Source organism: Haloechinothrix sp. LS1_15 (assembly GCF_033042135.1).
GTDB lineage: Bacteria > Actinomycetota > Actinomycetes > Mycobacteriales > Pseudonocardiaceae > Haloechinothrix.
In genome coordinates this window covers 115344-230686 of sequence record NZ_WBXM01000007.1, presented here as the reverse complement: position 1 = coordinate 230686, position 115343 = coordinate 115344, and the positions used below count along the sequence as shown (strand labels likewise).

The following is a 115343-nucleotide window of genomic DNA, read 5'->3' as shown; positions in this document are numbered from 1 at the left end:
GGGACGTGGCACAGCGCACGGCGAGTGCGGCCCGCGCGACGACCGAGGTCGCCGAGGAGGCCAGCCGTGCCGTACCCCGGCTCGTCAGGCTGGGTCGATTGCAGGCGAACACCCGGGTCTCGCTCGGCCAGTTGCTCCACGAGCAGGCGAGCAGGGACCCGCAAGGCGAGTGCTTCCTGTTCGACGACCGGGTGCACACCAACGGGGCGGTGGCCGAGCGGATCGACAACGTGGTGCGCGGGCTGATCCGGACCGGTGTCCGGGAAGGTGACCATGTCGGCGTGCTCATGGACACTCGCCCGAGCGCGCTGGTCGCGATCGCGGCGCTGTCGCGGCTCGGCGCGGTGGGGGTGCTGCTCCCGCCAGTGGCCGACCTCAGTGCGGCGCTGCGGCTCGGTCGTGTCTCCGCGGTGCTTGTCGATCCCCAGCATCTCCGGGACGCGTCGGGCTGCGGCGTGCCGGTGCTGGTGCTCGGTGGCGGCGCCGACCGCGAGCTGGGGCAGGAGCTCGGCCAGCGCGTAATCGACATGGAGCGCATCGATCCCGGAACCGTCGAACTGCCCGCCTGGTACCGGCCGAACCCCGGCCGTGCTCGGGATCTGGCGTTCGTGATGTTCAGCGGGTCGGGAGAACACCTGGAAACCAAGATGATCACCAATCACCGATGGGCGATGTCCGCCTTCGGTACCGCATCCGCGGCCGCGCTGACCAGCAGCGACACGGTGTACTGCGGGACTCCGCTGCATCACCCGTCGGCGCTGCTGACCAGCGTCGGTGGTGCGGTGGCCGCTGGAGCGCGGATCGCGCTGACCCGAGGGTTCGACCCATCGCGGTGCGCCGAGGAGGTACGCCGTTACGGCGTGACGGTCATGTCCTATACCTGGACTCTGCCCAGAAAGCTGCTGGGCGACCCCGGAGCGGGGAGTGCAGGGGAGCGCCACCGGAACGGGCCGATCCGGCTGTTCGTCGGTTCGGGAATGCCGCGTGGTCTGTGGCGCAGGGTGACCGCCGAGTACAGCCCGGCGCGCGTGCTGGAGTTCTACGCCGCCACCGAGGCCGATGTGGTGCTGGCCAACCTCTCGGGGGCGAAACCGGGGGCGAAAGGACGGCCGTTGCCGGGAAGTGCGGAGGTAGCGCTGGCCGCGTTCGACGCCGAACGCGACGTCGTGATCGAGGACGAGCGGGGGTTCGCACGGCACTGCGCGGCGGGGGAGGTCGGGCTGCTGCTCGCCGATCCGGCCACCGGTTGGGAGGGCGATCAGCCGCGGCTGCGGAGCGTTTTCCGGCCAGGCGACCGCTGGGTGCCCACCGGGGATCTGTTCGTCCGTGACGCCGAAGGCGACTACTGGTTGATGGACAACCGCGACACTGTGATCGGCACCTCGCGCGGGGTGGTGTTCACGCAGGCGGTCAGCGACGCGCTGACCGATCACTCCGCTGTGGACCTTGCTGTCACCTACGGTGTGGCGGCTGCTGGGAGGACGCTCGCGGTGACGGCGGTGACCTTGCTGCCAGGGGGTACGCTCACCGGCGCTGGCATCGCCGGTGTGCTGTCCGAGCTGACCGCCGGGCAGTGGCCGGATATCGTGCATGTCGTCGACTCGATCCCGGTCACGGACTGGTACCGGCCAAGGACGGACGAGCTGCGCGCCGCGGGCGTTCCGGGCGCGGGGGAGCAGGCGTGGTACTACGACAGCGACGGCGAAAGCGAGACCGGCCGGGCACGTACCCGGGCGATGTACCGGCCACTGACCAGGAACGCGCGGGAGCGGCTGGCAGGATGACGCTCGCGCGGGTGTGGCCGCTCGGCGGCCTCACCGTGGTGGTGCTGCTCCTCGCGGGCACCGGGATAGTCCCGGTCTGGTCGGGGCTGCCGCACCTCGTCGCGCTTCCGCCCGTCGATCTCTACACGGATCTGCGGCTGTTGCTGACCGGCGCCACATCCGTGCCTGCGTTCCTGGCGTTGCTGCTGCTCGTCGCCGTGGTGCGCATCGTGGTGCTCGCGCTGCTGCTCGGCGGGTTGAGCCGCGCGCGCCTGACGTTCGCCGCCGCGTTCTACGGCACGGTGTTCCTGCCGCTGCTGCTGGCTGCGCAGCTCGGCTACCTCGGTTTCGCGTTGCTGTACGCGCGGGTGTTCTGGCCTGCGGTGGGGCTGGTCGCTGTGGTGTTCGTGCTGACGGCGGCGGTGCCGTGGCAACACACCACGCGGCTGCGCAGCGCGCTGGCCGGGACGTGGCGCGAAGGATTACGCGTCGCCACGCTGTTGGGATACGGGGCCGTGCTGATCGCGATCGGAGGGTTGGCCCACACTTGGGATCGGCTGGCATTGCCGCTGGTACCGGTCTCGGCGATGGCCACGGCGGTGACGATCGGGCTACTGCGGCGCCCGGCACGCCGTGGTGCGGGGTGGCGGCTGACCGCGGCCTGCACGGCGATGACCGTCGCGGCCACGGTGTTCGTGGGCACCCGCGATGCGGGTCGGGCTCCGGTGCCCGAGGAGCGCAACGGCTCCCTGATGATCATGTCGGGTATCAACTCGGCCTCCGGCCTGGGCGCGGTGTTCCACATCCCACCCGAACGGTTCGGCCTGACCTGCGAGCAGGTCTACTACTACTCGTACGCTGGCAAGGGCGATGGGCAGCCGCGAGGGCACGCGCGGTGCCCGATCCGCACCGGGGCGCCTTACGAACCGGAGGACACCGGCAGGCCGATGATCGAACAGGCCGAGGTTTTCGCCGACCAGGTCGCCGACCTGCCCGAGCCGATCCGCGTCATCGGTCACTCGCATTCGGTGTGGGTGGCGTGGCTGGCGGTGGCCAGCGGGATGGCCCCGGAGGTGGATGAGCTCGTCTTGATCGGACCGTTCAGTGAGAGCACGCAGGGATACCTGCCCGCGGGGCAGCGAGGTCCCGGTCATGTGGCCAGCGAGTTGCTGCGGTTGCTCGCCCCGCTGACCGAGCCGGTGGACTTCAACTTCGACCCCGACGCTCCCGCGGTGCGGCAGATGCTCGCCGATCCGCGTGGTGTCGAGGAGATCTTCGAGCAGTCGCTGCCGGAGGATGTGGGGGCGATCAGCCTGACATCGACCACCGATCTGCCGCTGATGCCGTCCGGTTGGCGGCTACCGGTGGACCGTAACGCCTGCCCGATTCGCGAGGCCCACCCCTACCTGCCGACCTCGGAGGCGCTCTACCGTGAGGTCAACCGGTACCTGGACGGGGAGCCACCACCGCCGTGCCCGAGCTGGCGCGACTGGGGTGCGCCCGCGAGTGCGCCGTTCGGCCCGCCCCCGGCGCGGGAGTGAGCAGTGGCACGCATCGCGCGGTGTCACACGCCCGCGTTCCGGGATTCGTCGTGCGATGCTGGAGCGAGAAAGCCATGGCGACCTGCCCGGTCGTGACCACGGCTGGGGAGAATCGTCGGGTGGCCACAAGCCACGCGTGGACAAGGAGGGAATTCCGTGCCGGAGGAGCTGAACGTCGCCACGTGGGACCGTATCCGCCGGGCGCCGAAGGTGGTGCTGCACGATCACCTGGACGGCGGGTTGCGGCCGGAAACCGTAGTCGAGCTCGCTGAGGAATCCGGTTACGACAAGCTGCCTGCCACGGATCCCGAGCAGCTGGGACGCTGGTTCGTGGACGCGGCGGATTCCGGATCGCTGGAACGGTATCTGGAGACGTTCGGTCACACGGTCGCCGTGATGCAGTCGGCCGAGGCGCTGCGGCGGGTCGCGGCCGAGTGCGCGGAGGATCTGGCCGCCGATGGCGTGGTCTACGCCGAGGTGCGCTACGCCCCCGAGCTGTTCCTCGAGGGCGGGCTGTCGCTGCCCGAGGTCGTCGAAGCGGTCCAGGACGGGTTCCGGGAAGGGGAGCGGCGCACGGCCGCCGCGGGGCACCGGATCCGGGTCGGCACGCTGCTGTGCGCGATGCGGCAGAACGCGCGATCGGCGGAGATCGCCGAACTGGCGGTGCGGTACCGCGACGAGGGTGTGTTCGGGTTCGACATCGCAGGTCCGGAGGCGGGGTTCCCTCCCACCCGCAACCTGACCACGTTCGAGTACCTACGCAGGCAGAACGCGCACTTCACCATCCACGCCGGTGAGGGGTTCGGGCTGCCGTCGATCTGGGAGGCCATCCAACGCTGTGGTGCCGAGCGACTGGGGCACGGTGTGCGCATCGTCGATGACATCGACGTCGCCGACGACGGCACGGTGCGGCTGGGCAGGCTGGCCGCCTACATACGGGACCGGCGAATCCCACTGGAGATGTGCCCGAAATCCAACGTGCAGACCGGTGCGGCCCCATCGATCGCCGAGCACCCCATCCGGCTGCTGCGCAGCCTGTACTTCCGGGTGACGGTCAACACCGACAACCGGCTCATGAGCGGTACCAGCATGTCGCGCGAGTTCGCCGAGCTCGTCGATGCCTTCGGTTACACGCTGGACGACATGCAGTGGTTCACGGTCAATGCGATGAAATCCGCGTTCTTACCGTTCGACCAGCGGCTCGCGCTGATCAACGATGTGATCAAACCCGGTTACGCGGCGCTCCGCGCCGAGCGGCTGTTTACCCAGGTCGCCGCCGAGCGTACCGGCTAGGTTGCGTCAGGCCGCTTGGTCGGACACGGGGCGGTCCCGGTACGCGCTGGCCACCCGTGCCCACCAGCGCAATGCGGCACGAACGTCGGTTCCCTGCGTCGTGTGAGCGACCGGTCCGTGCTCGCCCGCTGCGGGCACGCCCTCGACCTTGGCTCCCACCGCGGCACGCAGCTCCGCCGCGGCGATCGCCGGTACCGCCGCCTGGCCGGGCACGCAGACACCGGTCGCTGCGGCGTACGGGCGTAGCGCCAGCCGTGCGTCGGCGAGCTCGATGATCCGCCGGTAGGCGCGGAAGTCGAGTCCGGCTGGCGAGAACCGGCGGAGGGGGTGGGCGGCCGTGCGGTCGAGCACCACCTCGGGATTGGCCTGGAGCGCGACGACCCGCCAGAGCCGGTGTGTGCGCTGGTAGTCGAGATAGCGCTTGCCGTACTCGGCGACCGCGACGAGTTGCTCACCCCAGGACGGCAACGTCAAACCCAGCGTGATCAGCAGTGCCCCGCCTGCGGCGACCAAGGCAGGCGTGGGCTCCGGTCGAGCCACGTCCGCGCCGATCCAGGAACCGAGGCCGGTCCAGGACGCGACGACGTCGGCCAGCCGGTAGACGCAGTAGGCGAGGACGAGGGCAGCGCCGGTGGCGGCCAACCGCAGCCCCCGAGCCACCAGCGGGCTGGCAGTCATCCGCGCGTAGCGCACACCGAGCCGGACGATCGCCAGCATGCCGAGAATGAGCGTGACCAGGTAGAGCAGCAGGCAGGCCGCGTACAACGCGCCTGCCATGCCGCTGCCTACCCCGGTGATCGAGCGGGCCCCGGTGCCCGCGGCGAGGAACAGCGCGGTCATGGTGACCGCGACACAGCCGAGGGCGATGAGCCGGTTCCGGATCCGGCGATGGAGCTGGTCCTCGAGCCTGGTCCACACCAGCAGCATGATCTGCGTGGTGGTGCTGAACGCGACGACACACAGCAGGATGAGCAGGATACTCAGGTCGGCGAAGCCGGTATGGCGGGCGAGCCAGTCGTGTACCGGGGGAAGCGCGGCCGTGAACACCACGCCGAGCAGGGCGAAGCTGAGGCAGACCCAGGTCAGCGCCGGGTCGGTCGACCTGCGGCTGGCTGCAAGCTTGTAGGCGGCGGCCAGCCACCCGCAGCAGGCGCAGAGCGAGTACAGCGCCGTGGTCACGCCCAGTCCCTACCCGGTTGCTGGAGGGTGCGCTCGATGCGCGCGATGACCGCTGCGTCGGCGTCGGCTGACAGGGTGGCATCCTCGGCCGGTTCGCTCGCGGTTGTGTGGGACTGGCGGAAGCGGCGGGTCCTGCCGCGCCTGCGGTGCAGGATCAGCGAGGCCATCAGCTCCGCCTCGCGCTCCTGTTCGAGGGTGTAGTGGCTGCGCCCGAGCACGCTGCGCACGAGCGTGTCGTCGAGGTGGCTGAACAGTGACCGGGACAGCTCCTCACTGAGTACAGTACTGGCCCGGTGGTCGCAACAGAGGTGGCTGAGCTCGTGAAGGATGATGTGCTCGCGATGCAGCGGGTCGGTATCCCGCTGGTAGATCACGTACTCCGTCGACTCGGTAGACAGCCAGAGACCGCAGGGGCTGCCCGGCGGCAGGCCCAGCGCGAGTAGCTGGATCGGACGCCCCGTGCGCCTGCTGAGGTCGGCGCGGAAGGCGTCGACGTGGAACGGTTCCGGGAGGTCCAGCTCCCGCAACCGTCGCATGCAGCGGCGTGTCATCGTGTCGTGTTCCACTCGGCGTCGTCCCGTGCCCGTGATCGCTTTCTGGTTACTCAGGGTTGCTCGCGTAGCCGGATGCGGTCACCACGACCTACTCGACCACGAGGTGCCTTGTCCGAAGACATCTCACCTTATTGTGTGGATTCCTCCTGCCGAGGCAAACCTTCGAGTTCGCGGACCCGGTTGATGACGTCGACGATCGAGTTGAGGCTGCGCTCCGACAGCCCGGCCGCGCGCAGGGCGACGTGATGCACCCCGGCGTTCTTCAGCGCGGTGAGCGTCTCCAGCTCGGCGGCCACCTCGGCGGCGGTGGTGTCGTCGAAGAAGTAGGCGACGGGCACGCCGAAAAAGCTCGCCAGTGCATCGAGGTGCTTCATCGTGGGGTTGTCCCGGTACCCCTTGCGCAGCATCCAGATATAGGTGGCCGAGATCGAGGTGGCCCCGTGCTCGGTGATGGCGGAGGCGACCTCGTCGTTGCTGTACGGGCCGCGGCCGGCCGGATGCACCGTGGTGAACAGGTGGTTGATGCGGTCGGCCAACGTCGCGAGCTCCCCTGCGGACATGCCCATAACCTCCGTGTGCGGCAGTGTTCTCAACTGGTGTAACGAGCGTACCTGGATGTAGGTCACATTGGTTGACGCATCGGTAGCCCGATCGATAGATTTCGGTTGTGACGACAACTCATGTGAACGGGTGACCGCAGGATCACCTACCGAGTTGCTCGCTGGTGCTAGGCAGTCTGGGGGTCTGCCTAGCACGCCGCCGATCCCCCTCCGCTGACGTCCGGGGGATCGGTGTATTCATGTCCGTGCCGTCCCGCGCTCGCGTCCGGGAGCTTGTCGCTGTCCGCGCCCGCCGAGCCGGTTTGCCGCCCACATTCCGGAGGCCTGGACAGGAACCCCTTGTCGCAGTAGCATACTAAGCAGTTGCTTAGCCAAGGTGCGGGTGTTCGACGAGCCCGCTCGGAATCGGGAGGCGCAGGAATGGGAGGTACCGTGTCCGAATCGCGTACCGCCATCGTGACCGGTGCGGCGCGTGGCATCGGGGCTGCGGTCGCACAGCGGCTGGCGCGGGATGGTTTCGGGGTCGCCGCCCTCGATCTCGACGAGTCCAGCTGTTCCGGGACCGTGTCCGCGATCACCTCGGCCGGTGGGCACGCCGTCGCGATCGGTGCGGATGTGCGCAGCGCCGACGCCGTCGGTGCTGCGGTGCGGCGTGCGGCTGACGAACTGGGACCCCCGACGGTGCTGGTGAACAACGCCGGTATCACCCGCGACAACCTGCTGTTCAAGATGACCGAGGAGGACTGGGACTCGGTCATGGAGGTGCACCTGCGCGGGGCGTTCCTGATGTCCAAGGCGGTGCAGGCATACCAGACGGAGGCGGGTTGGGGCAGGATCGTCAACCTGTCCAGCGTTTCGGCCCTCGGCAACCGGGGGCAGTCCAACTATTCGACCGCCAAGGCAGGGTTGCAGGGCTTCACCAAGACTCTGGCCCTCGAGCTCGGCAAGTTCGGGGTGACCGCGAACGCGATCGCGCCGGGATTCATCGAGACCGACATGACCGTGGCCACCGCCGAGCGGCTCGGTGTCCCGTTCGACGAGTTCGCCAAAGGGGCTGCCGAGCAGATCCCGGTACGCAGGGTCGGACAGCCGTCGGATATCGCGGCGACGGTGTCGTTCCTGGTGAGCGAAGAGGCTGGCTTCGTATCGGGCCAGGTGATCTACGTCGCGGGCGGACCGAGGGGCTGATGTGATGACTCGAGAGAACGGGGGCGCGGCAGGCGCCGGAATCGATGCCGAGGACGTACGGGAGCGCGTGCGCGAGCTGCTGCGGCAACACGACCCTGCCACGACCGAGCGTCTGGAGTTCCTGCGCGCCCGGTTCGACGCCGGGCTCGCGTGGGTGCACTTTCCCGTCGGGCTCGGCGGTCTCGACGCCCCGCGGGCGCTGCAGTCCGTGGTCGACGCCGAACTCGAGGCGGTGGGGGCGCCGGACAACGACCCGTCGCGTATCGGGATCGGGCTCGGCATGGCGGCACCGACGATTCTCGCCTATGGCACCGAGGAACAGCGGAAGCGCTTCTTGCGGCCACTGTGGACCGGTGACGAGGTGTGGTGCCAGTTGTTCAGCGAGCCGGGAGCGGGATCGGATCTCGCCGCGGCCGGTACGCGGGCGGAATGGGATGGTGAGTACTGGCGCGTGACGGGGCAGAAGGTGTGGACGTCCAGCGCCCATAACGCGCGCTGGGCCATCCTGCTCGCCCGTACCGACCCGGAAGTGCCGAAACACCAGGGGCTGACTTACTTCGTCTGCGACATGACCGATCCTGGTGTCGACGTGCGGCCGCTTCGCCAGATCACCGGGGAGGCCGAGTTCAACGAGGTCTTCCTCGACGGGGCGAGGATCCCGGACAGCGACCGGCTCGGCGAGATCGGCGAGGGCTGGAAGGTCGCCCAGACGACGCTGATGAACGAGCGTGTCGCTATCGGCGGTCGTCCCGTGCCGCGGGAAGGCGGTATGAGCGGGGTGGTCGCCGAGACGTGGCGCCGCGGCCCGGCCGGAGCCGATCCTCGGCTGTACGATCGCCTCCTCGAACTGTGGGTCGAGGCCGAAGCCTTGCGGCTGGCGGGAACCCGGCTCCGGCAACAGCTCGCCGTCGGCGCGCCGGGCCCGGAAGGTTCAGCGATGAAGCTCGGCTTCGCGCGGGTGTCGCAGGAACTGTCCGGGCTCGAACTCGAGATGCTCGCGGAGGAGGGCCTCCGCTACGACGACTGGAGCCTGCGTAGGCCCGAGAAGGTCGACTTCACCGGGCGGAACGCCGGATACCGGTACCTGCGTGCCAAAGGGAACTCGATCGAAGGCGGGACCTCCGAGGTGCTTCGCAACATCATCGCCGAGCGCGTGCTCGGCCTTCCTGCCGAGTCGCGCGTGGACAAGGACGTGCCATGGAAGGACTTGCCCCGATGAGCCCGAACTTGCTGTACAGCACGGAGGAGCACGACCTGCGTGCGAGCGTGCGCTCCCTGCTCGCTGATCGATGCCAGGCCGAGCACGTCCTGGCGACGTGTGAGACCGAACCCGCTGACGTGCGGCTGTGGCGCACCCTCGCGAGCGAGCTCGGGGCGACCTCACTGCATGTGCCCGAGGACGTGGGCGGACAGGGCGCCACCGTCCGGGAGCTGGCCGTCGTCGCCGAGGAGCTCGGGCGTTCCGTGGCCCCCGTACCGTTCCTCGGCAGTGCTGTGCTGGCGACCACGGCGCTGCTCGCTGTGCCGCCCTGCGAGTCGAGGAACGCCGCGCTGGGTGCGCTGGCGCGCGGGGAACGCACCGCGACCATGGCGATGCCGTTCACCCAGTCTGTTCAGGATGGATTCGCGACAGATGTCACCTCACACGGCGCCACCCTGACGGGATCGGTCAGCACTGTCGCTGATGGTCAGGTCGCCGATCTGTTGGTCGTACCCGCCACGGCAGACGGCGCGCCAGGGCTGTGGCTGGTCGACGTGGCGCGAGAGGGAGTGACGGTCTCCCCGGTGACGTCGTTCGACCTGACAAGGCCGGTGGCCGACATCGACCTGCGGGAGGCGGCAGCGGAGCCGCTTGCCGGGGGAGATGATGCCGCTGTCGCGCTGACCGCGGCACTGCACGTGGGTGCCGGTGTGCTGGCCGCGGAACAGGTGGGGATCACCGAGTGGTGCCTGGATACCACTGTGGAGTACGTGAAGCAGCGTTACCAGTTCGGTCGTCCTGTGGGTTCTTACCAGGCACTCAAGCACCGTATCGCCGATCTCTGGTACCAGCTGGTCGTCGCGCGCGCTACGGCTCGGTACGCCGCCGACCAGCTGGCCACCGGCGGCCCGGACGTCGCGGTCGCCACCGGTATGGCCCAGTCACTGTGTGCCCCGGTCGCCAGGCGGGCCGCTGAGGAATGTATCCAGCTGCACGGCGGGATCGGTATGACCTGGGAGCACCCGGCGCATCTTTACCTGAAGCGTGCCAAAGCCGACGAGGTGGCCCTTGGCAAGCCGAGCGCCCACCGGGAGGTACTCGGGCCACAGGTGAACCTCCATCCCGTGTCATGACGGATCAGCTGCGGATGGATCTGGGTCACCGGACGCAGCCGGAGGCCGCCCGGCGGCTGATGGCCGCGGCTGTGACCTCCTTCGCCGAACGCGGCTACCACGCAACCACCACCAGGGACATCGCCAGCGCGGCGGGAATGAGCCCTGCGGCGATGTACGTTCACTTTCCCTCCAAGGCCGCGCTGCTCTCGGCGATCAGCCGCACCGGGCATCGGAAAGCACTCGATCTGGTGCGTTCCGTGGTGGCAAGGGACGAGCCTGCTGCCAAACGCATGCACGACCTGGTGGCGGAGTTCACATGTTGGCACGCGCAGCAGCATCTCGTGGCCCGCGTGGTGCAGTACGAGCTGCATGCGCTGCCCGATGAGGACTTCGCGGTGGTCGCCGAGCTGCGACGGGAGACCGAACGGCTGGTGCGTGAGCTCATCACCGACGGCATCGCTTCGGGCGCCTTCGACGTCGACGATGTGAAGGGCGCGGCGCGCGCGGTGTTATCGCTGGCCATCGACATCGCCCGCTGGTACCCGCATGCCGCGGGCCCGGCCCCGGAGGAGCTGGGACAGGGTTACGCCGCGCTGGTACTGCGCATGCTGGGGGCGGGGGATCGATGCGAATGAGCTTCAGCATCACGTAACCCGATCGGGGGGTCCTCGTTAGGCCGGATACAGCCCGATATCCGGTCGCGAGGACGGAGAACCATGCTACTTCGGCAGCGAGTGTCGCCTGCCCGATGGAAGATCATCGCCCCCGGTGCCGTGGCGATACTGGCGGTGGCCGTCGCAATGGGATACGGCAGCACCGCGATCGCGGATGAACCGGAGAACGGCGATGAGCAGGCCGAGCGGGGAGCCGCCGAGCCGGGAGAGATGAACGGCGCCGCGGTCATCAAGGACGGCTGGTGGTGGGCGGTCAACGAGACCCCTGAGGACGAAACGGGTTTCGTGCCGCAGGAACCGCCACCCTCCAATGTGCCCGAAGGAGCGATCCCAGTGGCCGCGGCGGCGGGCGATCCGGAGAAGATCTCGGCGATAGAGTTCATGCTGGACGCGCAGCCCGGCGCCGAAGTGCACTCGGCGGTGATCGCGCTGCGGGAGAGCGACGAGTCCGGCGCCAACATCAACGAAGAAGACGCGGCGATTCTGGCGTGCCAGATCACCGAGGAGTTCTGGGCCGACGGGGAAGCGGCCGCGTGGGAGACTCGGCCGGAGTACGACTGCGAGGAAGGTGCGGCCGAGGGCGTCCGTGACGGCGACGGAACCTGGACTTTCGACATCAGCGCCATGGCCGCCACCTGGGTCGACGAAGGGTCCCCGAACCCGCAGTCGTTCGCGCTGGTGGAAAACGTCGACTCGCCGGAAAGCTTCCAGGTCTCCTTCGAGGGCGTGGCCATGGACGGCGTCGGCATCGATGTCGAGGCGACTGGTGTCGAACGTGAGCAGATCGGCGAGGACGAGGCCGACGGCGTCGCCGACGCGGTCGGTGACGGCCCATCCGGCGAGGGAGCTCCGGACGGGGCGGACATGCCGGACGGGGCAGGGGAGCAACCTGCCGGAGCGGACGCGGCCGCAGGTGACGATGCCCCGTCGGGAGCGGAGGCTCCCGAAGCCGCGCCGGGCGAGGAGGAAGCCGAGGCGGACGCCGCCGCGGGCCCGGTGCGACCCGCGCTCTACGAGGGCATCCCGTGGCCTGCGTGGTTGCTCGTGCCGCTTGCCCTCGGTGTGGGTTACCTGCTCATGCTGGCTCTCGGCCCCCGGGGTGAGCAGGTGGTCAGCGGACGGAAAGGACACGGTGTGAGCCGTGCACTCGAGCGGTGGACCCGCGGCGGTGGCTCGGCGACAGGAGGTGCGTGATGCGGATCCGCACAAGACTGCGCACCGGAGCGGTCGTGGCGAGCGCGGTGCTGCTCGCGGCCTGCGGTCAGAAAGCGGGCGTGACGGGTTTCGCGGGCGGCCAGCCAGGACAACCGGGAGAGCCGGGAGTCGGAAACGGCGCCGATTCGATGGGGTCGCCGGACGGCACCGGTGGCGGAGTCGCGGGTGAGGACGCCCGAGGCAACGGGCAGGATGCGGCGGCAGGTAACGGTACGGGCAACGGCGCGGCCGAAGCGGGTGGCAACGGGGGTAACGGCGACGGGCCCGCGGTGGGAGACGGCGACACCACCGGCGTCACCGACGACACCATCACGATCGGCATTCACGCGCCGGTCACCGGCGCCGCCGCGTTCCCGCAGGAATCCTTCCGAGATGGTGTCGGCGTCTACGCGGAGTACATCAACGAGCAGGGCGGCATCCACGGCCGCGAACTCGAGGTGATCTTCCGGGACGACGGCTTCGACCCGAATCAGGCGCGGTCGGTTTGCCGCGAGATGGCCGAGCAAGAGGAGGCGTTCCTGCTCATCGGAGGCGGCGGTTCGGACCAGATCGACGCCTGCGCGCGGTACGCCGAGACCGTGGGTGTCCCTTACCTCTCGGCCGGGGTACACGAGGAACGGCCTGGGCTGGGTTCGATCGCCACCGACGCGTTCTACGCGCTGTCGTTGACCTACGCCCAGCAGATCCCGCTGCTGACGGACCTAGTCAACTCCGAGCACGCGGGTAGCCAGACGGCCGTGCTCGTGGCCGACAACGACAGTCTGAACAACTTCTACGACGAGGCGGAGCAGGCGTTCGAGCAGGAGACGGACCTGGCCCTCGCGCAGCGCGTCCCAAGGAACACGGGAGCGCGTGACGCCCCCGAGATCGGGCGGCGCATCTGCGCCAGCGGTGCGGACGTCGTGTTGTGGAACGCCAGCCCGACCGGGCTGATCAACGTGAGTAAGTCGATGACTTGCACGGTCACGTGGATCGGGCCGGGTAACACCAACGGCCTCGACATCGTCGCCACCGGGGGATGCCCGCAGATCGAGGGCGCCCAGTACTTCTCCTCGTTCCCCGGTACCGACCGCATCGACGAGCTCGACCCGAACTACAGCGACGCCTACCGGCAGAAGAACAACTCCGAGCCGGATGACATCGGGGTCGCGCTGTGGGGCATCGAGAAGCTCGTCGCCGATGTCGCGGAAGCAGCGGGTGAAGCGCTGTCCCGCGAATCATTCACCGGGACACTGTCCGGTGGGGACACTTTCGACAACGACGTGTATCCACCCGTCCAGTTCGACGGTGACACCCGCTTCGGCGGTACGGCCATGCACCTGCGCGAGGCCCGGTGCGGCGCCGATCCGGAATTCGTGACCCAACGTCTGAACGTGAGTCCCTGATGCTCGACGAGATCGGTGCCGCGCTGGTCGTCGGCGTACTGACCGGCAGCGTGTACAGCATGGTCGCGCTGGCCATCGTGCTGATCTACCGCGCTTCCCGCGTGTTCAACTTCGCGCAGACCGAGTTCGGCACGACCGGCCTGTTCGCCGCCTTCGTCGCCGTCGAGCTGTGGGGATGGAACTACGGCCTCGGGATACTGTTCGGGTTGGCCGTGGGCATCTGCATGGCACTGGCGACGGAGCGGTTGATCATCCATCCGCTGCGGGACAGTTCCCGGGTCACGCTGCTGGTCGGCACGGCCGGCGTCGCGTTGGCCGCGATCGGTATCCAGTTCTGGCTGAACAACGAGCAACCCATCCGGCAAATGCCGAGATTGGTAGAGGGCACGGCCGCGGCCCCGTTCGGTACCCCGGTCACCTACCAGCAGGTGATCACGTTCCTGGTGCTCATCGCCGTTGCCGTGGGGTTGGTGTTCTTCTTCCGGTCCCCGACAGGACTGGCCGTGCAGGCGGCACAGCAGGAGTCAACGGCTTCCGAGCTGGTCGGGATCAGCGTGCGCCGGGTGTCGATGCTCACCTGGGGCATCGCCGGGCTGCTCGGCGGGCTCGCCGGGGTCCTCGCCGGACCGAACCTGACCTTCTCTGCAGGGTTCCTGACGTTCGGAGCTGGTGCCGCGTTACTGCCCGGATTCATGGCTGCGGTCCTGGCGGGAATGCGGAGCATGCCGGGCGCGGTCGCGGGCGGGCTGCTGGTCGGGTTCGTCGAGCAGCTGGGAGCGCTGAGCATCTTCGACGAGGTGCAGGGTTCACGGGCGCTTCTGCTCTTCCTGTTCCTGCTCGGCGTCCTGCTGTTGCGGCCACAGGGAGTCTTCGTTCGGGAAAAGGCGGCGGTATGACGATCCTGCAGCGGAAGAGTCGGAAGCGGGCCCGGCATGCCAAGGCCGACGAGCCCGTCACGGAGACGAGCGTTCTCTCTACTGAGGACACGGAATCACGTGAGTCAGGAACGGCGCCGGACGCTACCAAGGAGCTGCCGCGCGTGACCGAGTCGAATGGGGAGTTCCGCCCATCGGCTGGAGGCTGGATCGCCCGGTTACTCACCTGGGCCGTGCTGCTGTGGCTACTCCTCGCGGTTCCCGGTAACGTGCTCTCGCCGTTCGACTTCGGTGTCTCCGATATCAACCTGGCGATCGCAGCTACCATCTTCGCGATCATCGGACTGTCACTGAACGTCCTTATCGGATATACAGGCCAGCTTTCCCTCGGACACCAAGCGTTCGTGGGGATCGGGGCGTTCGCCTCGGCCTATGTGGTCACGGACCTCGGGCTGAGTTTCTGGATCGCCGTTCCCGTCGCCGCAGGTATCGGGGCACTGCAGGCCGCGCTGCTCGGGGCGGTCTCGTTGCGGGTGACAGGGCTGTACTTCGCGCTGGTGACGCTGGCGTACGGGTTGTTCGCCGAGCAGAGCCTGTTCTCCTTCGCCGAGATCACCGGCGGGGACGGCGGCAAGCCCGCGGAGCGGCCCGCCGGGTTCGCCGACGACCACCTGTTCTATTACCTGTGCTTCGGGTTCCTGGTGTTGGTGCTGTGGCTGGACTGGCGACTGACCCGCTCCAAGGCGGGCCGCGCCCTGCAGGCGTTGCGGGAGAATCCCAAGGTGGCAGCCAGTTACGGTGTCGACGTCAAGCGCTACACGCTGCTGGCATTCGTGGTCTCCGGAACGTTCGCCGGTATTGCCGGGTCGCTCATGGCGCATCACCAGCAGATCATCGTACCCGGCATCTTCAGCTTCCAGCTCGCGTTGGTCTTCGTTGTCATGACGGTGGTCGGCGGCCTGCGTAACCGGATCGGCGTGGTGATCGGTTCGGCGTTCTTCGCAAGCCTCGGCGAAGGCGGTGGCGCAGGCGACGGTGGTGGCTTCCTCGAACGAACCATCGGATTGCCTGCGGAGTTCACCGGCATCGTCATCGGGCCGATCCTGCTGCTGGTGGTGATCACCCTGCTGCCCGGCGGGATCGGGCAGCTCATCGCCCCTGTCAAGAACTGGATGCTGGGCAAACGGTTCGACCGGCACGCGGGCAAGCTCAAGGAAGTGGAGGTCAGCGATGTCCGTGCTTGAGGTGAACGGCGTCAGCATCCACTTCGGGGGCGTCAAGGCACTGCAGAACATCACCCTCACCGCGGGCGAGTGGGAGATCGTGGGCATCATCGGCCCCAACGGTGCGGGAAAGACGACGTTGTTCAACTGCATCACCGGCTTCTACCAGCCGACCCACGGCACGGTGCGGTACCGCGGGCGGAACATCACCCGCCGCGAGGTGCACGAGCGCGCGGCGCTCGGCATCGGCCGCACTTTCCAGAACGTGGGGCTGGTCAAGGAAGCCACCGTGCTGGAGAACCTGCGCACCGCGCAACACCTGGAAACCGAGTACAACCCGTGGATCGGTATCGCGGGCGGTGCCAGCAGCTTCTTCGAGGAAGGCAGAATCACCAGGCGGGGCAGGCAACTGCTCTCGTTGCTCGGCTTGTCGGAGATCGCGGCCGAGCCCGTGGCGGACCTGCCTTACGGGATGCAGAAGCGGGTCGAGATCGCCGCGGTGCTGGCCACCGACCCGGACCTGGTGCTGCTGGACGAACCAGGGTCCGGCATGGGACCAGAGGAGGCCCACGAACTCGGTGAGATGCTGCTCGCGCTGCGCAAGCAGTTCGGCCTGTCCATCGTGATGATCGATCACCACGTCCCGCTGGTGACGCGGGTTTCCGACTACATGTACTGCTTCAACTTCGGCGAGGTGCTCGCCGAGGGACGACCCGCGTACGTGCGGAACCACCCCGAGGTGGCGCGCGCCTACCTGGGTGAGGAGCCCGACGAGGAACAGCATGCCCGCGAGAACGGACAGGTCGACGAGGTGCGGGAAGGGGAACACGTGTCATGAGCTTGCTGCAGCTCGAAGATCTCGTCGTGGGCTACGGCGCGTTCCCGGTACTGCACGGCGTCAGCTTCACCGTGGACGAAGGTGAGGTATGCGTGCTGCTCGGCCTCAACGGTGCGGGCAAGACCACCACGGTGGCCACCATCGCCGGCCTGGTGCGACCGTGGTCGGGCAGCGTGCGCTTCGCGGGCGGCGAGCTCGGCCACAAGTCGCCGTCGGCGCGGGTGGCGTCGGGAATCTCGTTGTGCCCGGAGGGCCGTCGGGTCTTCCCCGGTCTCACCGTGCAACAGAATTTGAAGCTGGGCGGCTGGACCCGCCGCAAGCACTCCGGCATCGTGCGGGACCAGCTGGCGCTGGTGTTCGACTACTTCCCGCGGTTGGCAGAGCGTTCCGGGCAGCTGGCTGGCACGTTGTCCGGCGGGGAGCAGCAGATGCTCGCCGTGGGAAGGGCGCTGATGTCACGTCCGAGCCTGTTGTTGATCGACGAGGCGTCCCTTGGCCTGAGCCCCACGGTCGCGCGCGTGGTGTGGGAGGTGACCCATCGCATCAAGGCCGACGGCACAACCGTGTTGATGGTGGAGCAGAACGCTGGTGCGCTGCCGTACGCGGACAAGGCACTGATTATGGAGAAGGGCACGCTGACCTATACGGGAGTGGGTGAGCAGGTCCAGCAGATCGATCTGCGCGAAGCCTACCTCGGGGCCTAGCGGGCAGCCGGACCGGAGCACAACAACGAACACAGCCGTGTGTGGTGCTGGAGAGGAGTGGCACGTGGGGAGCAATCTCAATCGGCTGGTGGGGCATGTGGGCATGGCGCTGTGCCTTGCGGGTTTCGTCGCGGTGTTCCTCGGCTGGAACGGTGCGGCGACCTGGGACTACGTCCCTGCCCAGTTCCCCTACCTGATTTCCGGCGGGGTGGCCGGGCTGAGCCTGGTGATCATCGGCTCGGCGCTGATCATCGTGCAGAACCACCGTGCCGACCGGATCCGCCTCGAAGCCGCGATCGAGCGGCTCGTCCAGGCGACCGAACGGCAGGGGACGCACGGTCTGGTTGGTGAGCTGGCGGACACCACGGACATGGTCGTCGCGGGTGAGGACTCGTACCACACGCTGGACTGCCACCTGCCGGAAAGCAGCGACCAGACCCATCTGATCAAGCGCAGCGAGGCCCATACCCGCGATCTGACACCGTGCCGGATCTGCGAGCCGGACGAGACGGTTCGTACGGACGAGACCGATCGGACGGTCGAGACCGACCAGCTCGCGGCACGGTGATGAGGCTTCGGTTCACGCTGGACGTCGCGGCTCTGGCGACCGCGGTCGTCATGCTGGTCGCTTGCGGGTTAGCCGAACCGGCGGATGTGGTTGGTCAACGCGCTACCGAGGCTGAGGTGGCCGCGGAGCCGGGCGGCGACGGTGCGCCATGGCAGGTCGCCGAGCCGGTGGCGGTCGGCGACGAGTTGCTGCAGCCGGACCTGCTCGTACTTGCTGATGAACCGATCGAGCGGGACATGCATGAGGCCATCGGGGAGCTCGACGGGATCCAGGAAGCGGCGTCGCTATCGATGTCCGGTGTGGCCGTCGGCGAGCGTGCTGTGACGCTCGCCAGCGGTGATCTGGACGCGTTACGACCGTTCACCCCGGAAACCTCGGCGACCAATGACGAGGTCTGGCAAGTGGTGGCGGCGGGGGACCTGGCCGTGGATCACCGGATCGGTGAGGATCTGCAGGCACCGCTTGGCGGAACGGTGGCGCTGCGCACGCTCGGCGATCAGGTCAAGCTGCGGGTCGGTGCGTACGCCGAGACCCTGCCGGGTGTCGACGGGGTGGTCAACCGGCGGCGCGGGGCACAGCTCGGGGTGACGGGGGACAACGCGCTGCTGCTGTCGGCGGGGCAGGACACGCCCGCGGTGATCGAGGACGTCAGGGACATCGTGGGGCAGGACGCGATGGTGCACCGGCTCAGCGAACCGGAGCCGAGCTCGCCCGCGGAGCCGGACGACACCGGCGGGCAGCGTGATCACCTCGCCTATCTCACGGGGAGCTCGGTGGCCGATGCCCTCGGATCGTTCCAGTACCGCTACTTCAGCGACGGCACCGTCGAGCCCGACCCGCAGTGGGTGCGGCAGAACATCCGCACCGAGCAGGTGCCCATCCTCGGTATGGTTACCTGTCACAAGGTCATGTTGCCGCAGCTGCGGGCCGCGCTGGAAGAGATCGTCGATCGTGGACTCGCCGATGCCATCGATCCGGACGACTACGGGGGTTGCTACGTCCCCCGCTTCATCGGCCACGACCCGGCGCGCGGTCTGTCGCTACACACCTGGGGAATCGCCTTCGACATCAACGTCTCCACCAACCAGCGAGGCACGCAGGGCGAGATCGATCGCGATGTGGTGCGGATCTTCCAGAAGTGGGGTTTCGCCTGGGGTGGCGACTGGGAGTGGACCGACCCGATGCACTTCGAACTCGCCCGTCTGGTGCGCTGAGGCCCCTGGTGGTGAGCCGAAGGACTCCTTCGGTACCTATGTGGTACCCGTGGCCCCCTTCGGCTCGCACCCGCGGTGCGCTAGGCGAGGCTGCTGGGATCGGCAGGGACGTCGACGGCGTGCTCTCGCAGGGCTTTCAGGGGAACGACGTCGAGGGCCTGCTCGTGGGTGGCGGCCAGCACCACCGGTGGTGCGGCCCCCACTTCGTAGGCCTGGAGCCAGCGGCTGGCGCAGACACACCAGCGGTCGCCCGGCTCCAGACCCGAGAAGCCGAACTCCGGACGAGGCGTTCTCAGGTCGTTGCCCGCCGCCTGCTGGTTGGCGAGAAACTCGGCGGTGACCACGGCGCAGACCGAGTGGTTGCCCAGATCCTCCTCGCCGGTCGAGCAACAGCCGTCACGGTAGAACCCGGTTATCGGGTCGGTGCCACAGACCTCGAGATCGCCACCCAGGACGTTACGTTCCGTCGCCATGGGTCCATTGTCGCACGTGAAAGCGCGTACGCCAGGCTCACGGCACGCCGGACCCGGTGGTCACCCCGCCGCTTGCGGCGGGGTGACCACGGGAACTGTTGCCTTGTTACCGGTCGAGCCACTCGTCGACGGCCTCGGGGTTCTCCTCGACCCACCTCGCGCCTGCCTCGGCGGGTGCCATGTCATCCTCGGTGATCCAGCTGGCCACCTGGACCTGGTCCTCGTTGCTCCATTGGAAGTTGTCCACCAGCTGGAACGCGGGCCCGCCTTCCTCGGCGAACTCGGCGCGGACGATCTTGTCGAGGTCGTACTCGGGGTAATCGCAGGCGACCGCCTCAGGATCGTCGTCACACCCCTCCTCGTACGGCGGCAGCTCCACCCGGGCCACGTCGATCTGCGCCTCCAGCCAGTGCGGCCGGTAGAAGTAACCGATCAACGGCTCGCGCTCCTGGTGAGCACGCAGGAACGCCTGGTTCAGCGCGGTCTCGCTACCCGCGTGCACCACCTGGAAATCGAGGTCGAGGTTGGCCACCAGTGCCTCGTCGTTGCTGACGAACGAGGGATCACCGGCGAGGAACTGGCCGTTGTTGCCGGACTCCGAGGTCTGGAACATATCGGCGTAGTCGTTGAGGTTCTCCCAGTCGGTGATGTCGGGATACTCATCAGCCAGCCATTCCGGTACGAACCAGCCGATCTCACCGTGCACGCCGGTCGAGCCTGCCTCGACGGCCGTGCCTTGCTCCTCGATGTAGCGCTGCTTGAGGTCCTCGTGCCCCCAGTTCTCCACGATGGCGTCGACCTCGCCGGTGCCGAAGCCCTGCCAGGCGACCTCCTCCTGCAGCTCCTTCTTGTTCACCGTGCAGCCGAGCTCCTCCTCGGCGACGTGCGCGATGACCGCGGCGTTGGCCTCGTATCCGACCCACGGGCTCACCGCGAGGTTGAACTCGCCGCAGTCGGCGTCGGTGGCGATATCGTCGCCGTCACCGACCCGCTCCGCGCCGCACGCGGACAGTGTGAGCGCGGCGACCGCGGCGACACCGGTGCCGGTGAGCCATCGCTTGCCGTGGGAATGTCGGTTCACCATTGGATACCTCCTGGTGTGTTGCTGCCGTGCCGACCTGGCACGGTCACTCGGGGCGGCGGCCCGACCGCCTGCCGTCCGTGTCTGTGTTCTCCTGAAGCTCTGAACCAACCGCGGTGTTCTCCTGAAGCTCTGGTCCGTCCGTCATCGGCTAGGTCCGTTTCGCCGCGGCCTGAGTGATGCGATCGAGCATGATCCCGAGCAGCACGATCGCGATGCCAGCCGCGAGTCCCTTGCCGTACAGCGATGTCTGCGCGAACCCGGCTACCACCGCGTAGCCGAGCGCTCCCGCGCCGACGAGACCGCCGACCACGACCATGGACAGGACGTAGATCAGCCCCTGGTTGGTCGCCAGCGTCAGCGCCCGCCTGGCCATCGGGAGTTGCACCTTGGTGATGACCTGCCAGGTGCTCGCCCCGGACGCGGTCGCGGCTTCCACAGTGGTGGCCGACACCCCTCGGATGCCGTCGGTCACGATCTTGATGGCGACCGGCGACGCGTACATGACCGCTGCGACGATCGCGGTGAAGCGTGTGGCCTCGAACAGCGCGAGGAACGGCACCAGGTACACGAACGGCGGCATGACCTGACCGGCGTCCAGCACCGGGCGAACGATCTGGTCCACCCGCTGGCTTCTTCCCATCCATACGCCGATGACCACCGCGAACGCCACGACGATGGCGGTGGCGATCAGTACCGAGGCGAGAGTGATCATCGCGTCGTGCCACAGGCCGGTACCGATGATCAACGCGATACAGCTCGCCGCGACGATCGCGGCGCGCACGTTGCCGAGTACCACGGCCACGGTGAGGATCACGGCAGCGATGAGCCACCACGGTGACTCGGTCAGCAACGCCTGTAACGGGTTGATGACCAGTGCCGTGGCGCCGTCCTTCAGGCCGGTGGTCGCCACGGCGAAGTTGCTCCTGACCCACTCGGTGATGCCCTCGGTGATCCCCTCGACCCAGCTGCCGAGGGTGCCAGCGCCGGGGAACTCGGCGGCCCACACGAAGGTGCGGGACAGCCAAATCCCGATCGCGGTGGCCACACCGCCGAGGAGCAGCGCGGGTGTTCGCAGACCGGTGCCGAACCGGGCCGCCCATCCCTGCTGTGGCGCGGCGCGTTCGCGGTCCGCGCCCGCGGCGGTGGTTACCCGGTCGAGCACGATCGCCAGGATCACGATCGCCAACCCGCCGTTGAATGCGGTGCCGACATCGTGCGACTGCAGCGCGTTGATCACCGTGTTGCCCAGCCCAGGGGCGTTGATCAGTGCGGCGATGGTGACCATGGCCAGCGCGGCCATCATGGTCTGGTTGATGCCGAGCAGGATGGTGCGCTTGGCAGCGGGCAGCAGCACCTTGGTCAGCAGCTGCCACCGGGTGGCACCGAGGGAATCGCTGGCCTCGACCATCTGCGGTGGCACCGCGCGGATCCCGTGCGCAGTCAACCGCACCGTGGGTGGCGCGGCGTAGATGAGCGTGGCGATGGTCGCCGAGGCCGGACCGATCAGGAAGAACAGCGTCAGCGGTGCCAGGTAGACGAAGGTTGGCATCGTCTGCATGAAGTCCAGCACCGGTGTGATCGCCCGGTGGAACCGGTCGGACAGGCCCGCCCAGATCCCGATGGGAATGGTGAATGCCAGCGCGATCGTCACCGCGGCCAGAGTCAGGGCAAGCGTGTCCATGCTTTCTTGCCACAGCCCTTGCAGGCCGAGAACGGTGAAGCCCGCCATGGCGAGCACTGATACCCGCGCATTGCCGACCGTGTAGGCGATGTACCCCGCGACGGCCACGACACCCAACCACCCCAGTACGGGAACTGGAGCGCCGAAGGCGGGTTGCGCTATGAGCCCCTGGATGAACCCGGCGAACTCACCGACGATGACACGGATGACGTCGAAGAAGTACACGAACAGCGGGTTCGTGTCCCGGTTGGTCGCGATCGCGTGGTTCAGCTCGTTCAGCGCCTGATGCAGGCCGGTGAGCTGGGCAGGAGCCAGCTCGAGCGTGTGTGTTCCCCTGAGGAAGTACCACCCGATCAGCCAGGCGGTGAGCACGCCAGCCAGTACGAGGCCGAGGTGTGGTCTCCTACGGGGATTGCGCGTTCGGGGGCGTTCGGTGACGGAGGCGGTCATGCGTGGTCGCCCTCCGGTCCCGCCACGATCGCGAGGATCTCGTCGTCGCCGACGATACCGAGCAGCGTGCCGTCGGCGACGACCTTCACCGGACGGTCGGCCTCGAGCACCCGGCGCGTCGCCTCACCGACCACCACATCCGGACCCAGCTCCGGCCCGTCGAGCGGGTCGTCCTCGCGAGGCGCGCGCATGATCCAGCGCAGCGTGAGCACGTCGCTTTTCGGAACGTCACGCACGAAGTCGCGGATGTAGTCGTCGGCCGGGGCGCCGATGAGCTCGTCACCCGTACCGGCCTGGACCATCTGCCCGTCGCGCATGATCAGAATGCGGTCGCCCAGCTTGAGGGCCTCGGACAGGTCGTGGGTGATGAACACCATGGTCTTGCCGACCTCCTGGTGCAGCCGCACGACCTCGCTTTGCATGTCCCGCCGGATCAGCGGGTCGAGCGCGGAGAACGGCTCGTCGAAGAACAGCACGTCGGGGTCACCCGCCAACGCCCTGGCGAGGCCCACGCGCTGCTGCATGCCGCCGGACAGCTGGTGCGGGTACGAGTGCTCGTTGCCGCCGAGCCCGACCAGCTCGATGACCTCCTGCGCGCGGGTATGCCGCTCGGCTTTGGACATCCGGTTGATCTCCAGGCCGAAAGCGACGTTGTCGATCACCTTGCGGTGGGGCAGGAGCCCGAAGTGCTGGAACACCATGGAGAACTTGTTCCTTCGCAGCTCGCGAAGATGCTTGTCCCCTGCGGTGAGCAGATCATCCCCCTCGAACATGATCGATCCCGCGGTGGGTTCGATCAATCGGGTCAAACACCGGACCAGTGTGGACTTTCCAGAGCCGGACAGTCCCATGACGACGAAGACTTCGCCTTCGGCGACGTCGAAATCGATATCCCGTACGGCCGCGGTGCAGCCGGTCTGCTCGATGAGTTCCCGCCTGTCCAGCGCGCGCAGATCGGGGGAGGTGGGAACCTCGGCTGCCTTAGGGCCGAAGACCTTCCACAGCTCGCGCACCGAGATGACGGGTTCGGATAATCGGTCGCGCTGTTTGTCGATGCTTTCGGTGGGATGGTGGAGCGTGGTCACGATGGTGCCTTCCTGGTTGTGCTCGCTGCTCGACGGGATCGCCTGGGCATCTCCGGGGCTCCTGCCCCGGAGACCCAGCCGTCAGGCGGAGCGCTCCCGGTCGGGGTCGTGGCGGTAGAAGTCGACGTGCTCCGGCGGCAGCGGCGTGTTGCCGAGGATGAGGTCGGCCGCCTTCTCGGCGAGCATCATCACGGGAGCGTAGATGTTGCCGTTGGTCAGGTAGGGCATCGCCGAGGCGTCGACGACCCGCAGGCCTTCCATACCGTGTACGGCCATCGATTCCGGATCGACGACCGATCCCTCGCCGGTTCCCATCTTGGCGGTGCAGGACGGGTGGTAGGCGGTTTCGGCGTCGGAGGCCACCCAGTCGAGGATCTCCTCATCGGTGCTGACCGACGGCCCTGGCGAGAGCTCGCCCCCGTCGTAGGGAGCGAAGGACGGCTGGGCGAGGATCTCCCGCGCCACGTTGACGGCCTCGATCCACTCGCGCCGGTCGTTCTCCGTGGAGAGGTAGTTGAACCGGAGGGCCGGATGCTTCGACGGGTCGGTCGATGTGATCTTCACACTGCCACGCACATCGGAGTACATCGGGCCGATGTGGACCTGGTAGCCGTGCTCGGCACCGACCGGGGTCCCGTCGTAACGGACCGCGATGGGGAGGAAATGGAACATCAGGTTCGGGTACTCGACCTGGTCGTTGCCGCGCACGAAGCCGCCCACCTCGAAGTGGTTGGTCGCGGCAGGCCCCTTCTTGCCGAACAGCCACTGTAGGCCGATCTTCGGGCGGTTGTGCAGCTTGAGCGCCGGGTTATAGGAGACCGGTTGGGTGCACGCGTGCTGGATGTACACCTCGAGGTGATCCTGCATGTTCTCGCCCACGCCGGGCAGATCCTGCACCACGTCGATGCCGAGTGCGGACAGCTCCTCGGCATTGCCGATGCCGGACAGCTGGAGCAGCTGCGGGGTATTGATCGCGCCGCCCGCGAGGATGACCTCGCCGCCGTGCACGCGTTTCGGCGAGCCGCCGGGCCGCTGGTACTCCACGCCGACGGCCCGGTTGCCGTCGAGCAGCACCCGGTTGACCCGCGACAGGCACTGTACGGTCAGGTTCGGCCGGACCTTGACCGGGTGCAGGTAGGCTCTCGCCGCCGACCAGCGCCTGCCCTTGCGGATCATGCTGTCGAAAGTGGCGAACCCTTCCTGCTGGTACCCGTTGACGTCCTTGGTGAGCGGGTATCCGGCGTCCTGCGCGGCATCGAGGAAGGCACCGAACAGCGGGTGGTTGCCCTCTCTCCGTTCGATCCACAGCGGACCATCGCTACCGCGCCACTCGTCGCCTCCGCTGACGCAGATTTCCATACGCTTGAAGTAGGGGAGGCAATGCGCGTAGTCCCAGGAGGACATTCCAGGGTCGGAGGCCCACCGTTCGAGGTCCAACGGGTTGCCGCGCTGGAAGATCATGCCGTTGATGGAGCTGGAGCCACCGAGCACCTTGCCCCGGCCGTGGGAGACACGGCGGCCGCCCATGTACGGCTCGGGCTCGGACTCGTACTTCCAGTCGTAGAACCGGTTGCCGATCACCATGGTCAGGGCGGCCGGCATGTGGATGAAGACATCCCAGATCCAGTCCGGTCGCCCTGCTTCGAGGACGAGGACCTTGTTGTTCGGGTCGGCGCTGAGCCGGTTGGCGAGCGCGCATCCTGCGGAACCTCCGCCGACGATGATGAAGTCGTAGTTGTCGTCCACGGAGTTCGTGAGCATGGAGGTCAGCTTCTTCGTTGCCTTCCCTGACGTCACTGTGGCGAGCCGCCCTTCTGTCGTGTGCCGGTTTCGGAAAGCGGTTCCGCCCCCGTGAACCAGCGCATGGGTTGGGGCCGGATGTTCTGGTAGATGTGCTTGGCCTCGCGGTACTCGTCGAGGCCTGCTGCGCCGAGTTCCCGGCCGATACCGGAGCGTCCGAACCCGCCCCACTCCGCCTGCGGCAGGTAGGGGTGGTAGTCGTTGATCCAGACCGTGCCGTGCCGCATCCGGCCGGCCACGCGCTGAGCCACCGAAGCATCGGAGGTCCAGACGGCGCCCGCGAGGCCGTAGTCGGTGTCGTTGGCCAGTGTCACCGCCTCGTCCTCGTCGCGGAACCGCTCCACGGTGACGACCGGGCCGAACACCTCGTCGGCTACGACCGGCATGTCGGAGGTGCAGCCGGTAAAGATGGTGGGGCGCAGGAAGAAGCCGTCGGCCAGCTCGGGGTCCTCGGGGCGGTGACCTCCGGTCACGAGCTTCGCGCCGTCTTCGATCGCCTGCGCGATGTAACGCTCCACTTTGTCCCGGTGTTCTGCCGAGATCAGCGGGCCGCACTCGGTGGCCGGGTCGAGCCCGTTGCCGAGCCGGATCGCCTCGGCGCGGTGGGCCAGCTCGGCCACGAAGTCGTCGTGCAGGCTCTCCTCGACGATCAGCCGCGATCCTGCCGAACAGACCTGGCCGGAGTGGAAGAACGCGGCTGCCAGCGCGTAGTCGACCGCGGTGTCGAAGTCGGCATCGGCGAAGACCACGTTGGGGTTCTTCCCACCCAGCTCGAGGGCGACCCGCTTGATGCCGTCCGCCGCGGCCGCCATGACCTTCCTGCCGGTGGCGATGCCGCCGGTGAAGGACACCAGGTCGACTTCGGGGTGGGTCACCATGGCCGAGCCGACCTCGGCTCCCGAGCCGAGCAGCAGGTTGACCACCCCCGGTGGTGCGCCCGCTTCGGCGATCAGGGCCACGAGCCTGATGGTGGACAGCGGGGTCAGCTCGCTCGGTTTGATGATCATGGTGTTGCCCGCGGCCAGGGCGGGGGCGAGCTTCCACGACATCTGCAGCAGTGGGTAGTTCCACGGGGCGATCAGGGCACACACCCCGACTGGCTCGTAGGTCACGCGGCTGACCACGTCGGGGTTACCCGCGTCGACGAGCCTGCCCGCGTCCTTGTCCGCCAGGCCCGCGTAGTAGCGGAACACCGCGGTGATGTCGTCGACGTCGATGCGGCCCTCCGCCAGCGTCTTGCCGGTGTCCAGGCTCTCGATCCGGGCGAGTTCCTCCCGGTCGCGCACCAGTAAGTCGGCGATCCGGCGCAGCAATTCGCCGCGCTCGCCCGCCACGGTGGCAGGCCACGGTCCCCGGTGGAAGGCCAGACGGGCGGCATGAGCGGCGCGGCCGACATCGGCGCTCGCGGCTTCGGCGACGGTGGCCAGCACGCTGCTGTCGTAGGGATTGAGGACGGTCCTGGTGTCCTCACCGGGCTCGGAGGAGGACGCGACCCAGTCGCCGTCGATGTAGAGATCCTTCATGTGTCGTGCGGTTCCTATCGTCGTTCACTCGTACGGCTGGTATGCCGCTCGGCGCAAAACTGCGTACAATCGTACATATTATGTGTACTTGCGTCCACATCAGGTAGGTCGGGTGTGCCGCAGCAGCCGTGTGATGATGGGAACGTGGTGCGTAGACCTGGGCGTTGGAGTGACGTGACCCGGCGATGTCCCGGCCCGTTCTCGGGCCGAGCGTGAAGGGGGTAGCAGGCAGCGATGACGACAGACAGCGCCGCGACCGGTCAGCAGGATGGTCGCGCGAGCAGGCCCAAGCGGATGCGCGGGCCGAACGATCCCGACCGGCGCAACCGCATCGCGCGCGCGGCGATCTCGGTGGTGGCCGATCAGGGGGTCGAGGCACTGACGCACCGCAAGGTCGCGGCCAAAGCGGGTGTCCCGCTCGGCTCCACGACCTACCACTTCGCGACCATGGACGACCTGCTGGCCGTGGCACTCGAACAGGCGGCGGAAGGCAGTATCGCCCAGCTACGCGTCTGGGAGCGTGAACTCGGGCCGGAGGCCGACCTCGCATCGGCGTTGGCGGACTTCGTTATCCGCTCGCTGACCGAGCAGCGGGAGAGCACGATCGTCGAGTACAACCTCTACGCGCTCGCGCTGCATCGGCCGCACCTGCGCAAGGCCGCGGCCGATTGGGACAACGCGCTCGCCGAGCTGTTCGGCTCCCGCACCGACCGGACCACCGGCAGGATGGTGGCCGCCCTGTTCTGCGGCCTGGTGATGCAGGCGGTGCTGGTCGACGAGACCCCCTCGCACGAGGAGATCGAAGTGTTGTTCCGGCGGGCGCTGCAGGGCTGAACAGCCGGAGACCGTCACCGGCGACCATGGGCACTGGCCCGGGCTGACGTGCGAGCCGGGCGAGCCGAAGGGGTCCTTGGGTACATATTCGGTACCGGAGGGTCCCTTCGGCTCGCCCGCTGCGGGAGATCAGCGCGTGCCAGGCAGGTCCTCCACCTGCTTCCAGTTGGCCAGGCGGAAGAACTCCTTGCTCTGCCTGGCGACCAGCAGCGAGAGCAGTACCAGCCCGACCAGGTTCGGGATCGCCATCAGCCCGTTGAGGATGTCGGCGATGGTCCACACGGTCGTCAGCTCGGTCACCGCGCCGACGAAGATCACGATCACGAACACCGCGCGGTACGGGGTGACCAGCGTCCTGCCGAACAACCGGTCCATGCACCGCTCGCCGTAGTAGGCCCAGCCGAGCAGCGTGGAGAAGGCGAAGAACACGATGCCGACCGAGACGATCGCACCACCCCACTCGCCGGGCAGACCGACGGTGAACGCCTCCGCGGTCAGCGGGGCACCGGTGAGCGCGTCACCCGCCGCGTCGATGTGCGTCCAGGCCCCGGTCACCACGATGGTCAACCCGGTGAAGGTCACCACGACCAGGGTGTCCAGGAAGGTCTGTGTCATCGACACCAGCGCCTGCCGCACCGGGTGGGTCGTCTGCGCGGCTCCCGCCGCTATCCCGCCGGTGCCCAGCCCGGACTCGTTGGAGAAGATGCCGCGGGCCACACCCCAGCGGAGCGCGGCGAGGAAGCCGACACCGACGAAACCACCTGCGGCAGCGGTGCCGGTGAACGCGTCGGTGAAGATGGTCGCCAGCGCGCTCGGCAGTTCGCCCACGTTGAACAGCAGCACACCGGTGGCGCCGAGTAGGTAGATCACCGCCATGAACGGCACGAACGCCGCGGTGAACCGGCCGATGGTCTTGATCCCGCCGAGGATGACCACCCCAGCGGCGAACATCAGCACGACGCCGCTGACCCAGTAGGGGATGTTCCACTCGGCGTTGAGCGCGTCGGCGAAGCTGTTGGCCTGCACCATGTTGCCGATACCGAACGCGGCAAGCGCGCCGAAGATCGCGAACCACAGGCCAAGGAACCGCCCGAAGATGTTGCGGATCCCCTCGCTGAGGTAGAACATCGGGCCACCGCTCTGCTCGCCCTTGGCGTCGACGCGCCGGTAGCGCACGCCGAGGAAGGCCTCCGAGTACTTGGTGGCCATACCGACGAGGCCGGTGATCCACATCCAGAAGAGCGCACCCGGCCCGCCGAGCGCGATCGCGGTGCCGACCCCGGCGATGTTGCCGACACCGATAGTGGCCGCGAGCGCCACGGTCAGCGCCTGGTAGTGGCTGATATCGCCCTCGGCGCCCCGTTCCTTGCGTTTGATCAACGCGAGCCAGAAAGCGTACCCGAAGCGGTGGAACTGCACCCCGCGCAGCACGATCGTCAGGTACAGGCCAGTGAGCAGGAGCAGTGGTATCAGCAGCCACGGCCCCCAGATGAATTCGCTGATCGACTCCAGTATGTCGTCCATTCGCTCCTCCTCGCGGGACCGACCGACCGGCGGCTGCGCGGTGTGTGCCGCCAGGTGTGCTCCACGGACGATCGGACAATAGTCCTCATGCGAGCGTGACGACAGTCACCGCTACCGAAGTGTGATCTCTTCCCGACAGGTGCACTGTCAGAGTTGATCGACCACGGCAGGGAGCTCGGTGGCGACATCGCCGGTGAGGCGGACGGCGGCGACGTCGTCGAAGGGGGTGGGGCCCTGGTTGACGATCGCCAGCGTTCCGACAGCGCCGAGTGTCAGCTCGGGCAACTCGGCGACCGGGTAGACCTCGAGCGAGGAACCGACGCACAGCAGGAGATCGGCCGTGCTGGCGAGCTCTCGCGCACGTTCGATCGCGGCGACCGGCAGCAGCTCGCCGAACAGCACTACATCCGGTTTGACCGGTCCCGAGCAGTTCGTGCACCGTGCGACACCCTCGGAGTCGAAAAGCTCGTCGATCTCGGCGAACCGCCAGCGGCCGTCACACCGTGTGCAGCTGGCGGTGTCGACCGAGCCGTGCACCTCGATGACGGTGCGGCTGCCCGCCGCCCGGTGCAGCCGGTCGATGTTCTGCGTGATCACGGCCTCGCACTTGCCCCGGCGCTCCAGCTCGGCCAGTGCCTCGTGGGCCGCGTTGGGCTGCGTGTCCCGCACCAGGTGCAGGCGGGACCGGTAGAAGTCCCAGAAAACCTTGGGGTCACGGTGGAACGCCTCGATGGTCGCCACGGTCATCGGATCCACGTTCTCCCACAACCCGCTGCCGGGGCTGCGGAAGTCGGGGATGCCGGACGGCACCGAGATCCCGGCTCCGGTCAGGGCCACGATCCGCTCGCTGCGCCCGATCAGCTCGGCCAGTGCCGCCTGGTCGGCCGTGGTCGCCGACGGGTCTGCGCCATCAGCGCCGCCAGCGCCATCACTGCCATCACTGCCGCCCATCGGCGACCATGGTAGTGCCGCACGGGCAGCCAGACGATGGCAGGATGAGCCTCGATGACCGACCAACACTCCGCGGTGACCTACGAGTCCTATCTCGCGCTTGACGAGGTTCTCGGTGCGCAGCGGCCACGCTCAGCCGAACACGACGAGATGCTGTTCATCGTGATCCACCAGGTGTACGAGCTGTGGTTCAAACAGCTGCTGCACGAGCTGGCGCAGCTGCAGCGATGGTTGGAGCGAGGCGACACCGCGCACGCGACACGCACGTTGCGCCGCACGCTGACCATCCTCAAAGTCGTGGTCGCGCAGATCGACGTGCTCGAGACCATGACTCCGAGCCAGTTCGCCAGCTTCCGCGAGCGGCTCGACGCGGCGAGCGGCTTCGAATCCGCACAGTTCCGGGAGCTGGAGGCGGTGCTCGGCAGGCGGGACACCCGGGTGTTCCGGCACTACCCGGACGGCAGCGAGGCCGCTGGCCGCATCGCGGCGGCGATGGCGCGACCGTCACTGTTCGACTCGTTCCTGCGGTATCTGGCCGAGTACGGCTATGCCGTGCCCGCGCCTGCGCTGCAACGGGACGTCAGCCGACCATGGGAGGGCTCGCCTGACGTGCAGGAGGTGTTGCTGGCGGTCTACGCCGACGACGCCGGCCCGGCCACCATCTGCGAGCACCTGGTCGACCTCGACGAGGGACAGCAGGAGTGGCGGTACCGGCACGTCAAGATGGTCGAGCGCACCATCGGCGACAAGCGCGGCACCGGTGGCTCCTCCGGGGCCGCTTACCTGCGGAGCACGGTAGGTATCCCGGCGTTTCCCGACCTGTGGGCGGTACGGAGCAGGTTGTGAACGAGCCCCGGAATGGGCGGGTGCCGCCGGAGCCGCCGCAACGACACGGTGCTCCGAGCTTGGACGAGCTTCGTGCCACGCCGAACGCGCTGGCCCCGCACTACAGCAGGTTCGACGTGGCCAATCGGCTACTGCTGACCGGCCACTCGCACCAAGCATGGCCGGATGTCGCGGTCGAAGGGCAGTTGGAGGCGTTCAACGACGCGGCGCGCGCGGTGGACGCCAAGTGGGAGCGAGCCGCCGCCAAGGCCACCGAGGTCGCCGACGGTTTCCGCGAGCTGCTGGAGGATCCGCAGGGGGAGGTGGCGCTCGGTGCCAGCACCCACGACCTGGTGGTGCGCTGGCTGTCCGCGTTGGACCTGCGTCGCAAGGCGCGGCTGGTAACCACCGACGGTGAGTTCCACACGCTGCGCAGACAGCTGGCTCGGCTCGCCGAGGAAGGTCTCGAGGTGGTGCGGGTGCCCGCCGAACCGGCGGGCACCCTCGCCGAACGGATCGCCGCCGAGGTCGATTCGCGCACCGCTGCGGTGCTGGTCTCGGCGGTGCTGTTCGAGAACGCGCGGATTGTTCCCGGTCTCGGCGAGCTGGCACAGGTCTGTCTGCGGCGGGACGCCGAGTTGCTGGTGGACGCCTACCATGCCCTCGGCGCGATCGAGTTCCCGGTGCACGAGCTCGGGCTGGGTGCCGCGTGGGTGATCGGGGGTGGGTACAAGTACCTGCAGCTGGGGGAGGGCAACTGCTTCCTACGGTTGCCGGAGCACGCCGACCGGTTCCGGCCGGTGGTGACCGGATGGTTCGCCGAGTTCGGCTCGCTGTCCGGCCACGCCGAGGCCACGGCGGTCCGTTACGGGCGTGGTGCGGCCCGGTTCGCGGGAGCCACCTACGATCCCACCAGCCATTACCGGGCGGCCAGGGTGCTCGCGTTCTTCGCCGCGCACGGGTTGACGCCGGGTTTTCTGCGGCAGGTGTCGCGACACCAGGTCGGGCTGCTGGCGCGAGCCTTCGACGAGCTGGACGTCTCCCCGGAGCTGATGACGCGGGACCGCAGCAATCCGCTGTCGGCCTACGCGGGTTTTCTCGCGCTGCGATGCGCCGATGCCGCCGGTGTCCAGGCCGCGCTGGCCAGCGCCGGGGTGTACGCCGACGCACGTGGTTCGACGCTGCGGCTCGGACCCGCACCGTACCTGTCGGACGATCAGCTACACGACGCTGTCGGCGTGCTCGGCGAGGTGCTGGAACGCGCGCCGGACGGGCGCTGACCTCAGCTCGCCGTGTGTCCGAGCGCCTCGTGGAGTCGCTCGGACACCAGCTCGACCTGCCACGGCCGGGCGCCGCCCGCCGCCAGCGCCGCCCGCAGCGGTTCGACGTCCCCTTCCGGCGGTTCCCAGCACAGCGTGCGTACCAGCTCGGGAAGCAGCAGGTTCTCCACCGGCAGGGTGTGCTGCTCGGCGAGCTCGGTAAGCGCCGCGCGCGCCGCGGCCAGCCGCGCAGCCGCGTCGGGATTGTGATCGGCCCACTTGTTCGGTGGCGGCACGTGGTTGCCTGCCGGGGTGATCTCCGGCAGGTCGCGCTCGTCGAGCTCCCGTGCTCGCCTGATGTGGCGGAACCAGAAGTCGGCGCGCTTGCGCTGGTACTGCCCCCCGAAACCGGGAAGGGCCACCAGCTCGTCCCGGTCGCGGGGTTCGGCCAGTGCGGCGTCGACGATGGTCTTGTCTGGCACGACACGCCCCGGCGCACGATCGCGCCTGCGTGCCAGCTCGTCGCGCGCTTGCCAGAGCTCCCGGACGATCGCGAGACCGCGCCGGGTGCGGACCTTGTGTATCCCGGACGTCCTGCGCCATGGCTCGGTGCCGTGCTTCGAGGTCTTGATTCGGCCGCTGTGCTGCTCCGACGGTTCGGCGTCGCGCACCGCGTCGAACTCCTGCCTGGCCCATGCCAGCTTGCCGTCCCGGGCGAGGACCTCCTGCAAGGCGTCCCGTAACGGGAGCAGGAACTCCACATCCAGCGCGGCGTAGGTCAGCCACTCGGCTGGTAGCGGGCGGCGTGACCAGTCGGCGGCACCGTGCCCTTTGGCCAGCCGGTACCCGAGCAGCTCGGCCACCAGCGCAGCGAGCCCGACGCGGGGGAACCCGGCGAGCCTGCCCGCCAGCTCGGTGTCGAACAGCGTGCGCGGACGCATGCCCAGCTCGGCCAGGCACGGCAGGTCCTGGGAGGCCGCGTGCAATACCCACTCGGCGTCGGCGAGAACCTCGCGCAGCGGCCCAAGCGAACCTGCCAGGGCAATGGGATCCACCAGGTGGGTTCCCGCGCCTTCCCTGCGGAGCTGCAGCAGGTACGCGCGCGGCCAGTAACGGTAACCGGAGGCGCGTTCGGCGTCGATCGCGAACGGGCCCGTACCGGCCGCGAGCATGTCGCAGGCACGATGAAGCGCGTTGCCGTCCTCGATCACCGGGGGAGTGCCCTCGTGGGGCTCCACCACGGCGACGGTTCCCGCATCGCTCGCCATTTCCGCAGCGTGCTCGACCACGGCGTCGTCCTCAGCGGCACTCACACGGGGCACATTACGGGACGGCGGGACGTGCATCACCGCCCCACCGTCCCGTCGTGGCCCGTCCGACCGCTTGCTCTCGGCCGATCGGCTCAGCGGATGACGCCCGCGCGCATGGCCAGCGCCACCATCTGGGCTCGGTCTCCCGTGCCCAGCTTCCTGCCGATCCGTGACAGGTGCGACTTGACAGTGAGCGCCGACAGGCTCAGCTCGTCGCCGATCTCCTTGTTGGATTTGCCATCCGCGACCAGCTGAAGCACCTGTACCTCGCGGGAGGACAGCTCCCTCGGGGTGTTGTCGGTGCTCGGTACCCGTGTCCCCGTCGCCAGCACCGGAGCGACGCCGGGATCGGCGTAGACGCCGCCCTCGAGCACCCGGCGTACGCCGTCGGTGACGGCGACAGGGGACGCTGATTTGAGCAAGTACGCCTGGGCACCGGCCTGGAACGCCGCGCGCACCGCGTACGGATCGTCCGAGGACGCCAGTACCACCACGCGTGGCCAGTTGTGGCTTCGAAGCTCGGCAACCAGCTCGATGCCACTACCGTCCGGCAGCCCGAGGTCGAGGATGGCGAGGTCGCACGGCCCGGTGGCCGATGCGCGCATCCTCGCCTCCGCGACCGAGGCGGCCTCGTGGACAGTACCCGCGCCCATCTGTGTGAGTCGTGCGGAAATCGCCTCCCTCAGTAATGGGTGGTCGTCGACCACCAGCACGGAGAACAGCTCTTCCCGCGGATGCGGAACCATGCTCGCTGGCAACGCGCCAGCTGGCGTGGAACGGACGGCCTGTGTGAAGCCGACGGCAGCCACGTCACTACCTCCCTGGAGTCGGTCGTGCCCCCCGACCGGCACCGGCACCTTCGGTCGATAACCGCGCCAGCTGTCGACCGAAAGTGGTGTCGTAGGGAGCACTCTAACCGCCCAGGGCGGTTAGTGGGGCGATCGAACGGGTAAGTCTTGCGGTCAATTGATTACCTTATGGCATCAGAGCCACACTATAGTGCGATAACTCGACAGGTGGTTAACACAGCAGCGCGGTTACGCGATATACCTTCTCTCGGGGGATGTCGTCACTGCTCGTGCAGCAGGAGTGTGCACCGCCGTCACCCATCGGATCCAGTGCCCGCGGATGGAGCAGTAGCGCTGCCGGGGCCACTGCCGCAGTGCGATGGGGATACGGCCGGGGTACCCCAAGGAACCGGCCAACGGGGGCGCCGTTCTCGCCGGTATGGGGGCGTACGGTCCAGTATGGCGTACCGCTGCCTGCTGTGGTGAGGATCTCGACGCCGTTCCCGTATGCGTGACCCCGCCACGGTGACCCGGCGAGGGTGACGCCCGTGACTGCCCGTATCGGAGCGCGGATGGCTCCCCGGACGGATCGCGGGCGAGGCGTCGTCAGGAACCCTGGCGCTGTCCGAAGACGGCCACGCCGACCGGGGGCAGGCCGACCACGCTTGCCAGCAACCGGCAGAAGGCCTCTCCGTGGGGACGCAGATCGGTACTCGTTGGCGTCCACGACGCCCGTACTTCGAGGTCGTCCGCCTGCGCGGGGCCGCCGATCTCCCCGAAACGCGTCGACGACGTCTTGGTGATCGTGCCGCCGAGTGCGATGTGCTCGGCACCGGAGAGCGCGAGGGCATCGGTGAGCCAGGACCAACCGACCGAGGCCAGCGCCGGGTCACCTGCCAGGTCCGCGTCGAGTTCGGCGCGGACGTAGGTCACCAGCCGCAGAGTGCCCTGCCACGACTCGTGACCGTCGGGGTCGTGCAGCAGGATCAACCGGCCGGAGGCGAGCACGTCGGCAGGGCCACTGACCTCGGAACTCAACGCGTACGACCATGGCGCCAACCGCTGCGGTGGGCGCATCGGCTCGAGGGTCAACTCGGGACGTGGCCGCACCGATTGGAGTGCGGTTACGGCATCCTGGAACGCTTGCGGCGCGTCGCTCATCGCGGTCACACGCCGACTGTAAGACGGATGTACCGGGCGGCAGCGCCAGCCACGCCGAGCGGGCGATCATCGGTACGGACCCGTGAGGGTCGGCGGCGGGTGACTCGCACGGGCACGTGCCACCCGCCTGCTGCCCTCCGGTGATGGCAGGAATCCGCGCCGTGGGATCATGCGAGGCGATGGCATCCAGCATTGATCCGGCCCCCGCCCGGTCCTCGGCACACTCGGAGCAGCTCGGCGGTCAGGCGCGGCGCGACCTGGCAGACGCGCCGCTGCTGGCCGCCGCGCGCGGCGCGACCCCGTCCCGGCTGCCGGTGTGGTTCATGCGGCAGGCGGGACGCTCGTTGCCCGAGTACCGGTCCCTGCGCCAGGGCGTGTCGATGCTCAACGCGTGTTTCGATCCCGCGTTGTTGACCGAGATCACGCTGCAGCCGGTCCGCAGGCACGGCGTCGATGCCGCGATCCTGTTCAGCGACATCGTCGTGCCGTTACGGGCGGCAGGCGTGGAGGTCGAGATAGCCTCCGGCGTCGGGCCGGTGGTGAGCACCCCGGTGCGCGCCGCCGGCGATGTCGAGGCCCTTCCCGAACTGCACGCCGAGCAGGTCGCTCCAGTGGCCGACGGGGTGCGGATGCTCGTCAGCGAGCTGGGCGAGGTCCCGTTGATCGGTTTCGCGGGCGCCCCGTTCACGCTGGCTTCGTACTTGATCGAGGGCGGCCCCAGCAAGAACCACGAGCGGACGAAGGCGTTGATGCACGCCGAGCCCGAGCTGTGGCACCGGCTGATGAGCAAGCTCGCCGCCATGGCCGTGACGTTCCTCCGCGCACAGCTGGCTGCCGGGGCGGATGCGGTGCAGCTGTTCGACTCCTGGGCTGGTGCCCTGTCGGAACGCGACTACCGCGAGTTCGTGTTGCCGCACTCGACCGCGGTGTTGGACGGGATCGCCGACGCGGGCGTACCTCGCATCCACTTCGGGGTCGGCACCGGGGAACTGCTCCCCGCGATGCGGCAGGCCGGTGCCGACGTGGTGGGAGTGGATTGGCGCGTGCCACTCGACGAGGCCGCGCGCCGTATGTCACGGGACGCGGCAGGCCCTCCCGCGGTGCAGGGAAACCTCGACCCCGCGTTACTGCTCGCGTCCTGGGAGGTGCTCGATAGGCAGGTGCGCCGGATCGCCGACGAGGGACGTGCTGCGGCCGGCCACGTGTTCAACCTCGGCCACGGCGTGCTGCCGGAGACCGATGCCGATGTGCTGACCCGGATCGTCGACCTGGTGCACGAGCTACGGCCATGACGTTCGATCGCGCCGTCTCCGCAGGCACGGGCGCCGACCGCGGCGTGGCCCGCCGCGGGACCGGTGTGCGGCGGATCGCCGTGGTCGGCGGCGGGATCTCCGGGCTGACCGCCGCCTACCGCCTCCGTACCCTGCTCGGAGCGGCCGCATCGATCACCGTGCTCGACTCGGCAGGCAGCGTGGGAGGCAAGCTCTACACCGCCCGGCTGGCGGGGGTGCCCGTGGACGCGGGTGCCGAGGCGTTTCTCGTGCGCAGGCCGGAGGCCCGCGAGCTGGTGGATGAGCTCGGCCTCGGTGGCCTGCTGGTACACCCGACCGGGGCGCGACCCGCGGTGCGGGCCGGCTCGGCGACGGTGCCGCTGCCCGCGCGCACGGTCATGGGGATCCCGGCGGCCGAGCAGGCCGTTGCCGGGACGCTCTCGGATACCGGTCGCGCGGCGGTTGCCGCCGAGCCGTCGCTGCCACCCGTCACGCTGCCGCCCGGCGATGTCTCGCTTGGTGGACTGCTCCGCGAGCGGTTCGGCGACGAGCTGGTGGACAGGCTGGTGGACCCGCTGCTCGGTGGGGTATACGCGGGCGGCGCCGACGGCCTCGGGCTCCGCGCCGTGCTGCCCGAGCTGGCCCGGCGCCTCGACGCGGGTGGGTACTCGATCACCGGGGCCGCGGCGGAGCTGCTGCCGGAGCAAGCCACCGGCGAGCCGGTGTTCGGTACGCTGCGGGGTGGTTTGTCGACGGTCATCCACGCCCTGGCCGACCGGTCCGCGGCCGAGATCCGGTGTGGCGCGACCGTTCGGGGGTTGCGGGCAGCCCGTGGTGGCGAGCGAGGCTGGGAACTGCTGCTCGGGCACGACCGCGAGGTGATGCCGGTCGACGCGGTCGTGCTCGCCGTCCCCGCACCCGCGGCGCGCAGGCTGCTGGAACCGGTGGCCGCCGAAGCCGCGGCCGCCCTCGGCGAGATCGATGTGGCGTCGATGGCAGTCGTCCAGCTGGCATTCCCGGCCGGTACCGCGTTGCCCGACGCCTCGGGGATCCTCGTCGGCAACGGTGAGCGGCACCGGGACGGCACGCCGTTCACCGCTAAGGCCTTCACGTTCCTGTCCCGCAAGTGGGCGCACTACGCCGAGCAGGGCGTGTTCGTGCGCGGCTCGGTTGGACGGTTCGGCGCCGCGGAGACGGTGCAGGCTGGTGATGCCGAGCTGGTTCGGGCGGTGCGTGGTGACCTGGCCGAGGCCGCTGGGGTGTCGGTTCCGCCGCTGGCGGCGACGGTGCACCGCTGGGGCGGTGGGCTGCCGCAGTACGCGGTCGGCCACGGCGAGCGGATCGAGCGTGTCGAGCGAGCCGTGGCAGCGCTGCCGGGGGTGGCTCTTGCGGGCGCGATGCTGTACGGGGTCGGGATCCCGGCCTGCGTCGGTACCGCCACCGCCGCGGCGGAGGCAGTGGCCGCGGAGCTGACCGGATCCGCCGCTCGATGACCGGGCAGGATGCGACGTGAACCCGGTAACGCGCCTGCCGGGCCGGCGGCAGCGCCCCGGCAGCCCGCGGGCAGAATGGGGAACATGAGCGGTGAGACGAACGCGGCACGGATTCGCGAGTTGAACGAGACCATCCGGTACACGATGTGGTCGGTGTTCCGCGCCGACCCGGACCGGATGCCGGACGATCGCGTCACCGCAGGGAACCGCACCCAGGAGTACCTCGACGCGCTGGCGAGCAAGGACGTCACGGTACGCGGGGTGTACGACGTGTCCGCGATGCGGGCCGACGCGGATTACATGATCTGGTGGCACGCCCCGGAGATCGAGCAGCTGCAGGAGGCCTACAGCGGGTTCCGCACCACGCCGCTCGGCCGTGCGTCGACCCCGGTGTTCAGCCAGGCCGCGTTGCACCGCCCAGCCGAGTTCAACAAGAGCCACATCCCTGCCTTCCTCGCTGGCGAGGAGCCGAGGAAGTACGTGTGCGTCTACCCGTTCGTCCGCTCCTACGAGTGGTATTTGCTGCCGGACGAGGAGCGCAGGGCCATGCTCGCCGAGCACGGTATGCAGGCGCGGGACTACCCGGACGTGCGGGCGAACACCGTCCCGGCGTTCGCGCTGGGCGACTACGAGTGGATGCTGGCGTTCGAGGCCGACGCGCTGTACCGGATCGTGGATCTGATGCGCGCGCTGCGCGCCAGCGCCGCCCGCAGGCACGTGCGGGTCGAAGTACCGTTCTACACCGGCACCCGGCTCCCCGCTACCGAGCTCGTCGCGAACCTGCCGTAGGCGGTGCTCGGCGCGGCACCGCGAGGAGGTGCGAGCCGAAGGGCCCCTTCGGTACACATCCGGTACCCGGGGAGTCCTTCGGCTCGCCACAGCCGAGACGGGGTGGCGCCTCAGGTCTGGTCGCTCGGCCGCAGCGTCAGCGCCACCGAGTTGATGCAGTATCGCTGGTCGGTGGGGGTTTCGTAGCCCTCGCCGGAGAAGACGTGCCCGAGGTGGCTGTGGCATTGGGCGCACAGCACTTCGGTGCGGACCATGCCCAGGCTGCGGTCGTCACGCAGGATGACGGCGTCGGTGTCGGCGGGGTCGTAGAACGACGGCCAGCCGCAGTGGCTGTCGAACTTGGTGTCGCTGGTGAAGAGCTCGGCCCCGCAGGCACGGCAGGAGTAGACACCGCGAGTGTGGGTGTCGGTGTACTCCCCCGAGTACGGCGGTTCGGTCCCGGATTCGCGGAGAACGTGGTACTCGGTGTCGTTGAGCTGCTGCCGCCACTCGCGTTCGGACTTGACCACCCGTGGAGTAGCACCTGTCACCGGTTCCATATTTTCAACCCTAACCGGTGAGCCACTTGGCGAGGCCGCTGATCGTCTCCCAGTTCATGGCGACGAAACCGAGCAGCGTCAAGATGACGACGAGCGACACCAGCTGCCGCTTACGGCCACCGAGCTTGGTGCTCGACTCCGCGAAATCGGACACCCCCTGTAGCGCCCCCTCGACTGTGAACGCCGACCGGCTGGTTTCCATCCGGTCGAGGTGTTCGGCGAACGCCTGCGCTTCGGGGTCGTCCGGGTCGAGCCCGACCAGATCCTCGGAGAACCGGCGGTGTGGCCCGGACGTGTTGTCGGTCATACGTCCACGGTAGGCGACGGTCCGGGAGGTACGCAGCCCTCGGTGCCGTACCGTACAGCGCCCAGCGGTCGGGGCGGGGTGGGCGTCACCGCGTGTCCGAGTCGATCAGCAGGTCACCGTCGACCCGGACGACCCGGATCTGCTTGGACTCGGTGCGATCTCCGTCCCCGTCGACATAGTAGACATCGATGGTGATCGTGACCGACCCGTCGTCGTTCGCGTCGGCCCGCGCGTTCTGCGCGTACACTTGGTCGTAGGCCAACCAGTGCTGGTCGAATCCGTCACGGTCGCCGAACGGTTGCCTGCCTTGGTCGGTCAGCATGTCCCAAGACGAGTCGACGCCCGCGGGGAAGGTGTAGTAGTCGACGACGAGCTGCCCGGCGGTGCCCCAGTCGATGGGTTCGCCGTCCGACTCGGTCACATCGTCGTCGACCGAATCCCCGCCTGGATCGGTGGGCTCGGTCTCTTCGGCCTCGGGGTCATCAGCGGGGGAGGCGAGCTGATCACCGCTGTCATCGGCTGGGTTGAGCAGCAGCACGAAGGCGACCACCAGCATCACCACGAACCCCGCCCCAGCGAGCAGCAGACCCCGGTTCCCACGGCTACTGCCCGCGCGGCTTCGCAGACTGGTCGTGCCAGTGGAAGCGGCATGGTTGGCGGTGTCGTGGCCGCTGCCGTCGTTCCACGATGGTGACGCCTCTCCCGTCGTGGCCGCGGCGGGTTGCTGAGCCGTCGCCGCGAGTGTGGGCTGCGGCTGCGCCCCGGCGTCTGCCGCATGTGCGCCGGTCGCGGGATCGTCGAGGTTGGTGCCGGGTGGTCGCGCGGGGACCAACGGTGGCGGGGGCGCGGGCGCACCCCCGCCGGTGGCGATGGCCGCGAGTCGTTCGGTGGCCTGCTGCATGGTGACGCGCTCGCCCGGGTCGACCCGCAGCAGCGACATCAGCAGCGCGGTGGCCGATCCGGACTGGCGGGGCGGGATCACGTTCCCGCTGGCCGCGGTGTGCAGCAGCGCCAACTGGTTGGTGCTGCTGCCGTACGGGGACTGCCCTTCGAGCGCGTGGTAGAGCGTGGCGCCGAGGGCGAACACGTCGGATGCCGGAGTGGGGTCACCACCCCTGGCCAGCTCGGGAGCCAGGTACCCGGCGGTACCGGCGACCAGGCCGGTCTGGGTGAGGGTGACGTCGCCGTGGGCGCGGGAGATGCCGAAGTCGGTCAGCTTCGCCACGCCGTCCTCGTCGATGAGGATGTTGCCCGGTTTCACGTCGCGATGCACGATCCCGGCTCGGTGTGCCGCGACGAGGGCCGTGGCGACCTGCTCACCGATACGGGCCGCGGTGGCTACCGGGAGCGTGCCCTGCTCGCCGAGGATCGCGGAGAGGCTGCGCGCCCGCACGTACTCCATCACCAGGCACGGCGACCCCTCGTGTTCGACGATGTCGTAGATCGCGACGGCGTTGGGATGCTGGAGCCTGGCGGCGATCTTGGCTTCGCGTAGCGCCCGCTTGTGCAGCGCTTCGCGGTCGGCTTCGGACAGGCCGTGCTGTGCGACGACCTGCTTCACTGCAACGGACCGCTCCAGCCGCTCGTCGACAGCTCGCCACACCACGCCCATGGCACCGGTACCGACCTGCTCGGCAAGTCGGTAATGTCCCGCGATCAGCTGCCCGGTGTCGATGGCTCCGCTCCATGTAATCGCTGTGACCAGGTCGGTAGGTCCGGGTCGTGATCCCGCGCCGCTGGCCGAGCTCGCGGGGATCGCAGACCCTGCGACGAGCGCGCGATGACCCCGTCCGAGTGTACTTGTGGCACGAGCGGGGTCGGCGGCACGGTGATGCGATGCTCATGCGGGGCAGGGGGTGCCGCCCGCGGGGATCTCGCCGTCGCCGAGGAATTCCTGGACCCGTTCGGCCGCGCAGGCCGAGTGCCCCAGCGCGCCGCGCCCGGTGCCGTGCCAGGCGACGGTCACCGTGTTCGGTAGCTGCATGGCCCTGCGCTCGGTGCCCTCCTTGGGTACCAGCGGATCGGCGTCGGTGCTGATCATCAGCATCGGGGGCAGTTGCTCACCCAGCTCGCCGTCATCCCCGGGGGAATCGACCGTCGGCCACGGCGCACACCACACCAGCGGCTGCGCGGCGAGGCCGCCGAACACCGGATACTGCTCCCGCCACTCGGCGCTGAGCTCATTGATGCGCTCGGGACTCAGCCGTGTTCCGGTGTCGTTGCAGCGGGTGGCCCATGCGGTGTCCAACCGCGGCGGTCCGCTCGCTGACGACCGCAGCATCGGCTCGACGAACCCGGCGAGCGGCTCGGCGTCACCGTCGCGTGCCGCGGCTAGTGCGTCGGCGAGCTCCGGCCACCGATCCCGCTGGCCGAGCCCCGACCACATCGCGTGGAGCGCCAGCCCCGGACCCATCTCAAGGCCACCCGATGCCATGAGGGGATCGTCGCGGAGCTGCTCGATCAGCTCGCCGACACGCTGCCGCGCAGGCCCGTCCAGCGGGCAGTCCCGGTGCTCGCAGTCTCGCGCGAACGCGTCCAATGCCTGTTCCGCGCTCTCGGCGGCACCTTCCCACCGCACTTCCGCGTTGTCGGTGGGGTCGACGGCGCCGTCGGCCACGAACCGGCCGACCGTGTCGGGATAGCGTTGCGCGTAGCGGTCGAGCACGTCGAAGCCCTCGCCGCTGGCGATCGCGTGCAACCGGGGCATGCCCAGCTGCTCCCTGATCTGTTCCAGGTCCCCGGCGGTGCGCCAGGTGTCGAGTGCGCCCTGCTCGTTGGCGAGCTCGATCGTGCATTGCTGGCCCGCGCTGCTTGTCACATTCAGTAGTGGGTTGACGTCGTCGGCCGCTGGGTCGAAGTTCAGCATCCGCTCCCTGGTGTCGGGCTCGATGCAGTCATTGGGTCGGCTGAGCCCGCTGTAGCGCCGGTCGACGCCGACGAGCGAGAACTCGTCGAGCATCTCCTCGGGCAGGCCGCCTGCGAGCCGGGCGGCGTAGGCACTTCCCGGCTCACCGCCGATGTCGTTGACGGCCAGCAGCGGGATGTCACCGCTGCCGATCCGGACGAGGGCAATCCTGATCATCCCCCTGTCGGGTTGTCCCGGTGGGTCGAGCACGCCCGTAGCCGTCGCGCAGGACACCTCGAAGGAACCGGTGAGGTCGTGTTCCCCGAACCGTTCCGCGGCCTCGTCCTCGCAGGGATGCCAGGTCAGCGAGGGGGACTCCGGCTCACCGAGCGGTGGCAGCGGCACCTCGTCAGGCGAACGGTCGTCATCGCGATCGGCGTCGGGGCCCGGATCGTCCTGGGCGATGATGGCGGGCCGGTCGGAGGGCCCTGCGACGCACCCGGCGATCAGCATCGGGAGCGTGGCGGCGAGCGCGCCGGCTCGTGTGGCGCGGCGGCGACGTCGAGCAGGTGGCACCCCACACCCTCTTCCTCAACTCGGCACGACCAGGCTATCCCGTGGTGCCGGTGTGGCCGTAGCTGGCAACCGGCACCACGGGTGCGTGTCGAGGATGGCAGAGGGTGGGTGAGCCCGAAGTAAGCGCAACCGAGGCGTGCCGAGCACGGCCTCGGGTGGCAGACGCCGGTCGGCGCCGACTTTGGTCCTCATGCCTTTCCGGTACTGCCCGCTTCACTGCCGATCCCCGTTCGCCGGTAACGCAGCAGCAGGTAGCCGTCCTCGTGCAGCACCGAGGCCAACTCCATTCGCCGGAGCTGCTCGGCGGGTGGTCCCGCGGCGATCCGGTCGGGTCCCGCGCCGGTCAGAAGCGGGGCCACCGTCAGGCAGAGCTGGTCGATCAGGTCGGCGGCCAGCATGCTCGCGAACAGGTGCGGCCCGCCTTCGCAGTTGATCCGGTTCAGCCCCCGCTCCCGCAACGCGTCCATCGCGGTGGGCAGATCTACCCGGTCCGACCCGGTGACGATCACCTCGGCACCGGACTCGCGGAGCGCGGTCCGCCGTTCGGCAGGCGCGGCCTCGCTGGTCAGCACGATGGGTGGCACCGTCGTGTCGGTGAGCACCCGCGCTCCGGCCGGGATCGCGCAGCTGCTGCTGACCACCGCGACCGGGGGCACCTCGGCCAGCCCGTGCCGCCGTCGGCGTTCGAGACGACGCGTCGTGGGCTTGACCCCGCCGTAGTTCTCGGAGACCACCGTGCCCGCGCCAGCCAGCACCACATCGGCCAGGTCCCTGCCGAGCGCGAAGATCCGGCGGTCGGCAGGGTGGGACAGGCCGACTGAGGCGCCCGCGACGCTGGCCGCGCCGTCGGCCGAGGCGATGAAGTTCGCCTGCACCCACGGGCACGCCAAGTTCTCGGGGTAGGCATAGAGCGTTTCGAGCGCGGCGTCGTCCAGCGATCCCTCGGCGCTCACGTGCGGTGTCCTTGGCCACAGGTGATCCACGCACCCCATCCCATCACAGGGGTGAGCAGCTAGCCTCGGGTCCATGCCAGGAGGTCCCGACACGCCGGTCAGCCCGCAGATCGCACCGGCGGGCAGGCTGGTCGACCGGTGGCCCGAGGTCGGTGCTGACGATCTGGTCGCGGCGCTGGTCCCGCCGCCACGCTTCGACGACGTCCGGTTCGGGACCTACATCCCCAACCCGGACGAGCCCACGCAGCAGCAGGCCGTCGAGCAGGGAACGGCGTTCGCGAGCCTGGTGGGCGAACGCACCGGGCGGGCCCGGGCCAGGGGATGGCGCAGGCTGGTGCCCGGCACCAAGGCAGCGAAGGATGCCGGGGCCGCGACCCGTGGGCTGTACTTCGACGGCGGGTTCGGCGTCGGCAAGACCCACCTGTTGGCCTCGCTGTGGCACGAGGTGCCAGGTCCGAAGGCGTACTGCACCTTCGTCGAGCTGACCCACCTGGTCGGGGTACTTGGCTTCACCGAGGCGGTGTCCCGACTCGCCGACCACCGGCTGGTGGCCATCGATGAGTTCGAGCTGGACGACCCGGGCGACACCATGCTGGTGACGAGGCTGCTGCGGGAGCTGATGGCCGCCGGGGTGCATGTGGCCGCGACCTCCAACACGCTGCCGGACAAGCTGGGGGAGGGCCGGTTCGCCGCCGAGGACTTCCTCCGCGAGATCCAGGCGCTCTCGGCGCACTTCGACGTCGTCCGGGTCGACGGGCCGGACTACCGGCACCGCGACACCGTGGACCCGCCGGTTCCGGTCGGTGACGACGAGCTGACGGTTTCGGCCGCGGCGTGCCACGGCGCCACGGTGGACGACTTCGGCGGGCTGTGCGAGCACCTGGCCCTGCTGCACCCCTCGCGGTACGGCAGGCTGCTCGACGGGGTATCGGCGGTACACCTGCGCGGCGTGGCCGCGGTGCCGGACCAGAGCGTGGCGCTGCGGCTGGTGTCGTTCGTCGATCGGCTGTACGACCGGGCGATCCCCGTGCTCGCCTCCGGGAAACCGCTGTCCGAGCTGTTCGGCGAGGACATGCTGCGCGGCGGCTACCGGAAGAAGTACTTACGAGCGCTGAGCCGGCTCACCGCCCTCGCCCGCGAGCACGGCACGGTTGCCGGTTAGTTCGCCTCAGGGCGCGGCGCCCGCGGTCACGGCCGCGATCTCCGGACCATCGACCAGCATCGTGAACGCGTGTAACTGCACTTGAAGCGCGTGCAGGTCGCGCCAGGTGTCAACGGCGTCGTCGATGGTCAGCACACCGTCGAACGCCAGCCGAGCCAGGACGTTAGCGATGCGTTTCGTGCCAGGTCGTCGACGACTGTCGGAACGCGGAGCCGTCGCCGCTGGCGGGCTGGCGTGGGGGCACTCGCTCGACGCCGCCCTCAGCGGCCGATGACCTCGACGACCGCGTCCAGGCCCCGGTCCAGATCCGCTGTGCTGATCACCAGGGGCGGGGCGAGGCGCAACGTGCTGCCGTGGGTCTCCTTGCACAGCACGCCGCGCTCCATCAGCGCCTTGGCCGCCTGACGGCCGGTCGGGCCGCCTGGGGAGAGGTCGACGCCCGCCCACAGGCCGAGACCACGCACCGCGTCGACGCCGTTCCCGACGAGCTCGTCGAGCCTGCCGTGCAGCCGGGCGCCGAGGGTGCGGGCGCGCTCCTGGTACTCGCCGGTGGCCAGCATCCCGACCACGGTACGCCCGACCGCGCAGGCCAGCGGGTTGCCACCGAAGGTGGAGCCGTGCTCACCGGGGCGCAGTAGCCCGAGCACGTCGCGGCTGCCCACTACCGCCGAGACCGGAAGGATCCCGCCGCCGAGTGCCTTGCCGAGGGTGACGAGATCCGGCCGTACGCCGAAGTGTTCGCAGGCCAGCACCGTGCCGGTGCGCGCGAGCCCGGACTGGACCTCGTCGGCGATCAGCAGCACGTTGTGCTCGTCGCAGAGCCGCCGGAGCTCAGTGAGGTAGCCGGCGGGCGGCACGATCACGCCCGCCTCGCCCTGCACGGGCTCGACCAGCACGGCGGCGGTGCGATCGGTGATGGCTCGGGCCACCGCCTCGGCGTCGCCGTAGGGCACCGTGACGAACCCCGGGGTGTACGGCCCGTAGTCCGCGCGGGCCTCGGGGTCGTCGGAGAACGAGACGATGGTGGTGGTGCGGCCGTGGAAGTTGCCGCTCGCGGTGATGATCTCGGCCGTGCCGTCCGGCATCCCTTTGACCTGGTAGGCCCACTTGCGTGCCACCTTCAACGCCGACTCGACGGCCTCGGCGCCCGAGTTCATGGGCAGCACCATCTCGGTGTCGGTGAGCTCGGCCAGCTCCCTGCAGAACGCGCCGAACTGGTCGTGGTGGAAGGCCCGCGAGGTCAGCGTGATCCGATCCAGCTGCGCGGTGGTCGCCGCAACCAGATCGGGGTGGCGGTGCCCGAAATTCAACGCGGAGTACCCGGCCAGGAAGTCGAGGTAGCGGTTGCCGTCCACATCGGTGACCCACGCACCTTCGCCGTTGGCGAGTACCACCGGCAGCGGGTGGTAGTTGTGCGTGGACCAGTGCTCGTCGAGGGCGATGTAGTGGTCCGTGGTCGGGACAGCGTTCGCGGTAACCGTCATATCGACAGCATAAGCGCAGGATCGTGTGCTGATCAGCCACTAGGCGTTGCTCAGTACGGTAATTCGTTGCGCAATATCGCAACACATGCGATCGATCGTTGTGTCCGGGTGTTCCACTACCGCGTTCGGCGTGGCGGTCCTGGCGTGGGCGCTCCTTTACCTCGGCGCACGCGGCCCGCGCGGTAGCCTGTCCCGGCATGATCGTCTCCACCGCCGAGCGCGTAGGAAGGGGTAAGCCCGGTGCCCGAGGATGTGTCGTTCGCTCGCAAGCTGGCGCGCACGCAACGTTTCACGCTGGGAATCCCGCGTGAGTTCCGGGTGGCAAGCGACGGGTCGCGGGTGCTGTTCCTGCGCAGCGAGCACGGTGAGAGCAAACGGCAGGACCTGTGGTCGCTGGAGACCGCCACCGGGCAGGAGCATCGGCTCGTCGACGCCGCGCGGCTGCACGCCGGTGACGAGGAGGAGCTTCCGGAGGAGGAGCGTGCGCGCCGGGAACGCAGCAGGGAGACCGGTGGCGGCGTGGTCGGCTACGCGGTGGACCAGCGGTGTACGGTCGCCGCGTTCACCCTGGCGGGCAGGCTGTACACGGTAGAGATCGCCACCGGGGAGGTGACCGAGCGGGCCCGGCCGGACCGTGGCGCGATCGTCGACCCGCGTCCGAACCCACAGGGCACGCATGTGGCCTACGCGTGCTCCGGCACGCTCCGGGTGATCGAGCTGGCCACCGGGGAGGACACCGAGCTGGTCGCAGAGGAGGATCCCGAGATTTCCTGGGGGGTCGCCGAGTTCATCGCGGCCGAGGAGATGGGCAGGTCGCGCGGCTACTGGTGGTCCCAGGACGGGGCGTGGCTGCTGGTGCAACGCAGTGACAGCTCCGGGGTGCCGCGCTGGACGATCGCCGATCCCGCCCATCCCGACGCCGGGGCGCGCAGTGTGGCCTACCCTGCCGCGGGCGCGACCAACGTCGCGGTTTCGCTGGCGTTGATCGGGCTGGACGGCACCCGCATCCCCGTCGACGCGGGCGACGGCTGGGAGTATCTGGCCTCGGTGCACTGGTCGGCGGGTGGGCCGCCGCTGGTGACCGTGCAGACGCGGGACCAGCGCATGCTTGACGTGCTTACAGTGGACACCACCGACGGCACGACGACGCTGCTGCACCGCGACACCGACCCGGACTGGGTAGAGCTCGCAGGCGGGGTTCCCGCGTGGACCACCGACGGGCGGCTGGTGCGCATTGGCGTCGCCGACGGCGCCTACCGGCTGATGATCGACGGCAAACCGGTGACCGACCCCGGCACGCAGGTGCGGTCGGTGCTGGCCGTGGATGCCGAGGTGCTGTTTACCGCCTCCGAGGCCGACCCCACGCAGATCCATGTGTACCGGACCGAGCGTGGCAGCGTGCGGCGGTTGTCCACTGACGACGGGATGCACTCCGGGGCCGGTGCGAGTGCGGTGACCGTGCTGACCTCGTGGTCGCCGCACCGCAGCGGCCCGGTCGTGACCGTGCTGCGCGGCGACGGCACCAGAGTCCCGGTCGCCTCCCACCCCGCCGAGCCCGGGGTCGAGCCGAAGCCGCAGTTGCACACCACCGGGCGTCACGAGCTGCGTTCGGCGGTGCTGTTTCCGACCGGCTACCACCCGGACCAGGGCCGGCTTCCGGTGCTGCTGGATCCTTACGGCGGACCCCACGCCCAGCGCGTGCTGTCCACCCGCAACGCCTTCCTGTCGCCCCAGTGGTTCGCCGACCAGGGCTTCGCCGTGGTGATCACCGATGGCAGGGGCACCCCGGGACGTGGCCCGGTGTGGGAGAAGGCGGTTTCTCGCAGCCTTGCCGAGGTGACCCTGGACGACCAGGTGGATGCGTTGCACGAGCTGGCGCAACGCCACCCCGAGCTGGACACCGGCAGGGTGGCTATCCGGGGCTGGTCCTACGGTGGCTACCTGGCGGCCTTGGCGGTGCTGCGCAGGCCCGACGTGTTCCACGCCGCGATCGCCGGAGCGCCGGTGGTCGACTGGTCGCTGTACGACACTCACTACACCGAGCGCTACCTCGGCCACCCGGAGGCCGAGCCCGGCAGTTACCGGGACAACTCGCTGCTCGGCGACGCCGCCGGGCTGCGGCGCCCGCTGCTGATCGTGCACGGCCTCGCCGACGACAACGTGTTCGTCGCGCACGCGTTGCGCCTGTCGGCGGCACTGCTCGCGGCTGGCAAGCAGCACACCTTCCTACCGCTGGTGGCAACCACTCACATGACGCCACAGGACGAGGGCGTGGCCGAGCAGTTACTGCGCCTGCAGCTGGACTGGTTGCGGCGGGAACTGCCCGATCCGGTTGGATGAGCGCGCGGCGAGCTCGCCGGGCCGCCGCGTCAGAACAGGGTAGCCACGGCGAGACCCGTGGCTACGGCGAGGAATCCCGCGATCAGTGTCGCGACCACATTGGCCAGTGCGCGCAGCCGTGCCCTGTCTGCGAACAGGTGGACGGTCTCGTATCCGAACGTGGAGAAGGTCGTCAGCGAACCGCACAGGCCGACGACCACGAGAGCGTACAGCGCCGGGGCGCTCGCCCCGCCCGCGACGATCCCGGCGATGAACGCGGCCACCAGGCAGCCGAGCACGTTCACCGCCAGCGTTCCCCACGGGAACGTGCCGTCGCCCCGCTGCTGGATACCCCGGTCGATCAGGTAGCGCAGTACGGCTCCGGCGGCTCCGCCCGCGGCGACGAGCAACACCGTGCTCATCACCCCTCCCTCCCCCCGGGCCCGTGGCCGGGTTGCCGCAGGACCTCGACGCGCTCTAGCGTGAGCAACCCCTCGCTGACCAGATCCTCCAGTTCGGGAAGGAAGCCACGCAGGCGGTCCTCCGTGTCGATGATCACGATCATCATGGGCAGCCCAGAGGACATCGACAGGAACCGGCTGGTGTGGATCAGCGAGCCAGCGCCGTACCCCTCGATCCCCCGGAACACCGAGGCACCCGACAGACCCGCGAGGTGCGCCCGGCGCACGACCTCGTGGTACAGCGGCTTGTGCTGCCACGTGTCGTCTTCTCCGATGTGGATCGTCAGGCGCATGGCTTCGGTGGGCAACCTCATGACGCGCCATGATGCCTCGTGGCGCGCTCGCGCGCACCGCGACGTGCCTGCCGCCGCAGCAGAACCCTGCCGCAGGCGAGACCGGCGATCACGGCCGCGAGGCAGCCGAGTACGGTACCGAGCGCGTACAGCGTCGCGACGGCGGTCGCCCCGGCCGACACGGCGTCGGTGACGTCGATCACGTAGGTGGAGTAGGTGGTGAAGCCGCCCAGCACGCCGATACCGAGGAACGGGCGCAACAACCGGTGAGGGCGGGTCGCCTCGGTGATCGCGGCCATGAGCAGCCCGATCACCACGCAACCGGCGACGTTGGCCAGGAGCGTCGAGACGGCAAAATCCCCGGAATCATGGGGCAGCGCGACTGCGAGGCCGTACCGGGCTACAGACCCCATGGCGCCACCGATCGCGATGACCAGCAGGGTCACCCAGGGCACGGAACGGGGCAAGGGAGGGGATCCGGCTACCGGCACGCTGCTCCCGTGATCGATCCGTAGCCACTATCACCGGGCTGGTGGGCGTGGGGGATGGTGCGACGGTGGTGCGCGATGCTGGGTTCGAACCAGCGACCTCTTCGGTGTGAACGAAGCGCTCTCCCGCTGAGCTAATCGCGCTGTGCCATCTCGGCGTGCGGTATGTACTGTACCGCAGCCCTCGATGCCCCATTGAGACGGGTCCATTCCGGTGATCACGAACAGCGCCGGGGCCGATACGCAGCGGGTTAACGCCTGCTCACAGTGACAGCGCTGCGATGAGTGATCCATCTCGCGTACGGCAATCGCGGGACATTGCTGTTGTGAGGAGGTTTCACGGCGCAGTATGTACCCAGTAGCATCAGCGTCGCTGGGTACTCGATCGGGTGATTCGGGTGAAAACTGCGAGCTAACCGACGGCCGCCGCCGTCTCACCGGTGTATCTCGGCCCGGAGACGGTGCCGGGGAGGGAGCGAGAAGGATAGGACGATGCGCAACGACCACGTAACGCTTCGCTCGACTGCGGTGTTCGACCTGCTGGCACCGCAGACGCCCGCTGTTCCGGTCAAGGTTGAGCTGCGGTATGACACCCGCGACCCGTACGCGGTGGTGGCCGCGTTCCGAACCGGCCGTGCCGGTTGGGTCGAGTGGGTCTTCGCCCGCGATCTGGTGGCCGACGGCTTGCTCGCCGAATCGGGTAACGGGGACGTACGAATCCAGCCCTCGTTGGAGGATCCGGAGTGCGTGCTCGTGGAGCTCAACTCTCCCTCGGGGCACGCGGTGTTCGAAGCCTCCGCGCAAGAGCTCGCCGACTTCCTCGACCGGACCTACGACGTGGTGCTGCCGGGTAACGAGCACCTGTGGGTCGACGTCGACGAGGCGCTGACCCGGTTGATGCCGAACGACCGGGCGTGATTCTCGGAACCACCCCCGGTTGTCGAAGCCGATCTTGCGTCGGATAGAGTTTTTGCTGCGCCGTCAGGGAGGCCGTGGGGGTCGACTGAGGGCGATGCGGACGTAGCGCAGCTGGTAGCGCAACACCTTGCCAAGGTGTGGGTCGCGGGTTCGAATCCCGTCGTCCGCTCGGCTGGAGCCCTACCGCCACTCGGGCTCCATTCCTGCGATAGCCTCTACGGTGAGGCCGTTTCACCCGGCGGAGTGGCCGAGTGGTTCAGGCAAGGGCCTGCAAAGCCCTGTACGCGGGTTCGATTCCCGCCTCCGCCTCGCGCGATTAGCTCAGTGGGAGAGCGCTACCTTGACACGGTAGAGGTCGCTGGTTCAATCCCAGCATCGCGCACCATCACGAAACGCCAGGTCAGCAGCCTGGCGTTTCGTCATGTCCGGACACTGGTGAGGCAACGAGCGGTCAGCACCGGTCAGTGGGGACACCGGAAGAGCTCCCGGCTCACGTGCCTGACTGGCAATCCGGTTGTCCGGCTCAACGGCGCGGTGGCCGTCGACGAGGCCGACGGGCCGGGTGCCGGTCTGGCGACGCTCGCGGCGCTGCACGCCTCACCGCCCCCGCCGCGCCACTGTGGCGGCGCACCTTCCGCGAGGGCGACGGAGACCCGGTAGTGGCGGCCCGACCCTACGCCGAGGCAGCCAGCAGGCCCCCAACCTCGCTGAGCGCGACCACCTGACTCGCCAGGCCGCCCGGTTGAACTCGCGCCGGTCCCGCTGATGGTCGACCACGACGAGGCAGGCGGCTAGTGCGCGCGACATCCCGGCCGGAACCGCCTGCCGGCTCCCACGAGCCCCAGCCGATGCTCGTGACCTTCGACACCTACTGGGCCACTCGTGCGACAAAACCGAATTTCTGGTTGATAGCAGTCGAACTCTACGCTAAGAATGACCTGAAAGTGCGAGAAAGCCCCCTATTCGGGTGGCAGTCGGGGCTCGCTTCACACGACAGGTGTCGCCAATGATCACCCAGCAGTGTGACTGGGGTTGGCCTGTGTCGTGTCAGCTCACTCGACTGAGGGAGGCTGTGTGCGGGACCGCTGGGGGACGCTGACGACGAGCACATTCACCGGCACGAGGTCACCGGCCACGACGCTGGCACCTCCCACGCTTCCGGCAACCCCGGACGGCGTGGGAGGGGAGCGGCTCGCGCACGGCAGCAGGCGCGGCAAGGGCCCGGTCCTTGACTGGGAACGGCGCTACCGCGCCGCGGTGGTCTGCTGCGACGTGCTCCTGGTACTCGCTGGCGCGGGTACGTTCGCGGCCTTGGCGCTGTCCGGGGGCTGGGCGATCCACCACCCGTGGCTGGCGGTGGTGACAGCGCTCGTGTTGCTGGCGGCATTGCCCGCGCGGCGCGCCTGGCACGCGTCGCTCCTCGGGCAGGGCGCGGACGAGTACCGGGCCGTGCTCTCCGCCACCTGTATGTCCGGGGTGATGCTCGCGTTGCTCGGCACAGCGCTGCCGGGCATGGATGTGCGGGCCTGGGTGTTCGTCGCCGTGCCCGCCCTTGGCCTGCTGGTGCTGTGCTGCCGCTACGCCCTCCGGCAGCTGCTGCACCGGGCGCGTCACTCGGGGACGTGCCTGCTGCCGGTGTTGGCCGCGGGCAGCGCGGACAGCGTGCGGGACCTCATCGAGCGCACCCGCGAACGCCCGCACGTCGGCTGGCGGGTCGAGGCGGCCTGCATCGCCACCGACGATCCCGACGGGCTCGTCGGGGAGATCGACGGCGTTCCGGTCATCGGCGGTTACGACACGCTGACCGAGCAGGTCCGCCGAGGCGGTTACCGGGTCGTCGCGGTGACACCCGCCGGGTATTGGACGCCCGAACGTCTGCAGCACCTGGCTTGGCACCTGGAAGGGACCTCGGCGGAACTGGCCATCGCACCGACGCTGATGGAGGTCGGCGGACCCCGGCTGGACGTCACCGGCATCCTGGGTCTGCCGATGCTGCGCGTGACCCAGCCCGCCTTCACCGGGGCGGGACGCTGGGTCAAGGACATCGTCGACAAGGTGGCTGCGGGGGCGGTGCTGCTGATGGCGGCCCCGCTGATGCTGGGCATAGCGTTGGCGATCAAATTCGACGACCATGGCCCGGTCTTCTACCGGCAGCGCAGGGTCAAGCGCGACGGTCACACGTTCTCGATGTGGAAGTTCCGCACCATGCGGGTCGGGGCTGACGTCGAGCGCGCGGCGCTCGCCTCGACGGCTGGGACGAACGGCCCGCTGTTCAAGCTGCGGGCCGATCCGCGGGTCACCCGCGTCGGTAGGTTGTTGCGCCGGTTCTCGCTGGACGAGCTCCCGCAGCTGTTCAACGTCCTCGGCGGGAGCATGTCGCTGGTCGGGCCACGCCCGCCGCTGCCGGAGGAGACGGCGAGCTACGGGCCGGTCGTGGGGCGGCGGTTGCTGGTCAAACCGGGCATGACCGGGCTGTGGCAGGTCAGCGGACGTAGCGACCTGTCATGGGAGGAGAGTGTGCGGTTGGACCTGCGCTACGTCGACGACTGGTCGCTCACGCTGGACCTGGCCATCCTGTGGAAAACCGCCCGCGCGGTGCTGCTGGGTAAGGGAGCCTACTGAGGCAGGGGTGACCGCTTGCCCGTCGCTACCGGTCGGCGAGCTCGGCAGCTACCCCGGCGAGCTCGTGACGGTAGCGCTCCGGCGCGAACCGCTCGCGAGCGAGCAGCGCGGCCTCGACCGCCCGCCGCCTGGTGGCCTGCCAGCAGGCGACCGCCTCGCGCACCGCGCCTGCCAGCGCGGCGGGATCGTCCCGGGGCACTACGGTGCCGTGGGCGCCGCCGTCCACTGTCTCCGGAAGCCCTTGGGCGTCGGAGACGATCACGGGCAGGCCCGCCAGCTGGGCCTCCACGGCGGTGTTGCCGAACGGTTCCACCCGGGAGGGCACGAGGGCGAGATCGGCGCAGGCATAGGCGCGCCCGACATCCGCGGTGAAGCCGTGCAGCCGTACCCGGCCGTCGAGCCCTGCGTCGCGGATCTGTTCCTCGAGCTGCCGCTGGTACCATTCGTAGCCGGGAAAGACCGATCCCACCAGGTCCAGGGTCACGTCGAGACCGTCCCGGCACAGCCGCTCCACTGCGGCGACCGCGATGTCGGTGCCTTTGCGGGGTGACAACCGGCCGACGAGGACCAGGCGCACCGGTGAAGGTGCGGCCTCCGGCAGCTCGGCCGGCCCGGTGGGACTGGCGACACCGTTGTACACCAGCCTGCTGCGCCGGGCGAGTCTCGGGAACGGCCGTGTGATCGAGCGGCGGGCGGCCTCGCTGTTGACCACCACCGCGTTCGCGGCGAGCAGCGGTGCCGACAGGGCCGCGCGCACCGGGCCGGGTACGTCGTCCTCGGCCTCGTGGACGTGGGTGAGTACCGGGACGCGGTGCAGCCGCGCCAGGGCGATCCACTGCGGAACGGTGACGGTGTTGACGTAGACGAGATCCGGGCGCAACCGTCGCAACAGGCGTGATGCGGGCCCCGTAGCCCGGACTGCTTCGGCTGCCAGGCGCGCCATCCCCACCGGGCGCAGTGCCGCCTTGCGCAGAACCGGTGTGGCGCACCGCACGACCTCGGCATACTCGGAAACCGCCGCGACGAGCGGGCCGTCGTCCGGCAGCGCGACCACGACCCGCCAGCCCCGTTCGGCGAGCGCGGCCACCGACTCGGCGAACATCCTGTCGGAGCCGTACAGCTCGGCCGACGGGTGCGCCATGAGAACGCGTCGCACTCCTGTGGTCACCGCCCCTCCCGGATCGCTCGGGTGCCCGCTGGCTCACCACGTCGCACCCCAGCGACCAGCACCCACGCGAGCAGTACGTACAACCAGGTGAACGCCGCGTTGGCCGGGGTGCCGAGCTCCTCGGTGAACACCGAGTTCGCCACCATGCCTGCCAGTACCGACAGCACGAGAATGCCGTCCACCCGGCTGACCTCTGCTCGACCGGCCAGCCGCGTAGCGGCCACACCGATCACCGCGAGCAGACCCAGCCAAGCGGCCGCTCCCAGGATGCCGTTGTCGACGAGCAGGTTCACCAGCGCGTTATGCCCCCCGCCGAGTCCCATGCTGTCGAGGAAGACACCGCGAGAAGCGGCCAGTCCCGAGCCGTACAGCGGGTACTGGGCCATCTGTTCCATTGCCAGTGCCCACAGGTCGGTGCGCGAGTTGAGGCTGGCCAGCCGCTCGGCGGACTCGCCACGGGCGAAGAAGTCGGTCACCGTCGACCAGCTGGTCAACGCGATCAGCATCAGGACGAGAGTGGACACCGCGGCGACGTCGACTTTGCGGCTGCCGCGGTGCCGTGTCCACAGCACGAACGTCGCGCCTACGGCGGCGCCGAAAACCGCCCCCCTGGTCTGGGTCGCGAGCAACCCGCCCGCGCACAGCCCGAGACACAGCAGGTAGGCCCATAACGGCCACCGAGGGCCAGGGCGTTCCAGCCGCAGCGTGAACAGGTAGGCCGACAGCACGGTGACGGCGGTCGCCAGCATCTCGCCCGCCTGCACCGGATGCACGTACAACCAGCTGAACCGGTCGGGCTGGGTCTCACGCGGAAACGGGACGAGGATGCCGAACACCACGGCCGCAGCCATCAAAGCGCAATAGGCGTGCGCCACCCGGTGCAGGGCACCGCGATCGGCGTAGCGGGCGATGGCGGCGAACAGCGCCAGCACGACGACGACCTGCCCCGCCCGCACCATCGCCAGCATCGGAAACGGCGAGTAGGCAGCGGACAGGATCAAGACGCAGCCGAAGCCGTAACCGAGCAGGTAGCAGGACAGGCCCGCGGGCGGCGGCACGATACGTGGGCGGGGGCGGAACCGCAGGAACAGGAACAGCGCGACCCCTCCGTAGGTCGCGACCTCGAGCAGCACGAACAGGTCCGGGCTGCCGGAGAGCGACTCCTGGTAGCCGCGCATTCGGAACTGGAACTCGCTGACGATGATCACCGAGAGCACGCACAGCGTGGGCCACCACGGGTGCGCGGGGCGTACCGCCTGTTGCGGGCTCGCGCCACCCGCACCGCCTGTCATCCCGGCTTCTCGTCGAATGGTCATGCTCACGTTCCCCGTACGCCGCATTCGGCCCGTTCCAGGATGCCGGTCGTGACGTGGTGGATACGGCCGTGGGCGCTGGTGGACACACCGCAGCTTACCGTGCGATGTGAGAGTGCACAGGGCGTGCCGGTACGTTCAGCCTCGTCGCCGGGAACCATCCGCGCACGGTTCGCACGGGATACTCCGTTTGCACTATAGACGTATGCTGTTCAGCTCTCTACGGTACTCCATAGTGTCCATTTCCCTGTCCGTTCTGAACCGGATGTCACCATTACGCCTGTTCCGGGCGCGAGCGTGCCCTATACATGACATCGATGCGGATATCCCTGATCGGCACGCGTGGCGTTCCGGCGCGCTACGGGGGCTTCGAAACTTGCGTGGAGGAAGTGGGCAGCAGGCTGGTCACCCTCGGCCACGAGGTCACGGTGTACTGCAGGCGCACGCGTGCCTGCGCCGACGCGCGTGCCGATCCCGACAGCTACCGGGGGATGCGGCTGGTACACCTGCCAGCCGTGCGGCACAAGGTGCTGGAGACGCCGAGCCACACGGCGGTGTCCATGCTCCACGGTGCCGCGCGTGCCACACCCGATGCGGCCTTCGTGTTCAACGCGGCCAACGCACCGTTGCTCCCGCTCCTTCGCGCGCGCGGTGTCCCGGTGGCCACCCACGTCGACGGCCTGGAATGGCGGCGTGCCAAGTGGGGCAAAACGGGGCAGCGCTACTACCGGCTCGCCGAGCGGATCGCGGTGCGCTGGTCCGACGCGTTGATCGCCGACGCGAGGGGGATCCAGGACTACTATCGGGAGCGCTTCTCCGCGCCCAGCGACTACATCCCGTACGGTGCGCCGATCCTGCGCGACGTTGGATCGTCTCGCTTGGCGGGCCTCGGTCTGCGGTCCGGCCGATACCACCTCGTTGTGGCGCGGTTCGAGCCGGAGAACCATGTCCATCTCGCGGTCGAGGGCTATCTGGCCAGCACCGCACGCTACCCGCTCGTCGTGGTGGGTACCGCCCCGTATGCCGGGGACTACACCGCGAGCATCGAGCGGATGGCCGCAGGTCACGAGGGTGTGCGGCTGCTCGGCGCGGTGTGGGACCAGGAACTACTCGACGAGCTGTACGCCAACGCCCTGACCTACATCCACGGCCACTCGGTCGGCGGGACGAACCCGTCGTTGCTGCGGGCCATGGGAGCGGGCACGGCCACGTTGGCGTTCGACGTCGGATTCAATCGCGAAGTACTGGGCCAGTGGGGCCGGTACTTCGGATCCGCCACGGAACTGGCGGAACTGTGCACGACGGCCGAGGCCGAGCTCGAGCAGACCCTCGCGCGCGGCCGGGCCCAGCGTGTCGAGCTCAAACACTACGACTGGGACCAGGTCGCGAGCGCCTACGCGGAGCTCGCCGAGCGCTTGGCAGACGGCTCGCGCGCGCGGCGGTGAGGCGCGCCCGGGTGCGCGCGCCGACGGACTTCAGGGCCCGCCAGCGGCGGACAGGTAAGCAGTGAGGAAGGTTTCATGCCACGATTCGTTCGACCGGTCGCTGTGTTGACCGGCGTGATGCTGGCTGCATCGACGCTCGCTCCGGGGACATCGGGTGCTGACGAGGCGGAATTACCGGAACCGGTCACCGCGGGGGCGTTACCCGCGCCGCAGACCGACGGCACGGTCTTCGCGATCACGATCGTCGGTGACACGGTGTTCGCGGGCGGGCGCTTCGACACCGCTCGCCCGTACGGCGAGGCACCGGGCGGCCCCGGCGAGGTCGAGCGACACAACCTTCTGGCGTTCGACCTGCACACCGGGGAGCTGCTGGACTGGGCGCCGGAAGTCACCGGCTCGGAGTTCAGTTCATCGGACGGTTCGCTCGCGGCCTGGTGCACCGAGACCGGTGAGGATCGGTGGGTCTGTGACTCGGTGTTCGACCTCGAGGCCGACCCGTCGGGTGGGTCGCTGTACGTCGCGGGGGACTTCGACCGCATCGACGGGCAGTGGCGATCCCGCATCGCGGAGTTCGACATCACCGCGGGCGAGCTGACGGATTTCGATCCTGCTCCCAACGCGCGCGTCCGTAGCCTGTCGGTGACCGGTGAAGGTGTCTACTTCGGCGGGAACTTCACCACGGTGGGCGGCGAGGACCGCTGGCGGTTGGCCGCTGCCGACCGCGACGGCGAGGTGCTGGACTGGGCACCGGCGGTGAACCGGGAAGTGTGGTCGGTGCTCGCCGCGCCCGAGCTGGACAGGGTGCTGCTCGGCGGCCGGTTCAGCGAAGTCAACGGCGAGAGCAGGCAGGGCATGGCCGCGGTCGACGTCGGAGCGGGCGACAGCGTGCCGTGGGAGGCCGAGGTTCCCGGCGGGGGAGAGGTCATCACCGACATCGTCACCGACGGTTCCGGCACTGCCTGGCTCAGCGCCTACGACTTCGGCAGCGGTAGCGAGCGTTTCGAGGGACGCATGGCCGCCGACATCGTCACCGGTGAAGCGCACTGGTGGGACGGTTGTTACGGCGACAGCTTCGATGCCGCCGTCGCCGACGGCGTGCTGTACAGCGTGTCGCACGCGCACGACTGCACGGCCAGCGGGGCTATCCCGGAACGCGGCGCCGACTTCCGCTATTTCCGGCTGCTGGCGCAGACGACCGACGCCCGGGGCGAAGCCGAACGCGATCGCAACCACGTGAACCGGGGCGATCCCGTACCCGAGTTCCTGCCGTGGTTCCCGAACACCAACAGCGGCCCGGAGGACAGCTACTTCCGGCAGGGCACATGGGCGATCGACACCGACGGTGATTACGTCGTCGTCGGCGGGGAGTTCACCGGGGTCAACACGCATTCCCGTGACAGCCAACAGCAGCAGTCGCTGACCCGGTTCGCCGCACGCGGGATGCCGGACGCGGTCAACAATGGCCCACAGTTCCCGTTCCCGGCTCCGCGGCTGAGCCGTACGTTCCCGATCCTCGGCTCGCCGGTGATCCGCTGGAACACGACGTGGAACGCGCAGCAGGGAGCGATGACCTACCAGGTCATGCGGGACGGCACCGACGAGCCCATCCACGAGGTCACCATCGAATCGCGACCGTGGGATCGCCCGCAGGAGCGGTACGTCGACCGCGAGGTGCGGTCCGGGACGTACTGGATCCGCGTCATCGACGCCGATGGCGAGGTGCTCAACTCCCCGCGGTCGTCGCTGTAACGGTTGCCGGCCCTCCGCCCACGGTCGCCGCCACCGGGACCGGCTCGCCGACGGTGGGCGAAGGGCCGTGAGATGCCGCGTGCCAGCTCCTGTCAGGGAGATGAGGCGCCGGGCGGGCTGCCGGGCTCGATCCCGATCCTCTCGGCGATCCTCGCCGGTATGTTCGCAGGCGAGACGCGGTCAACGATGCCTTCGCGGAGCGTGTAGTCGCCCTGATCGGCAGCGGTGAACGGGGAAGCAGGCAGCTCACCGGCCGCGCCGCTGCCCTCGAAGGAGGTGTTGCCGCGCAGCTCGGCCAGCGAAGCGAACTCGGCGATACGCCCGTCGCCGAGCGCCAGCCTCACCAGTGGCTGCCGGTTCGCCGTGGCCTCGTAGAGGTAGACGTTGCCGTTCGCACGGCTGACGAACGGTGGGTTGCCCTGCTGCTCGTCCTTGCCGTCGGCGGAGTGGATCACCGGCCGTTCCGTGTTGTCCTGGGCGAAGACGTTGTTCACCAGGACCGTGTCGGACGTCAGCCACGTCAGGCCGAGCTCGTCGCTGTGCGGATCGAACTCGGGATCGCGCGGGTCGTTGTAGATCCCGAGCGTGAGGTCGTTGCCTGTGAAGGTGTTGTGGTAGACCTCGACACCGTCCGAACTGGAGATCTTGAGCCCTTCCCCGCCGTTGTTCGCCGAGACGTTGCCACCGATCAGCGCTTGCGAGGAAACCTCGTAGTAGAAGCCGTGCCTGAGGTTGTCTGTGGACTGGTTACCCACCACTGTGGCGTCGGTGCAGCCCAGGTCGCACCACCACCCTGTGGCGTGGTTGCCTGCGAAGATATTGCCCGCCACGTGGACACCGTCGGTCCTGGTGACCTTACTGCCCGCCGCGCCGATAGCCTCGCCGGTGAGCGTGAAGTGCCGCGCGTTGTTGCCGGTGATGGTGTTGCCCGCGACGGTGAGGCCGTCAGCGCGGTTGGCAAGCAGGCCGACGAGCCCGTTGTCGCGAAGGTGGTTGCCTGCGACGGTGGCTCCTGGCTGGAAGACCGCCAGGCCCGTCGAGGCCGACCAGGCGAAGGTGCTCCCGGTGATGGTGACATCCGGTGCGTTGACCACCACCATGGCCGAGCGCGTGCCGTAATCCTGCCTGCTCGCGTAATGCTCGACGCCGATACCCTCGATGATGCTGCCAGCGGCCTCGTCGCCGTCGAACTGCAGCAGGTGGTCGTGGGTGGCGACCTCGACGGTGGCCTCGGACGGATCGTCGCCGATGAGCACCGCGGGCGCGTCGGTGTCCACCAGGAACGTGCCGGGTTCGAGCTCGTCTCGGTCGGCTACCTGGCCGAGCGGCTCGCCGTCGACGAACACCATGTCCGGCCGGCCCGCCAGGGGGCGCTCGTCGTCGATGATCTCGGGAATGAAGCAGTCACGGCAGAAGTCCGGGACCCAGTCGGTGTGCTCCCAGTACCCTGGGCCTGCCGACCAGTCGTCCACCACCGTGCTCCCCCGGAACCAGACCTCCTCACCGGGGTAGGACTGGATGGTCACGCTGGTGCGGATCATCCCGACCGACTCGCGATAGACGCCTTCCCGCAGCACGATGGTCGCGTCCTTCTCGGCGCGGTCGATCGCCTCGGCCAGCGTCCGCAACGGCGCTTCACGCGTGCCTGCCGCGTCGTCGTCGCCTGAGGTAGCGACCACCATCGCGTCCTCGGGGATGTCGGGTTCGCTGGGAGGCACCGGAGGCTCGGGACGTTCGAGCGCGGGTTCGAGGATCTCCGGAGGTTCAGGCGGCAGTATCGCCTCGGCGTTCGCGGGTCGCAGCGCGATCCCGCTCCGTGAGGAGTCGGACAAGCAACCGGCGAGTGCGGTGGGAGTCAGTGCCGCGAACAGCAGTGAGGCAACCGCGACGGCCGTGTACCTGACATGCCCGGCGCGCGCGCTCGCGGTGGACCGTGACATGGTCAGCTCCCGGTCTCGTACCTGCGGTTGGCCGTGGTGATGAAGGTGCGCAGGGCGGTGCTGGAGGTGTGCACCGTGTAGGGGAAGTAGACCACGCGCGCGCCGACCTGTTCGAGCACGATCTCCAGCCTGTCCCCTTCGGTGGTGCCGCGCCAGTCGTCGCCCTTGAACAGGACATCGAACCCGTACCGTTGCCAGGAGGCGAACTTGTCCACGTGCGGATCGGCCACCGCGTCGTCCACGTAGCGGACACTGCGCACGATTTCGATACGTTCGGCGAGCGGGACGACCGGCCGCCGTCCCTTGGCGAGCTCCACCGCCTCATCGGTGACCACCCCGGCCACCAGGCGGTCGCAGTGGGCACTGGCGTGCCGGAGCAGGTTCAAGTGGCCGATGTGGAACATGTCGTATGCCCCGGGAGCATAGCCGATTACAGTCATGATGCTGGATCTTCCGACGGAGAGTGCTGGGACTGGGCGGGCCGGGTCACCGGCGGGGTCAGCTCGGCGATCTCGCCACGCCACTTCACCAGCGCCATCGCCAGGAAGGTGGCGTTGGCGGCGAACAGCGCCGCGTAGCCCACCAGGAAAGCCTGACCGAACCCGAACGCGAGGAAGAGCAAGCAGAGAACACCGTAATCGGTGGGGGCGACGAGAATCGAGCGGCGAACAGACGTGCTGCCCGCCTGCGGGGCCCGATCCGCGTGCCGTCTGCGGAGCTGGTCGTTGAGGATCATGGTGAAGAACAGCACCGCGGCCACCAGGTGGAAACCGAGGGGGATCAGCAGGTATTCGGGGGCGACGTCGAAATGCCGGTAGACCGCGATCAGTACCGCGATGTGCAACGCGGAGATCTTGATGCTGTCGACGACGTGATCGAGCCACTCACCCTCGGCAGTGCCGCCCCCGCGCAGTCGGGCGAGCTGGCCGTCGGCCGCGTCCAGCGCGTACCCGAGGACCAGGGCGAGCGTGATCGCCACGCCGAGCAGCGGTGTGGGCTCGAGCGTGGCGATGAGGCCGATGCCGCCGAAGGTGAACAGCGCGCTGACCGCGGTGACGCGGTTCGGCGTCCACCCCCACACGTAGGTCAGAGCAGCGAGTACCGCACCGGCCTTCCGGTTGACGAAACGTGAGTAACCCGGAGCCCCCTTCGTAGTTTTCTGTACACTTCGGACGCTTTTGAGCGCGTCGGAAAAACTCGGTCTGTTCGGATCTGTCAACGTCCCCCCACGCAGGGTTCCGGTCACGGCTCGTGGACATCGCACTACTGCGGTGCCAGGGTCGCAGGGCGGATCCCCCGATTTCCCTGCACGAGACTAGGTCCCGTCGCCTACGATGTCGCGGAAGCAGGAAAATTCGTTACAGCTACTCAATATGCGACTGTATGTGACGGAAACTACCAATAGGTCCGGTATGCCCAGGCTCGGCCGTTCGGAGTACACAGGATGGAAGACCAGACGACACCGCGGGTGTTCGACTCGCTGTGGCGGTACCGGTGGAGCTCGGCGGGCATCGTGGCCTGCATCGTGGCGGTCAGCCTCGCGGTGGCGCTGGTCGTTGGGGGATCAAGCACGGTGGAGGCGCGGGTGGTGCTCCAGCCGCCCGACGAATCCGGCCTGATCGGCGTCGATACCTCCAGCGAGGCCGCCTTCAGCCGTTACGTCAACCAGCGCGCGCTGTTGATGACCTCCGATCGCGTGCTCAGCCTCGCTCAGGAGGATCTCGAACGGCACCGCCCGCTACGTGAGCTCCGCCGGGAGGTCAGCGCGCGGGAATCGGATGCGGGCGAATCCATCGTCCTCGAGGTCGACGGGGCCAACACCGACGAGGCGATGGAGTTGGCAGAAGCGGTCATCGACGCGTACCGGTCGGTGGCGGGGCAGGAGCTTGCCGAACGGGTCGACGGTGCGCTGGAGACCCTCGCCGAGCGCAGGCAGGCGGTGGAGGAGTCGCTGCCCGACGGGCAGGCGGGCAGCCGTGTGGAGGCCAACACCTCGGCAGCGGCGGAGACGTTGAGCGAGCTCGACCGTCAGGCGACCGAGCTGCGGCTGGCCAGCGACGAGATCGGTGACGGGGTCGCTTTCGTGCAGGCGACCCAGCCCGAAGAGACCACGCTGGTTGCCACGCTCGCCAGGGACGGCGGGATCGGGCTGGTGCTCGGTCTCATTGTGGCGACCGCCGTCGCGTGGGTACGCGCCGATCGTGACCGGCGGCTGCACGACCCGAGCAGCTTCGCGGCGCTGGTGGACGAGCCAGTGCTCGGCGAGATCGAGCGGCTGGGGCCCGAGGTGGCGTTCACGCTGACCGACCCCAAACAGCAGCCTGCCAAGCCCTACCGGTTGATCCTGGCCAGCGTGCAGCAAGCGGTGCCGCGCGGTATCGTCGCGGTCACGGGGTTGCCCACCAGCGGCAGTACGACCACGTCGCTGCAACTGGCGGGTGCGGCCGCGCGCGCGGGCATGCGGGTACTGGTGATCGACGCCGCGCTGCGGACCCGCGGGCTGTCCGCGGCCCTGCTCATCGACGGCCCAGAGCACGGCGGCCTCACCGACCTGGCCGCGGGGTTGAGCGATCTCCGCGGTGTGATGCGCCCGGTGAACCTCGGCTACGGCATGGGGTACTGGGCGGTGCCCGCCGGGCAATTCGCCGAGGGCGCCGCCGAGGTGTTCCGTGCCAGCCAGCTGCGCACCATCGGCGAGCAGCTGCGGTCCGGGTACGACCTCGTGCTGATCGATTGCTCGGCCCCCGATGTGGAGCCCGAGTCCACGCCGCTGCTGCGGGAAGCGGACAGAGTGGTGGTCACCGTGCGGTACGGCACCTCGGACGACGAGCTGCTGCGGCTGCGCGGGCAGCTGGAGATGATCGGCGCATCCATCGCGGGCTACGTGTTCACCTTCGCCGCTCCCGTCACGCGTAACGGACGGCGGTGACATGGCGGGTGGTCCGTCGTTGACGTGGCTGCGACGTATCACGTCGAAGCTGGCCGCCCCGGTTGTGGCCCAGGCGCTGACCGCGGGAACGAGCTTGCTGTTGCAGGTGATCGCGGCGCACGCGCTCGGTCTGGCGGAGTTCGGGGCGTTCTCGCTGTTTCTCGCCTTGTTGGTCAGTGCTGTGGCGCTGTACACCGGCTACGTCGGCGACAGTCTCGCGGTACTGGAGCGACACGAGCCTCGGATCCGCTCGGCCCTGGTGACCAGCGCGCTGAGCGCCATGCTGCTGTGCGCCGCCGTGGCCATCGGCGCTGCCCTCGTGGTGCGGGCTGGAGACGGATCGCTGGCGGCGTTGTACGCGGTGATGGTGGTGGCCTGGCTGCTGAAGGAGTCGGCGCGCCGGTTGTTGATCGCCAGGCTCGAGTTCGGCAAGCTTGTCGCCCTCGACACCGTGTACCTGGTGGTCACGCTGACGACGCTGGTGGCGTTCCACCTCTGGGGTCCGGGCATCAGCCTGCACGCGCTGTTCCTCGCGATGGCAGCCGGTGCCCTGGCATGCCTGGTCTCCGGTCTGCTGTGGCTGCCACGGTACGAATGGCGGCGACTGCGTCCCGGCTTCGGGGGTATGCGCGAGCTCGCGTCGTTTGCCGCATGGCGCTCAGCGCAGGCCACGCTGCGGCCGGCCGCCCTGCTGGGAGCGCGGGTGCTTGTGGCGAACCTGCTTTCGCTGACCGCGGTGGGCATGCTCGAAGCGGCGCGGCTGGTGGTCGCCCCGTTGCAAGTGATGATCAACGGTGCGGGTAGTTACCTGCTCGCCGGGTTCTCCGTCGCCGAGCGCGAGGGAGCGGCCCGCTCGGGAGCGTTGACGGGCCGCGCGCTGCGGTTGCTGCTGCCAGCCACGGTCGGGATCGGGGTGGTGCTTGCCCTGCTGGCCGATCCGCTGGGGAGGCTGCTGACCGGTGAGCCGGTCGATCGGTGGATCGTGTTCGGGTGGGTGGCCTACCTGGCGGTGTGGGCGGCAGGCCTGCCGTACATCACGGAGGTCGTGGCGAGACGGCGGTCACGGGCGGTGTTCGCCGCCCGGCTCGCCGACTCGCTCGCCGGACTGCTGCTGGCAGGCGCCCTGCTACTGGCTGGGCTGGGCGTCGCAGCTGTGCCGTGGGCGATGGCGCTCGGCGGGTGCTATGCGGTGTGGCGCGCGCGCAGGCTGGCTCTGGCCACCCGGCAGCACGAACCGGTGTGAGCCGGCCCGTGGGGCGAGCCGGGTGGGCGAGCCGAAGGGCCCCTCGGGTACAGCATGTGTACCGGAGGACCCCTTCGGCTCACCCGCTACGCGTCCACGCGCACGAACTCGGCGTCGTCGACGTCCCAGCGGTGGTACTGGGTCCACACCTCGCGGGTGACCAGGTCGGTCATGGTCACCGTGATGTCGCCGTGCCAGACCGCGACATCGGCGGGCAGGTGGGTCCAGTGTTCGGGGTCGACCACGGTGCCGAGGGGGCGCACCTCGTCCTGCTCCGTGGCCATCGCGACCACCCCGGTATAGGTATGCGCGGTCCTCTTGCCGCAGTCCATGATGATCAATGTGTCCTGGTGGCCGTTGCCGGTGACGTCCGCGTGCTGGATGACGGTGCCGAAGGCGAAGCTGTAGACGTACTCGTCGACCTCGCCGTAGCCGGAGTGGAAGGCGACCTCCTGCTCGGGGCAGTCGCCGACGGGGGGCACGGTGAACGTGGTGTCGTGCCATTCCACGTCGGCAGGGGTGAGGTGCTCCTCGCTCTCCTCACCCTCTCCGTTGTCCCCGTTGTCCCCGTGCTCGTCGCTGGCCGGGGCCCACGCCGGCGAGTGCTCACCGGTGAGCGCGGTTGCCGGTGGTGCGCTCGCCAAGGAGCACGCCAGCATTGCCGCGCCGAGGGCGCCGAGCACGGCACGCGTACGTCGCTGTGGCCGTCCCGAAATCACACGCACCTCCTGATGCCACCCCGCCTCGGGGACTCTCTGAGCAACGACGCGCGAGCGGGCGGGACGGTTGCGATGTACGGGAGTCGACCACCCGATCGGCTGGTGCGCAAGCCCGCACCGTAGTACCGGAACACCGCAGGTAAAATCGGCTGCCGCCCGCTCTTGCGCGCGCAGCCAACGTCGTGTCCCCGTTCTCGCAGGGAGCCAACATCGTGAGCACGTTGTCCGAGCCCGCGGCTCCGCCGCGCATCACCGTACCGGCAGGCAGCAGCGCAGGCGCGGCGATACGTGAGGCAGGCCTTCCCGGCAAGGGTCCCGACGCGGTGGTAGTGGTGCGCGACACCGAGGGATCACTACGGGACCTGTCGTGGGTTCCGGAGGTCGACACCGAGGTGGAGCCGGTGGCGGCGAACACCGAGGACGGCAGGAGCGTGATCCGGCACTCCTGCGCCCACGTGCTCGCCCAGGCGGTGCAGGAGCAGTTCCCCGAAGCCAAGCTCGGGGTCGGTCCGCCGGTGCGGGACGGCTTCTACTACGACTTCGCGGTAGACACCCCGTTCACCCCCGAGGACCTGCGTGCGCTGGAGAAGCGCATGAAGCAGATCATCAAGTCCTCGCAACGCTTCTCCCGCAGGGTGCTGCCGTCGCGTGAGGAGGCCAAGCGGGAGCTGGCGGATGAACCGTTCAAGCTCGAGCTGGTCGACGACAAGGGCGAGGTGGACACCTCCGAAGTGATGGAGGTCGGCGGTGGTGAGCTGACCATCTACGACAACATCGACCCGCGCAGCGGCGAGGTGGCCTGGGGAGATCTGTGTCGCGGCCCGCACGTGCCGACCACCAAGCACATCCCGGCCTTCCGGCTGACCAGGGTCGCGGCTGCGTACTGGCGTGGTGACGACAGCAACGCCCAGCTGCAGCGCATCTACGGCACCGCCTGGGAGTCACAGGAGGCGTTGGACGCTCACCTGGAGATGCTGGCTGAGGCCGAGCGGCGTGATCACCGGAAGCTGGGTGCCGAGCTCGACCTGTTCAGCTTTCCCGAGGAGATCGGCTCCGGGCTGGCGGTGTTCCATCCCAAGGGCGGGGTGGTGCGCCGGGTGATGGAGGATTACTCGCGGCGCAAGCACGAGGAAGCGGGGTACGAGTTCGTCTACTCGCCGCACATCACCAAGTCGGACCTGTTCGAGACGTCCGGACACCTGCAGTCCTTCGCCGAAGGCATGTTCCCCCCGATGGAGCTGGAAGGGGTGAACTACTACCTCAAGGCGATGAACTGCCCGATGCACAATCTGATCTTCCGTTCGCGTGGTCGCTCGTACCGCGAGTTGCCGCTGCGCATGTTCGAGTTCGGTTCGGTGTACCGCTACGAGAAATCGGGGGTAGTGCACGGGCTGACCCGCGTGCGGGGCATGACCCAGGATGACGCGCACATCTACTGCGCGCCCGAGCAGATGCAGGACGAGCTGCGGAACCTGCTGACCTTCGTGCTCGATCTGCTGCGCGAGTTCGGCCTGGACAACTTCTACCTCGAACTGTCGACCCGCGACGACTCCCCGAAGTTCATCGGCGAACCTGCCGAGTGGGAGGAGGCCACCCGGGCGTTGCGCGATGCGGCCGAGTCCTCGGGCCTCGAGCTGGTGCCGGATCCCGGCGGGGCCGCCTATTACGGCCCCAAGATCTCGGTGCAGGCCACCGACGCCATCGGCCGTACCTGGCAGATGTCCACGATCCAGGTGGACTTCCAGCAGCCGAAACGTTTCGGGCTGCAGTACACCGCCGCGGACGGCTCCCGCAGCCAGCCGGTCATGATCCACCGGGCGCTGTTCGGCTCCATTGAGCGGTTCTTCGGGGTGCTCACCGAGCACTACGCGGGCGCGTTCCCGGCATGGCTGGCGCCGGTGCAGGTGATGGGTATTCCCATCGCGGACGAGCACACCCCACACCTGCTGGACGTGCGCAAGACGTTGCGGGCGCACGGCATCCGTGCCGAGGTGGACACCGGCGACGACCGGATGCAGAAGAAGATCCGGAACCACACCACGGACAAGATCCCGTTCCTGCTGCTGGCGGGTGGTCAGGACGTGGCGGCTGGTGCGGTGTCGTTCCGTTTCCGGGACGGCAGCCAGCTGAACGGGGTGCCGGTCGCGACCGCGATCCACGCGATCACCGAATGGGTGGAGCGGCGTGCGAACACCACCCCGACGGCGGAGGCTTTCGCGCCGGTGGTCGGCAGGGTGCCGGGTCAGCAGGAATGATCAGCTAACCGGTACGGGTCGACCGTGGATGCGGCGAGCCCGATACCCTCACCGGTGCCAGTGGTGACACGTACCCCGAGACGACGTATCGAGGCGGTTGCGCGGTGACGGACGAGTCCGAACTCGTTGAGCAGGACGGTGTCGGCATCGATGATGCCCTCCAGCGCCTGTGGACCCCGCACCGGCTGGCCTATATCAAGGGTGAGAACAAGCCGGAGGACGATCAGCCGCAGGGGTGCCCGTTCTGCAGGCTCGTCGAGCAGGATGATGCCGACGCGCTGATCATCGCACGGGGTGTGCAAGTGTACGCCGTACTCAACCTGTACCCCTACAACCCGGGGCACCTCATGGTCGTACCGTACCGGCACGTCGCCGACTACACCGAGCTCACCGAGGCGGAGACGCTGGAGCTGGCGGAGTTTACCCAGCGGGCGATGCGGGTGATCCGCTCGGTGTCTGGCGCCCACGGCTTCAACATTGGGATGAACCAGGGAGTGATCGCCGGTGCGGGCATCGCCGCGCACCTGCATCAACACCTCGTTCCCCGCTGGGGAGGGGACTCCAACTTCATGCCGGTCATCGGCCACACGAAGGTGCTGCCCGAGCTGCTCGCCGAGACCCGCACGCTGCTCGCGGACGCGTGGAAGTCGGTGTAGCGTCGGGCGCTGTGAGCACTACACCGTGGGTCGAGGTCGATCGATACCTGGACGAGGTGCTGATCGGGAGGGACGAGGTCCTGGACAGCGTGCTCCAGGCGTGCCAGGACGCGGGTCTGCCCGCGATCAGCGTGTCGGCGGCGCAGGGGAAGTTCCTGCAGCTGCTGGCACGGATCAAGGGGGCGCGGCGGATCCTGGAGATCGGCACGCTCGGCGGGTACAGCACCATCTGGTTGGCGCGCGCGTTGCCCGCGGACGGCACGTTGGTCACCCTCGAGATGGATGCCAAACATGCCGCGGTGGCCGAGTCCAACATCGTGGCCGCGGGGATGGGACCCAGGGTCGACGTGCGTGTCGGGCGCGCGCTCGACCTGTTGGCCCAGATGGAAGCGGCCGGGGAGCAACCGTTCGATCTCGTGTTCATCGACGCGGACAAGCCGAGCAATCCTGATTACGTCTCGTGGTCGTTGCGGCTGGGGCGCCAGGGGACGGTGATCGTGGTCGACAACGTGGTCCGTGAGGGCGCGGTGATCGACGACAGCAGAGAGGATGCCACGGTCAGCGGGATCCGTGCGATGAACGAGCTGATAGCCGACGAGCCTCGACTGTCGGCCACTACATTGCAGACGGTCGGCGCCAAGGGCTACGACGGTTTCACGCTGGCGGTCATCGATGCGTGAGTGGTGCGGGGCCATCGGTGGCCCCGCACCACCGGGGGAGAGGTAGGTGCTGTTCAGGACTGCAGCGCTGCCTCGATCTCGAGAGTGACGGCCACCTTCTCGCTGAGCATGGCGTTGCCGGGCTCGCCGACGCCGAAGTCGAGGCGATTGATCGTGGTTTCGGCCGAGGCCCCGAGGGTTGTGGCGTCGTCGTTGGCTGGGTTGGCAGCGACCCCGTGGAGCTCGGTGTTCAGGGTCACCGGAACGGTGTAGCCGCGCCAGGTGAGCTCCCCGTCGATCCGGTAGCCGTCGCCGTCGCGGCTGACGCCGGTGGAGCGGAACGTCATGGTCGGGTGGCTGTTCACGTCGAAGAAATCATCCGAGCGGACGTGCTGATCGCGTTGCTCGTTGCCGGTGTCGATGGACGAGACGTCGATCTCCGCGGTGATCGAGGCCTCGGTCACGTCCTGCCCGGTGACGATCTGCCCGCTGAACACGCGGAACTCACCCCGGACGCGTGCCAGGCCGAGGTGGCGGACCTTGAAAGTGACCTCGGAGTGCACCGGGTCGATCGTCCAGGTGCCGGTGGGCAGTGTGGTGGCTGTGGTCGTCACGACGACGTCCTCCTTGTAGTCGGGGCTAGCCGGGGCTGCTCGGTACTGGTCTGGTGACCGTTTGCCGCCGCGTGAACCGCGCGGCAGTGCTTGTCCGGCACCAGGTCACCGGCCGTCCTTGAGTTCCCGATAATTGATGTCTCAACGAAATCGTAACGTCATATCGTTGAAAGCTCAACCATGGGTAGGATGAAGGCATGGATGAGGGAGTTCGCTGGCTCAGCCAGGACGAGCAGCGGGTGTGGCGCAGGCTGCTCGATGCCATCAGCATGCTCACCGAGCACATCGAGCGCCGGACACAGCAGGACGCGGGGATGCCTGCCTCGTACTACGAGGTACTCGTGGTGCTGTCCGAAGCCCCGGACCACACGTTGCGGATGAGCGAGCTGGCCAGCCGCTCCCGGTTCTCGCGCAGCAGGCTCTCGCATGCGGTGACCAAGCTGGAGGCCAAGGGATGGGTGTTGCGCACCAGCTGCCCGACGGATAAGCGAGGAGCGCTGGCGACGCTGTCGGACGAGGGGATGACGGTGCTGCGGGCGGCCGCTCCGCATCACGTGGAGGCGGTGCGCGAGGCGGTGTTCGACGCGCTCAGCGAGGAGCAGGTCCGCAAGTTGGGCGAGATCGCGGGCACCATCGCCGACGGGCTCGCGGACACCTGTGCGGCGGCCGAAGCGGAGGCGGCCGAAGGTGACGAGCCCGGCGAGCAGGCCGAGCGGGCAGGTGATGAGCGCGGTCACAGCGCACGCCGGTGAACCAGCCGCTGCTCCGTGACGTTCGTAACGGTGGCCCGTCACCCCACAGCGGTACAGCGGGACCGCCGGATAACCGGTGCGGTCCCGCGGCCCGTCATCGGCAGTGATACGCACCCGAGCAGCTAGGCTGATGACGCCGTAGGGTGGCAATGACGACCCGCGCGAGATCCTGGGCGCTCCACCGCGAGACCGTGCCGGACCGCACGCGCGCACATGTGAGGGACCTGAACCGATGTTGAACGTCTTCGCCCGCGCTTCCGTGTCACGCGCCGTCGATCCCATCGGTCGCGCGCTGGTGCGTGCCGGGTTGACCCCGAACGGTATGACGCTGATCGGCACGGCAGGCGCGATCGCCGCCTCACTGGTGTTCTTTCCCACCGGCATGCTGCTGGCGGGGACGTTCGTGGTGTGGTTCTTCGCCATGCTCGACGTGCTGGACGGGGCGATGGCACGGGCGAAGGGGAGCCCCACCGCGTTCGGCGCGGTGCTCGATGCCACCGGCGACCGGCTGGCTGACGGTGCGCTGTTCGGCGCCATCGCCTGGTGGTGCTTCATGGTCGCCGACAACCGCACTGCCGCGGCGGCCGCACTGATCGCGCTGGTGCTCGCCCAGATCATCTCCTACATCAAGGCCCGCGCCGAGGCGAGCGGGCTGCAGGCGGAAGGTGGCTGGATCGAGCGGCCCGAACGGCTGATCATCGCTCTGGTGGGTACCGGACTGCAAGGGCTGGGCGTGCCACACGCGATCGAGGTTTCGTTGTGGCTGCTGGTGGGACTATCCACGGTGACGCTGGTGCAGCGAATGCTGGCGGCACGCCGATCGGCGCAGGAGGCTGCCCGGTGAGCGCAACGCTGGCATGGTTGCGGGGTATGGGGCGCGACGTCGCGTATGCCACCGGCTGGGGTGTGGTCAGACTGCTGCCGTCCCCTGTGGCGGACACGCTGTTCGCGGTGGGAGCCGATGTCGCCGCCCGCCGCGCCGGGCCGCGAGCCCGGCAGCTGCGGTGCAACCTCGCCAGGGTGGTGCCACAGGCGGGTCCCAACGAGCTGGACGAGCTGACCCGCAAGGCACTGCGCTCGTACGGCCGGTACTGGCAGGAGATCTTCCGGTTGCCCGCCGTCGATCGGGACGAGATCTGCCGGAAGGTCGATGCGGGCATCGACGGTGTGGACAACCTGACCGCAGCCCTTGCCGACGGGCGTGGTGCGGTGCTGGCGCTGCCGCACAGTGGTAACTGGGATGTCGCGGGCCTGTGGCTGGCCAACCGGGTCGGGCGATTCACCACGGTGGCCGAACGGTTGCGACCGGAGTCGCTGTACCGCCGGTTCGTGCGTTTCCGCGAGTCCCTTGGCTTCGAGATCCTGCCGTTGGCCAGTGTCGCCTCGTACCGCACGCTTCGCGAGCGGCTCCGGGCCAACCGGGTGGTGTGCCTGGTCGCCGACCGTGACCTGACAGCAGCGGGAATCGACGTGACCTTCTTCGGCGAACGCACCCGCATGCCGGGCGGGCCAGCCCGGCTCGCCGCCGACACCGGAGCCGCCCTGCTGCCGGTGGGCTCGTGGTTCACCGACAGCGGGTGGGGCTTTCGCGTCCATCCACGGATCCGGGTGGACAGCCGCGACGAGGTGGCGGCAGCGACCCAGCTGCTCGCCGATTGCTTCGCGGGCGACATCGCGGCTCATCCCGCGGACTGGCACATGCTCCAGCGCTTGTGGCTCGCCGATCTCGACGACCCGGACGCGATCCCGCCCGTCGGCGGGAGGGAGGTCGCCGCTGGCGACGGCGGCGATGGCCAGCAGGCGGCAGGGCACAGCCGGGAAACCGCCGGGCGTGCCGACCTCGACGAGCCGCACGTGGGAGAACCGGGACCGCCGTGAAGATCGGAATCGTCTGCCCCTACTCCTTCGCCGTCCCCGGTGGTGTCCAGGGACACGTCGTTGAGCAGGCGAAGGCGTTGCTGCACCGGGGGCACGAGATCTCGGTGCTGGCGCCCGCGGAGGGCATGGACGAGCTTCCGGCTTTCGTTCACGGCTCCGGCCGCTCTGTGGGCATCCCGTACAACGGTTCGGTGGCACGGTTGCAGTTCGGCCCGCTCGCCTTCGCCAGGGTGCGGCGCTGGCTGCGGGACAACGACTTCGACGTGCTGCACGTGCACGAGCCCACCGCTCCCAGCCTGTCGATCCTGGCGCTGGCCGTCGCCGACGGACCCATCGTCGCCACCTTCCACACCTCCACGCCCCGCTCACGCACGCTGGCCGGGTTGGGGCCGCTGCTGCGCCCGCTGCTCGAGAAGATCACCGCGCGGATCGCGGTCTCGGCGCTGGCGCGCCGCGTGCAGGTGGAACACCTGGGCGGGGATGCGGTGCAGATCCCCAACGGGGTCGACACGGCCTTCTTCGCAGGCGCGCGCCCCCTGCCCGGGTACCCGCGCCGTGGCCTGACCATCGGCTTCGTGGGCCGGTACGGTGAATCTCGCAAAGGGATGGGCGTGTTGCTCGACGCGATGCGGCTGCTCAGCGAGGAGTTCGACGACCTGCGACTACTGGTGGCAGGCCACGGCGACAGTGCCGAGCTGTACCGCGGGTTGGACGCGCGAGTCGCCGAACGCGTGGAACTGCTCGGCCGGGTCGACGACGCCACCAAGGCGCGCATGTTGCGCAGCGTCGACGTCTACTGCGCCCCGAATCTCCGTGGTGAGAGCTTCGGGATGATCCTGACCGAGGCGATGGCGGCGGGTACGCCCGTGGTCGCCAGCGCGCTGGACTCCTTCCGCAGGGTGCTCGACGACGGGCGGGCGGGCGTGCTCGCGCCTCCCGGCGATGCGGCAGCGCTCGCCGAGGCGCTGGGCTCGTTGCTGCGAGACGGGAGTCGGCGCGCGGAACTGGCGGCTGCGGCCTCGCGGCACGTGCTGCGCTACGACTGGTCCACCGTGTGTGAGCAGGTGATACGGGTCTACGAGACGGCGATCGCGGCTGACCCGAGACGGGTCAGGGAGGCAGGGGAACGCTCGGCGCCGTTCCCGGAGCGGCACCCGTGATCGACACCGCGCTGCTGCTCACTCTCCTCGGTGTGCTGCTTGCCCTGCTGGTGGTCGGCGGCATGCTGGTCTCATCGGCCACCCGGCTGAACCGGTTGCATGTGCGCACCGATGCTGGCTGGGCGGCCCTGCAGTCGGCGCTGGACCGGCGCGCCGTCGTCGCACGAGCCGTGGCGGCGAGCTCGCTCGACGGCTACGCGGCCGACCGGCTGCGCCGGGTCGCCGACCGGGCGGAGCGCGCCACGCCCGCCGAGCGGGAGATCCACGAGAACGAGCTCACCCGGCTACTCGCCGCGATCGACCGCGATCGGTTACCCGCCGTGCTGGCCGCCGAACTCGGCGACGCGGAGCAGCGCGTGGTCATCGCACGGCGGGTGTACAACGACGCCGTCCGGGACACTGTGGCCGTTCGCCGCAACCGCGTGGTGCGCTACTTCCGGCTCGCAGGCAGCGCACCGGTGCCGGAGTACTTCGAGATCGCAGAACCGGATCCCTAAACGGCACCGGGCCCGCTGCCACGCCCGGTTTGGTCAGGCGCGCGCCTTGACGCCCTGCGGGAGCGGTTCGTAACGAGCGAAGCGCCGCGTGAAAGACGCCGTTGCAGAGGTCATCGAACGCAGGTCCACGGCATACCGCAACAGCTCGGTGGCGGGCACGTCCGCGCGCACGGTGGAGGTTCCGGCCTCGGCCTCGGTGCCGAGCACGCGACCGCGCCGCGCCGACAGGTCACCGAGAACGGTTCCGAGGTACTCGTCCAGCACCCGCACCTCGATCTCGTCGAGCGGCTCGAGCAGCGTGATGCCGCCGTTGGCGGCCGCGTCTTTCAGGGCGAGAGCCCCAGCGGTCTGGAAAGCCGCGTCGGAGGAGTCCACGCTGTGCGTCTTGCCGTCCACCAGCGTCACGCGGATGTCGACCACCGGGTACCCGTCGGCGAGGCCGAGGCTCATCTGGTGCCGGACGCCCTTCTCCACGCTGCCGATGAACTGGTTGGGGATGACCCCGCCGACGATCCGGTCGACGAACTCGAATCCCGAGCCGCGGGGTAGCGGCTCCACCTCGATGAAACACACCGCGTATTGGCCGTGCCCACCGGATTGCTTGACGTGCTTGCCATGCCCTTTGGCAGGCCCGGCGAAGGTCTCGCGGAGCGGGATGCGGACCTCCTCGCTGGTCACCTCGATGTCACCCGCCCGCAGGCGCGAGAGCGCCACGTCGGCATGCGCCTCACCCATGCACCAGAGCACGAGCTGGTTCGTCTCGGGGTTCCGTTCCAGGCGCAGCGTCGGATCGCTGGCGACCAGCCGGGCCATGTTGCGGGAAAGCGCGTCCTCGTCGCCGCGCTTGGTCGCGGTGACCGCGATCGGTAGCAGCGGTTCCGGCATCGGCCACGGCCGCATCAGCAACGGGTCCGAGGGAGCCGACACCGTGTCCCCGGTCTCGGCCGATCCGATCTTGGTGAGCGCGCAGAGATCGCCTGCCACACAGAAGGGCACCTCGCTCAGCTCGGTGCCACGCGCCGAGTAGACGTGGGCGACCCGCTCGTCCACGTCGTGATCCGCGTGACCCCGATCGGCGAGACCGTGCCCGGAGACGTGCACGGTCCGGTCGGGGCGCAGCGTTCCGGAGAACACCCGTACCAGCGAGATCCGCCCGACGTACGAGTCGACGCTGGTGTGCACCACCTCGGCGGCCAGCGGGCCGTCCGGGTCGGCCTGCAGCGGTGTGTGCGGCTCCCCGGAAGGCGCGGTGACCTCCGGAAGGGCGTGCTCGACGGGGCACGGGAACCCGCGGGTGATCAGTTCCAACAGCTCGGCCAGCCCGACACCGGTGTGCGCGCACACCGGGATCACGGGGTGGAACGATCCCCTGGCGACCGCGGTCTCCAGATCCTCGATCAGCGTGGTTTCCGGGATGTCCTCGCCCGCCAGGTACCGGTCCATCAGCGACTCGTCCTCGCTCTCGCCGATGATGCCTTCGATCAGCTCGTCCCGCGCCTGATCCGCCGACCCGGCCGCGGTCGCCTGGTGCACGCCCGGCTCGCTGATCGTCGGGGGATAGCCACCGGAGTAGTCGGCGTAGCGCCGCGTGATCAGCCTGATCAGCCCCGGCCCGTCGCCGTCGGCGGGCAGGTAGACCGGTACCACGCCCGCCCCGAACGCTTCCTGGCACGCGTGCATCTCGGCCATCACATCGGCTCTCTGGTGGTCGAGCCGGGAGATCACCACGGCGCGGGGGAGGTTCACCGCGGCGCATTCCTGCCACAGCGCGATCGTGGCCGGGTCGACGCCGTCCGCGGCACAGACGACGAACAGTGCGGCGTCCGCGGCGCGCAGCCCGGCACGCAGCTCGCCGATGAAGTCCGCGTATCCCGGGGTGTCGATGAGATTGATCTTGATGCCCTCGTAGGTGGTGGGGGCCACAGAGACCCCGACCGAACGTTGCTGCCGCACTGCGACCGGATCGTGATCGCACACGGTCGTCCCGTCGGATACCGAACCCGCCCGTGGCACGGCACCGGTAGCCGCGAGGATCGCCTCAACGAGCGTGGTCTTGCCCGAACCGGACGGCCCGACCAGGACCACGTTGCGCACCTTACGGGGATCATCGACCGCCAGGGCCGCTGAGCGGCCGTTCCTTGCTTGCTTGTCCGCCATGGCATGCCTCCGGAGCGCCCAGATATACGGGTGTGTCGCCGATCACACACCGAATCGCGGCGTCGAGCAAGAGGCCGAAGGGCGGACCGGGTCCCGGTCCGGCTGACGACCGACCACGCTACCCATCCGAAGGTGCCGCGCACGCAGACGTCGCGTACGGCGAGGGCGCTCGATCGCGCCCAGCGCCGACCGGGGCCGATCGCAAAGTGGACTGCTAGAAATGCCTCACACTGGACTGCCCGAGCGGTCCACGCGGGCCGTACCATGAACGGTGCAGGCGTGCGAGCAACAGTACGCCCGCCCCGCGTACTCCGGCCGTGTCCCGGCGGGACCGGCATCCCCGCGATACGGCATCCGTCTCGTGGCTCACGCGGCCGGATCCGGGGCGAGTTGTGGCATCCGCGATGAGAGAAAGGCACGTGCATTGACCGCCGTCGACGGCTCGAACCAGACCACCAACACCCCGAACACGCAAACGGGCACCGCTCGCGTCAAGCGCGGCATGGCCGAGATGCTCAAAGGCGGGGTGATCATGGACGTGGTCACCGCTGAGCAGGCACGAATCGCCGAAGACGCGGGGGCGGTGGCCGTGATGGCGCTCGAGCGAGTGCCCGCGGACATCCGTGTCCAGGGCGGAGTCGCGCGGATGAGCGATCCCGACCTGATCGACGGCATCGTCGAGGCCGTGTCGATCCCGGTCATGGCCAAGGCACGCATTGGGCACTTCGTCGAGGCCCAGGTGCTGCAGTCGCTCGGGGTGGACTACATCGACGAGTCGGAGGTCCTCACCCCGGCCGACTACGCCAACCACATCGACAAGTTCGCGTTCACCGTGCCGTTCGTGTGCGGCGCCACCAACCTCGGCGAGGCGTTGCGTCGCATCACCGAGGGCGCGGCGATGATCCGTTCCAAGGGCGAAGCGGGCACCGGCGACGTCTCCAACGCCACCACCCACATGCGGCAGATCCGTGCCGAGATCCGCAGGCTGTCGTCGTTGCCGGAGGACGAGCTCTACGTGGCGGCCAAGGAGCTGCAGGCTCCCTACGAGCTGGTCCGCGAGGTAGCCGCCAACGGCAAGCTTCCCGTCGTGCTGTTCACCGCGGGGGGCGTGGCCACGCCTGCCGACGCGGCGATGATGATGCAGCTCGGCGCGGAGGGCGTGTTCGTCGGCTCCGGCATTTTCAAGTCCGGCAACCCGCTGCAGCGCGCGGAGGCGATCGTCAAGGCCACGACCTTCCACGACGACCCGGACGTTGTCGCCAAGGTTTCGCGCGGTCTCGGTGAGGCCATGGTCGGCATTAACGCCGAGAGTGTCACCGACGCCGAGCGGCTGGCAGGCCGGGGCTGGTGACGGAGGCCCCGGCGGCCCGGCCCGGCGGGGCTCACGGCACCGGGTAGAGCTCGATCGCCGCGTGGTCACCGTTGTCGGCTCACCGGGCACGTCGGCGGGCCGGTGGGGCGGGCCGGTGCCCGCTCAGGCTGTCAGCGTAACGGTGGGTACCGACATCGCGGTGGATCTCACACGTGTTCCATCACCAGTACCGCCCAGCTTCCCGGTAGTAACGCCTCGTAGACGTGCTCGACGTCGCCGGGGAACGCCGCGTAGTCGCCCGCGTCCAGCTCGACCGGCCGCTCGGCGGGTCCGGTGCGGATCCGTCCTGAGGCGACGGTGAGGTGCTCGATCGTGCCAGGGATGTGGGGATCGGCGCGCCGCTCGGTGCCCGGCTCCAGCGTGATGGTGTAGATGTCCCGCCGCGCCGCGGGCGGGCAGGACGCCAGCAGCGTCCCGACGAAGTTCGCCTGCTCGGACGCCACGCCGGGCGCCTCGCCCGCCCGCAGCACCCGTACCCGCGGTTCCGGCGGTTCGACCAGGCGGGAGAACGGCACGTCGAGCGCGACGCCGAGTGCCCACAGCGTTTCCACGCTCGGGTTGCCGGAACCGGCTTCCAACTGGGAGAGCGTGGACTTGGCGACACCGGCGCGTTTGGCGAGCTCGCTGAGCGAGAGCCCGGCCCGCTGCCGTTCCCTGCGAAGCGACGCCGCGATCACGTCGAGAGGTGTTGCTGCGGACATGCCTGCCTCGTGTTCGGTGTGTCGGACTAGATGTTCATCTTGACGAACACTCCTGTCATGTTCTACACACGATACTATGCGTTCGCTATACCGAACACTCGATCGCGCCGCGCTCCGGGATGCCGGGTTGATCGCGGCGGCCGCAGGCGTGGTGGGGCTGTCGTTCGGCGCGATCGCCTCGGGAGCGGGCCTGCCGTGGTGGCTGCCGGTCACGCTGTCGGTGCTGGTGTTCGCCGGCGCCTCGCAGTTCGTGTTCGTGGGCATCCTCAGCGCGGGAGGCGGCCTCGCAGGCGCGCTGCTCGCGGCACTGCTGGTCAACGCAAGGCACCTGCCGTTCGGCTTCTCGGTGGCGCCGGTGCTCGGTGCCGGGTGGCGCCGCGCGCTCGGCACGCACCTCATGGTGGACGAGACGGTGGCATTCGCACTGGCCCAGCCGGACCCTCGCAGCAAGCGAGCGGCGTACTGGCTGCTGGGGAGCACGCTGTTCGCTACGTGGAACGCCGGAGTCGTGGCCGGGGTCGTACTGGCCAGCGCGGTAACCGACAGCGGCGCGCTCGGACTGGACGCGGCGTTTCCCGCCATGCTGCTGGCCCTGGTGGCCCCGGCACTGCGGGACCGGCGCACGTGTGGGGCCGGCGCCCTCGGCGCGGCGGTCGCGCTGGCGGTCACGCCGATGCTGCCTGCCGGGATACCGGTGTTGCTCGCGCTGGTCGCGTTGCTTGTGGTGCCGGTGCGGCGTGAGGGCGGTACGCCTCGCGCGGCGGCGGGGGCGCGATGAGCACGACGCCGCTGTTCCTTGTCGCCGTGGCGGCACTGGCGCTGGGCACCTACGCGTTCCGCGGCGCGGGCCCCGCGCTGCGCGGGCGGTTCGCGATCCCGTCCTGGCTGGACGATCGCGTGACGCTGGCGACGGTGGTGCTGCTCGTGGCGCTGGTGGCCACCCAGGCACTGACCGAGGGCGATGGTTTCGCGGGCTGGTCACGCCCCGCCGGGGTGGCGGTCGGCGGCGTGCTGGCCTGGTTCAAAGCCCCGTTCCTCGTGGCGGTACTCGCCGCAGCGGGTACCACGTCGATGCTGCGTCTGCTGGGTGTGCCGTGATCCCGGCACCCGCTCGGCCGTGCCGGACCGGCGGCCCCGCGAGCCCGACGCGCACGGTGGCCCCCTAGGGTTGAGCTGCGGGATCATGTGTAGAGGTAGGTGGTGTACGGGTGGTGAAGCCCCATGTCGGAGTGCTCGCCCTACAGGGCGATGTGCGGGAGCACCTGCGAGCGCTGGAGTCCTGTGGCGCGCGGGTCAGCGCCGTGCGCAGGGCAGCGGAGCTCGCCGAGGTGGACGGGCTGGTCCTGCCCGGTGGCGAGTCCACCACCATGTCCCGCTTGCTCGAGGTATTCGACCTGCTGGAACCGTTACGGGAGCGGCTGGCGGGCGGCATGCCAGCTTACGGCTCGTGCGCAGGCATGATCCTGCTCGCGAGCAAGGTGCTCGACGGCAGGCCGGACCAGCACCAGCTCGGCGGCCTCGACGTGATCGTCCGTCGCAACGCGTTCGGCAGGCAGGTGGATTCCTTCGAGGCGGACCTCGACATCGCGGGTATCGACGGCGGGCCGGTGCACGCGGTGTTCATCCGCGCCCCCTGGGTCGAATCCGCCGAACCCACTGTCGAGGTGCTGGGTACGGTTCCCGACTCACCGGCGGCTGGACCGGCGGCGGGTAGGATCGTCGCGGCCAGGCAAGGATCGGTACTCGCGACGGCCTTCCACCCCGAGCTCACCGGTGACCGCAGGCTGCACCAGCTGTTCATGGAGATCGTTCGAGAGCACTGACGAGAGCGCTGAGCAGGCGGGTGAGGCTGGGATACTGGCCCGTGAACCGATACGGCGCGCTTGCGCACGAACCGGCAGGCGATTCCGGCGCGGCGGGCGCAGGTACGTACGTGGAGTAGATGGAGGAGAGATGAGCGGCCACTCCAAGTGGGCGACGACGAAACACAAGAAGGCCGCCCTCGACGCCAAGCGAGGCAAGCTGTTCGCCAAGCTGATCAAGAACATCGAGGTCGCAGCGCGAACCGGTGGCGGCGAGCCGGAAGCCAACCCCACGCTGTACGACGCCATCCAGAAGGCCAAGAAGAGCTCGGTTCCCGCGGACAACATCGAGCGTGCCCGCAGGCGTGGCGCGGGCGAGGAAGGCGGCGGCGCCGACTGGCAGCAGCTGATGTACGAGGGCTACGCACCGAACGGCGTCGCGGTGCTGATCGAGTGCCTGACCGACAACAAGAACCGCGCCGCCAGCGAGGTGCGCACCGCCCTGACCCGGAACGGCGGCTCGCTGGCCGACGCGGGATCGGTGTCCTACCTGTTCAACCGCAAGGGCGTGGTGATCCTGCGCAAGAACGGGCTCACCGAGGACGACGTGCTGATGGCCGTGCTCGAGGCGGGCGCCGAGGAGGTCAACGACCTCGGCGACAGCTTCGAGATCGTGTCTGAGCCGAGCGACCTGGTGTCGGTACGGACCGCGCTGCAGGAAGCGGGGTACGACTACGAATCGGCCGAGCAGAGCTTCCTCCCGTCGGTCAGCGTGCCGCTGGACGCCGAGGGCGCGAAGAAGGTGTTCAAGGTGATCGAGGCGCTGGAGGACGCCGACGACGTGCAGAACGTCTACGCCAACTTCGACGTCAGCGACGACGTGCTCGCCGAGGTCGGGTAGCCGATCCTGGACCGGATCCGTGGGCAGGCTATACGCGAGCGGGCGGATCTTGCAGAATGGCCGCTGTGTCGACGCCAGCCCTCTCCCAGGACGAACTCCGCTTGCGGGACCGGCTTCTCGAAGACCTCGAACACCGGGGAAACGCCGTCGTGACGGTGGCGCCCGAGGACGCGGAACCCGGCTTCTGCTTCACCGCGGGAGCGTGGTGGAAGCACGGGGTGCCCGAGGCCGTCGTGATCGGACTGCCGCCCCGCATGGGGCCGGTGCTCCTCGACGCCTATGTGGACCGAGCGGCCATGGGCGAGCGGTTCCTCCCCGGGGTCCTGTACCGCGACTTCTTCGACGGTGTTCCGCTGACCTTCGAGCACGTCTCGCAGCAGCACTACCCGCAGTACTTCGGCAGCGCCTACGTGCTCTACCCGGACGGCGCGTTCCCTGCGGTGCAGATCATCGTGCCGACCCCGGACGGGTACTGGCCGTGGAGCGTCGACGCTCCCGCCGGGTTCGACCAGTGGCAGCCGGTGCTCACCCGCACCGGCAGACCCGAGAGCTGGACCCCGGAGAACTGACGGGATCGATCGCCCCGCGCCGCGGCGCGTCCCGGCCGGGACGTCGAGGCAGGTCGGGGTATGCTCGGTGCTCGAACGGGTGTTCGTCGCGGGTGGTGCACGGCTGATAGCGCCGGGAGGTGAGAGTGCGGGTGCTCGGGGTGGATCCGGGACTGACCCGGTGCGGCCTCGGCGTGGTCGACGGCGGCCAGGGGCGCTCGGTGAGCTGCGTGGCCGTCGACGTGGTGCGCAGCCCTTCCGGGGCGGAGCTGGCCACCCGGTTGGTCACGATCGCGGACGCCGTTGACGAGTGGCTGGATACCTACCGGCCGGATGCCGTGGCGATCGAGCGGGTGTTCAGCCAGCACAACGTCCGTACCGTGATGGGGACCGCCCAGTCCGGTGGGGTGGTCGCGCTCAGCGCGTCGCGGCGCAACCTGCCGGTCGTGTTCCACACCCCCAGCGAGGTCAAAGCAGCGGTTTCCGGCTCTGGGTCGGCGGACAAGGCTCAGGTGGCAGCCATGGTCACCCGGTTGCTGAAGCTGGAGAACGCGCCCCGGCCCGCGGACGCCGCCGATGCGCTGGCGCTGGCGATCTGCCACCTGTGGCGGGCGCCGATGCGGGAACGCCTCGCCAAGGCGGAGCGACAGGCGGCGGAGCTGGCGAACACCCACAAGGCGCGGGTGGCCGCCGCGCGCCAAGCACAGCAGCAGGCACAGCGAAACCAGGGGAGACGTAAGACATGATCTCGTCCGTGCGTGGAACCGTGTTGTCGATCGGGCTCGACCACGCGGTCATCGAGGTCGGTGGGGTCGGCATGGCGGTGCAGGCCACCCCGGCCACGCTGGCCACGCTGCGGGTGAATGAGCAGGCACAACTGCACACCTCGCTGGTGGTGCGGGAGGACTCGCTGACGCTCTACGGCTTCGCTGACCTCGCCTCGCGCGAGCTGTTCACCATGCTGCAGACCGTGTCCGGTATCGGGCCGAGGCTCGCGCTGGCGGCGCTGGCGGTGCTGGAACCCGAGACCTTGCGCTCGGCACTGTCGGAGGGCAACGTCGCACTGCTCACCAAGGTGCCGGGCATCGGCAAGAAGGGCGCCGAGCGGCTGAGCCTCGAGCTGCGCGACAAGCTCACCGCCACGCCCGGCGAGCAGCCCGAGCAGGGTGGGCTGGCAGCGCAGAGCGCGCCCGCGGGCCGGGTCCGTGACGAGGTGGTGGAAGCGCTGGTCTCGCTGGGCTTCGGGGCGAAGCAAGCGGAGCAGGCGGTCGACGGTGTGCTCGGCGCCGACGGCGGTGACGGCGCCGGGACAACAGGCGGTGACGGTGCCGCTGCGGATACGTCCTCGGTGCTGCGCGCGGCGCTGTCCACGCTGGGGCGGAAGCGATGACCGGTCACCCGTGGCGAGCAGCGGGGAAGGGGCGGCGGTATGGCCGATGAGCAGGAGGCCTCGCCGCTGTCCGCGCTGCCCGACAGCGGCGATCGCGAGGTGGAGTCCACCTTGCGGCCGAGCAGGCTCACCGAGTTCGTGGGGCAGCCGAAGGTGCGAGAGCAGCTCGAGCTCGTGCTGGAAAGCGCGCGCAAGCGCGGCGTACCCCCGGATCACCTGCTACTGTCCGGCCCGCCGGGGCTGGGCAAGACCAGCCTGGCGATGATCATCGCCGCGGAGCTCAACAGCGCCATCCGGGTGACCTCGGGGCCGGCGCTGGAACGCGCAGGCGACCTGGCTGCGATGCTGTCGAACCTCGTCGAGGGCGATGTGCTGTTCATCGATGAGATCCACCGCATCGCGCGCCCCGCCGAGGAGATGCTCTACCTCGCCATGGAGGACTTCCGGGTGGACGTGGTGGTCGGCAAGGGGCCGGGCGCTACCAGCATCCCGCTGGAGGTCGCGCCGTTCACGCTGGTGGGCGCCACGACGAGGACCGGCGCGCTGACCGGTCCACTGCGTGACAGGTTCGGCTTCACCGGCCAGATGGAGTTCTACGAGCCTCCGGAGCTCGAGGACGTGTTGCGCCGCTCGGCCGCCATCCTCGGCGTCAGCCTCGACCGCGACGGCGGCGCGGAGATCGCCCGCCGCTCGCGGGGCACGCCGCGGATCGCGAACCGGCTGCTACGGCGTGTCAGGGATTATGCGGAGGTCCGCGCCGACGGCCACGTCACTCGCGAGGTCGCGCGCGCCGCGCTCGAGGTATACGACGTCGACGAGCTCGGGTTGGACCGGCTGGACCGGGCGGTGCTGACCGCGCTGGTCCGGTCTTTCGGGGGCGGCCCGGTCGGTATCTCCACGCTGGCCGTGGCCGTCGGTGAGGAGTCGACCACCGTGGAGGAGGTCTGCGAGCCGTACCTGGTGCGCGCGGGCATGCTGGCGCGTACCCCGCGGGGCCGGGTCGCCACCGAGTTCGCCTGGCGTCACCTCGGGCAGGTGCCTCCCGAACGCCCCGGCCGTGATCGGGGCCCGACACTCTTCGGTTGAGGTTCGGTCGAGGCAACGCCGGGCCGGTGGCGGGGCGACCACGGGTGGCTGGCACACTCCCCTCCTGGACGGGTGCTGGATACTGGGATGTGTCGGCACCGTGACGCGCACCGTGTCGCGTCGTCAGTGTGCCTGTGCACTGCCGCAACGTATAGGGAGACCGAATGGAAACGCTATTCCTGCCGATGCTGCTGCTCCTGCTCGCGCTGCCGCTGTTCCTCAGCGTGCGCAGGCAGAAGAAGCAGATGCAGGAACATCAGCAACTGCAGAACAGCCTGCAGGTCGGTGACCGCGTGATGACCTCGACCGGTCTCTACGCCACGGTGGTCGACCTCAGCGACGACGAGACGCTCGATCTCGAGATCGCAGACGGGCTGGTGACCACGTGGCTGCGCCAGGCGGTGACCAAGAAGATCGAGCCGGTTGACGCCGAGGACGCCGAGGACGACGAGGACGACGAGGACGACGACGAGTTCGAGGAGCAGGACGCGGACCGGTCCGAAGCCGAAGAGGTCGCCACGTCCACCGAGCCGAGCAGCAAGCAGTAACACACCGCAACGCTGCGGTGCCCTGATCCCCGACGGCGGGCCGCGCGGCGAAACGCCGTCACTGCCACGCCGTGTGGCCTCCGACCCCACGGCCTCGCGGCGGCAGCGTCTGCCGGTGCCGACCCGGATACCTACTTCGGTAGGGTGCGGTCGTGGTGATTATGCTCGGGGAAAAGGCATAAACGTGACGTTCACACGGCGCGGGGTACCCTGCACACCGCATGGTCACGCCGCGCCGTGAGGCCGCGTGTGTCGGTCCGGCTGATCCGAGTATTCGAGGACGGATCCCCGGTCGGCACGCGGCAGACCATCAGGACCGCCATCCAGTTCTTCGAGGAGACCGACTCCCGTGGCACCACCGGCCGGGACCATACGCCCAGGACGCTATCTCGCGTTCTTCCTGCTGATCATGGTCGTGCTGTACGGCCTGGTGTTCTTCACCGGTGACCGGGAGGCTCGTCCCACGCTGGGTATCGATCTCAGCGGCGGGACCACCGTCACCATGACCGCGCGGACCGCCGACGGTGAGGAACCCGAGCGGGAGCGCCTCGAGCAGGCGCGCGAGGTCATCAACGAGCGCGTCGACGGTATGGGCGTCGCCGGTACCGAAGTGGTGCTGGACGGCAGCAACATCGTGATCACCGTCCCCGGTGAGGAAGGCGAAGAGGCCAGGACGCTGGGACAGACGGCCAAACTGCAGTTCCGCGAGGTCATCGCCCAGGTGCCGGTCGAGGACGAGGGCGCGGAGCTGCCCGAGGATCCCGAATCGGATGCCCAGCAGGGCGCGGAGGAGCCCGAAGAGGAAGGGGAGGAACCCGCGGAGGGCGGCGGAGCCACCAGGGGCGGCGAGCGGCCCGCGACCGGCGGCGACGCGGTCCGCGAGCAGGACCCCGGCGACAACGGCAACGGGGGCAACGGTGACGCGGGTGGAGCCGCGATCGAGCAGGACGAGCTCATCGACGAGGAGACCCGCCAGGAGATCCTGGAAGCCAGGGAGGTCAGGCAGAACCCGGACATCGGCGGGGAAGGCCCCGAGGCACAGCAGGCGATCCAGGCAGCGCTCGACGCGCTGGACTGCTCGCCGAGTGCGGCGGACCCGCTACGCGGCAACGACGATCCCGAGCTCCCGCTGGTGGCCTGTAGCCAGGACCGGGAACCCGCCGACCTCGACGACCCGGACGCCATCCCGCCGAGCAAATACGTGCTGGGACCGGTGATCCTGGAAGGGGAGCGGATCGATGAGGCCGGCTCCAGCATCCGGCAGGACGGTCCCGGCTTCCAGGTCAACCTCAGTTTCGACGGCGAGGGGACCCGCACCTGGGCGGAGATCACCTCGGAGTTCGCCCAGCACCCGGAGCAGAAGCGGGTCGCGTTCGTGCTGGACACCCAGGTCGTCTCCGCGCCGTCGGTGGACGAGCCGATCCCCGGTGGTGACACCCGGATCACGGGCAACTTCGGCCAGCGCGAGGCGCAGGAGCTGGCCGACTTCCTCGAGTTCGGCGCGCTGCCGCTGTCATTCGAGCAGTCCGACGCGCGTACCGTGTCGCCGACGCTGGGCCTGGCCTCGCTGCAGGCGGGGCTGCTGGCGGGCGCGATCGGGTTCGCGCTGGTCATCGGCTACAGCTTGCTCTACTATCGGCTGCTCGGCGCGCTGCTGGTCGCCTCCCTCGGGTTGACCGCCGCGCTGATCTACCCGGTGATCGTGCTGCTCAGCCGCTGGATGGGTTACACGCTGGACCTCGCCGGGGTGGCGGGGTTGATCATCGCGATCGGTGTCACGGCCGATTCCTTCGTGGTCTATTTCGAGCGGCTCAAGGACGAGATACGCACGGGGAGAACTGTGCGTTCCGCCGTCCCCCGTGCCTGGGTGCGAGCACGACGAACGATCCTGTCCGCGGACGCGGTGGTGTTCATCGCCGCCGGTGTGCTGTACTTGCTCGCCGTCGGCCAGGTGAAGGGCTTCGCCTTCACCATCGGCCTGACCACGGTGCTGGACCTCGTCGTGGTGTTCCTCGTGACCCACCCGTTGTTGGTGATCGCCGGGCACTGGAAGGTGCTGAACAACCGGAAGCTGTCCGGGCTCGGCTGGGTGCAGGATCTGGGCGTGGTCGCGCAGCGGCAGCGCGAATCCAGAGCGCGCGGTATCGCGCCCGCGGAGGGAACGTGACGTGAACGATTCGACGACTTCCACCGGCACGTCCGACGACCCGAACGGCGCTGCTCCCTCGGCACGTCCGGGCACGTCGCGGCAGGGCAAGATCGCCAAGATCTACCTCGGTACCGGCGGTTTCGAGTTCATCGAGACCCGCAAGTACTGGTACATCATCGGCGGCATCATCATGCTGATCTGTATCGGCAGCATGGTCTTCCGCGGCTTCACCCCCGGTATCGAGTTCGTCGGCGGTACCCAGCTGCAGATGCCCGCCACCGGCGCGGTTGGCGAGATCGACCCCGATGAGGCGGGGGATGTCGTCGAGGACGCGGTCGATGCCGAGGTGTCGGCGACCCAGCTGGTCGGCACCGGCGATGCCGCCAGCGTGCAGATCCGCATGGAGACCCTGACGGTCGCCGAGACCGACCAGGTGAAGCGGGCGCTGTTCGAGGAATTCCAGCCCCTCGGGGTGGACGGCCAGCCGAGCCAGGGCTCGATCAGCGACAGCGCGATCAGCGCCTCCTGGGGTGACGAGATCACCAACCAGGCGCTCATCGCGCTGGTGGTGTTCCTGGTGCTGGTCAGCGTCTTCATCGCGCTGTACTTCGAGAAGTGGATGGCGGTCGCGGCGCTGGCGGCGCTGGCCTTCGACCTGACGGTTACCGCTGGCGTGTACTCGATGGTCGGTTTCGAGGTCACGCCCGCGACCGTGATCGGCCTGCTGACCATCCTCGGGTACTCGCTGTACGACACGGTGGTGGTGTTCGACAAGGTCAAGGAGAACACCCGTGGTCTGCTGAACCTCAGCAGACAGACCTACGGCGAGGCCTGCAACCTCGCCAACAACCAGACCCTGATGCGGTCGATCAACACCTCGATGACCTCGCTGCTGCCGGTGCTTGGCCTGCTGCTGATCGGTGCGGGCCTGCTGGGTGCGGGCACGCTCAAGGACCTGGCACTGGTGCAGGCGATCGGGATCGCGGTCGGGACCGCCTCGTCGATCTACATCGCCGTCCCGGTGCTGGTCGACCTGAAGATGCGGGACCCGGAGTACCAGGAGCACGCGGCGCGGGTGCGCTCCCGTCGCAACCTCGGCAGGCGCACGGCCTCGCAGCAGGCCTCGGGCGAGGGCGGGGAGGCAGCCGCCCCGGACACCGGAGACGACGAGGTCCTCGACGCGGAGCTGCGCAAGGAGAAGGCACACGCGGCAGCGGCTGCCGTTCCCGCCCGCAACCCCAAGGGCACCCGCTCGGGTGGCGGTTCAGGTGGCGCTTCGGCGGGTAAGCCGAGCGGCAAGGCCGCCAAGGGTGCCAAGGGCGGTAAGACCCCCACCGGCAAGTCCTCCCGCCGCTCCGGTGGCAAGCCCACCGGCAAGCGCGGCCGCTAGCCGGCGGCGAGCCGAAGGAACTCCTTCGATACATATCCGGTACCCGAGGGACCCTTCGGCTGACCGCCTCCTCGGAAGGCCGGCGAGCCCAAGGGACCCTTCGGTACCTATCCTGTACCCGAGGAGTCCTTCGGCTCCGTCGGTGGCCGCCGCGCATCGCCCGAACCGCCCGGCGTTACGCTGGTGGTACAGGACGCGTAGGCCGCGAGGAGGTGCGGGTGAGCCAGGAAGTGGGTTCCTCGACACCGGCGCAGGATGCCTCCGGCAGGCGTGCCGGCCAGGCGCCCTCGGCGACGCGTCGCGTGCGGGCGCGCCTGGCCAGGCGGATCACTGCGCAGCGATCCAGCTCGGTCAAGCAGGTGCTCGAACCGCTGGTGGCGGTGCATCGGGAGCTCCATCCCAGCGCTGACCTTGGCTTGCTGCAGCGTGCCTACGATGTCGCCGAGGAGCTGCATCGTGGGCAGCACCGCAAGTCCGGTGACCCGTACATCACCCACCCTCTCGCGGTGGCCACTATCTTGGCCGAGCTGGGTATGGACACCATCACCCTGGTCGCGGCGTTACTGCACGACACGGTGGAGGACACCGGGTACTCGCTCGAGCAGCTGTCGGAGGACTTCGGCGACGAGGTCGGGCAGCTGGTCGACGGCGTCACCAAGCTCGACAAGGTCAAGCTCGGCACCGCCGTGGAGGCAGAGACCATCCGCAAGATGGTCATCGCGATGGCGCGGGATCCGCGGGTGCTGGTGATCAAGCTGGCCGACCGGCTGCACAATATGCGCACCATGCGGTTCCTGCCGCCGGAGAAGCAGGTGCGCAAGGCGCGGGAGACGCTGGAGGTACTGGCCCCACTGGCACACCGGCTCGGCATGGCCACCGTCAAGTGGGAGCTGGAGGACCTGGCGTTCGCCATCCTGCAACCCAAGAAGTACGACGAGATCGTCCGGCTGGTCGCCGACCGGGCACCGTCGCGGGATGTGTACCTGCGGTCTGTGATCGACCAGCTCTCGCAGCAGCTCGACAACTCCCGTGTACGAGCCACAGTCGAGGGCAGGCCGAAGCACTACTACTCGATCTACCAGAAGATGATCGTGCGAGGCCGCGATCTCGACGACATCCACGACCTGGTCGGTGTGCGGATCCTGGTCGACGAGTTGCGGGACTGCTACGCGGCCATGGGCGTGGTGCACGCGCTGTGGCAGCCTATGCCAGGGCGGTTCAAGGACTACATCGCCCAGCCCCGTTTCGGGGTGTACCAGTCGCTGCACACCACCGTGATCGGTCCGGACGGCAACCCGCTCGAGGTGCAGATCCGCACCCACGAGATGCACCGCACGGCCGAGTACGGCATCGCGGCGCATTGGCGGTACAAGGAGACGCGCGGGACGCACGCCGGGGACGCCGGTGTGGAGGACATGGCGTGGATGCGGCAGCTGCTCGACTGGCAGCGCGAGGCAGCCGATCCCGGAGAGTTCCTCGAATCGCTGCGCTACGACCTCGCCACCCGCGAGATCTTCGTGTTCACGCCGAAGGGCGATGTCATCACGCTGCCAGCCGGAGCCACCCCGGTGGACTTCGCCTACGCCGTCCACACCGAAGTCGGTCACCGGTGCATCGGCGCACGGGTCAACGGCAGGCTGGTGGCGCTGGAACGCAAGCTGGACAACGGCGAGGTCGTGGAGATCTTCACCTCCAAGGCCGAGTCCGCGGGACCCAGCCGCGACTGGTTGAACTTCGTCGGCTCGCCGAAGGCGAGGGCGAAGATCCGGCAGTGGTTCGCCAAGGAGCGCCGCGAGGAGGCGATCGAGCAGGGTAAGGACGCGATCAGCAAGGAGATCCGCAAGGCGGGTCTGCCGATGCAGCGGCTGGTGTCCGCCGATTCGATGAGCGCGCTGGCCACCGAACTGAAGTACCCGGACATCAGCGCGATGTACGCCGCCGTCGGCGACGGCAAGACCAGCGCCAAGCACGTGGTGCAGCGCCTGGTCGCGTTCATCGGCGGGGTCGAGGAGGCCGAGGAGGAGCTGGCCGAACGGTCCACCCCGTCGACGGTGGGACGTACCCGCGGCAGCAACGACGTCGGCGTGATGGTCAAGGACGTCAGCGACGTGTGGACCAAGCTCGCGCGCTGCTGCACGCCGGTGCCGGGAGACGAGATCCTGGGGTTCGTGACCAGGGGCGGCACAGTCAGCGTGCATCGTACCGACTGCAACAACACCGATGAACTGCGCAACGAGCCGGAGCGGCTGGTCGAGGTCGAGTGGGCGCCTTCGGAATCCTCGGTGTTCCTGGTCGCCATCCAGGTCGAGGCGCTCGACCGGCACCGACTGCTGTCGGACATCGCCAAAGTGCTCGCCGACGAGAAGGTGAACATCCTGTCGGCCTCGGTCACGACGTCTCGGGACAGGGTCGCGGTGAGCCGCTTCTCCTTCGAGATGGGCGACCCGAAACACCTCGGGCACGTGCTCAAGGCGGTGCGTGGCATCGAAGGCGTCTACGACGTCTACCGGGTCACCTCCTCCGCGTGAGCTGTGCGGCACAACGCTCGCCTGGCCGTGGGTACACCGTAGGCTGGCAGCCATGGTCGACGGGCTCGAGATGGAGCGGGACGGGGAGATCGCGTGGCTGCGGCTGGCTCGCCCCGGTAAGCACAACGCGGTCAGCCTGGACATGTGGTCGGCGATCCCGCAGGTGGTCCACGAGGTCGAAGCCGATCCCGCGGTGACCGCCCTGATGATTACCGGGAAAGGTGAGCACTTCTCGGCGGGGGCGGATATCGGAGAGTTCCGCACGCTGCGGTCCGACGCCGAGGGCGCGGCGCGCTACGACAAGGCGGTGCAGGCTGCTGTCGAGGCGCTGTCGGAGATGGTGAAGCCGAGCATCGCGGTGATCCGCGGTAACTGCATCGGCGGTGGCTGCCAGATCTCGGTTGCCTGCGACTTCCGGTTCGCCTCGGACACCGCGCGGTTCGGCATCACCCCCGCCAAGCTCGGCATCGTCTACGACTACCGATCCACCCGCCAGCTGGTCGCGCTGGTCGGGCCCGCGCACGCCCGGTACCTGCTGCTGTCGGCCCTGCTGGTGGACGCGCGGCGCGCCAAGGAGATGGGACTGGTCAACGAGACGGTCGGCGACGCCGAGCTGGAGGACACCGCACGGAGCTTCGCCGAGACGCTGGCCTCCCGTTCCCAGTTCGCCATCAGGGGGATGAACCGGACCATCACCAAGATCACCGAAGGGCTCGCCGAACCTGACGAGGAAGCCGAACGCCTCCGCGCCGACGCCGTCACCGGCATGGACTACGCCGAGGGCGTCAGTGCCTTCCTGGAACGCAGGACGCCGCGCTTCCCGTACCGGTGAGGTTGTGAGCCGAAGGACTCCTCGGGTACCGCATGTGCACCGGAGGGGCCCTTCGGCTCGCACCCCGTTGGTTAGCCTTCGACGGTGGCGTCGGTGAAGCGGACCTCGGTGTTGGGTGGGCCGGTGCCGTCCTCGCCGGGGGTGGCGATGCCGTCGTGTGCGACGGAGTCGAGGATCTGCAGGCCCGCGTCGCCGATGGTGCCGAAGACCGTGTACTCCGGCGGCAGTTCGGCGTGGCCGTAGACCATGAAGAACTGGCTGCCCCCGCTGTTCGGTTCCGGGGTGCGGGCCATGGCAAGCAGACCACGGCCGTAATGTAGCTCGTCGAAGTGCTCGTCCGGGATGGTGTAGCCGGGACCGCCGGTGCCGTCACCGTCCGGATCGCCGCACTGCAGCATCTGCAGCCCCTGGGTGCCGAGCCGGTGGCAGGCGGTGTCGTCGTAGAAGTCCTGCTCGATCAGGTTGATCATGCTGTGTACGGTGCACGGCGCCAGCGAGCGATCCAGCGTGAGCGGGATGTCGCCCTCGGTGCTTTCCAGCACCACATCCACCCTGCCGCGCGCGGGTACCTCCCCGTCCTCCGGAGGCTCGACGGCCCGGCTCGCCTCACCGGCCCCGGGGCCGTAGTCGCAGGACTGTGTCTCGCCCAGCTCCGCTGGCCGCTCGGGTACCGGTGCGCGCTCGGTGGGGATGTGCAGCGCGGAGTCGTCGACCTCGCCGGTGCCGTCCTCGGCCGCCTCCGGCGTCTCCTGCTGGGCTTGCTGGACGACGAAGTACAGTCCGAGCCCGGCGGCTAGCACGATGGCGACAATGGTGCCTGCGATGGTCAGGCGCTTGGTCCAGCTGCTCGGCTGCTTCGGCCGCTCGAGCCGCGCCTCCAGCTTGCGCTTGGCAGCCTCCCGCCGTTCCTCGTTCGACGCCACCCATGCTCCCCACTACTCGACTGCCCGGTATCCGGTGGGTGCACGCTGCACCACCCGTCGGGGCGGATTCTAAGGCCGCACCGTGTGAGCGCGGTGTGGCGGGCCGAGTTTAGGCTGGACCGGCACCATCGAGACGGCTGGGAGGTGAGCTCGTGCTCGTCGCCGGCTTCGCCGCGGGCGTGTTCCAGGCCAACTGTTACGTGATCGCGGGCGGGGAAGGTGCGGACTGCGTGATCGTCGACCCCGGGCAGGACGCTGCCGAGCCGGTCGGCCGAACCCTGCGTGAGCACCGGCTGAACCCGGTCGCGGTGCTCGCCACGCACGGGCATGTCGACCACGTGTACTCCGCCGCGACGATTGCTGATGCGCACACCATCCCGGCGTACATCGAGCGGTTGGACCGGGAGCTGCTGTCCGATCCGCTGAAAGGTCTTGGCCCGCAGCTGGCGGAACAGCTGGCGGCGATATTCCCCCGACAGCAGGCGCTGCGCGAACCGCAGGAGGTCGTCGAACTGGGGGAGGGGCCGCTGGACGTGGCTGGCCTCCGCGTGGAGGTCGACCTCACCCCGGGCCACACACCGGGGTCGGTGACCTACCGGCTGTCCACGGAGGAGGGTGGCAGACTTGCGCTGACCGGCGACACGCTGTTCGCCGGGTCGATCGGGCGTACCGACCTGCCCGGCGGGGACATGGACCAGCTGCGGCGCAGCTTGCGTGAGAAGGTGCTGACACTGCCCGACGAGACGGTGGTGCTACCGGGACACGGCGGTACTACGACGATCGGGCGCGAGCGGGCGGCGAACCCGTTCCTGGCAGGCCTGCACGCCGCGCCGGTAACGGGCACGTGACGATCCTGGGACGGTCGAGATGAGCGGTATCGAGGAGACGGGCGCGGGCGGTGACGCCGCGCGAGGCCCCGAGCGCATCCCGCTGCACGGCGCGAGTCAGGCCGCGCAGCGACGCAGGCTGTGGGTGGGGCTGGCGGTGGTGTGCGTGCTCGCCGCCGCGTTCGGGGGTGTGGTCGGGTTGTTCGGCGGCGCCGTCGCCGGGCTGCCTGCCGCGGTGGTGCTCGGCCTGCCGCTGCTGTACGTGCTCGTCGGGCAGGTTCGCCGCAGGCTGTGGCTGGAAGGCACCACGCTGGTGCTGCGACAGGTCGGCACCCGCCGGATCCCCCTTGACGCCGCGCGGCGCATCGATGTGCTGGTCACCGAGATGCGGGGCGCGCGCTCGGTCGCGTTGCTCGTCCACGCGGGCAGGCGCCGCGCGGTCCGGGTGGACCTGGCGGCGTATCTCGGTGACCGCGGGTGGGAGCTCGACATCCTCGCGCTGCGCAAGCTCGCCGATGCGCTGGCTGGCAACACCGAGGCCAACGGCATGGTCTTCAGCGAGCTGCTGGTGGCCCAGTTGCGTTCGGTGGCGCGGGAGGATCCGTTGCCGGGCAGGCCGCTGTACCGGCTGACCGCGACGGCACCGTCGGGCAAGCTGGTGCAGCGTTTCCACATGTCCGACGTCAGCGCGTTCGTGGCCTCGCTGGAGTAGGGCGGCTTACCCGTGGCGCTCGCCGGGGGCCGGGCCATGCCCGGCGGTTTCGACGGGTTCCTTGCTGACGATCAGCGCGGCGATCAAGGTGGTGACCGGTACTGCCGCGACGATACCGATGCTACCCGCGAGGGTGCGCACGATCTCCTGCGCGATGTCCTGCGAGCCGAGGATCGATCCCAGGCCCACGCCGGAGACGGCCGAGTACAGCAGAACCGGGAGCGCGGCACCGGCGTAGGCCATCACCAGGGTGTTCACCGAGGCTGCGACGTGGTCCCTGCCGATGCGCAGGCCCGAGGCGTACAGCGACCGCCACCCGAGGGCCGGGTTGGCCTTGCGCAGCTCCCACACGGCGCTCGATTGCGTCACGGTGACGTCGTCGAGCACACCGAGCGCGCCGATGACGATCCCGGCGAGCAACAGTCCTCTCGGGTCGATCTCGTGTCCGAGCGTGCCGATCAGCGTGGTGGTGGGTTCGTCCAACCCGGTGAGCCTGCTGAACCCGGCGAACAGGGCAGCGATCACCCCGATCAGCGAGAGGCTGGTCAACGTACCGAGCACCGCGACCGAGGTCCGGGCGGATATGCCGTGCGACAGATAGAGTGTCAGGAACATGATCACGCCCGCGCCGAAGATGCCGACCAGCACGGGACTCTCGCCTGCGAGAATGGCGGGCAGAATGAACAGCGCGATCACGACGAAGCTCAATCCGAGCCCGAGCAGCGCGCGCGCACCCTGCCATCGGCTGAGCAGCAGGACTGCGACGGCGAACGCCCCGGCAAGCAGCAGCAACGGGGTGCCACGCTGGTAGTCGACGATCTGGTACGACTCGGCTCGTTCCGGGTCAGCGTCGTGGTACTCGAGCACGATCTGGTCGCCGACGGTGAACCCGGGCCTGCCAGGCGCAATCGGCTCGGCCTTGGTGATCGTGTTTCCCTCGGCGGGCCCGTCGGTGAGCCTGACGTCCACGATCAGGCAGCGCTGGTCTTCGTCGACTGGTGCCGGTTCGGTTTCGACGGCGCCCGCTTCCTGCGGGGTGCAGCTGCCCTCGCTGACGGCGACGACGTCGCCGTCCACCGGTGTACCGGTGAATCCCGCGGTGTCCGGCAGGTCGGCGCCGAAGGGGTACAGCAGCACGGTCCCGGCCACCGCCGCCAGCAACAACGGTGCGAGCAGAGTCGCCAGCAGTTTGCGTACCCGCGGTGAGGCCGGGTCGGCGGGCCCGTGCGCATGGGCGTGCCCGTGTCCGTGTGCGTGTGTGCCGCTCACGCCACCCGTGCTGGCCGGACCGTTCACGTCGCCAGGAGCTCCCGAGCGCGCCGGGGGGGCCTGGCGTCCCCTCGACTGTGCTCGTTGTGCCGCCGATTGTGCTCGCTGTGCCCGGTTGGCGCGCTCCGGAGGGCGCTGCGGGGGTCGAGCCGGGTGTCCGGATACCGGCCGGATGGGTCCGGTGTCCTCGTTCGGGTCGGGCTCGGGCCTACCTGCCTCGCCGTTCTGGTGTCGTGCCACGCGCCCATCTTCCTCGACGCCACAGGCGTACGACCGGGGGGACCGGTTGATGGGGTCGGCGTCACTGCCCCCCGAGGCGTTCCAGGTCGTTGCGGACCGATGCCAGGTACATGTCCACGGTCGCGGTGTCGTATCCCGTTCCCGGGGTGCCGGTGGTCACCAGCGTCGTGGTCGTGAGGTCCTCCGCGGTCAAGTCCGGCCGTTGCCCGCCCGCGATCTGGCGGTAGGCGTGCTCGACGCGGGCGACCAGCATGTCCACGGCGCCGGTGTCGTACCCGACAGTGCCTTCCCTTGCCGGTGGGAAGTCCGGGCGATGGAACGCAGGCGCCGGGCCGGTACTTCCGCTGTCGGGCTCCCGACCGCGCATCGGAGCGCGCCGGGTGCGGTCGAGCTTGCCTGCCCGCGCCGCGGCGAAGGTGACTGAGCCGATCAGCACGAACACACCGCCGATGCCGCCCATGATCAGCGGGGCGAGCCAGCGGTGCAGCCACGAGTCGATGGCGGCGTCGGCGGGATCGGCAGGGTCGTAGTTCACGGTGAGTTCGTCACCGACCCGGTTGCCCTCTCGCGATCCGGTGCACACGGCGGATTCGTGGGTGAAGGTCTCACCGTCGACGGTGTACTCGACGACAGGGCAGTAGGTGGTGCTGGTGCGGGTGTTCCCGTCGGAGTCGCGGGACTGGGAGGTACGTTCGGTCACCTCGACCACCACGGCTGTTGTGCTTGCCGTGCGGTCCGCGGCGCCCCTGCCGAGCAGCAGGGCCACCACGACCGCGCCGATGAGCAACATGACTCCCAGCCCTGTGAACACCAGCGGCACCACCCGCTGCGCCCTGCGTGACAGCCCCCGTGACGCGCGTACCCCGTAGCCCATGCCGGGCAGTTTCCCACATCACCCGTACCGGCCGGGGCGCTGGACATGATATCGAAGATATGTTCGAATATGGGTGTGCGATGGGAGGACTTGCGAGACGGAAACGATGACGGCGCGCTGTTCGAGCTGGAGCCTGCCATCGAGCGGGGGACCGGTCGGGCGGGTCTGGCCGCGCCGGATAACGGTCCCGTGCTCGCAGGCGACGACGCGGGTGCGATCGCCGTGGAGATCAGGGCGCGCTCGATCATCAACCGGGTGCCGGGGGAGTCGGCGGTGCCGTTCCGCTGGACGATCAACCCCTACCGGGGATGCAGCCATGCCTGCGTGTACTGTTTCGCGCGCCGCACCCACGAGTACCTGGATCTGGATTCGGGACGCGACTTCGACACCAAGATCATGGTAAAGGTCAACGCGGCGGAGCTGCTGCGGTCCGAACTAGCCCGTCCCAGCTGGCGGGGCGAGCCGATCGCGATGGGTACCAACACCGACCCGTACCAGCGGGCCGAAGGGCACTACCGGCTGATGCCGGAGATTATCGGCGCGTTGCGGGACGCGGCCAACCCGTTCTCCATCCTGACCAAGGGAAGCCTGATCCTGCGGGATGCGGAGTTGCTCGCGGAGGCCGCGCGAGTAACCGATGTGTCGCTGGCGGTGTCGGTCGGCTCGCTGGACGAGGACCTGTGGCGCGCGGTGGAGCCGGGTACGCCGCACCCGATGCGGCGGCTCGACGTCGTCCGGCGGTTCGCCGAACTGGGCGTGGGCTGCTCGGTGCTGATGGCGCCGATCCTGCCGGGGCTGAGCGATTCCGAGGAACAGATCGAGCGGACGGTCGCGGCGATCGCCGAGGCCGGGGCGAACGGCGTGACGCCGTTGGTGTTGCATCTGCGCCCCGGGGCGCGCGAGTGGTATCTCGGCTGGCTCGACCAGCACCACCCGCGCCTGCGCTCCTACTACGACTGGCTGTACCGGCGCGGGGCCTACTCTCCGCGGCGGTACCAGGACATGGTCACGGCGCGGGTGCGGCAGGCCGCCCGCGGGCACGGCCTGCTGCGCGGTGCCGAACACCGGGTGCCCGCGCGCGAGCGGGACGGTGACCCGGAGGTCACCGCCGTACCCGAGTCGGTGATCGATCGGCAGGCCGAGCAGCTCTGCCTGCTGTGAGGGTGCGCGGGCGGCACGAGTCAGGTGGGGGTCATCGAAGCGCTGTCGCCCGGCTCGCCGTCGGACTGGCCACGGGGCATCTCGTACTTGTCGTCGTCGCCGTCGCGCTGCGAGGGCAGCGAGCCCCCGCCGCCGTACTCGGCGAGCCCGCTGGGTTCGCGGGTGACCAGGCGAGTGAGCACGGTGTCGACCTGGGTCGCGAGGGTCCCCGGATCGGCGTACTTCAGGATCAGTGCGTGGCCTTTGATCTCGCTGAGGTACTGGTCGAGCCGGGTGAGTTGCCGGGCGTCGAGGGCGGACCAGTCGACCGGGCGCGAACACCGCAGGATGCTCACCGGCTTGCCGGCGGCCGAGATGCGGTTGATCTCCTCGACGGTGCCGGACTCGGCTTCCGGGGTCGGTGAGCCGAGGCGTGTCCACATCACCGCGATGGCCAAATCAACGGTATCGACCAGCTGTTCGTTCACAATCTCCTGCGGCGGTGCACCGAACGCGGCCGCCGCGTGCTCGTTCCATTGCACCGGAATGACGACAGCACCGAATCGCTCGCCGAGCAGTACGTTCCAGCGGGTAATGGCAGCTTGGATGGCTCGGATGTCCTCAACGTCGACATCCGATGGGCAGGAAATCAGTGCCCTGAATACCATCGCGTGATGTGCCATACGCCAATTATGCCAGCGCCTATTGCTCAGCGACGCCGAATGATTGCGGGCTGTAAAATTTGACACTTGTGGGCGACAGTCGATTCGGGGCACCACGGGTTCATTCGTCACCGACGGCGACAACGACTTCGCCCGTTCGCCCGTTCGGCCTAATCGGTCCCGCGTGGCGGTGGCTTCGGGGCCTGTCGCAAGCGCAGATTGAGCTCCTTCAGGCGGTCCTCGTCCACCGGCGACGGCGCTCCCATCATCACGTCCTGTGCGTTCTGGTTCAGCGGAAAGGCGATGGTCTCGCGGATGTTGGGTTCGTCGGCCAGCAGCATCACGATGCGATCGAGGCCAGGGGCGACACCGGCGTGCGGAGGAGCGCCGTAGTGGAAGGCGCGCACCATTCCGCCGAACTGTGTATCCACCTGCTCCTTGGTGTATCCGGCGATCTCGAAGGCCTCGTACATAACTTCCGGGCTGTGGTTCCGCACGGCCCCCGACGACAGCTCGATGCCGTTGCACACGATGTCGTATTGCCAGGCCAGGATGTCCAGGGGGTGCTGGGTACGCAGGGCTTCGAGCCCACCCTGGGGCATGGAGAACGGGTTGTGACTGAACTGGATGGAGCCATCGTCTGCTTCCTCGTACATGGGGAAGTCGACGATCCAGCAGAAGCGGTACACGTTGTGTTCGAACTGGCCGGTTCGTTTGGCGGCCTCGACCCGCACTTCGCTCATGTACTTGGCGACCTCGGCTTCGTGGCCAGCGCCGAAGAACACGGCTGTGCCGGGCTCGCCCTTCACATCGGAGACGAGTCTGCGTGTGTCGTCTTCGGTCAGGAACTTGGCGATCGGACCGGTGAGCTTCCCGTCGTCCCCGATGCGCACCCATGCTAAACCTTGCGCACCGAGCTCCTGGGCGAACTCCTGCATCTGGTCGAAGAACGATCGGGGCTGGTCGCCGCAGCCGGGTACGGGCAGGGCCCGGACGTGCTTGTCTGCGAACGCCTGAAACTGGCTACCGGCGAAGATGTGCGAGACATCCACGAGTTCCAGCTTGGAGCGCAGGTCGGGCTTATCGGTACCGTAGCGCGTCAGCGCGTCGCGATAGCCGATCCGAGGGAAGGGCGACGTCGTGTCCCTGTCGGGTGCGAACTCGCGGAACAGCTCGGTGAACACCTCTTCGATGACCTCGAAAACGTCCTCCTGGTCGGCGAAGCTCATCTCGACGTCGAGCTGGTAGAACTCGCCGGGGGAGCGGTCCGCCCTGCTGTCCTCGTCCCGGAAGCAGGGCGCGATCTGGAAGTAGCGGTCGAAGCCCGCGACCATCATCAACTGCTTGAACTGCTGCGGCGCCTGTGGCAGGGCGTAGAAGTTGCCCGGATGGAGGCGAGACGGGACGAGGTAGTCGCGGGCACCTTCCGGGCTGGTCGCGGACAGGATCGGCGTCTGCATGTCGAGGAATCCGTGCGCGGTCATCTTATCGCGCAGGCTCTTGATGATCTCCGAACGCAGCTTGATATTGCGATGCATCCGCTCGCGCCGCAGGTCGAGGAACCGGTACTTGAGTCGCTTGTCCTCGGAGACCGGGTCTTCCGGGTAGACGCTGAACGGGAGCTGGTCGCAGGATCCGAGCACCTCGAAGCCGGTGACCTCGACCTCGACGTCACCGGTTCCGAGTTCCGGGTTGACGTTCTCGTCGAGCCTGCGCAGCACGCGTCCGTCGACACGGATCACCGATTCCCTGGCCACGTGTTCGAGCGGTTCGTAAGCGGGGGAGTCGGGCCGGGCGACGAGCTGGACGATGCCGCTGTGGTCCCGCAAGTCGACGAAGAGAACCCCGCCGAGGTCGCGACGATTATGCACCCAGCCTGACAGTCGCACGGTGGTGTCGACGTCGGAGCTGCGGAGCTGGCCGCAGGTGTGAGACCGGTAGCGATGCATCAATCCGTCCTGTGCGTCAGTAGTGCCGATACGTGCGGGATTCCCGTCACACTCACGATGACGTGGCTGGTTGTACCCTATCGCGCTCGCTGCGCCAGCGGTGATGGCGCTCGGCGTACCCGACTGTCACAGGTCTGGCCGTGGTGTGGCTCACCGTGCTCGGTTATGTCCACAGCGTAGTCGCCGGTATGGCAGGCCCTCCCGCCGCCAGTTGGCTAGCGCGCCTGCTGTCGGCCGCGCAGCCGGGGTGCGCGCTCGGCGGCCGAGGACACCGTGTGCCCGGCGTCGAGCTCGCCCGCGAGCTGGCCTGCCCACGCCAGTAGCCCGCTGATGTCCATGCCGTGTGGTGTGCCCTCCGCGTGCGGCTGGATGTGCTCCCTGCCGCGCCGCAGCAGCCGCGCGCCACCGACGGCGTTGCCGCGCGCGGCGTGGGTGAGCCCCACCGCCAGCTGCGCCAAGCCCTTCCACAGCAGCGGATCCGGCTCCAGCTCCGACTTCCACGCGTCCTCGAACACCTCGTGCGCGTGGAACGGCATGCCGTCGTCCAGCAGCCGCTGCGCCTCGGAGACCGCCTGCTCCGGCGTGCGGTCGACGCCCTCCGGCTGGCGCTCGACCCCGGCGGCGCCGTGCGGGAGCGGCCTGCCGAGACCGTCGCGGGGTCGTGCGTTGCGCGCCCGGCCCTCCTCGTCGCGATCCCGCTCGCGGCCGGGCTGGCTGCCCGCCGACGCCGGTGTGGACATCGCCTGGCACCTCCGCGCGCTCCCGTATCACTGGCTGACACTGGCTGATACTGGCTGACAACGTCACGATATCGCTCTGGTCCACCGGCCGACGGTTGCTGGTCCCCGGAACACGATCGCTAGTAGGCTGCCTTGCGATGAGCGTGCACACCTCCTCGGCCGGCGACGAGCATGCCGGCAACGGAGCCGCAACCGATGTACTGGGGACAGTCCTCGCCGCGGGCGAATCGGTACTGGCTCAACGTTTCGGTGCCGCGATCTCGCTGACTGACCCGGAGGACCTGCACGGCAGCGGGCATGCCGTGGTGATCAGGGTGAAGGTCGCGTCGTCGCCGTTCGAACTGCCGCGCACGCTGGTGATCAAGCATTACCCGCGCGACCGCGCCGAGCAGCCTGATCCGTTCGCCATCGAGGCCGCCAGCTACCAGCTGTTCACCGCGCTGTCGGCGGAGGACCGGGTGTGCCCCGAGCTCATCGCGCACGACGGTGAGTTGCGGGTGCTGGTCATGGAGGACCTGGGCACCGCACCCACGCTGGAGAACAAGCTGGACTACCCGGATGCGCGCACGGCGGAGCGGATGCTGCTGTCGTGGGCTCGCACGCTGGGGCGCATGCACGCCACTACCGCGGGGCGCGAACCGGACTTCAACGCGCTGCTCCGCAGGCTCGGAGCCGAGACCGACCACCGGCGCGACGATCTGCCGATCACCTGCGACCGCCTCGTCCGGCTGCTGGAGACCGAGCTGGGAATCGACACCCCGCAGGATGCGGTCGACCGGCTGCGGCAGGCCGCCGACCGGGTGGCCTCGCCGGAGTACAGGGCGTTCTCGCCAACCGACCTGTCACCAGAGAACAACCTGGTCACCGACAACGGGGTCCGGTTCCTGGATTTCGAGCACGGCTGCATGCGCAACGCGCTCATCGACGTGGCACACTTGCGCGCGCCGTTCGCTTTCTGGGACGAGGCGCTGGCACTGCCGCCCGGTATGAGCGAGGCGATGATCGCCGCCTGGCACGCGGAGGTCACCAGCGTGTGGCCCGCCCTGGACGATCACGGCACGCTGTCCGCCGGGTTACTGGACAGCCAGCTGGTGTGTGTCTGGTCACAGACCGCGCGGGTGTTGCCCGACCTGCTCGCCGACCCGGTCTCCGCCGGGTTGCGACGCCCCGCCGCCGTGCGGTGGTGCTGGCTGGAACTGGCCAAGCAGGCCAGGCAGCTACGCATGAGCGTGATCGGTGATCACGCCGAGACGGTGGCCGTCGCGCTGGAGGACCGGTTCGGTCCAGGGCTCGAACTCAGCCTGTACCCCGCGTTCCACTGATCGGCTATTTCCGACGTTCCGGACTACTCCGGACAGAGTAGCCACACCGCCTGTCGTGTAACACTATCCCCCATGCTGGGTAATACACGCATACAAGCAATTGCACCGAGCGTGGTCTCACGCTCTGTCCGAACGTGAGGATTGGCTGTATGCGTCGTTGGAAAAGGCTGCTCGCGGGCAGCGCCGCACTGCTGCTGGGGGCAGCGGTGTTGCCGGCCGGGGGGACCGCAGTCGCCGAGCAGGACCTGCCGCAACCTGTGACCGCGGGAGCGCTGCCCGCACCGCAGACGGACGGCATCATCTTCGACGTCACCATCGTCGGCGACACGGTGTACGCGGGGGGACGGTTCGACAAGGCCCGACCCCACGGTGCCGCTCCGGGCGAGGACGAGGTGCCGCGCCGGAACCTGCTGGCCTTCGACCTACACACCGGCGAGCTGCTCGACTGGGCCCCCGAGGCGTACGGGACCGAGTTCAGTTCCAGCGACTCGGGGCTGAGCTCCTGGTGCCGGGACACCGGTTGGAACCGGTGGATCTGCGACTCGGTGTTCCGCATCGAGGCCGACCCCACGGGCGAGCGGCTGTACGTGGCAGGCGACTTCGACCGGATGGACGGTCAGTGGCGTTCCAGGGTGGCCGCGTTCGAGCTCGATTCCGGTGACCTGACCTCGTTCTCGCCGCCGCCGGTCAACCGCAGAGTAAGGGCGCTCTCGGTGACCGAAGACGCCGTCTACTTCGGCGGAGGCTTCACCTCCGTGGGCGGTCAGGACCGATCGCGGCTGGCCGCGGTTGGCCACGACGGGAGCCTGCTCGACTGGGCACCGTCGGCCGACAAGGAAGTCTGGACGGTGCTGGCCCGGCCCGACCTCGACAGGGTGCTCATCGGCGGTGGCTTCGACCGCGTGAACGGCGCCATCCGTAGGAGCATGACGGCGGTGGACGCCTCGAACGGCGACAACGTGTCGTGGGACGCGCAACCCCCAGCGGGTACACCGATCGTCACCGACATCGTCTCCGACGGCTCAGACACGGCGTGGATCAGCGCGCTGGACTTCCGTCACGGTGGTGGTTCGCAGCGGTTCGAAGGTCGCATGGCCGTGGACATCGTCAGCGGCGCCGACCACTGGTGGGACGGCTGCTGGGGCGACACCATGCGGATGGCCGTCACCGACGAGGTGCTCTACAGCGTGACCCACGCGCACGACTGCTGGGCTGTGGAGGCGATACCGGAGCGCGGCGCCGACTTCCGCTTCTTCCGGATGATGGCCCAGACCAAGGACGCGGTGCGCGAGGCGCCGCGCGACTACACCCACGTGAGCGCGGGCGATCCCATCCCCGAGGTGCTGCCGTGGTTCCCGAACACCAACTCCGGGCCGCCCGGCACGATCATCAACAACGGCACCTGGGCGATCGACGCCAACGAGGATTACGTGATCGTCGGCGGTGACTTCACCGCGGTCAACACCCACTCGCGGGATAGCCAGCCGCAGCAGTCGCTAACCCGGTTCGCCGCCCGTCACGTCGAAGGATCGCGCAACAACGGGCCGCAGTGGCCGTTCCGTGCGCCCCAGCTGGAGCGGGTCGACGAGGGTGTGAAGATCACGTGGCCTGCCATCTGGAACGCGCAGAACGGCACGATGCGCTACGAGGTGATCCGCGCCGGGAGCCCGGAACCGGTCCACGTGACCGACCCGGTGCCCTCGCGACCCTGGTACGGCCCTGAGCCGTGGGAGCGCGAGGAGCTGAGCGTGGTCGACACCGAGAACGACTCCGGGACGTACTACATCCGTGCGGTCGATCCCGACGGGGAACGTGTGGGTTCGACCTCGGCGACCATCGACTAGCGCGACCGGGCCGTGCCCGGTACCGGTTGGGGACGGAAATCACACCGAGCGGCGGTGGGGGCGCGGCGGCACCCCCACCGCCCAGTACGGTCAGTGCCATGTTGGTTGATCGTCTGCTGCTCGGCCCCGGACCGTCGAACCCGTACCCCGAGGCGACCGAGGGTCTGTCCCGGCCGGTACTCGGGCACCTCGACCCGGCATTCCTCTCCCTGCTCGACGAGACCAACGAGCGGTTGCGCGCGGTGTGGGGGACGCGGAACGCGCGCACGCTTCCGCTGTCCGGCACGGGCTCGATCGGCATGGAAGCCGCCTTCGCCAACGCGGTCCGGCCGGGTGACACGGTCGTGATCGCGGTCAACGGCCTGTTCGGCGAGCGCATGGTCGATGTCGCGGGCCGATACGGTGCCGAGGTCGTGCGGGTCGATCACGATTGGGGGGCACCGATCGACCCGCAGCGGGTGCTCGACGCGCACCCCCGGCCCAGCCTGGTCGGGGCAGTGCATGCGGAGACCTCCACCGGTGTACGCAGCGAAATCGGCACGCTGGCCACGGCCGTTCACGAGCGTGACCCCGATGCCCTCGTGTTGGCCGATTGCGTCACCTCCCTCGCGGGCATCCCGGTCGAGGTGGACGAGTGGGGTGTCGACCTCGCCTACGCGGGCACCCAGAAGTGCCTCGGCGTGGCTCCGGGGCTGGCTCCTTTCACCGTGTCCGAGCGGGCGTGGCAGCGCCGGGTGGCGCAGCCACCGACCTGGTACCTCGATCTCGGGTTGATCGGCAACTACGTCTCGGGCACCGAGGCAGGGGGACGGGCCTACCACCACACCGCGCCGACCGCGATGATCGCTTCGCTGCACGCTGGGCTTGGCCGGATCCTCGACGAAGGGCTCGGCGAGGTTTACGCCCGGCATGCCTCCGCCGGGCAGCGGCTGGCCGACGGGCTGCGGGCCATGGGGCTCGAACTGTTCGCCGCCGAGGGGCACCGGCTGCCCGAGCTCACCACCGTGTGGGTGCCCGACGGGGTGGATTCCGGGAAGGTCCGTACCCAGCTCCTCGAGGAGTACGGTATCGAGATCGGCGCAGGCGTCGGCGAGTACGCCTCGCGGATCTGGCGGATCGGCCTGATGGGCCACAACGCCCGCCCCGACCGTGCCGAGTTGGTGCTGTCCGCGCTGTCCACGGTCCTGGGCCGCCGCTGACTCGCCCCACTCGTGTCCGGCCCCCTGACACCCCGTGTTGGGCGTGTGGGCACACATTGCCGGGTGTACAGACACACCGTCGACAGGTCGTCGAACGGGTCGGTCGCGATACCGAATAAGCCGCCGTCGACCCGCCCGTCGCCGCGTACCCAGCGCGTGTCGATGACGTTCCGGTAGCAACCCGCGAAGAACCGGAAGCCGTGCTTGTCCGGCGATGTGCCCGACGCGAGGACCGGCCGGTCAGGGCGTCGCGTGCGACGGACAGCGACGCCATCTCAGTGCCGACTGCGCGCCTGCCAGGCCGGATCGCGCCCGGTGAGGCCGATGACGCGATCGAGAAGGGGGGCGCTGTCGGGTACGGGCATGGCGGGACCGAACAACCCGTCGGTGGCCGCCTCGTCCCGCGTCGCCGCCATCTCGGTGACGAAGGGCAGCGTGGCCCGCAGCATCTCCGGGTCGCAGTCGTACGCCTGCCCGCTCGCTCTGGCGATGTCCCAGCCGTGCACGACCAGCTCGTTCAGCGCTACCGCGCCGGCCGCCTCACCGGGCAGGTCGATGCCGCCCACCTGGGTCATGCCCTCCCACGCCGCGGGTATCCGCCAGGCTGCCGCGAGTGCGGCTAGCTCCCGCGGCACGCGGGTACGCCAGTCCGGCCCGAGGTGGGCGGCGTCCGGGTCGGGCGGTTGTGCCGTCAGCGGGCCCAGGTCCTTGGTAGCGGCCGCGGCGAACGCCACGGACAGCGAGCCGATGTGGTCGACGAGGTCACCGAGCGTGTACTGCTCGCAGGGTGTGGGGTCGCCGAGCTGGTCGTCGCGGATGGCGCCGACCAGCTCGGCCATGCGGTCGGCAGGGGGGGTCAGGTCGATCGTCGGTGGCATGCGGGGACCTCCTCCGGGCACGGTGGCGGCAGCCGCTACGAAGAATGGCTGTCGCGATGGAGACCGGACCACGCTCGGAAAGTCATCGCAGCGCTGTCATCGTGGCCGGCGGGCGTGCTGCCGGGCTGTGGTGTTCGAGCGCTCGTCTCGGGGTGCCGCAGCGCCGGACTCGGGGTCGGTGGGGCGCGGTAGCGTGGGCGGTGTGCAGGACGAGCTGTTCACGGTGAACCCGGATGCCGCCGGTGACGCCGAGCACGCGGCGCGCGACCGCGATGCCGGGGCGGTGGATCCCCACGCGCCGCTGGCGGTGCGCATGCGGCCCCGGACGCTGGACGAGGTGGTCGGGCAGGACGAGTTGCTCGCCGAGGGCGCGCCGCTGCGCAGGCTCGTGGAGGGCGCCGCGCCCGCCTCGGTGCTGCTGTTCGGACCGCCCGGCACCGGCAAGACCACCATCGCCTACCTCATGGCGGGCGCTACGGGCAGGCGGTTCGTGGCGCTGTCGGCACTGTCCTCCGGCGTCAAGGAGGTGCGCGGGGTCATCGACGCCGCGAGGCGCCGCCGTTCCCACGCCGCCGAAGACACCGTGCTGTTCATCGACGAGGTGCACCGGTTCTCCAAGACCCAGCAGGACGCGCTGCTCGGCGCCGTCGAGGACCGCACCGTGCTGCTGGTGGCGGCGACCACCGAGAACCCCTCCTTCTCCGTGGTCTCGCCGCTGCTGTCGCGGTCGCTGGTGCTCCAGTTGCGGCCGCTGGACGACAGCGACGTGCGCGGGCTGGTCGATCGCGCGCTGGCCGAGCAGCGTGGGCTGGCAGGCGAGTTCGAACTCACCGAGGAGGCCGCCGATCACATCGTGCGGCTGGCAGCAGGCGACGCGCGCCGGGCGCTGACGGCGCTGGAGGCCGCCGCGGAGGGAGCCCGGTCCGGCGGCTCGGCCACCATCGACCTGGCGATCGTGGAAGCTTGCGTGGACAAGGCCGCGGTGCGCTACGACCGGGACGGTGACCAGCACTACGATGTCATCAGCGCGTTCATCAAGTCCATAAGGGGCTCGGACGTGGACGCCGCGCTGCACTACCTGGCCCGGATGATCGAGGGCGGCGAGGATCCCCGGTTCATCGCCCGGCGGCTGGTAGTGCACGCCAGCGAGGACATCGGCCTGGCCGATCCCACCGCGCTGCAGTCGGCGGTGGCGGCGACACAGGCGGTGCAGTTCATCGGGATGCCCGAAGGGCGGCTGTCCCTGGCACAAGCCACCATCCACCTGGCGACGGCGCCGAAATCCAACGCGGTGATCAGCGCGATCGACAGCGCGCTCGCCGACGTGCGTGCGGGCAAGGTCGGCCCCGTACCACCGCACCTGCGGGACGGGCACTACGCAGGCGCCTCCCGGCTCGGGCACGCCATGGGCTACACCTACCCGCATGCTGTGCCGGAGGGGGTGGTGCCGCAGCAGTACCCACCCGATGAGCTCGTTGGTGCGGATTACTACGAACCGGTGAGCCGCGGCGCCGAACGGGGCATCGCCGAACGCCTGCCCCGGCTGCGGCGCACCGTTCGGGGCGAATAGCGGCCGGTCATCGCAACGCTGTCCCGACCGGCCGAGGTGTGGGGTCGGCGGTGGCCCGCGGGCGAGAAGCGGTAGCCTGACCCCCATCCACGCATGCCGCCCTATTGCCGCACCACCGTCATCGAGGAGGGGCCGTGTCGCCGGAACAGATCGCAGTGCTTGTCGCCGCAGGCGCATTCGTGCTGCTCGTCGTTCTGCTGGCGATACCGCTGATCAAGCTGGGTCGTACGCTCGACGAGGCCACGGTCGCGATCCGGAAGGCCCACGAGAATTCGGACCCGCTGTTGCACGGTGCCAACGACACCATCACCCACGTCAACACCCAGCTGGAACGGGTGGACGGCGTGACGGCGAACGTCCAGCAGGTATCCAGCAATGCCACGGCGCTATCCTCGGTGTTCACGGCTACGCTGGGGAGCCCGCTGGTGAAGGTGGCGGCGTTGTCGTACGGCATCACCAAGGCGATCCGGGCGCGCCGTGCCCGGCGTGGTGAGCAGGGCAAGCACGCCAGGGTCCGGAGGAAGGGGTCGACGCGATGAGGCGCCTGTTCTGGTTCGGCGTGGGATTCGCCGCCGGGTTCGCGGTGTGCCGGAAAGCCAACGAGGCCGCTCGCGAGGCCACGCCCGCAGGGTTAGCCTCGAACGTAGGCGAGGCCGTACGGGAGCTGGCTGGCGCGGTAGGCGCCTTCGGGGCCGACGTCCGCGCCGGGATGAGTGAGCGCGAGGTGGAGCTGAGCGAGTTCATCGAGCACACCTCCGGGCAGGTACCGCGTTCGGCCGTCGAACCGGGCCGCGGTGGTCGCCACGTTCCCCGCGACGACGCGGGTGCGCGGCCGAGCCAGTACCGGCGAGCGCGCCCGGCGAGGGACTAGCACGGGCGCACGGCGCGCGTGCTCCCTCGCCGCCCCACACGGCCCGCAGGCGGGGCCACGGACACGACCCGGTCGCAGGCCGGGTGCATCGGCCAGGCCCCGGTACCCGAACCGACCACAGGACGCAGACGTGCAGACACACGAGATTCGCGAACGATTCCTCCGACACTTCGAAGCCAACGGCCATACCAGGGTGCCGAGCGCTTCGCTGATCCTCGACGATCCGAACCTGTTGTTCGTGAATGCGGGGATGGTGCAGTTCAAGCCGTACTTCCTCGGTGAGGTGCCGCCGCCGTACCCGCGCGCGACCAGCGTGCAGAAGTGCGTGCGCACCGGCGACATCGACGAGGTCGGCAAGACCACCCGGCACAATACGTTCTTCCAGATGGCGGGCAACTTCTCGTTCGGTGACTACTTCAAGGAAGGCGCCATCGCGCAGGCGTGGGATCTGGTCACCAAGCCGCAGTCGGAAGGCGGTTACGGGTTCGATCCCAAGCGCATCTGGACCACTGTCTACAACGACGATGCCGAATCGGCGCGGTTGTGGCAGAGCGTTGCCGGGCTGCCACCCGAGCGTATCCAGTACCGCGACGCCACGGACAACTACTGGGACATGGGGGTCGCAGGCCCCGGCGGTCCGTGCTCGGAGATTTACTACGACCGCGGTCCCGAGTACGGCCGAGAGGGTGGTCCGGTCGTCGACGAGGACCGCTACCTCGAGATCTGGAACCTGGTGTTCATGCAGGACATCCGGGGGGACGGCAGCCCGAAGGACGGCTATCCGGTGCTCGGCGAGCTGCCGAGCAAGAACATCGACACCGGTCTCGGGGTCGAACGGGTGGCCTTTCTGCTGCAGGGTGTCGACAACGTCTACGAGACCGATCTGGTACGGCCGGTCATCGACAAGGCAGAGGAGCTCTCCGGTCGCACCTACGGCGAGAATCACGCCGATGACGTGCGGTTCCGGGTGATCGCCGACCACGCTCGGTCCGGTGTGATGCTGATCGGCGACGGCGTGACGCCCGGCAACGAGGCACGGGGATACGTATTGCGGCGCCTGCTGCGCCGCATCGTGCGGTCGGTGCGGTTGCTGGGTGTGCACGAGGCGGTGCTGCCCGAGTTCGCCGCGGTGGTGCGCGATGCGATGTCGCCGTCCTACCCGGAGATCGCCCGCGATTTCGAACGCATCAGCGACGTGATGCGCATCGAGGAGGAGACGTTCCTCGCCACACTGAGCAGCGGCTCGAAGATCTTCGACGCGGCCGCCGAGCGGACCAAGCGGGCGGGTAGCGCGGTGTTGCCCGGAGACAAGGCGTTCCAACTGCACGACACCTATGGCTTCCCGATCGACCTCACCCTCGAGATGGCCGCCGAGCAGGGGCTAAAGGTCGACGAGGACGGGTTCCGCACGCTGATGGAGGAGCAGCGCCAGCGCGCCAAGGCCGATGCCGCGGCGCGTAAGAGCGGGCACGGTGACCTGTCCGAGTACCGTTCGCTGCTCGATACGCACGGCGAGACCGAGTTCCTCGGCTACACGGACCTGGAGGCGGGCTGCCGGGTGATCGGCCTGCTCTCCGGTGGCGCCTCGGTGCCACGGCTCGGCGAGGGCGAACGCGGAGAGCTGGTGCTGGACCGGACCCCGTTCTACGCCGAGAGTGGTGGGCAGATCGCCGACACCGGCACGCTGTACGGGTCGGGGACGCAGGTGCGCGTGCACGACGTGCAGAAGATCGTGCCCGGGTTGTCGGTGCACCGCGTTGAGGTGGTGGCAGGCGAGGTCGGTCTGGACGACAAGCTCACCGGATCGGTCGACAGCGACAGGAGGTTGTCCATCGCCCGGTCGCACTCGGCGACGCACCTGGTACACGCGGCGGTGCGCGGGGCATACGGGCAGCGGGCCGCGCAGGCCGGTTCGCTGAACTCTCCCGGCCGTATGCGGTTCGACTTCACCTCGCCCGGCGCTGTCTCGGCCGACGTGCTGACCGAGGTCGAGGAAGAAGTCAACGAGTACCTGTTGCAGGACACTCCGGTGGAAAGCTACGTCACCTCGAAGGACAAGGCTTTCGAACTGGGCGCCATCGCGCTGTTCGGCGAGAAGTACGGCAACCAGGTGCGGGTGATCGACATGGGTGAGTACTCCCGCGAGCTCTGTGGCGGCACACACGTCGATCGCATCGGCCAGCTCGGTCTGGTCAAGCTCGTCAGCGACAGCTCGATCGGCTCCGGTGTCCACCGCATCGAGGCGCTGGTCGGCACGGACGCGCTGCGGCACGTCCGTAAGGAACAGCTCCTGGTGTCGGAACTGGCGAACACGTTCAAGGTGCCCACCGATCAGCTTCCCGACCGCATCTCGGATGTGCTCGGCAGGCTCCGTGATGCCGAGAAGGAGATCGAGCGGCTGCGCACCGAGCGGATCCTGGCGTCGGCGGGGACGCTGGCGGCTGGTGCCGAGGATGTCGACGGGGTCGCGGTGGTCGCCGAGAAGGTCACAGAGGACATCGATGCGCAGGCGGCGCGCTCGCTCGCCTCGGAGGTGCGTAACCGGCTGGGCTCACGCCCCAGCGTGGTCGCGCTGTTCCTACCCGATGGGCAGAAAGTGAGCTTCGTGATCGGTACCAACGCTGCGGCGCGCGACAAGGGACTGGCTGCGGGGGAGCTGGTTCGTTCCGTGTCGGAAGCGGTCGACGGTCGCGGCGGCGGCAAGGCCGATATGGCCCAGGGCGGCGGTACGAACCCGGCTGGCATCGACGAGGCCATCGGCATGCTGCGGCGGGCGGTCCGTGACGGGGTGGCCTGACGCACGACGTAGCGGCCCGCGACCAACAACCGACGAGGATGGGCAGGCGTGAACGAACAGCCCGACAGGCCGGGTGAGGATGATCCGGGGCCCGGCAGGCGGCTGGGGGTGGACGTGGGCTCGGTGCGGGTCGGTGTCGCGCTGAGCGATCCGAGCCCGTTGCTGGCTACCCCGCTGGACACGCTCCGCCGGGACACCGCGCAACACACCGACCTCGCGCGGCTGGCCGAGCTGGTGGCCGAGCACGGTGTGGTCGAGGTCGTCGTCGGCCTGCCGCGCACCCTCGCCGGGCGGCACGGTTCCGCGGCAGCCGACGCCGTGACCTACGCCGGATTGCTGGCCGAGCGGACCGGCGGGATCCCGGTTCGACTGGCCGATGAACGGCTGAGCACCGTCAGCGCTTCCCGGATGCTCTCGGGAAGGGGAATGAACACCCGGAAGCAGCGTGCCGTCGTGGACAAGGCCGCGGCCGTGGAGATCCTGCAGGGCTGGCTCGACGCACGGGCCAACCGTGTCCGGAGTGCGGAGTCGACAGGTGAACAGGGGGAGGCCAGCACCGAGCGATAAGCTGGGACACAAGCTGGCCGTGTACGGTTCATGTTCGGCCGGTGCCATGGTGCTCTCGCGGAAGCGAGCACCCGGCGGCCTCGACCGCCCTTCCCTTCCAGGTACGGTGTCTGGCCTCGATGGCCAGTGCGAGAGAACGGAGTATCTGCGATCGAGCGGCGTGGACGAACCGGACATCGACCCGACGGCCATCGTGCTCCCGGCCCCGGCTCGGGCGGGTCGCCCGGTGGACGCGTGACAGGGCCGGGCGGCGCGCGCGACCGCAACCCGCCCCGGCGCGGCGGGGAACTGCCCAGCGTGGAGGGCAGCGCCTCGGGGAACCTCGCGGGGCTGTTCGACGACATGGACGGGGACGGGCCCGCGGACCGCGACGATCACATGGATGACCGGGTCCACAGGGGTTCGGGCCGTGGTCGCTGCCGCGCTGGGCGGAGAGCGCTGGGATGGCTGCTGATCCTGGTGCTGATCGGGCTGCTTGCCGCTGGGGTGTGGTATGGCACCCGGGAGCTGCTCGGGTTGAACTACGCGGACTACGCCGGTCCCGGTGAGGACGATGTGATCGTCGAGGTCGCCGAAGGGGATTCGGTGGCGGCGATCGCCGCCACCTTGGAGGAGGCCGACGTGGTGGCCAGCAGCAGGGCGTTCGTGTCGGCGGGTGGAGACACCGAGGCCGTGCGCAGCATCCGGCCGGGTTACTACGTGATGCAGACCCGCATGTCGGGTGCCGACGCGGTCGAGGCCATCACCGCCGAGGACGCGCGCGTGGGCGACCTGCAGATCCGTGGCGGAACGAAGCTCGACGACGTCACCCAACCGGACGAGACGGTGACCCACGGGGTGTACTCACTCCTCTCACACGCTTCGTGCGTCGAGCTGAACGGTGACAGCACCTGCGTCGATCCCGACGAGCTGCGCGCGGTAGCGGCCGAGGCCGACCTCACCGAACTGGGCGTGCCGGAGTGGCTGGCGGAGCCCGCTTCCGAAGCGGAACCGGAACGCAGGCTGGAGGGGTTGGTGATGCCCGGGGTGTACAGCGTCAAACCCGGGTGGGACGCGGAACGGTTGCTGTCCGAGGTGCTCACGGTCTCGGCGAGCAAGCTCGAAGCCTCCGAGCTGGTCAACAGCGAGGAGATCACTGGCTATGAGCCGTACGAGGTGCTCACCATCGCCTCGCTCATCGAGCACGAGGCGGTGGAAAACGACTTCGGACGCGTCTCCCGCGTGATCTACAACCGGCTCGCCGATGACATGCGCCTGGAGATGGACTCGACGATCAACTACGTGCTCGAGCGTCCCGAGGTGCGCACCAACGAGGAGGATCGCGCCCGGCCCGGCCCGTACAACACCTACCGCAATACGGGGTTGCCACCGACGCCGATCTCGGCGCCGAGCATGGAGGCACTGCAGGCCGCGATACACCCGGCAGAGGGTTCGTGGATGTTCTTCGTCAAGTGTGAGGACAACGGCCTGTCGTGCTTCGCGGACAGCTACGACGAGCACAGGGAGAATGTTCGGGATGCGCAAGCCCGAGGGGTCTACTGACCCGGCAGGCGGCGGTGCCCGCAAGGCGGGTGTGCTTGGCAAACCCATCGAGCACTCGCTGTCCCCGGTACTGCACGAGGCGGCCTACCGGGCGCTGGCTCTCGAGGGGTGGAGCTACCAGCGCATCGAGGCAGATGCCGAGGAACTGCCCGCCATTGTCGGCGCATTCGGACCGGAATGGGTCGGGCTGTCGGTCACCATGCCGGGCAAGCGTGCGGCGTTGGAGCTCGCCGACGAGATCACCGACCGTGCTACTGCCGTCGGTGCGGCCAATACGCTGGTCCGCATGGCCGACCGGCCCGACGGCAAGCTACGGTGGCTCGCTGATTGCACCGATGTGGACGGTGTGATCGGTGCGCTGAGCACGATCGGCGACGGCGGAACGCTGTCCGGCACCGGTGTGGTGCTCGGGGCAGGGGGGACCGCGGCCGCCGCCGTGGTGGCCCTCGCCGATCTCGGGGTGACACGCGTGCGCCTGGTGGTGCGGGAACCGGCCCGCGCGCAGGAGACACTGGCGGCTGCCCGCAGTGCGGGGCTGGACGCCGAGGCGTTCGGGCTGGCCGATGCCGACCTGGATGGCCTGGCCGAGGCGGCGTCGGTGCTGGTGAGCACGGTCCCGCCGGAGGCGACCGCGCCGCATGCTCCGGCGCTCGCGCGGGCAGGCCGAGTGCTCGATGT

104 protein-coding genes, 4 tRNA genes and 1 pseudogene (2 of these 109 cut by a window edge) are annotated in these 115343 nt (G+C 69.0%); 68 read left to right on the top strand and 41 right to left on the bottom strand.

What is annotated here, in order from left to right; all coding sequences use genetic code 11:
- The 3 genes from F8178_RS13125 to F8178_RS13115 form a co-directional block, all read left to right on the top strand.
- Positions 1 to 1784, top strand: the 3' portion of a protein-coding gene (locus F8178_RS13125; protein ID WP_317495039.1) for an alpha/beta fold hydrolase. It extends 1204 nt beyond the left edge of the window; the window shows 1784 of its 2988 coding nt (coding positions 1205-2988); its start codon lies off the left edge, out of view; the stop codon is at positions 1782 to 1784.
- Positions 1781 to 3304 carry a hypothetical protein gene (locus F8178_RS13120; protein WP_317495038.1) on the top strand — a complete coding sequence of 508 codons (1524 nt, stop codon included), beginning with the start codon at positions 1781 to 1783 and terminating at the stop codon, positions 3302 to 3304. The genes F8178_RS13125 and F8178_RS13120 overlap by 4 nt, the downstream gene beginning before the upstream one ends.
- Positions 3305 to 3460: 156 nt before the next feature.
- Positions 3461 to 4597, top strand: a complete 1137-nt coding sequence (locus tag F8178_RS13115) for an adenosine deaminase (protein ID WP_317495037.1) — start codon at positions 3461 to 3463, stop codon at positions 4595 to 4597.
- A 6-nt stretch (positions 4598 to 4603) separates the two neighbouring features.
- Here the strand turns inward: F8178_RS13115 and F8178_RS13110 are convergent, their stop codons facing one another.
- The 3 genes from F8178_RS13110 to F8178_RS13100 all read right to left on the bottom strand — a co-directional run bounded on the left by F8178_RS13110 (position 4604) and on the right by F8178_RS13100 (position 6890).
- Entirely contained in the window at positions 4604 to 5776 is a 1173-nt protein-coding gene (locus F8178_RS13110; protein WP_317495036.1) for an MAB_1171c family putative transporter, read from the bottom strand.
- A complete protein-coding gene (locus tag F8178_RS13105) occupies positions 5773 to 6312 on the bottom strand; it encodes a hypothetical protein (RefSeq protein WP_317495035.1) in 540 nt (179 codons plus the stop codon). Before F8178_RS13105 ends, F8178_RS13110 begins: the two co-directional genes overlap by 4 nt.
- A gap of 146 nt (positions 6313 to 6458) precedes the next feature.
- Positions 6459 to 6890, bottom strand: a complete 432-nt coding sequence (locus tag F8178_RS13100) for a helix-turn-helix domain-containing protein (protein WP_317495034.1) — start codon at positions 6888 to 6890, stop codon at positions 6459 to 6461.
- A 420-nt stretch (positions 6891 to 7310) separates the two neighbouring features.
- On the opposite strand from F8178_RS13100, the gene fabG reads away from it, so the two are divergent.
- From fabG to F8178_RS13040, 12 genes are all read left to right on the top strand, one after another.
- The gene (gene fabG / locus F8178_RS13095; protein WP_317495033.1) at positions 7311 to 8078 is read left to right on the top strand and encodes a 3-oxoacyl-ACP reductase FabG; all 768 of its coding nucleotides are present in this window, start codon (positions 7311 to 7313) and stop codon (positions 8076 to 8078) included.
- Positions 8079 to 8082: 4 nt separating this feature from the next.
- Positions 8083 to 9297 carry an acyl-CoA dehydrogenase family protein gene (locus tag F8178_RS13090; protein WP_317495032.1) on the top strand — a complete coding sequence of 405 codons (1215 nt, stop codon included), beginning with the start codon at positions 8083 to 8085 and terminating at the stop codon, positions 9295 to 9297.
- A complete protein-coding gene (locus F8178_RS13085) occupies positions 9294 to 10412 on the top strand; it encodes an acyl-CoA dehydrogenase family protein (protein ID WP_317495031.1) in 1119 nt (372 codons plus the stop codon). The genes F8178_RS13090 and F8178_RS13085 overlap by 4 nt, the downstream gene beginning before the upstream one ends.
- Positions 10409 to 11029 (top strand): TetR/AcrR family transcriptional regulator, encoded by a 621-nt coding sequence (locus F8178_RS13080; RefSeq protein ID WP_317495030.1) that lies wholly within the window; start codon positions 10409 to 10411, stop codon positions 11027 to 11029. The genes F8178_RS13085 and F8178_RS13080 overlap by 4 nt, the downstream gene beginning before the upstream one ends.
- An 81-nt stretch (positions 11030 to 11110) precedes the next feature.
- Entirely contained in the window at positions 11111 to 12262 is a 1152-nt protein-coding gene (locus F8178_RS13075) for a DNRLRE domain-containing protein (protein ID WP_317495029.1), read from the top strand.
- The gene (locus F8178_RS13070) at positions 12262 to 13668 is read left to right on the top strand and encodes an ABC transporter substrate-binding protein (protein WP_317495028.1); all 1407 of its coding nucleotides are present in this window, start codon (positions 12262 to 12264) and stop codon (positions 13666 to 13668) included. Before F8178_RS13075 ends, F8178_RS13070 begins: the two co-directional genes overlap by 1 nt.
- Positions 13668 to 14564: a branched-chain amino acid ABC transporter permease gene (locus tag F8178_RS13065; RefSeq protein ID WP_317495027.1), complete on the top strand. Its 897-nt coding sequence runs from the start codon at positions 13668 to 13670 to the stop codon at positions 14562 to 14564. Before F8178_RS13070 ends, F8178_RS13065 begins: the two co-directional genes overlap by 1 nt.
- A gap of 143 nt (positions 14565 to 14707) precedes the next feature.
- A complete protein-coding gene (locus F8178_RS13060) occupies positions 14708 to 15787 on the top strand; it encodes a branched-chain amino acid ABC transporter permease (RefSeq protein WP_317495026.1) in 1080 nt (359 codons plus the stop codon).
- On the top strand, positions 15774 to 16604 hold the full coding sequence (locus tag F8178_RS13055; protein ID WP_317495025.1) for an ABC transporter ATP-binding protein: 831 nt from the start codon (positions 15774 to 15776) through the stop codon (positions 16602 to 16604). Before F8178_RS13060 ends, F8178_RS13055 begins: the two co-directional genes overlap by 14 nt.
- Positions 16601 to 17308 carry an ABC transporter ATP-binding protein gene (locus F8178_RS13050; protein WP_317495024.1) on the top strand — a complete coding sequence of 236 codons (708 nt, stop codon included), beginning with the start codon at positions 16601 to 16603 and terminating at the stop codon, positions 17306 to 17308. Before F8178_RS13055 ends, F8178_RS13050 begins: the two co-directional genes overlap by 4 nt.
- Before the next feature lie 64 nt (positions 17309 to 17372).
- On the top strand, positions 17373 to 17876 hold the full coding sequence (locus F8178_RS13045; protein ID WP_317495023.1) for a hypothetical protein: 504 nt from the start codon (positions 17373 to 17375) through the stop codon (positions 17874 to 17876).
- Positions 17876 to 19090, top strand: a complete 1215-nt coding sequence (locus F8178_RS13040) for a M15 family metallopeptidase (protein ID WP_317495022.1) — start codon at positions 17876 to 17878, stop codon at positions 19088 to 19090. The genes F8178_RS13045 and F8178_RS13040 overlap by 1 nt, the downstream gene beginning before the upstream one ends.
- A gap of 80 nt (positions 19091 to 19170) precedes the next feature.
- Here F8178_RS13040 and F8178_RS13035 read toward each other — a convergent pair whose 3' ends face one another.
- From F8178_RS13035 to F8178_RS13010, 6 genes are all read right to left on the bottom strand, one after another.
- Positions 19171 to 19563, bottom strand: a complete 393-nt coding sequence (locus F8178_RS13035) for a DUF2237 domain-containing protein (protein WP_317495021.1) — start codon at positions 19561 to 19563, stop codon at positions 19171 to 19173.
- Between the two features lie 106 nt (positions 19564 to 19669).
- A complete protein-coding gene (locus F8178_RS13030) occupies positions 19670 to 20647 on the bottom strand; it encodes an ABC transporter substrate-binding protein (protein ID WP_317495020.1) in 978 nt (325 codons plus the stop codon).
- 148 nt (positions 20648 to 20795) lie between these two features.
- Positions 20796 to 22778 carry an ABC transporter permease subunit gene (locus F8178_RS13025; protein WP_317495019.1) on the bottom strand — a complete coding sequence of 661 codons (1983 nt, stop codon included), beginning with the start codon at positions 22776 to 22778 and terminating at the stop codon, positions 20796 to 20798.
- Positions 22775 to 23863, bottom strand: a complete 1089-nt coding sequence (locus tag F8178_RS13020) for a glycine betaine/L-proline ABC transporter ATP-binding protein (protein ID WP_317495018.1) — start codon at positions 23861 to 23863, stop codon at positions 22775 to 22777. Before F8178_RS13020 ends, F8178_RS13025 begins: the two co-directional genes overlap by 4 nt.
- 81 nt (positions 23864 to 23944) lie before the next feature.
- Entirely contained in the window at positions 23945 to 25624 is a 1680-nt protein-coding gene (gene betA, locus F8178_RS13015) for a choline dehydrogenase (RefSeq protein WP_396345445.1), read from the bottom strand.
- A gap of 32 nt (positions 25625 to 25656) precedes the next feature.
- Complete coding sequence (locus tag F8178_RS13010) at positions 25657 to 27186, bottom strand: aldehyde dehydrogenase family protein (protein WP_317495017.1); 1530 nt, start codon at positions 27184 to 27186, stop codon at positions 25657 to 25659.
- A gap of 234 nt (positions 27187 to 27420) precedes the next feature.
- On the opposite strand from F8178_RS13010, the gene F8178_RS13005 reads away from it, so the two are divergent.
- The gene (locus F8178_RS13005) at positions 27421 to 28020 is read left to right on the top strand and encodes a TetR family transcriptional regulator (protein WP_317495016.1); all 600 of its coding nucleotides are present in this window, start codon (positions 27421 to 27423) and stop codon (positions 28018 to 28020) included.
- Positions 28021 to 28149: 129 nt separating this feature from the next.
- On the opposite strand, the gene F8178_RS13000 is transcribed toward F8178_RS13005, so the two are convergent.
- Both F8178_RS13000 and F8178_RS12995 read right to left on the bottom strand, forming a co-directional pair.
- Positions 28150 to 29544 (bottom strand): sodium:alanine symporter family protein, encoded by a 1395-nt coding sequence (locus F8178_RS13000; protein ID WP_317495015.1) that lies wholly within the window; start codon positions 29542 to 29544, stop codon positions 28150 to 28152.
- 147 nt (positions 29545 to 29691) lie between these two features.
- On the bottom strand, positions 29692 to 30495 hold the full coding sequence (locus F8178_RS12995; protein WP_317495014.1) for an NAD-dependent deacylase: 804 nt from the start codon (positions 30493 to 30495) through the stop codon (positions 29692 to 29694).
- A gap of 54 nt (positions 30496 to 30549) precedes the next feature.
- Here F8178_RS12995 and F8178_RS12990 point away from each other — a divergent pair, with 54 nt between their 5' ends.
- On the top strand, positions 30550 to 31341 hold the full coding sequence (locus F8178_RS12990; RefSeq protein WP_317495013.1) for a tryptophan 2,3-dioxygenase family protein: 792 nt from the start codon (positions 30550 to 30552) through the stop codon (positions 31339 to 31341).
- 59 nt (positions 31342 to 31400) lie between these two features.
- The gene (locus F8178_RS12985) at positions 31401 to 32600 is read left to right on the top strand and encodes a kynureninase (protein WP_317495012.1); all 1200 of its coding nucleotides are present in this window, start codon (positions 31401 to 31403) and stop codon (positions 32598 to 32600) included.
- Positions 32601 to 32602: 2 nt separating this feature from the next.
- Here the strand turns inward: F8178_RS12985 and F8178_RS12980 are convergent, their stop codons facing one another.
- The 3 genes from F8178_RS12980 to F8178_RS12970 form a co-directional block, all read right to left on the bottom strand.
- Positions 32603 to 33847, bottom strand: coding sequence for a ribonuclease D (locus F8178_RS12980; protein ID WP_317495099.1), 1245 nt, complete (start codon positions 33845 to 33847; stop codon positions 32603 to 32605).
- Positions 33848 to 33981: 134 nt separating this feature from the next.
- The gene (locus F8178_RS12975) at positions 33982 to 34698 is read right to left on the bottom strand and encodes a response regulator transcription factor (RefSeq protein ID WP_317495011.1); all 717 of its coding nucleotides are present in this window, start codon (positions 34696 to 34698) and stop codon (positions 33982 to 33984) included.
- A gap of 585 nt (positions 34699 to 35283) precedes the next feature.
- Positions 35284 to 35838: a DUF3000 domain-containing protein gene (locus F8178_RS12970; protein WP_396345472.1), complete on the bottom strand. Its 555-nt coding sequence runs from the start codon at positions 35836 to 35838 to the stop codon at positions 35284 to 35286.
- 179 nt (positions 35839 to 36017) lie between these two features.
- Here F8178_RS12970 and hemE point away from each other — a divergent pair, with 179 nt between their 5' ends.
- From hemE to hemQ, 3 genes are all read left to right on the top strand, one after another.
- The gene (gene hemE, locus F8178_RS12965) at positions 36018 to 37130 is read left to right on the top strand and encodes a uroporphyrinogen decarboxylase (protein ID WP_317495009.1); all 1113 of its coding nucleotides are present in this window, start codon (positions 36018 to 36020) and stop codon (positions 37128 to 37130) included.
- 65 nt (positions 37131 to 37195) lie between these two features.
- Entirely contained in the window at positions 37196 to 38602 is a 1407-nt protein-coding gene (hemG, locus tag F8178_RS12960) for a protoporphyrinogen oxidase (protein ID WP_317495098.1), read from the top strand.
- Between the two features lie 84 nt (positions 38603 to 38686).
- A complete protein-coding gene (hemQ, locus tag F8178_RS12955) occupies positions 38687 to 39391 on the top strand; it encodes a hydrogen peroxide-dependent heme synthase (protein ID WP_317495008.1) in 705 nt (234 codons plus the stop codon).
- Between the two features lie 110 nt (positions 39392 to 39501).
- Here hemQ and msrB read toward each other — a convergent pair whose 3' ends face one another.
- The 5 genes from msrB to F8178_RS12930 all read right to left on the bottom strand — a co-directional run bounded on the left by msrB (position 39502) and on the right by F8178_RS12930 (position 44611).
- Complete coding sequence (gene msrB / locus F8178_RS12950; protein ID WP_317495007.1) at positions 39502 to 39930, bottom strand: peptide-methionine (R)-S-oxide reductase MsrB; 429 nt, start codon at positions 39928 to 39930, stop codon at positions 39502 to 39504.
- 10 nt (positions 39931 to 39940) lie between these two features.
- On the bottom strand, positions 39941 to 40237 hold the full coding sequence (locus tag F8178_RS12945) for a hypothetical protein (RefSeq protein ID WP_317495006.1): 297 nt from the start codon (positions 40235 to 40237) through the stop codon (positions 39941 to 39943).
- Between the two features lie 85 nt (positions 40238 to 40322).
- The gene (locus F8178_RS12940; RefSeq protein ID WP_317495097.1) at positions 40323 to 41894 is read right to left on the bottom strand and encodes a serine/threonine-protein kinase; all 1572 of its coding nucleotides are present in this window, start codon (positions 41892 to 41894) and stop codon (positions 40323 to 40325) included.
- Between the two features lie 183 nt (positions 41895 to 42077).
- Positions 42078 to 43595: an alpha/beta hydrolase gene (locus F8178_RS12935; RefSeq protein ID WP_317495005.1), complete on the bottom strand. Its 1518-nt coding sequence runs from the start codon at positions 43593 to 43595 to the stop codon at positions 42078 to 42080.
- A gap of 251 nt (positions 43596 to 43846) precedes the next feature.
- Positions 43847 to 44611 carry a pyrimidine reductase family protein gene (locus F8178_RS12930; RefSeq protein WP_317495004.1) on the bottom strand — a complete coding sequence of 255 codons (765 nt, stop codon included), beginning with the start codon at positions 44609 to 44611 and terminating at the stop codon, positions 43847 to 43849.
- 73 nt (positions 44612 to 44684) lie between these two features.
- Between F8178_RS12930 and zapE the strand changes: the two genes are divergently transcribed.
- On the top strand, positions 44685 to 45773 hold the full coding sequence (gene zapE / locus F8178_RS12925; RefSeq protein ID WP_317495003.1) for a cell division protein ZapE: 1089 nt from the start codon (positions 44685 to 44687) through the stop codon (positions 45771 to 45773).
- A gap of 6 nt (positions 45774 to 45779) precedes the next feature.
- On the opposite strand, the gene F8178_RS12920 is transcribed toward zapE, so the two are convergent.
- Together F8178_RS12920 and rocD are read right to left on the bottom strand one after the other, a co-directional pair.
- Positions 45780 to 45908 carry a hypothetical protein gene (locus tag F8178_RS12920; RefSeq protein WP_317495002.1) on the bottom strand — a complete coding sequence of 43 codons (129 nt, stop codon included), beginning with the start codon at positions 45906 to 45908 and terminating at the stop codon, positions 45780 to 45782.
- A 125-nt stretch (positions 45909 to 46033) separates the two neighbouring features.
- Positions 46034 to 47257, bottom strand: coding sequence for an ornithine--oxo-acid transaminase (gene rocD, locus F8178_RS12915; protein WP_317495001.1), 1224 nt, complete (start codon positions 47255 to 47257; stop codon positions 46034 to 46036).
- 240 nt (positions 47258 to 47497) lie between these two features.
- On the opposite strand from rocD, the gene F8178_RS12910 reads away from it, so the two are divergent.
- The gene (locus tag F8178_RS12910) at positions 47498 to 49597 is read left to right on the top strand and encodes a prolyl oligopeptidase family serine peptidase (protein ID WP_317495000.1); all 2100 of its coding nucleotides are present in this window, start codon (positions 47498 to 47500) and stop codon (positions 49595 to 49597) included.
- 29 nt (positions 49598 to 49626) lie between these two features.
- On the opposite strand, the gene crcB (F8178_RS12905) is transcribed toward F8178_RS12910, so the two are convergent.
- From crcB (F8178_RS12905) to F8178_RS12890, 4 genes are all read right to left on the bottom strand, one after another.
- Positions 49627 to 49998: a fluoride efflux transporter CrcB gene (crcB, locus tag F8178_RS12905; RefSeq protein ID WP_317494999.1), complete on the bottom strand. Its 372-nt coding sequence runs from the start codon at positions 49996 to 49998 to the stop codon at positions 49627 to 49629.
- A complete protein-coding gene (locus tag F8178_RS12900) occupies positions 49998 to 50351 on the bottom strand; it encodes a DUF190 domain-containing protein (protein WP_317494998.1) in 354 nt (117 codons plus the stop codon). The genes crcB (F8178_RS12905) and F8178_RS12900 overlap by 1 nt, the downstream gene beginning before the upstream one ends.
- Positions 50348 to 50776, bottom strand: coding sequence for a fluoride efflux transporter CrcB (crcB, locus tag F8178_RS12895; RefSeq protein ID WP_396345438.1), 429 nt, complete (start codon positions 50774 to 50776; stop codon positions 50348 to 50350). Before crcB (F8178_RS12895) ends, F8178_RS12900 begins: the two co-directional genes overlap by 4 nt.
- 111 nt (positions 50777 to 50887) lie before the next feature.
- Positions 50888 to 50962: transfer RNA gene (locus tag F8178_RS12890), tRNA-Val, on the bottom strand.
- 348 nt (positions 50963 to 51310) lie between these two features.
- On the opposite strand from F8178_RS12890, the gene F8178_RS12885 reads away from it, so the two are divergent.
- From F8178_RS12885 to F8178_RS12860, 6 genes and pseudogenes are all read left to right on the top strand, one after another.
- A complete protein-coding gene (locus F8178_RS12885; RefSeq protein ID WP_317494997.1) occupies positions 51311 to 51736 on the top strand; it encodes an SsgA family sporulation/cell division regulator in 426 nt (141 codons plus the stop codon).
- Between the two features lie 96 nt (positions 51737 to 51832).
- Positions 51833 to 51905, top strand: a tRNA-Gly gene (locus F8178_RS12880).
- Positions 51906 to 51973: 68 nt separating this feature from the next.
- Positions 51974 to 52045 (top strand) — tRNA-Cys (locus tag F8178_RS12875).
- Position 52046: 1 nt separating this feature from the next.
- A tRNA-Val gene (locus tag F8178_RS12870) sits at positions 52047 to 52121 on the top strand.
- Positions 52122 to 52225: 104 nt separating this feature from the next.
- Positions 52226 to 52502: pseudogene (locus F8178_RS12865) on the top strand (RNA polymerase subunit sigma-24); the annotation flags it as partial.
- A gap of 308 nt (positions 52503 to 52810) precedes the next feature.
- Positions 52811 to 54358, top strand: coding sequence for a sugar transferase (locus F8178_RS12860; RefSeq protein WP_317494996.1), 1548 nt, complete (start codon positions 52811 to 52813; stop codon positions 54356 to 54358).
- Between the two features lie 25 nt (positions 54359 to 54383).
- On the opposite strand, the gene F8178_RS12855 is transcribed toward F8178_RS12860, so the two are convergent.
- Positions 54384 to 55526, bottom strand: a complete 1143-nt coding sequence (locus F8178_RS12855) for a glycosyltransferase family 4 protein (protein WP_317494995.1) — start codon at positions 55524 to 55526, stop codon at positions 54384 to 54386.
- Entirely contained in the window at positions 55523 to 56842 is a 1320-nt protein-coding gene (locus F8178_RS12850) for an O-antigen ligase family protein (RefSeq protein WP_317494994.1), read from the bottom strand. The genes F8178_RS12855 and F8178_RS12850 overlap by 4 nt, the downstream gene beginning before the upstream one ends.
- Positions 56843 to 57156: 314 nt before the next feature.
- Here F8178_RS12850 and F8178_RS12845 point away from each other — a divergent pair, with 314 nt between their 5' ends.
- Both F8178_RS12845 and F8178_RS12840 read left to right on the top strand, forming a co-directional pair.
- On the top strand, positions 57157 to 58284 hold the full coding sequence (locus F8178_RS12845) for a DUF1972 domain-containing protein (RefSeq protein ID WP_317494993.1): 1128 nt from the start codon (positions 57157 to 57159) through the stop codon (positions 58282 to 58284).
- A gap of 75 nt (positions 58285 to 58359) precedes the next feature.
- Positions 58360 to 60033, top strand: coding sequence for a hypothetical protein (locus F8178_RS12840; RefSeq protein ID WP_317494992.1), 1674 nt, complete (start codon positions 58360 to 58362; stop codon positions 60031 to 60033).
- 92 nt (positions 60034 to 60125) lie between these two features.
- Here the strand turns inward: F8178_RS12840 and F8178_RS12835 are convergent, their stop codons facing one another.
- From F8178_RS12835 to F8178_RS12825, 3 genes are read right to left on the bottom strand one after another with little or no spacing between them, the layout of a single operon-like run.
- Entirely contained in the window at positions 60126 to 61973 is a 1848-nt protein-coding gene (locus tag F8178_RS12835) for a right-handed parallel beta-helix repeat-containing protein (protein ID WP_317494991.1), read from the bottom strand.
- Positions 61974 to 61975: 2 nt separating this feature from the next.
- Positions 61976 to 62413: an adenylyltransferase/cytidyltransferase family protein gene (locus F8178_RS12830; protein WP_317494990.1), complete on the bottom strand. Its 438-nt coding sequence runs from the start codon at positions 62411 to 62413 to the stop codon at positions 61976 to 61978.
- Positions 62410 to 63054: a CDP-alcohol phosphatidyltransferase family protein gene (locus F8178_RS12825; protein WP_317494989.1), complete on the bottom strand. Its 645-nt coding sequence runs from the start codon at positions 63052 to 63054 to the stop codon at positions 62410 to 62412. The genes F8178_RS12830 and F8178_RS12825 overlap by 4 nt, the downstream gene beginning before the upstream one ends.
- A 363-nt stretch (positions 63055 to 63417) precedes the next feature.
- Between F8178_RS12825 and F8178_RS12820 the strand changes: the two genes are divergently transcribed.
- Positions 63418 to 64902, top strand: coding sequence for a cell shape-determining protein (locus F8178_RS12820; protein WP_317494988.1), 1485 nt, complete (start codon positions 63418 to 63420; stop codon positions 64900 to 64902).
- A gap of 1 nt (position 64903) precedes the next feature.
- A complete protein-coding gene (locus F8178_RS12815; RefSeq protein ID WP_317494987.1) occupies positions 64904 to 66145 on the top strand; it encodes an oligosaccharide flippase family protein in 1242 nt (413 codons plus the stop codon).
- A gap of 86 nt (positions 66146 to 66231) precedes the next feature.
- Here F8178_RS12815 and F8178_RS12810 read toward each other — a convergent pair whose 3' ends face one another.
- Complete coding sequence (locus F8178_RS12810) at positions 66232 to 66864, bottom strand: hypothetical protein (RefSeq protein WP_317494986.1); 633 nt, start codon at positions 66862 to 66864, stop codon at positions 66232 to 66234.
- Positions 66865 to 67076: 212 nt separating this feature from the next.
- On the opposite strand from F8178_RS12810, the gene thrS reads away from it, so the two are divergent.
- The 3 genes from thrS to F8178_RS12795 all read left to right on the top strand — a co-directional run bounded on the left by thrS (position 67077) and on the right by F8178_RS12795 (position 70455).
- Positions 67077 to 69119 carry a threonine--tRNA ligase gene (gene thrS / locus F8178_RS12805; protein ID WP_396345433.1) on the top strand — a complete coding sequence of 681 codons (2043 nt, stop codon included), beginning with the start codon at positions 67077 to 67079 and terminating at the stop codon, positions 69117 to 69119.
- Positions 69120 to 69223: 104 nt separating this feature from the next.
- Positions 69224 to 69775, top strand: a complete 552-nt coding sequence (locus F8178_RS12800) for an HIT domain-containing protein (protein ID WP_317494985.1) — start codon at positions 69224 to 69226, stop codon at positions 69773 to 69775.
- 11 nt (positions 69776 to 69786) lie between these two features.
- Positions 69787 to 70455, top strand: coding sequence for an O-methyltransferase (locus F8178_RS12795; RefSeq protein ID WP_317494984.1), 669 nt, complete (start codon positions 69787 to 69789; stop codon positions 70453 to 70455).
- A gap of 53 nt (positions 70456 to 70508) precedes the next feature.
- On the opposite strand, the gene F8178_RS12790 is transcribed toward F8178_RS12795, so the two are convergent.
- Positions 70509 to 71048 (bottom strand): YceI family protein, encoded by a 540-nt coding sequence (locus F8178_RS12790; RefSeq protein WP_317494983.1) that lies wholly within the window; start codon positions 71046 to 71048, stop codon positions 70509 to 70511.
- Positions 71049 to 71245: 197 nt separating this feature from the next.
- Between F8178_RS12790 and F8178_RS12785 the strand changes: the two genes are divergently transcribed.
- The 5 genes from F8178_RS12785 (at position 71246) to F8178_RS12765 (ending at position 75335) form a co-directional block, all read left to right on the top strand.
- Positions 71246 to 71800: a MarR family transcriptional regulator gene (locus F8178_RS12785; protein ID WP_317494982.1), complete on the top strand. Its 555-nt coding sequence runs from the start codon at positions 71246 to 71248 to the stop codon at positions 71798 to 71800.
- Between the two features lie 232 nt (positions 71801 to 72032).
- Positions 72033 to 72644 (top strand): phosphatidylinositol phosphate synthase, encoded by a 612-nt coding sequence (gene pgsA / locus F8178_RS12780; protein ID WP_317494981.1) that lies wholly within the window; start codon positions 72033 to 72035, stop codon positions 72642 to 72644.
- A 26-nt stretch (positions 72645 to 72670) separates the two neighbouring features.
- A complete protein-coding gene (locus F8178_RS12775; RefSeq protein WP_317495094.1) occupies positions 72671 to 73678 on the top strand; it encodes a phosphatidylinositol mannoside acyltransferase in 1008 nt (335 codons plus the stop codon).
- Positions 73675 to 74838 carry a glycosyltransferase family 4 protein gene (locus F8178_RS12770; protein ID WP_317494980.1) on the top strand — a complete coding sequence of 388 codons (1164 nt, stop codon included), beginning with the start codon at positions 73675 to 73677 and terminating at the stop codon, positions 74836 to 74838. Before F8178_RS12775 ends, F8178_RS12770 begins: the two co-directional genes overlap by 4 nt.
- 62 nt (positions 74839 to 74900) lie before the next feature.
- Positions 74901 to 75335: an NUDIX hydrolase gene (locus F8178_RS12765; RefSeq protein WP_317495093.1), complete on the top strand. Its 435-nt coding sequence runs from the start codon at positions 74901 to 74903 to the stop codon at positions 75333 to 75335.
- A gap of 33 nt (positions 75336 to 75368) precedes the next feature.
- Here the strand turns inward: F8178_RS12765 and F8178_RS12760 are convergent, their stop codons facing one another.
- Positions 75369 to 77492, bottom strand: a complete 2124-nt coding sequence (locus F8178_RS12760; protein ID WP_317494979.1) for an elongation factor G-like protein EF-G2 — start codon at positions 77490 to 77492, stop codon at positions 75369 to 75371.
- A gap of 424 nt (positions 77493 to 77916) precedes the next feature.
- Between F8178_RS12760 and pdxS the strand changes: the two genes are divergently transcribed.
- A complete protein-coding gene (pdxS, locus tag F8178_RS12755) occupies positions 77917 to 78843 on the top strand; it encodes a pyridoxal 5'-phosphate synthase lyase subunit PdxS (protein WP_317494978.1) in 927 nt (308 codons plus the stop codon).
- A 167-nt stretch (positions 78844 to 79010) separates the two neighbouring features.
- On the opposite strand, the gene F8178_RS12750 is transcribed toward pdxS, so the two are convergent.
- Positions 79011 to 79565, bottom strand: a complete 555-nt coding sequence (locus F8178_RS12750; protein ID WP_317494977.1) for an XRE family transcriptional regulator — start codon at positions 79563 to 79565, stop codon at positions 79011 to 79013.
- Positions 79566 to 79641: 76 nt separating this feature from the next.
- Between F8178_RS12750 and F8178_RS12745 the strand changes: the two genes are divergently transcribed.
- The 13 genes from F8178_RS12745 to F8178_RS12685 all read left to right on the top strand — a co-directional run bounded on the left by F8178_RS12745 (position 79642) and on the right by F8178_RS12685 (position 92739).
- Positions 79642 to 80343 carry an AzlC family ABC transporter permease gene (locus tag F8178_RS12745; protein WP_317494976.1) on the top strand — a complete coding sequence of 234 codons (702 nt, stop codon included), beginning with the start codon at positions 79642 to 79644 and terminating at the stop codon, positions 80341 to 80343.
- Entirely contained in the window at positions 80340 to 80663 is a 324-nt protein-coding gene (locus F8178_RS12740) for an AzlD domain-containing protein (protein WP_317494975.1), read from the top strand. The genes F8178_RS12745 and F8178_RS12740 overlap by 4 nt, the downstream gene beginning before the upstream one ends.
- A gap of 113 nt (positions 80664 to 80776) precedes the next feature.
- Positions 80777 to 81388, top strand: coding sequence for a pyridoxal 5'-phosphate synthase glutaminase subunit PdxT (gene pdxT / locus F8178_RS12735; RefSeq protein WP_396345470.1), 612 nt, complete (start codon positions 80777 to 80779; stop codon positions 81386 to 81388).
- A gap of 130 nt (positions 81389 to 81518) precedes the next feature.
- Complete coding sequence (locus F8178_RS12730; protein WP_317494973.1) at positions 81519 to 82268, top strand: YebC/PmpR family DNA-binding transcriptional regulator; 750 nt, start codon at positions 81519 to 81521, stop codon at positions 82266 to 82268.
- Positions 82269 to 82324: 56 nt separating this feature from the next.
- The gene (locus F8178_RS12725) at positions 82325 to 82837 is read left to right on the top strand and encodes a DUF4262 domain-containing protein (protein WP_317494972.1); all 513 of its coding nucleotides are present in this window, start codon (positions 82325 to 82327) and stop codon (positions 82835 to 82837) included.
- Between the two features lie 125 nt (positions 82838 to 82962).
- Positions 82963 to 83562, top strand: coding sequence for a crossover junction endodeoxyribonuclease RuvC (gene ruvC / locus F8178_RS12720; protein WP_317494971.1), 600 nt, complete (start codon positions 82963 to 82965; stop codon positions 83560 to 83562).
- Positions 83559 to 84206, top strand: coding sequence for a Holliday junction branch migration protein RuvA (ruvA, locus tag F8178_RS12715; RefSeq protein WP_317494970.1), 648 nt, complete (start codon positions 83559 to 83561; stop codon positions 84204 to 84206). The genes ruvC and ruvA overlap by 4 nt, the downstream gene beginning before the upstream one ends.
- A gap of 39 nt (positions 84207 to 84245) precedes the next feature.
- Positions 84246 to 85292 carry a Holliday junction branch migration DNA helicase RuvB gene (gene ruvB / locus F8178_RS12710; protein WP_317494969.1) on the top strand — a complete coding sequence of 349 codons (1047 nt, stop codon included), beginning with the start codon at positions 84246 to 84248 and terminating at the stop codon, positions 85290 to 85292.
- Positions 85293 to 85456: 164 nt separating this feature from the next.
- Positions 85457 to 85840: a preprotein translocase subunit YajC gene (yajC, locus tag F8178_RS12705; protein ID WP_317494968.1), complete on the top strand. Its 384-nt coding sequence runs from the start codon at positions 85457 to 85459 to the stop codon at positions 85838 to 85840.
- A gap of 349 nt (positions 85841 to 86189) precedes the next feature.
- On the top strand, positions 86190 to 88007 hold the full coding sequence (gene secD / locus F8178_RS12700; RefSeq protein WP_317494967.1) for a protein translocase subunit SecD: 1818 nt from the start codon (positions 86190 to 86192) through the stop codon (positions 88005 to 88007).
- A 1-nt stretch (position 88008) separates the two neighbouring features.
- Positions 88009 to 89379 (top strand): protein translocase subunit SecF, encoded by a 1371-nt coding sequence (gene secF, locus F8178_RS12695; RefSeq protein ID WP_396345425.1) that lies wholly within the window; start codon positions 88009 to 88011, stop codon positions 89377 to 89379.
- 218 nt (positions 89380 to 89597) lie between these two features.
- The gene (locus F8178_RS12690; protein ID WP_317494966.1) at positions 89598 to 91907 is read left to right on the top strand and encodes a bifunctional (p)ppGpp synthetase/guanosine-3',5'-bis(diphosphate) 3'-pyrophosphohydrolase; all 2310 of its coding nucleotides are present in this window, start codon (positions 89598 to 89600) and stop codon (positions 91905 to 91907) included.
- Between the two features lie 52 nt (positions 91908 to 91959).
- Positions 91960 to 92739, top strand: a complete 780-nt coding sequence (locus F8178_RS12685; RefSeq protein WP_317494965.1) for an enoyl-CoA hydratase-related protein — start codon at positions 91960 to 91962, stop codon at positions 92737 to 92739.
- Positions 92740 to 92810: 71 nt separating this feature from the next.
- On the opposite strand, the gene F8178_RS12680 is transcribed toward F8178_RS12685, so the two are convergent.
- A complete protein-coding gene (locus tag F8178_RS12680) occupies positions 92811 to 93662 on the bottom strand; it encodes a peptidylprolyl isomerase (RefSeq protein WP_317494964.1) in 852 nt (283 codons plus the stop codon).
- Positions 93663 to 93814: 152 nt separating this feature from the next.
- On the opposite strand from F8178_RS12680, the gene F8178_RS12675 reads away from it, so the two are divergent.
- Together F8178_RS12675 and F8178_RS12670 are read left to right on the top strand one after the other, a co-directional pair.
- Positions 93815 to 94510 carry an MBL fold metallo-hydrolase gene (locus F8178_RS12675; protein ID WP_317494963.1) on the top strand — a complete coding sequence of 232 codons (696 nt, stop codon included), beginning with the start codon at positions 93815 to 93817 and terminating at the stop codon, positions 94508 to 94510.
- A gap of 19 nt (positions 94511 to 94529) precedes the next feature.
- Complete coding sequence (locus tag F8178_RS12670) at positions 94530 to 95201, top strand: hypothetical protein (protein ID WP_317494962.1); 672 nt, start codon at positions 94530 to 94532, stop codon at positions 95199 to 95201.
- Positions 95202 to 95207: 6 nt separating this feature from the next.
- Here the strand turns inward: F8178_RS12670 and F8178_RS12665 are convergent, their stop codons facing one another.
- Together F8178_RS12665 and F8178_RS12660 are read right to left on the bottom strand one after the other, a co-directional pair.
- Entirely contained in the window at positions 95208 to 96470 is a 1263-nt protein-coding gene (locus tag F8178_RS12665) for a YibE/F family protein (protein WP_317494961.1), read from the bottom strand.
- Positions 96471 to 96771: 301 nt separating this feature from the next.
- Positions 96772 to 97584, bottom strand: coding sequence for a DUF3592 domain-containing protein (locus tag F8178_RS12660; RefSeq protein ID WP_317494960.1), 813 nt, complete (start codon positions 97582 to 97584; stop codon positions 96772 to 96774).
- A 69-nt stretch (positions 97585 to 97653) separates the two neighbouring features.
- Here F8178_RS12660 and F8178_RS12655 point away from each other — a divergent pair, with 69 nt between their 5' ends.
- Complete coding sequence (locus tag F8178_RS12655; protein ID WP_317494959.1) at positions 97654 to 98745, top strand: Rv2578c family radical SAM protein; 1092 nt, start codon at positions 97654 to 97656, stop codon at positions 98743 to 98745.
- A gap of 20 nt (positions 98746 to 98765) precedes the next feature.
- On the opposite strand, the gene F8178_RS12650 is transcribed toward F8178_RS12655, so the two are convergent.
- The 3 genes from F8178_RS12650 to F8178_RS12640 form a co-directional block, all read right to left on the bottom strand.
- Entirely contained in the window at positions 98766 to 99407 is a 642-nt protein-coding gene (locus F8178_RS12650; protein ID WP_317494958.1) for a hypothetical protein, read from the bottom strand.
- A gap of 149 nt (positions 99408 to 99556) precedes the next feature.
- Entirely contained in the window at positions 99557 to 101335 is a 1779-nt protein-coding gene (gene aspS / locus F8178_RS12645; RefSeq protein WP_317494957.1) for an aspartate--tRNA ligase, read from the bottom strand.
- Between the two features lie 215 nt (positions 101336 to 101550).
- Positions 101551 to 102075 (bottom strand): DUF309 domain-containing protein, encoded by a 525-nt coding sequence (locus tag F8178_RS12640; protein WP_317494956.1) that lies wholly within the window; start codon positions 102073 to 102075, stop codon positions 101551 to 101553.
- 137 nt (positions 102076 to 102212) lie between these two features.
- Here F8178_RS12640 and F8178_RS12635 point away from each other — a divergent pair, with 137 nt between their 5' ends.
- The 3 genes from F8178_RS12635 (at position 102213) to F8178_RS12625 (ending at position 106440) form a co-directional block, all read left to right on the top strand.
- Positions 102213 to 103397, top strand: coding sequence for a phosphotransferase (locus tag F8178_RS12635; protein WP_317494955.1), 1185 nt, complete (start codon positions 102213 to 102215; stop codon positions 103395 to 103397).
- Positions 103398 to 103546: 149 nt separating this feature from the next.
- The gene (locus F8178_RS12630; RefSeq protein ID WP_317494954.1) at positions 103547 to 105241 is read left to right on the top strand and encodes a hypothetical protein; all 1695 of its coding nucleotides are present in this window, start codon (positions 103547 to 103549) and stop codon (positions 105239 to 105241) included.
- A gap of 98 nt (positions 105242 to 105339) precedes the next feature.
- On the top strand, positions 105340 to 106440 hold the full coding sequence (locus tag F8178_RS12625; RefSeq protein ID WP_317494953.1) for an alanine--glyoxylate aminotransferase family protein: 1101 nt from the start codon (positions 105340 to 105342) through the stop codon (positions 106438 to 106440).
- A 275-nt stretch (positions 106441 to 106715) separates the two neighbouring features.
- Here F8178_RS12625 and F8178_RS12620 read toward each other — a convergent pair whose 3' ends face one another.
- Positions 106716 to 107318 (bottom strand): TIGR03086 family metal-binding protein, encoded by a 603-nt coding sequence (locus tag F8178_RS12620; protein WP_317494952.1) that lies wholly within the window; start codon positions 107316 to 107318, stop codon positions 106716 to 106718.
- A 202-nt stretch (positions 107319 to 107520) separates the two neighbouring features.
- Here F8178_RS12620 and F8178_RS12615 point away from each other — a divergent pair, with 202 nt between their 5' ends.
- The 7 genes from F8178_RS12615 to F8178_RS12585 form a co-directional block, all read left to right on the top strand.
- Positions 107521 to 108888, top strand: a complete 1368-nt coding sequence (locus F8178_RS12615; RefSeq protein ID WP_317494951.1) for a replication-associated recombination protein A — start codon at positions 107521 to 107523, stop codon at positions 108886 to 108888.
- Between the two features lie 134 nt (positions 108889 to 109022).
- The gene (locus tag F8178_RS12610) at positions 109023 to 109427 is read left to right on the top strand and encodes a DUF948 domain-containing protein (protein WP_317494950.1); all 405 of its coding nucleotides are present in this window, start codon (positions 109023 to 109025) and stop codon (positions 109425 to 109427) included.
- Complete coding sequence (locus F8178_RS12605; RefSeq protein WP_317494949.1) at positions 109424 to 109759, top strand: hypothetical protein; 336 nt, start codon at positions 109424 to 109426, stop codon at positions 109757 to 109759. Before F8178_RS12610 ends, F8178_RS12605 begins: the two co-directional genes overlap by 4 nt.
- Before the next feature lie 130 nt (positions 109760 to 109889).
- On the top strand, positions 109890 to 112556 hold the full coding sequence (gene alaS, locus F8178_RS12600; protein WP_317494948.1) for an alanine--tRNA ligase: 2667 nt from the start codon (positions 109890 to 109892) through the stop codon (positions 112554 to 112556).
- Positions 112557 to 112604: 48 nt separating this feature from the next.
- Positions 112605 to 113123 carry a Holliday junction resolvase RuvX gene (ruvX, locus tag F8178_RS12595; protein WP_317494947.1) on the top strand — a complete coding sequence of 173 codons (519 nt, stop codon included), beginning with the start codon at positions 112605 to 112607 and terminating at the stop codon, positions 113121 to 113123.
- Between the two features lie 234 nt (positions 113124 to 113357).
- Positions 113358 to 114665, top strand: a complete 1308-nt coding sequence (gene mltG / locus F8178_RS12590; RefSeq protein WP_317494946.1) for an endolytic transglycosylase MltG — start codon at positions 113358 to 113360, stop codon at positions 114663 to 114665.
- Positions 114640 to 115343 carry the 5' portion of a shikimate dehydrogenase gene (locus F8178_RS12585; protein WP_317494945.1) on the top strand. Its footprint extends 196 nt past the window's final position, so the window shows 704 of its 900 coding nt (coding positions 1-704); it begins with the start codon at positions 114640 to 114642; its stop codon lies beyond the right edge, outside the window. The genes mltG and F8178_RS12585 overlap by 26 nt, the downstream gene beginning before the upstream one ends.

Excerpts from the sequence above, each read along its gene's own strand:
- F8178_RS13120 (WP_317495038.1), top strand. The coding sequence starts at position 1,781 with ATGACGCTCGCGCGGGTGTGGCCGCTCGGCGGCCTCACCGTGGTGGTG.
- F8178_RS13105 (WP_317495035.1), bottom strand. The coding sequence starts at position 6,312 with ATGCGACGGTTGCGGGAGCTGGACCTCCCGGAACCGTTCCACGTCGAC.
- F8178_RS13100 (WP_317495034.1), bottom strand. The coding sequence starts at position 6,890 with ATGTCCGCAGGGGAGCTCGCGACGTTGGCCGACCGCATCAACCACCTG.
- fabG (WP_317495033.1), top strand. The coding sequence starts at position 7,311 with ATGGGAGGTACCGTGTCCGAATCGCGTACCGCCATCGTGACCGGTGCG.
- F8178_RS13090 (WP_317495032.1), top strand. The coding sequence starts at position 8,083 with ATGACTCGAGAGAACGGGGGCGCGGCAGGCGCCGGAATCGATGCCGAG.
- F8178_RS13085 (WP_317495031.1), top strand. The coding sequence starts at position 9,294 with ATGAGCCCGAACTTGCTGTACAGCACGGAGGAGCACGACCTGCGTGCG.
- F8178_RS13080 (WP_317495030.1), top strand. The coding sequence starts at position 10,409 with ATGACGGATCAGCTGCGGATGGATCTGGGTCACCGGACGCAGCCGGAG.
- F8178_RS13075 (WP_317495029.1), top strand. The coding sequence starts at position 11,111 with ATGCTACTTCGGCAGCGAGTGTCGCCTGCCCGATGGAAGATCATCGCC.
- F8178_RS13070 (WP_317495028.1), top strand. The coding sequence starts at position 12,262 with ATGCGGATCCGCACAAGACTGCGCACCGGAGCGGTCGTGGCGAGCGCG.
- F8178_RS13065 (WP_317495027.1), top strand. The coding sequence starts at position 13,668 with ATGCTCGACGAGATCGGTGCCGCGCTGGTCGTCGGCGTACTGACCGGC.
- F8178_RS13055 (WP_317495025.1), top strand. The coding sequence starts at position 15,774 with ATGTCCGTGCTTGAGGTGAACGGCGTCAGCATCCACTTCGGGGGCGTC.
- F8178_RS13050 (WP_317495024.1), top strand. The coding sequence starts at position 16,601 with ATGAGCTTGCTGCAGCTCGAAGATCTCGTCGTGGGCTACGGCGCGTTC.
- F8178_RS13040 (WP_317495022.1), top strand. The coding sequence starts at position 17,876 with ATGAGGCTTCGGTTCACGCTGGACGTCGCGGCTCTGGCGACCGCGGTC.
- F8178_RS13035 (WP_317495021.1), bottom strand. The coding sequence starts at position 19,563 with ATGGCGACGGAACGTAACGTCCTGGGTGGCGATCTCGAGGTCTGTGGC.
- F8178_RS13030 (WP_317495020.1), bottom strand. The coding sequence starts at position 20,647 with ATGGTGAACCGACATTCCCACGGCAAGCGATGGCTCACCGGCACCGGT.
- F8178_RS13025 (WP_317495019.1), bottom strand. The coding sequence starts at position 22,778 with ATGACCGCCTCCGTCACCGAACGCCCCCGAACGCGCAATCCCCGTAGG.
- betA (WP_396345445.1), bottom strand. The coding sequence starts at position 25,624 with ATGCTCACGAACTCCGTGGACGACAACTACGACTTCATCATCGTCGGC.
- F8178_RS13010 (WP_317495017.1), bottom strand. The coding sequence starts at position 27,186 with ATGAAGGATCTCTACATCGACGGCGACTGGGTCGCGTCCTCCTCCGAG.
- F8178_RS13005 (WP_317495016.1), top strand. The coding sequence starts at position 27,421 with ATGACGACAGACAGCGCCGCGACCGGTCAGCAGGATGGTCGCGCGAGC.
- F8178_RS13000 (WP_317495015.1), bottom strand. The coding sequence starts at position 29,544 with ATGGACGACATACTGGAGTCGATCAGCGAATTCATCTGGGGGCCGTGG.
- F8178_RS12995 (WP_317495014.1), bottom strand. The coding sequence starts at position 30,495 with ATGGGCGGCAGTGATGGCAGTGATGGCGCTGGCGGCGCTGATGGCGCA.
- F8178_RS12990 (WP_317495013.1), top strand. The coding sequence starts at position 30,550 with ATGACCGACCAACACTCCGCGGTGACCTACGAGTCCTATCTCGCGCTT.
- F8178_RS12980 (WP_317495099.1), bottom strand. The coding sequence starts at position 33,847 with ATGGCGAGCGATGCGGGAACCGTCGCCGTGGTGGAGCCCCACGAGGGC.
- F8178_RS12970 (WP_396345472.1), bottom strand. The coding sequence starts at position 35,838 with ATGAGCGACGCGCCGCAAGCGTTCCAGGATGCCGTAACCGCACTCCAA.
- hemE (WP_317495009.1), top strand. The coding sequence starts at position 36,018 with ATGGCATCCAGCATTGATCCGGCCCCCGCCCGGTCCTCGGCACACTCG.
- hemQ (WP_317495008.1), top strand. The coding sequence starts at position 38,687 with ATGAGCGGTGAGACGAACGCGGCACGGATTCGCGAGTTGAACGAGACC.
- msrB (WP_317495007.1), bottom strand. The coding sequence starts at position 39,930 with ATGGAACCGGTGACAGGTGCTACTCCACGGGTGGTCAAGTCCGAACGC.
- F8178_RS12945 (WP_317495006.1), bottom strand. The coding sequence starts at position 40,237 with ATGACCGACAACACGTCCGGGCCACACCGCCGGTTCTCCGAGGATCTG.
- F8178_RS12935 (WP_317495005.1), bottom strand. The coding sequence starts at position 43,595 with ATGCTGATCGCCGGGTGCGTCGCAGGGCCCTCCGACCGGCCCGCCATC.
- zapE (WP_317495003.1), top strand. The coding sequence starts at position 44,685 with ATGCCAGGAGGTCCCGACACGCCGGTCAGCCCGCAGATCGCACCGGCG.
- rocD (WP_317495001.1), bottom strand. The coding sequence starts at position 47,257 with ATGACGGTTACCGCGAACGCTGTCCCGACCACGGACCACTACATCGCC.
- crcB (WP_317494999.1), bottom strand. The coding sequence starts at position 49,998 with ATGAGCACGGTGTTGCTCGTCGCCGCGGGCGGAGCCGCCGGAGCCGTA.
- F8178_RS12900 (WP_317494998.1), bottom strand. The coding sequence starts at position 50,351 with ATGAGGTTGCCCACCGAAGCCATGCGCCTGACGATCCACATCGGAGAA.
- F8178_RS12885 (WP_317494997.1), top strand. The coding sequence starts at position 51,311 with ATGCGCAACGACCACGTAACGCTTCGCTCGACTGCGGTGTTCGACCTG.
- F8178_RS12850 (WP_317494994.1), bottom strand. The coding sequence starts at position 56,842 with ATGACCATTCGACGAGAAGCCGGGATGACAGGCGGTGCGGGTGGCGCG.
- F8178_RS12845 (WP_317494993.1), top strand. The coding sequence starts at position 57,157 with ATGCGGATATCCCTGATCGGCACGCGTGGCGTTCCGGCGCGCTACGGG.
- F8178_RS12840 (WP_317494992.1), top strand. The coding sequence starts at position 58,360 with ATGCCACGATTCGTTCGACCGGTCGCTGTGTTGACCGGCGTGATGCTG.
- F8178_RS12835 (WP_317494991.1), bottom strand. The coding sequence starts at position 61,973 with ATGTCACGGTCCACCGCGAGCGCGCGCGCCGGGCATGTCAGGTACACG.
- F8178_RS12830 (WP_317494990.1), bottom strand. The coding sequence starts at position 62,413 with ATGACTGTAATCGGCTATGCTCCCGGGGCATACGACATGTTCCACATC.
- F8178_RS12820 (WP_317494988.1), top strand. The coding sequence starts at position 63,418 with ATGGAAGACCAGACGACACCGCGGGTGTTCGACTCGCTGTGGCGGTAC.
- F8178_RS12815 (WP_317494987.1), top strand. The coding sequence starts at position 64,904 with ATGGCGGGTGGTCCGTCGTTGACGTGGCTGCGACGTATCACGTCGAAG.
- F8178_RS12785 (WP_317494982.1), top strand. The coding sequence starts at position 71,246 with ATGGATGAGGGAGTTCGCTGGCTCAGCCAGGACGAGCAGCGGGTGTGG.
- pgsA (WP_317494981.1), top strand. The coding sequence starts at position 72,033 with ATGTTGAACGTCTTCGCCCGCGCTTCCGTGTCACGCGCCGTCGATCCC.
- F8178_RS12775 (WP_317495094.1), top strand. The coding sequence starts at position 72,671 with ATGGGGCGCGACGTCGCGTATGCCACCGGCTGGGGTGTGGTCAGACTG.
- F8178_RS12765 (WP_317495093.1), top strand. The coding sequence starts at position 74,901 with ATGCTGGTCTCATCGGCCACCCGGCTGAACCGGTTGCATGTGCGCACC.
- F8178_RS12760 (WP_317494979.1), bottom strand. The coding sequence starts at position 77,492 with ATGGCGGACAAGCAAGCAAGGAACGGCCGCTCAGCGGCCCTGGCGGTC.
- F8178_RS12750 (WP_317494977.1), bottom strand. The coding sequence starts at position 79,565 with ATGTCCGCAGCAACACCTCTCGACGTGATCGCGGCGTCGCTTCGCAGG.
- F8178_RS12745 (WP_317494976.1), top strand. The coding sequence starts at position 79,642 with ATGCGTTCGCTATACCGAACACTCGATCGCGCCGCGCTCCGGGATGCC.
- F8178_RS12740 (WP_317494975.1), top strand. The coding sequence starts at position 80,340 with ATGAGCACGACGCCGCTGTTCCTTGTCGCCGTGGCGGCACTGGCGCTG.
- F8178_RS12730 (WP_317494973.1), top strand. The coding sequence starts at position 81,519 with ATGAGCGGCCACTCCAAGTGGGCGACGACGAAACACAAGAAGGCCGCC.
- F8178_RS12725 (WP_317494972.1), top strand. The coding sequence starts at position 82,325 with ATGGCCGCTGTGTCGACGCCAGCCCTCTCCCAGGACGAACTCCGCTTG.
- ruvA (WP_317494970.1), top strand. The coding sequence starts at position 83,559 with ATGATCTCGTCCGTGCGTGGAACCGTGTTGTCGATCGGGCTCGACCAC.
- ruvB (WP_317494969.1), top strand. The coding sequence starts at position 84,246 with ATGGCCGATGAGCAGGAGGCCTCGCCGCTGTCCGCGCTGCCCGACAGC.
- yajC (WP_317494968.1), top strand. The coding sequence starts at position 85,457 with ATGGAAACGCTATTCCTGCCGATGCTGCTGCTCCTGCTCGCGCTGCCG.
- F8178_RS12685 (WP_317494965.1), top strand. The coding sequence starts at position 91,960 with ATGGTCGACGGGCTCGAGATGGAGCGGGACGGGGAGATCGCGTGGCTG.
- F8178_RS12670 (WP_317494962.1), top strand. The coding sequence starts at position 94,530 with ATGAGCGGTATCGAGGAGACGGGCGCGGGCGGTGACGCCGCGCGAGGC.
- F8178_RS12660 (WP_317494960.1), bottom strand. The coding sequence starts at position 97,584 with ATGGGCTACGGGGTACGCGCGTCACGGGGGCTGTCACGCAGGGCGCAG.
- F8178_RS12655 (WP_317494959.1), top strand. The coding sequence starts at position 97,654 with ATGGGTGTGCGATGGGAGGACTTGCGAGACGGAAACGATGACGGCGCG.
- F8178_RS12650 (WP_317494958.1), bottom strand. The coding sequence starts at position 99,407 with ATGGCACATCACGCGATGGTATTCAGGGCACTGATTTCCTGCCCATCG.
- aspS (WP_317494957.1), bottom strand. The coding sequence starts at position 101,335 with ATGCATCGCTACCGGTCTCACACCTGCGGCCAGCTCCGCAGCTCCGAC.
- F8178_RS12640 (WP_317494956.1), bottom strand. The coding sequence starts at position 102,075 with ATGTCCACACCGGCGTCGGCGGGCAGCCAGCCCGGCCGCGAGCGGGAT.
- F8178_RS12635 (WP_317494955.1), top strand. The coding sequence starts at position 102,213 with ATGAGCGTGCACACCTCCTCGGCCGGCGACGAGCATGCCGGCAACGGA.
- F8178_RS12630 (WP_317494954.1), top strand. The coding sequence starts at position 103,547 with ATGCGTCGTTGGAAAAGGCTGCTCGCGGGCAGCGCCGCACTGCTGCTG.
- F8178_RS12625 (WP_317494953.1), top strand. The coding sequence starts at position 105,340 with ATGTTGGTTGATCGTCTGCTGCTCGGCCCCGGACCGTCGAACCCGTAC.
- F8178_RS12620 (WP_317494952.1), bottom strand. The coding sequence starts at position 107,318 with ATGCCACCGACGATCGACCTGACCCCCCCTGCCGACCGCATGGCCGAG.
- F8178_RS12605 (WP_317494949.1), top strand. The coding sequence starts at position 109,424 with ATGAGGCGCCTGTTCTGGTTCGGCGTGGGATTCGCCGCCGGGTTCGCG.